General features: G+C 53.2%; 108 protein-coding genes and 3 pseudogenes (2 of these 111 cut by a window edge). 41 read left to right on the forward strand and 70 right to left on the reverse strand.

The genetic code is table 11. The features are described 5' to 3' along the window. From HY272_10335 to HY272_10375, 9 genes are all read left to right on the forward strand, one after another. A protein-coding gene (locus HY272_10335) for a primosomal protein N' (protein ID MBI3773081.1) crosses the window boundary here: on the forward strand, positions 1-394 show its final stretch. It extends 1,814 nt beyond the left edge of the window; 394 of the gene's 2,208 nt are visible here — the last part of the coding sequence; its start codon lies beyond the left edge, outside the window; its stop codon occupies positions 392-394. Positions 395-478: 84 nt separating this feature from the next. Beyond that, positions 479-2,089: an RHS repeat-associated core domain-containing protein gene (locus tag HY272_10340; protein ID MBI3773082.1), complete on the forward strand. Its 1,611-nt coding sequence runs from the start codon at positions 479-481 to the stop codon at positions 2,087-2,089. Continuing rightward, on the forward strand, positions 2,089-2,379 hold the full coding sequence (locus tag HY272_10345; protein MBI3773083.1) for a hypothetical protein: 291 nt from the start codon (positions 2,089-2,091) through the stop codon (positions 2,377-2,379). Before HY272_10340 ends, HY272_10345 begins: the two co-directional genes overlap by 1 nt. A 213-nt stretch (positions 2,380-2,592) precedes the next feature. Further along, complete coding sequence (locus HY272_10350; protein MBI3773084.1) at positions 2,593-3,339, forward strand: hypothetical protein; 747 nt, start codon at positions 2,593-2,595, stop codon at positions 3,337-3,339. A gap of 22 nt (positions 3,340-3,361) precedes the next feature. After that, complete coding sequence (locus HY272_10355; protein MBI3773085.1) at positions 3,362-3,898, forward strand: transposase; 537 nt, start codon at positions 3,362-3,364, stop codon at positions 3,896-3,898. 156 nt (positions 3,899-4,054) lie between these two features. Next, positions 4,055-5,815 (forward strand): arginine--tRNA ligase, encoded by a 1,761-nt coding sequence (locus HY272_10360; protein ID MBI3773086.1) that lies wholly within the window; start codon positions 4,055-4,057, stop codon positions 5,813-5,815. A 6-nt stretch (positions 5,816-5,821) separates the two neighbouring features. Further along, on the forward strand, positions 5,822-6,430 hold the full coding sequence (locus HY272_10365) for an SPOR domain-containing protein (GenBank protein MBI3773087.1): 609 nt from the start codon (positions 5,822-5,824) through the stop codon (positions 6,428-6,430). 113 nt (positions 6,431-6,543) lie between these two features. Continuing rightward, entirely contained in the window at positions 6,544-8,217 is a 1,674-nt protein-coding gene (locus HY272_10370) for a glycosyltransferase family protein (protein ID MBI3773088.1), read from the forward strand. Then, positions 8,214-9,908: a tetratricopeptide repeat protein gene (locus tag HY272_10375; protein ID MBI3773089.1), complete on the forward strand. Its 1,695-nt coding sequence runs from the start codon at positions 8,214-8,216 to the stop codon at positions 9,906-9,908. Before HY272_10370 ends, HY272_10375 begins: the two co-directional genes overlap by 4 nt. Before the next feature lie 3 nt (positions 9,909-9,911). Here HY272_10375 and HY272_10380 read toward each other — a convergent pair whose 3' ends face one another. The 3 genes from HY272_10380 to speA form a co-directional block, all read right to left on the reverse strand. Beyond that, complete coding sequence (locus HY272_10380) at positions 9,912-10,730, reverse strand: FkbM family methyltransferase (protein MBI3773090.1); 819 nt, start codon at positions 10,728-10,730, stop codon at positions 9,912-9,914. 26 nt (positions 10,731-10,756) lie between these two features. Further along, positions 10,757-11,041, reverse strand: a complete 285-nt coding sequence (locus tag HY272_10385; GenBank protein ID MBI3773091.1) for a cupin domain-containing protein — start codon at positions 11,039-11,041, stop codon at positions 10,757-10,759. A 181-nt stretch (positions 11,042-11,222) separates the two neighbouring features. Continuing rightward, positions 11,223-13,106 (reverse strand): biosynthetic arginine decarboxylase, encoded by a 1,884-nt coding sequence (gene speA, locus HY272_10390; protein MBI3773092.1) that lies wholly within the window; start codon positions 13,104-13,106, stop codon positions 11,223-11,225. Between the two features lie 107 nt (positions 13,107-13,213). Here speA and speE point away from each other — a divergent pair, with 107 nt between their 5' ends. Beyond that, positions 13,214-14,068 (forward strand): polyamine aminopropyltransferase, encoded by an 855-nt coding sequence (gene speE, locus HY272_10395; GenBank protein ID MBI3773093.1) that lies wholly within the window; start codon positions 13,214-13,216, stop codon positions 14,066-14,068. Positions 14,069-14,091: 23 nt separating this feature from the next. Here speE and HY272_10400 read toward each other — a convergent pair. Both HY272_10400 and HY272_10405 read right to left on the reverse strand, forming a co-directional pair. Next, positions 14,092-15,097: pseudogene (locus HY272_10400) on the reverse strand (TerC family protein). 103 nt (positions 15,098-15,200) lie between these two features. After that, the gene (locus HY272_10405; protein MBI3773094.1) at positions 15,201-15,785 is read right to left on the reverse strand and encodes a DUF2892 domain-containing protein; all 585 of its coding nucleotides are present in this window, start codon (positions 15,783-15,785) and stop codon (positions 15,201-15,203) included. A 120-nt stretch (positions 15,786-15,905) separates the two neighbouring features. Here HY272_10405 and HY272_10410 point away from each other — a divergent pair, with 120 nt between their 5' ends. Further along, complete coding sequence (locus HY272_10410) at positions 15,906-16,904, forward strand: LysR family transcriptional regulator (protein MBI3773095.1); 999 nt, start codon at positions 15,906-15,908, stop codon at positions 16,902-16,904. 249 nt (positions 16,905-17,153) lie between these two features. Here HY272_10410 and HY272_10415 read toward each other — a convergent pair whose 3' ends face one another. The 3 genes from HY272_10415 to glnK form a co-directional block, all read right to left on the reverse strand. Then, a complete protein-coding gene (locus tag HY272_10415; GenBank protein ID MBI3773096.1) occupies positions 17,154-17,342 on the reverse strand; it encodes a DUF2892 domain-containing protein in 189 nt (62 codons plus the stop codon). 284 nt (positions 17,343-17,626) lie between these two features. Then, positions 17,627-19,048: an ammonium transporter gene (locus HY272_10420; protein ID MBI3773097.1), complete on the reverse strand. Its 1,422-nt coding sequence runs from the start codon at positions 19,046-19,048 to the stop codon at positions 17,627-17,629. A 35-nt stretch (positions 19,049-19,083) separates the two neighbouring features. Continuing rightward, on the reverse strand, positions 19,084-19,422 hold the full coding sequence (gene glnK, locus HY272_10425) for a P-II family nitrogen regulator (GenBank protein MBI3773098.1): 339 nt from the start codon (positions 19,420-19,422) through the stop codon (positions 19,084-19,086). Positions 19,423-19,671: 249 nt separating this feature from the next. On the opposite strand from glnK, the gene HY272_10430 reads away from it, so the two are divergent. Continuing rightward, positions 19,672-19,953, forward strand: a complete 282-nt coding sequence (locus tag HY272_10430) for an accessory factor UbiK family protein (protein MBI3773099.1) — start codon at positions 19,672-19,674, stop codon at positions 19,951-19,953. A 5-nt stretch (positions 19,954-19,958) separates the two neighbouring features. Continuing rightward, complete coding sequence (locus HY272_10435) at positions 19,959-21,473, forward strand: YifB family Mg chelatase-like AAA ATPase (GenBank protein ID MBI3773100.1); 1,515 nt, start codon at positions 19,959-19,961, stop codon at positions 21,471-21,473. Here the strand turns inward: HY272_10435 and HY272_10440 are convergent. Further along, complete coding sequence (locus tag HY272_10440) at positions 21,436-21,846, reverse strand: hypothetical protein (GenBank protein MBI3773101.1); 411 nt, start codon at positions 21,844-21,846, stop codon at positions 21,436-21,438. The genes HY272_10435 and HY272_10440 overlap by 38 nt on opposite strands. Before the next feature lie 240 nt (positions 21,847-22,086). Here HY272_10440 and HY272_10445 point away from each other — a divergent pair, with 240 nt between their 5' ends. Together HY272_10445 and HY272_10450 are read left to right on the forward strand one after the other, a co-directional pair. Then, positions 22,087-22,437: a hypothetical protein gene (locus tag HY272_10445; protein ID MBI3773102.1), complete on the forward strand. Its 351-nt coding sequence runs from the start codon at positions 22,087-22,089 to the stop codon at positions 22,435-22,437. Positions 22,438-22,609: 172 nt separating this feature from the next. Continuing rightward, a complete protein-coding gene (locus HY272_10450) occupies positions 22,610-22,939 on the forward strand; it encodes a DUF2288 domain-containing protein (protein ID MBI3773103.1) in 330 nt (109 codons plus the stop codon). Between the two features lie 84 nt (positions 22,940-23,023). On the opposite strand, the gene HY272_10455 is transcribed toward HY272_10450, so the two are convergent. Together HY272_10455 and HY272_10460 are read right to left on the reverse strand one after the other, a co-directional pair. After that, entirely contained in the window at positions 23,024-25,051 is a 2,028-nt protein-coding gene (locus HY272_10455) for a hypothetical protein (protein MBI3773104.1), read from the reverse strand. 389 nt (positions 25,052-25,440) lie between these two features. Continuing rightward, positions 25,441-25,863, reverse strand: a complete 423-nt coding sequence (locus tag HY272_10460; GenBank protein ID MBI3773105.1) for an HIT domain-containing protein — start codon at positions 25,861-25,863, stop codon at positions 25,441-25,443. Positions 25,864-26,050: 187 nt separating this feature from the next. Here HY272_10460 and HY272_10465 point away from each other — a divergent pair, with 187 nt between their 5' ends. Next, positions 26,051-26,719, forward strand: coding sequence for a hypothetical protein (locus tag HY272_10465; protein ID MBI3773106.1), 669 nt, complete (start codon positions 26,051-26,053; stop codon positions 26,717-26,719). 42 nt (positions 26,720-26,761) lie between these two features. On the opposite strand, the gene HY272_10470 is transcribed toward HY272_10465, so the two are convergent. From HY272_10470 to HY272_10500, 7 genes are all read right to left on the reverse strand, one after another. Then, the gene (locus HY272_10470) at positions 26,762-27,574 is read right to left on the reverse strand and encodes a sel1 repeat family protein (GenBank protein MBI3773107.1); all 813 of its coding nucleotides are present in this window, start codon (positions 27,572-27,574) and stop codon (positions 26,762-26,764) included. Between the two features lie 78 nt (positions 27,575-27,652). Beyond that, the gene (locus HY272_10475; protein ID MBI3773108.1) at positions 27,653-28,345 is read right to left on the reverse strand and encodes an NnrU family protein; all 693 of its coding nucleotides are present in this window, start codon (positions 28,343-28,345) and stop codon (positions 27,653-27,655) included. 15 nt (positions 28,346-28,360) lie between these two features. Further along, entirely contained in the window at positions 28,361-29,098 is a 738-nt protein-coding gene (truC, locus tag HY272_10480) for a tRNA pseudouridine(65) synthase TruC (protein MBI3773109.1), read from the reverse strand. Between the two features lie 2 nt (positions 29,099-29,100). Then, a complete protein-coding gene (locus HY272_10485) occupies positions 29,101-30,237 on the reverse strand; it encodes a methyltransferase (GenBank protein ID MBI3773110.1) in 1,137 nt (378 codons plus the stop codon). 50 nt (positions 30,238-30,287) lie between these two features. Further along, complete coding sequence (locus HY272_10490; protein ID MBI3773111.1) at positions 30,288-31,112, reverse strand: undecaprenyl-diphosphate phosphatase; 825 nt, start codon at positions 31,110-31,112, stop codon at positions 30,288-30,290. A 4-nt stretch (positions 31,113-31,116) separates the two neighbouring features. Then, positions 31,117-32,121: a sodium:calcium antiporter gene (locus HY272_10495; GenBank protein ID MBI3773112.1), complete on the reverse strand. Its 1,005-nt coding sequence runs from the start codon at positions 32,119-32,121 to the stop codon at positions 31,117-31,119. Positions 32,122-32,176: 55 nt separating this feature from the next. Further along, positions 32,177-32,932: an IclR family transcriptional regulator gene (locus HY272_10500; protein ID MBI3773113.1), complete on the reverse strand. Its 756-nt coding sequence runs from the start codon at positions 32,930-32,932 to the stop codon at positions 32,177-32,179. Positions 32,933-33,051: 119 nt separating this feature from the next. On the opposite strand from HY272_10500, the gene HY272_10505 reads away from it, so the two are divergent. The 5 genes from HY272_10505 to glcF all read left to right on the forward strand — a co-directional run bounded on the left by HY272_10505 (position 33,052) and on the right by glcF (position 40,569). Beyond that, positions 33,052-35,256 carry a phosphoketolase gene (locus HY272_10505; protein MBI3773114.1) on the forward strand — a complete coding sequence of 735 codons (2,205 nt, stop codon included), beginning with the start codon at positions 33,052-33,054 and terminating at the stop codon, positions 35,254-35,256. 57 nt (positions 35,257-35,313) lie between these two features. Next, positions 35,314-36,690, forward strand: a complete 1,377-nt coding sequence (locus HY272_10510) for a four-carbon acid sugar kinase family protein (protein MBI3773115.1) — start codon at positions 35,314-35,316, stop codon at positions 36,688-36,690. A gap of 108 nt (positions 36,691-36,798) precedes the next feature. Beyond that, positions 36,799-38,283, forward strand: coding sequence for an FAD-binding protein (locus HY272_10515; GenBank protein MBI3773116.1), 1,485 nt, complete (start codon positions 36,799-36,801; stop codon positions 38,281-38,283). 6 nt (positions 38,284-38,289) lie between these two features. Then, the gene (gene glcE / locus HY272_10520) at positions 38,290-39,348 is read left to right on the forward strand and encodes a glycolate oxidase subunit GlcE (GenBank protein ID MBI3773117.1); all 1,059 of its coding nucleotides are present in this window, start codon (positions 38,290-38,292) and stop codon (positions 39,346-39,348) included. Between the two features lie 6 nt (positions 39,349-39,354). Then, complete coding sequence (gene glcF, locus HY272_10525; protein MBI3773118.1) at positions 39,355-40,569, forward strand: glycolate oxidase subunit GlcF; 1,215 nt, start codon at positions 39,355-39,357, stop codon at positions 40,567-40,569. On the opposite strand, the gene HY272_10530 is transcribed toward glcF, so the two are convergent. Continuing rightward, entirely contained in the window at positions 40,566-41,456 is an 891-nt protein-coding gene (locus HY272_10530; GenBank protein ID MBI3773119.1) for an ABC transporter substrate-binding protein, read from the reverse strand. The genes glcF and HY272_10530 overlap by 4 nt on opposite strands. Positions 41,457-41,733: 277 nt before the next feature. Between HY272_10530 and HY272_10535 the strand changes: the two genes are divergently transcribed. Then, complete coding sequence (locus HY272_10535) at positions 41,734-42,216, forward strand: cyclic nucleotide-binding domain-containing protein (GenBank protein ID MBI3773120.1); 483 nt, start codon at positions 41,734-41,736, stop codon at positions 42,214-42,216. Positions 42,217-42,264: 48 nt separating this feature from the next. Here HY272_10535 and HY272_10540 read toward each other — a convergent pair whose 3' ends face one another. Next, a complete protein-coding gene (locus HY272_10540; GenBank protein MBI3773121.1) occupies positions 42,265-43,173 on the reverse strand; it encodes a D-hexose-6-phosphate mutarotase in 909 nt (302 codons plus the stop codon). Positions 43,174-43,350: 177 nt separating this feature from the next. Here HY272_10540 and HY272_10545 point away from each other — a divergent pair, with 177 nt between their 5' ends. Next, positions 43,351-44,391 carry a tetratricopeptide repeat protein gene (locus tag HY272_10545; protein ID MBI3773122.1) on the forward strand — a complete coding sequence of 347 codons (1,041 nt, stop codon included), beginning with the start codon at positions 43,351-43,353 and terminating at the stop codon, positions 44,389-44,391. A 67-nt stretch (positions 44,392-44,458) separates the two neighbouring features. Beyond that, positions 44,459-45,304, forward strand: coding sequence for a hypothetical protein (locus HY272_10550; protein ID MBI3773123.1), 846 nt, complete (start codon positions 44,459-44,461; stop codon positions 45,302-45,304). Positions 45,305-45,325: 21 nt separating this feature from the next. Here HY272_10550 and HY272_10555 read toward each other — a convergent pair whose 3' ends face one another. The 13 genes from HY272_10555 to HY272_10615 form a co-directional block, all read right to left on the reverse strand. Then, positions 45,326-46,009 carry a methyltransferase domain-containing protein gene (locus HY272_10555; GenBank protein MBI3773124.1) on the reverse strand — a complete coding sequence of 228 codons (684 nt, stop codon included), beginning with the start codon at positions 46,007-46,009 and terminating at the stop codon, positions 45,326-45,328. Positions 46,010-46,100: 91 nt separating this feature from the next. Then, positions 46,101-46,562, reverse strand: a complete 462-nt coding sequence (locus HY272_10560; protein ID MBI3773125.1) for a hypothetical protein — start codon at positions 46,560-46,562, stop codon at positions 46,101-46,103. A gap of 87 nt (positions 46,563-46,649) precedes the next feature. Next, entirely contained in the window at positions 46,650-48,425 is a 1,776-nt protein-coding gene (locus HY272_10565; GenBank protein MBI3773126.1) for a sulfotransferase, read from the reverse strand. A 14-nt stretch (positions 48,426-48,439) separates the two neighbouring features. Further along, a complete protein-coding gene (locus HY272_10570) occupies positions 48,440-48,820 on the reverse strand; it encodes an acyl-CoA thioesterase (GenBank protein MBI3773127.1) in 381 nt (126 codons plus the stop codon). Further along, positions 48,820-50,583: a long-chain fatty acid--CoA ligase gene (locus HY272_10575; GenBank protein ID MBI3773128.1), complete on the reverse strand. Its 1,764-nt coding sequence runs from the start codon at positions 50,581-50,583 to the stop codon at positions 48,820-48,822. The genes HY272_10570 and HY272_10575 overlap by 1 nt, the downstream gene beginning before the upstream one ends. A gap of 91 nt (positions 50,584-50,674) precedes the next feature. Then, positions 50,675-52,699, reverse strand: a complete 2,025-nt coding sequence (locus tag HY272_10580; protein MBI3773129.1) for an enoyl-CoA hydratase/isomerase family protein — start codon at positions 52,697-52,699, stop codon at positions 50,675-50,677. A gap of 5 nt (positions 52,700-52,704) precedes the next feature. Beyond that, the gene (locus tag HY272_10585; GenBank protein ID MBI3773130.1) at positions 52,705-53,994 is read right to left on the reverse strand and encodes an acetyl-CoA C-acetyltransferase; all 1,290 of its coding nucleotides are present in this window, start codon (positions 53,992-53,994) and stop codon (positions 52,705-52,707) included. Positions 53,995-54,016: 22 nt separating this feature from the next. Then, on the reverse strand, positions 54,017-56,461 hold the full coding sequence (locus HY272_10590) for an acyl-CoA dehydrogenase (GenBank protein ID MBI3773131.1): 2,445 nt from the start codon (positions 56,459-56,461) through the stop codon (positions 54,017-54,019). 64 nt (positions 56,462-56,525) lie between these two features. Then, the gene (locus HY272_10595; protein ID MBI3773132.1) at positions 56,526-57,371 is read right to left on the reverse strand and encodes a hypothetical protein; all 846 of its coding nucleotides are present in this window, start codon (positions 57,369-57,371) and stop codon (positions 56,526-56,528) included. 647 nt (positions 57,372-58,018) lie between these two features. Then, entirely contained in the window at positions 58,019-59,191 is a 1,173-nt protein-coding gene (locus HY272_10600) for a patatin-like phospholipase family protein (protein MBI3773133.1), read from the reverse strand. Between the two features lie 104 nt (positions 59,192-59,295). Beyond that, the gene (locus HY272_10605) at positions 59,296-59,652 is read right to left on the reverse strand and encodes a DUF3135 domain-containing protein (GenBank protein MBI3773134.1); all 357 of its coding nucleotides are present in this window, start codon (positions 59,650-59,652) and stop codon (positions 59,296-59,298) included. A 120-nt stretch (positions 59,653-59,772) separates the two neighbouring features. Continuing rightward, positions 59,773-60,981, reverse strand: coding sequence for an ornithine--oxo-acid transaminase (gene rocD / locus HY272_10610; protein ID MBI3773135.1), 1,209 nt, complete (start codon positions 60,979-60,981; stop codon positions 59,773-59,775). Next, positions 60,965-61,873, reverse strand: a complete 909-nt coding sequence (locus tag HY272_10615) for an arginase (GenBank protein MBI3773136.1) — start codon at positions 61,871-61,873, stop codon at positions 60,965-60,967. The genes rocD and HY272_10615 overlap by 17 nt, the downstream gene beginning before the upstream one ends. A gap of 132 nt (positions 61,874-62,005) precedes the next feature. Between HY272_10615 and HY272_10620 the strand changes: the two genes are divergently transcribed. Together HY272_10620 and HY272_10625 are read left to right on the forward strand one after the other, a co-directional pair. Next, complete coding sequence (locus HY272_10620; GenBank protein MBI3773137.1) at positions 62,006-62,251, forward strand: DUF2934 domain-containing protein; 246 nt, start codon at positions 62,006-62,008, stop codon at positions 62,249-62,251. Between the two features lie 67 nt (positions 62,252-62,318). Continuing rightward, on the forward strand, positions 62,319-62,960 hold the full coding sequence (locus tag HY272_10625; protein MBI3773138.1) for an alpha/beta fold hydrolase: 642 nt from the start codon (positions 62,319-62,321) through the stop codon (positions 62,958-62,960). Positions 62,961-62,976: 16 nt separating this feature from the next. Here HY272_10625 and HY272_10630 read toward each other — a convergent pair whose 3' ends face one another. The 3 genes from HY272_10630 to HY272_10640 all read right to left on the reverse strand — a co-directional run bounded on the left by HY272_10630 (position 62,977) and on the right by HY272_10640 (position 67,010). Then, positions 62,977-64,371: an HDOD domain-containing protein gene (locus HY272_10630; GenBank protein MBI3773139.1), complete on the reverse strand. Its 1,395-nt coding sequence runs from the start codon at positions 64,369-64,371 to the stop codon at positions 62,977-62,979. Between the two features lie 326 nt (positions 64,372-64,697). Next, the gene (gene moeB / locus HY272_10635) at positions 64,698-65,870 is read right to left on the reverse strand and encodes a molybdopterin-synthase adenylyltransferase MoeB (GenBank protein MBI3773140.1); all 1,173 of its coding nucleotides are present in this window, start codon (positions 65,868-65,870) and stop codon (positions 64,698-64,700) included. Positions 65,871-66,053: 183 nt separating this feature from the next. Continuing rightward, positions 66,054-67,010, reverse strand: a complete 957-nt coding sequence (locus HY272_10640) for an SUMF1/EgtB/PvdO family nonheme iron enzyme (GenBank protein MBI3773141.1) — start codon at positions 67,008-67,010, stop codon at positions 66,054-66,056. A gap of 71 nt (positions 67,011-67,081) precedes the next feature. Between HY272_10640 and HY272_10645 the strand changes: the two genes are divergently transcribed. From HY272_10645 to HY272_10665, 5 genes and pseudogenes are all read left to right on the forward strand, one after another. Further along, positions 67,082-67,489 carry a YjbQ family protein gene (locus tag HY272_10645; protein ID MBI3773142.1) on the forward strand — a complete coding sequence of 136 codons (408 nt, stop codon included), beginning with the start codon at positions 67,082-67,084 and terminating at the stop codon, positions 67,487-67,489. 20 nt (positions 67,490-67,509) lie between these two features. Then, positions 67,510-67,860 carry an HNH nuclease family protein gene (locus tag HY272_10650; GenBank protein MBI3773143.1) on the forward strand — a complete coding sequence of 117 codons (351 nt, stop codon included), beginning with the start codon at positions 67,510-67,512 and terminating at the stop codon, positions 67,858-67,860. Between the two features lie 350 nt (positions 67,861-68,210). After that, positions 68,211-68,696: a retroviral-like aspartic protease family protein gene (locus HY272_10655; protein MBI3773144.1), complete on the forward strand. Its 486-nt coding sequence runs from the start codon at positions 68,211-68,213 to the stop codon at positions 68,694-68,696. Between the two features lie 453 nt (positions 68,697-69,149). Then, positions 69,150-69,593, forward strand: coding sequence for a PRC-barrel domain-containing protein (locus tag HY272_10660; GenBank protein MBI3773145.1), 444 nt, complete (start codon positions 69,150-69,152; stop codon positions 69,591-69,593). Between the two features lie 674 nt (positions 69,594-70,267). Beyond that, a pseudogene (locus HY272_10665) lies at positions 70,268-71,104 on the forward strand (transposase). 50 nt (positions 71,105-71,154) lie between these two features. Here HY272_10665 and HY272_10670 read toward each other — a convergent pair. From HY272_10670 to HY272_10715, 10 genes and pseudogenes are all read right to left on the reverse strand, one after another. Continuing rightward, positions 71,155-71,557: pseudogene (locus HY272_10670) on the reverse strand (VOC family protein). 50 nt (positions 71,558-71,607) lie between these two features. After that, a complete protein-coding gene (locus HY272_10675) occupies positions 71,608-72,093 on the reverse strand; it encodes a VOC family protein (protein MBI3773146.1) in 486 nt (161 codons plus the stop codon). A 19-nt stretch (positions 72,094-72,112) separates the two neighbouring features. Then, complete coding sequence (locus HY272_10680) at positions 72,113-72,652, reverse strand: SRPBCC domain-containing protein (protein MBI3773147.1); 540 nt, start codon at positions 72,650-72,652, stop codon at positions 72,113-72,115. Beyond that, positions 72,585-72,947 carry a helix-turn-helix transcriptional regulator gene (locus HY272_10685; GenBank protein MBI3773148.1) on the reverse strand — a complete coding sequence of 121 codons (363 nt, stop codon included), beginning with the start codon at positions 72,945-72,947 and terminating at the stop codon, positions 72,585-72,587. Before HY272_10685 ends, HY272_10680 begins: the two co-directional genes overlap by 68 nt. A 119-nt stretch (positions 72,948-73,066) precedes the next feature. Beyond that, the gene (locus HY272_10690; GenBank protein ID MBI3773149.1) at positions 73,067-74,020 is read right to left on the reverse strand and encodes a hypothetical protein; all 954 of its coding nucleotides are present in this window, start codon (positions 74,018-74,020) and stop codon (positions 73,067-73,069) included. A 3-nt stretch (positions 74,021-74,023) separates the two neighbouring features. Then, a complete protein-coding gene (locus HY272_10695; protein ID MBI3773150.1) occupies positions 74,024-74,773 on the reverse strand; it encodes a hypothetical protein in 750 nt (249 codons plus the stop codon). A 414-nt stretch (positions 74,774-75,187) separates the two neighbouring features. Further along, on the reverse strand, positions 75,188-75,646 hold the full coding sequence (locus HY272_10700) for a hemin receptor (GenBank protein MBI3773151.1): 459 nt from the start codon (positions 75,644-75,646) through the stop codon (positions 75,188-75,190). Between the two features lie 129 nt (positions 75,647-75,775). Continuing rightward, positions 75,776-77,758, reverse strand: a complete 1,983-nt coding sequence (locus HY272_10705) for a tetratricopeptide repeat protein (protein MBI3773152.1) — start codon at positions 77,756-77,758, stop codon at positions 75,776-75,778. Between the two features lie 67 nt (positions 77,759-77,825). Next, a complete protein-coding gene (locus HY272_10710; protein MBI3773153.1) occupies positions 77,826-78,245 on the reverse strand; it encodes a hypothetical protein in 420 nt (139 codons plus the stop codon). 1 nt (position 78,246) lies between these two features. Further along, positions 78,247-78,801: an ankyrin repeat domain-containing protein gene (locus HY272_10715; GenBank protein MBI3773154.1), complete on the reverse strand. Its 555-nt coding sequence runs from the start codon at positions 78,799-78,801 to the stop codon at positions 78,247-78,249. Between the two features lie 106 nt (positions 78,802-78,907). Here HY272_10715 and HY272_10720 point away from each other — a divergent pair, with 106 nt between their 5' ends. From HY272_10720 to HY272_10730, 3 genes are read left to right on the forward strand one after another with little or no spacing between them, the layout of a single operon-like run. After that, entirely contained in the window at positions 78,908-79,219 is a 312-nt protein-coding gene (locus HY272_10720; GenBank protein MBI3773155.1) for a hypothetical protein, read from the forward strand. 7 nt (positions 79,220-79,226) lie between these two features. Next, positions 79,227-80,090 (forward strand): ketohexokinase, encoded by an 864-nt coding sequence (locus HY272_10725; GenBank protein MBI3773156.1) that lies wholly within the window; start codon positions 79,227-79,229, stop codon positions 80,088-80,090. After that, positions 80,087-80,452: a pentapeptide repeat-containing protein gene (locus HY272_10730; GenBank protein ID MBI3773157.1), complete on the forward strand. Its 366-nt coding sequence runs from the start codon at positions 80,087-80,089 to the stop codon at positions 80,450-80,452. Before HY272_10725 ends, HY272_10730 begins: the two co-directional genes overlap by 4 nt. Positions 80,453-80,505: 53 nt before the next feature. Here the strand turns inward: HY272_10730 and HY272_10735 are convergent, their stop codons facing one another. Both HY272_10735 and HY272_10740 read right to left on the reverse strand, forming a co-directional pair. Beyond that, complete coding sequence (locus HY272_10735; protein MBI3773158.1) at positions 80,506-80,925, reverse strand: CBS domain-containing protein; 420 nt, start codon at positions 80,923-80,925, stop codon at positions 80,506-80,508. A gap of 18 nt (positions 80,926-80,943) precedes the next feature. After that, a complete protein-coding gene (locus HY272_10740; protein MBI3773159.1) occupies positions 80,944-82,104 on the reverse strand; it encodes a sensor domain-containing diguanylate cyclase in 1,161 nt (386 codons plus the stop codon). 193 nt (positions 82,105-82,297) lie between these two features. Here HY272_10740 and HY272_10745 point away from each other — a divergent pair, with 193 nt between their 5' ends. Further along, positions 82,298-84,331: a VTT domain-containing protein gene (locus tag HY272_10745; protein MBI3773160.1), complete on the forward strand. Its 2,034-nt coding sequence runs from the start codon at positions 82,298-82,300 to the stop codon at positions 84,329-84,331. Then, positions 84,328-84,687, forward strand: a complete 360-nt coding sequence (locus HY272_10750; GenBank protein ID MBI3773161.1) for a diacylglycerol kinase — start codon at positions 84,328-84,330, stop codon at positions 84,685-84,687. The genes HY272_10745 and HY272_10750 overlap by 4 nt, the downstream gene beginning before the upstream one ends. A gap of 1 nt (position 84,688) precedes the next feature. On the opposite strand, the gene HY272_10755 is transcribed toward HY272_10750, so the two are convergent. From HY272_10755 to HY272_10805, 11 genes are all read right to left on the reverse strand, one after another. Beyond that, the gene (locus tag HY272_10755; GenBank protein ID MBI3773162.1) at positions 84,689-85,798 is read right to left on the reverse strand and encodes a hypothetical protein; all 1,110 of its coding nucleotides are present in this window, start codon (positions 85,796-85,798) and stop codon (positions 84,689-84,691) included. Between the two features lie 336 nt (positions 85,799-86,134). Next, a complete protein-coding gene (locus HY272_10760; protein ID MBI3773163.1) occupies positions 86,135-86,416 on the reverse strand; it encodes a CopG family transcriptional regulator in 282 nt (93 codons plus the stop codon). After that, a complete protein-coding gene (locus tag HY272_10765; protein MBI3773164.1) occupies positions 86,391-86,678 on the reverse strand; it encodes a BrnT family toxin in 288 nt (95 codons plus the stop codon). Before HY272_10765 ends, HY272_10760 begins: the two co-directional genes overlap by 26 nt. A gap of 301 nt (positions 86,679-86,979) precedes the next feature. After that, positions 86,980-87,543, reverse strand: coding sequence for a peroxiredoxin (locus HY272_10770; protein MBI3773165.1), 564 nt, complete (start codon positions 87,541-87,543; stop codon positions 86,980-86,982). A gap of 75 nt (positions 87,544-87,618) precedes the next feature. Continuing rightward, positions 87,619-88,101, reverse strand: coding sequence for a protease complex subunit PrcB family protein (locus HY272_10775; protein ID MBI3773166.1), 483 nt, complete (start codon positions 88,099-88,101; stop codon positions 87,619-87,621). A gap of 98 nt (positions 88,102-88,199) precedes the next feature. Then, positions 88,200-88,466: a DUF2442 domain-containing protein gene (locus HY272_10780; protein ID MBI3773167.1), complete on the reverse strand. Its 267-nt coding sequence runs from the start codon at positions 88,464-88,466 to the stop codon at positions 88,200-88,202. Next, complete coding sequence (locus tag HY272_10785; GenBank protein MBI3773168.1) at positions 88,426-88,557, reverse strand: hypothetical protein; 132 nt, start codon at positions 88,555-88,557, stop codon at positions 88,426-88,428. Before HY272_10785 ends, HY272_10780 begins: the two co-directional genes overlap by 41 nt. A gap of 142 nt (positions 88,558-88,699) precedes the next feature. After that, positions 88,700-89,722 carry an MBL fold metallo-hydrolase gene (locus tag HY272_10790; GenBank protein MBI3773169.1) on the reverse strand — a complete coding sequence of 341 codons (1,023 nt, stop codon included), beginning with the start codon at positions 89,720-89,722 and terminating at the stop codon, positions 88,700-88,702. Positions 89,723-89,737: 15 nt separating this feature from the next. Next, positions 89,738-90,343: a UbiX family flavin prenyltransferase gene (locus tag HY272_10795; GenBank protein MBI3773170.1), complete on the reverse strand. Its 606-nt coding sequence runs from the start codon at positions 90,341-90,343 to the stop codon at positions 89,738-89,740. After that, on the reverse strand, positions 90,340-91,716 hold the full coding sequence (gene mpl / locus HY272_10800) for a UDP-N-acetylmuramate:L-alanyl-gamma-D-glutamyl-meso-diaminopimelate ligase (GenBank protein MBI3773171.1): 1,377 nt from the start codon (positions 91,714-91,716) through the stop codon (positions 90,340-90,342). Before mpl ends, HY272_10795 begins: the two co-directional genes overlap by 4 nt. 1 nt (position 91,717) lies before the next feature. Next, positions 91,718-92,233 carry a hypothetical protein gene (locus tag HY272_10805; GenBank protein ID MBI3773172.1) on the reverse strand — a complete coding sequence of 172 codons (516 nt, stop codon included), beginning with the start codon at positions 92,231-92,233 and terminating at the stop codon, positions 91,718-91,720. A 108-nt stretch (positions 92,234-92,341) separates the two neighbouring features. Here HY272_10805 and HY272_10810 point away from each other — a divergent pair, with 108 nt between their 5' ends. Further along, on the forward strand, positions 92,342-93,502 hold the full coding sequence (locus HY272_10810) for a phosphatidylserine/phosphatidylglycerophosphate/cardiolipin synthase family protein (GenBank protein MBI3773173.1): 1,161 nt from the start codon (positions 92,342-92,344) through the stop codon (positions 93,500-93,502). Between the two features lie 31 nt (positions 93,503-93,533). Here HY272_10810 and HY272_10815 read toward each other — a convergent pair whose 3' ends face one another. Together HY272_10815 and HY272_10820 are read right to left on the reverse strand one after the other, a co-directional pair. Continuing rightward, positions 93,534-93,917 (reverse strand): hypothetical protein, encoded by a 384-nt coding sequence (locus HY272_10815; protein MBI3773174.1) that lies wholly within the window; start codon positions 93,915-93,917, stop codon positions 93,534-93,536. A 138-nt stretch (positions 93,918-94,055) separates the two neighbouring features. Then, complete coding sequence (locus HY272_10820; GenBank protein ID MBI3773175.1) at positions 94,056-94,274, reverse strand: acetyltransferase; 219 nt, start codon at positions 94,272-94,274, stop codon at positions 94,056-94,058. Positions 94,275-94,476: 202 nt separating this feature from the next. Here HY272_10820 and tal point away from each other — a divergent pair, with 202 nt between their 5' ends. From tal to HY272_10835, 3 genes are all read left to right on the forward strand, one after another. Further along, positions 94,477-95,616, forward strand: coding sequence for a transaldolase (gene tal / locus HY272_10825; GenBank protein MBI3773176.1), 1,140 nt, complete (start codon positions 94,477-94,479; stop codon positions 95,614-95,616). A gap of 84 nt (positions 95,617-95,700) precedes the next feature. Continuing rightward, entirely contained in the window at positions 95,701-96,570 is an 870-nt protein-coding gene (locus tag HY272_10830; protein MBI3773177.1) for a fructosamine kinase family protein, read from the forward strand. 22 nt (positions 96,571-96,592) lie between these two features. After that, complete coding sequence (locus HY272_10835; protein MBI3773178.1) at positions 96,593-96,928, forward strand: DUF1820 family protein; 336 nt, start codon at positions 96,593-96,595, stop codon at positions 96,926-96,928. Positions 96,929-96,962: 34 nt separating this feature from the next. Here HY272_10835 and HY272_10840 read toward each other — a convergent pair whose 3' ends face one another. The 3 genes from HY272_10840 to HY272_10850 form a co-directional block, all read right to left on the reverse strand. Then, positions 96,963-97,757: a hypothetical protein gene (locus HY272_10840; protein MBI3773179.1), complete on the reverse strand. Its 795-nt coding sequence runs from the start codon at positions 97,755-97,757 to the stop codon at positions 96,963-96,965. Next, entirely contained in the window at positions 97,757-98,743 is a 987-nt protein-coding gene (locus HY272_10845) for a MotA/TolQ/ExbB proton channel family protein (protein ID MBI3773180.1), read from the reverse strand. Before HY272_10845 ends, HY272_10840 begins: the two co-directional genes overlap by 1 nt. A 185-nt stretch (positions 98,744-98,928) precedes the next feature. Beyond that, complete coding sequence (locus HY272_10850; protein ID MBI3773181.1) at positions 98,929-102,810, reverse strand: PAS domain S-box protein; 3,882 nt, start codon at positions 102,808-102,810, stop codon at positions 98,929-98,931. A 284-nt stretch (positions 102,811-103,094) separates the two neighbouring features. On the opposite strand from HY272_10850, the gene HY272_10855 reads away from it, so the two are divergent. Continuing rightward, entirely contained in the window at positions 103,095-103,895 is an 801-nt protein-coding gene (locus tag HY272_10855) for an rRNA methyltransferase (protein MBI3773182.1), read from the forward strand. On the opposite strand, the gene HY272_10860 is transcribed toward HY272_10855, so the two are convergent. From HY272_10860 to gltB, 6 genes are all read right to left on the reverse strand, one after another. After that, on the reverse strand, positions 103,896-106,016 hold the full coding sequence (locus tag HY272_10860) for a M1 family peptidase (protein MBI3773183.1): 2,121 nt from the start codon (positions 106,014-106,016) through the stop codon (positions 103,896-103,898). Positions 106,017-106,049: 33 nt separating this feature from the next. After that, positions 106,050-108,122: a TonB-dependent receptor gene (locus tag HY272_10865; GenBank protein ID MBI3773184.1), complete on the reverse strand. Its 2,073-nt coding sequence runs from the start codon at positions 108,120-108,122 to the stop codon at positions 106,050-106,052. Positions 108,123-108,331: 209 nt separating this feature from the next. After that, positions 108,332-109,195, reverse strand: a complete 864-nt coding sequence (locus HY272_10870) for a hypothetical protein (protein ID MBI3773185.1) — start codon at positions 109,193-109,195, stop codon at positions 108,332-108,334. Between the two features lie 5 nt (positions 109,196-109,200). Next, positions 109,201-110,265: a uroporphyrinogen decarboxylase gene (hemE, locus tag HY272_10875; protein ID MBI3773186.1), complete on the reverse strand. Its 1,065-nt coding sequence runs from the start codon at positions 110,263-110,265 to the stop codon at positions 109,201-109,203. A gap of 160 nt (positions 110,266-110,425) precedes the next feature. Continuing rightward, a complete protein-coding gene (locus HY272_10880) occupies positions 110,426-111,832 on the reverse strand; it encodes an FAD-dependent oxidoreductase (GenBank protein MBI3773187.1) in 1,407 nt (468 codons plus the stop codon). A gap of 37 nt (positions 111,833-111,869) precedes the next feature. Then, a protein-coding gene (gene gltB, locus HY272_10885; protein MBI3773188.1) for a glutamate synthase large subunit crosses the window boundary here: on the reverse strand, positions 111,870-115,343 show its 3' portion. It continues 975 nt past the right edge of the window; the window shows 3,474 of its 4,449 coding nt (coding positions 976-4,449); its start codon lies beyond the right edge, outside the window; the stop codon is at positions 111,870-111,872.

A 115,343-nucleotide genomic window follows, 5' to 3' on the forward strand; every position in this document is an offset into this window, starting at 1 on the left:
CGACCACCCGCTGCTGCAACGCTTGTGTCGCGAGGGTTACCACGCCTTCGCCGAAGATGCCTTGGCCGAACGCGAAACCGCCGCTCTGCCGCCCTACCAATACTTGGCGGTATTACGGGCGGAAGCAAGCCAGCGTGAAGCCCCGTTGGCATTTTTGGAACAGGCACAGGCCTTGGCTGCCGGGATCGGGCACGCCGGTGTCGAACTGTTCGGACCACTGCCCGCACCGATGGAACGCCGTGCCGGAAAATTCCGAGCCCAATTGCTGCTGCAAGCCCCTCGCCGAGCCACATTGCATAAGCTGTTGGATATCTGGACGCCACGATTATCGGAATTGCCAACGGCGCGCAAAGTCAGAATGTCGCTGGATGTGGATCCGATAGATTTGTTGTAAATGGGAACGCGGCCATCCGAAATGACGTAGATGGGTTATCCCGTTGTCCTTTCTTCTTTCCCCTTTTCCCTTTAATCTGTGCTCATGTTCAACGACCTCCCTGAATCGGAACACTCACTCGCGGCATGGTCTGTTCTGCGCCGCCTGCAATCGCGCACCTACCCCAACGGCGTCAAAACCAGCTGGCAATATGAAGCCGACACCGGCCGCCTCAAAAGCATCACCCATAACAAGTCAGACACCAGCCTGATCTACAGCGACACCTTCACCTACGTCCCCAACACCACGCTCTACAGCCGCATCACCCGCACCACGGCCAGCAGCGTCAGCAACACCGACTACACCTACGACGGCAACCAGCGCCTCGAAACCGTCACCGAAGCCGACGGCCGCAACACCGTCTTCGTCTACGACGCCTTCGGCAACCGCACCCAGGAGACCATCACCAATCTCAACAACCCCGCCGCCAGCGGCGGCACGCCCAAAGCCTACGGCGTCTATCGCTACGCCTACGACGGCAATCGCCTGCAAACAGTTTATTACACACCGCCCGCCGGCAGCGAAGCCGTGCAGAAACAACTCACCTACGACAGCGTCGGCCGCATCCAAACCCGCAGCCACGCCACCAACGGCCTCACCACCTACACCTGGGATGACCGCGGCTATTTGATCAAACTCCAAAAACCCGGCACCACCGTTGACTACGCCTACAACGCCCTCGGCGCCCGCGTCAGCAAAACCGTCAATGGCCAAACCACAAAATACCTCACCGCCCCCGTCTTCGGCATGAACCACGTGCTGATGGAGCTCGACAGCAACAACAGCGTCACCGCCCGCCATGTCTACGGCGACCATGAACCCCTGGCCGAAGAGATCGGCGGCGCCAGCCAATACCTGCTCCCCGGCGGCAGCACCGGCAACATCACTCATGCCTTAAGCAGCAGCGCCGCCGTCATCAACGAATACCGTTACGACGCCTTCGGCAGCCGCACCCTCGTCAGCGGCAACACCACCACCCGCCACGGCTACACCGGCGAGGAATACGATGCCAACACCGGACTCCTGTACCTGCGCGCCCGTTACTACGACCCGCAGCTCGGCCGATTCATCAGCGTCGATCCGTTCCTCGGCCGCATGGCGGAACCGGCGACGCAGAATCGGTATGTGTATGTGATGAATAATCCGCTTTCGTTTGTGGATCCGAGAGGGTTGGCGTCGATTGAGGCGTGCGGCGATGCATTTTCAATCGGTGGGGCTGGAGGGTGTGCGATTCTCGATTTGGCAACTCTAGACGTTTATTCCAAAGTGATGCCTGGTTTGGGCAATAGCAGCGGGTATTCTCTGATGTTGTCTACGGCCACCCCGAGTAATGGCGTCACATTGGAAGGTACGGTAGGTGGTCGGCTCTATGGTCCTATACATGGAGCATTAACAGCGTCTGCTAACCTGACTGAGTTTAACGAAAGAGGTTTGGCATTTGCAGCGCCATCTTTGGTTGACGATAAGAGAAATGCTGATTTATCACTTGGTCTCGCCTGGGGAGAGGGAACGATTGCGGGCGGAACTGCGTACACAGAGAAGAAGTTCAATTTAATAGAAGAAATTGATAAGCAACACTATAGCGCGAATGAGTGGGTGAGATCAAAACTCGATCCAACATATAGTCCACCACCCTCAGTGTGTAGGTACAAATAATGAGTCGGCAGGATATCCAGCAGCTTCTGGTATTGATCGTTGTTTTAGGTTCGATTGTTGCAATTGCTACTGATTTGGTCGAAGAGTTTGTATTGATCGGTGTATGGTTAGTCAATGTAGGGGCGTTTTTTGAATTTTTATGGGCAATTAAGAAAAATGTGCCGTTTCCATATTATATGGGTTACGGCGAAAAATATTTCGGGCGCAAATTTTCGACTATTTTTGGATACGTAATTTTCTTAACTATTTTCACTTTGTTGCTTATTGTGACGGTAGGGTATTTTCTTTGAACGCGCGTAAGGCGCACTAATTACGATGTAAGACGCCAATAACTGAAGCAAGCGTAGCCCGGATGAAGTGAAACGGAATCCGGGACTGACGATAGGATAAACGATAAATACCTCGATTCCGCTACGCTTCATCGAGGCTACATTGAATGTACGAACACGAACACCACAACAAACAACAACACAACCGGCGTGGCCGGTCCTGGGGAAAGAAGTATGAAACACGCTGAGATGACGACCACCCAATTCAAACTCAACACCCTCGCCCGCGCACTGCGCGTCGCGGCGATCAGCGCCGGGATGGTGTGGAGCGCGGGGGCGGGGGCGGCGGAGATGTGTTCCATCGGCGACGGAGGGATCGTCAATTCAACATCGAATACGCCGTCCAACTTCGCCGGCGTCACCCTTAACAAAACCCTGACCCTGCTCAACCAAGTCAACAACATCCGTGGCGCGACCTATGATCCGGTCAAGGGCGAAGTGGTGTTTGTGGGTGAAGGCGCGGTTCAGGGGGTGATCGACATGGACGATCTGGTGGTGGCGATCAATTCCGTCTTCGCCATGAATCAGGACCCCGGCATTACCTTCTATACGGCGGATACCGCCCGGGCTTATCAGACCGGATTGTGGGATGTCACCTACTTCGGCGCCACTCGCAACCGCAACTTCGGCCAGATTCTGTTCGAGGCCGATTATCTGCTTAAACAACTGTCACTGGGGATTGCCGAGAACGGCGCATTGCTTCAGACCGCATATCCGGGCTTGCCCAGTGATTACAAAGGTTTCGCCGAGCGCATGTTCAAGGACAACCTGACGCTGCAAGATAACAGTGGCAATGCGCTGTCGGTGGAGTTCTGGTTTGCCCCCAAGGCGGTGACGCTGGCCAAGACGGATGCGACAGAGGGGAGCCAATCGTTTGTGTTCCGTGAAGCAGACATCGTAGGTCGGGTTAGCGTAGCGTAACCCGACATGATATGTCATTGAAATGAGATACCGGCGTGTATTCATCCCCGGAGGATCGTTCTTTTTTACTCTCGTAACAGAGGAACGCCGTCCATTGCTTTTGAACGCGACGACGATTGACGTGTTGCGCGCGGCTTTTCGCGCGGTGCGCGCCAGGCATCCCTTCGAAATAGATGCGATCGCGGTGCTCCCTGACCATCTGCATTGTATCTGGACCCTGCCGCCTGGCGATGCGGATTTCTCCAGACGCTGGCGCCTGATCAAGACCTGGTTTACCAAACATTGCGACCCGGCGTTGCGCATCGCCCCGAATCGTTCCCGTGCCACAAAGCAGCAACAGGCCATCTGGCAACACCGGTATTGGGAGCATGCCTTGCGGGATGAAGCAGATTTTGTCCGCCATGTGGAATACATTCATTACAACCCGGTGAAACATGGGTATACGTCATCACCCTTGGCATGGCCCTATTCCAGTTTTCACCGCCACGTTGGGGAAGGGATATATCCCGCGGATTGGGGACAGGCCTCATTGGATTTCGAAGGTGTTGGGCATGAGTGAGCGGCTAGGTCGTCGGGTTACCCTAAAGGACTAGGACTTTCAGTCCGTCGCGCCCGCTAACCCGACCTACAATACTGTCGCTCTGTTGCGCCGCCTCCTCCGGCAAGGGATAATTGCCCGCTAATCGTGTATTTATCGCTGAGAACCCCAAGCTCCATGAAACAACATTTGCAACAGCTCGTTACCCAGGCCATCCGCACCCTGCAACAGAACGGCACCCTGCCCGGGGGGTTGGATGCCACCCCGTTGCTGGAGCGCTGCCGCGATCCGCGCCATGGCGATTTCGCCTGCAACAATGCGCTGATGCTGGGCAAGGCCGCAAAACAGAATCCACGCCAGCTGGCGGAAAAGCTGATCGCCGCATTGCCGACATCGGATCTGGTCGCCAAGATCGAGATTGCTGGCCCAGGCTTTATCAATTTCACGCTTAAACCAGAGGCCTATCAGGCGGCGGTCACGGATGCGCTGGATCAAGGCAACCGCTTTGGCCGTTCGAGCGTGGGTGCGGGTAAGTCTATTCAAGTTGAATTCGTTTCCGCCAACCCGACCGGCCCGCTGCATGTCGGCCACGGCCGTGGCGCAGCTTATGGCGCTACCGTCGCCAACCTGCTCGCCGCTGTGGGCTTTAACGTCCATCGCGAGTATTACGTCAACGACGCCGGACGGCAGATGGATATCCTCGGCACCAGCATCTGGCTGCGGTATCTGGAACAATGCGGCGAGAAGTTCACCTTCCCCAGCAACGGCTACAAGGGTGAATACGTGCGCGAGATTTCCGGCGCGCTCTACAAAATGCGTGGCATCACATTGCGCCACTTCGCCGACGAAGTGTTTGCCGATATCCCCGCCGATGAACCGCAGGGCGGCGATAAAGAAATCCATATCGATGCCCTGGTGGCGCGGGCGAAAAATCTGCTTGGTGCCAGCGCCTATCGCGAAGTGTTTGATCTCGGTCTCGACACCGTGCTGGCCGACATCCGCCAGGATCTGGAAGAATTTGGTGTCACCTATGATCAGTGGTATTCCGAACATTCGCTGACCGAATCCAATGCTGTCGAACGTACCCTGCAACGCTTGCGGGATAATGGTTTTGTTTATGAAAAAGACGGCGCGCAGTGGTTCCGCTCCACCGAATTCGGTGATGAGAAAGACCGCGTCGTGGTGCGCGAGAACGGCCAGATCACCTATTTCGCCTCTGATATTGCCTATCACATGGACAAGATGGAGCGCGGTTTTGAGCGTGTGATCGACATCTGGGGCGCCGATCATCACGGTTACGTACCGCGCGTCAAAGGCGCGCTCAAGGCACTGGGCGATAATCCGGACAAACTCGACGTGCTGCTGGTGCAATTCGCCATTTTGTATCGCGGCGGCGAACGGGTGCAGATGTCGACGCGCTCAGGCCAGTTCGTAACACTGCGCGAATTACGCGCTGAAGTCGGCAATGATGCCGCGCGTTTCTTCTATGTGATGCGCAAGTGTGAGCAGCATATGGACTTCGATCTTGATCTGGCTAAGTCGCAATCTTCCGACAATCCTGTTTATTACATTCAGTATGCTCATGCCCGTGTCTGTAGCGTGCTGCGGCAATTGACGGAAAAGGGCTTTAGTTACGATGCGGCCCAAGGCCGTGCCAGCCTGCATTTGCTGCATGAAGCCCACGAACAGACGCTGATGATGAATCTGTCGCGTTATTCTGAAATCCTTGAGATGGCGGCGCTCAATCACGAACCGCACCAGCTGGCGCATTATCTGCGTGATCTGGCCAATGATTTTCATGTCTATTACAACTCGCATCAGTTCCTGGTCGACGAGGCGGCGCTGCGCAATGCACGTCTTACCTTGATTCAAGCCGTGCGCCAGACTATTAAGAATGGCCTTGAGCTGCTCGGCGTCAGCGCGCCGGAAAGCATGTAAGCCGCTGTGAAAGATTACAAAGGCAGCTCCAGCAAAGGCAAGTCCAAGAGCAAACCGCGCGGCAAAGGCCGAGGCGGCAGTAGCACACCTGGCTGGGTGATGCTGGTCACTGGCTTGGTGATTGGCGGACTGGTCGGTGTTGGCGCTTACCTATTTATTAAAAAAGACGGCACTCCGCAATCAGACACTAAAACGGCTGCCGAAACCAAACCTGTCTCCAAAGCACAGCCTGCTGAAAGCTCCAAATCAAAAGCTGAAGCCAGAAAATCTATACCAGAGAAACCGCGCTTTGAATTTTATACTTTGCTACCGGAACAAGAAGTTGTAATTCCGGACAACGAAATACGCGAACAACAACAGCGCATCGCTGAAAAACAAAGCGGCAAGTACGTTATCCAGGTCGGCTCATTCCGCCACAAGGAAGACGCTGACAGCCTCAAGGCTAAACTTGCCTTCCTTGGCGTCGAGTCCAGTATCGATAGCGTTTCCAGCAATGAGGAAACCTGGCATCGTGTTCGTGTCGGCCCCTTTACTGATACCCGCGAAATGAACCGCATTCGTAATCGGATTCACGCTAACAAAATGAACACGCTGGTAGTAAAGATACAAGGTTGATCCCGACATCAAAACCGTCTATGTCTGCCGAGAAGCCTGAAGGGAGTACGCCGCGAAGATTCGGTGCATTAAGCGGCCGCAGCAGGAGCAATTGCCGAGATTTGTGGTGAGAAATGCGGGTTAATATCAAAAAACAGCTTAAACTGGCCGAGAAATTACTCAGCGAGGGTAAACTGCTGGCGGCCAGAGATGCTTATTTCACGGCATGCCAACAGGCTCCGAATGACGATAAGATTTGGGCAAAATTAGGATCGATCGCCAAACAGCTTAATCACCCAAGAGATGCCGTATTTGCCTTCGGTAAGGCAATCGCGGTCAACTCCAATATTGCAGCCTATTATCTCGAACTGGCCCAGGCACAGGCTAGCTTGCAAAATTACACTGATGCCGAACGCAATTTTCAAACCCACATCTTGATGCAACCGGATTCAACGGCAGGTTGCCATGCCATTGCCTTTTTTTATCGTCGGCTTGGCCGGCTCAATGACGCCGAAAAATATTATCGTCAGGCCATCTCCCTCAACAATGCCGACCCGCAACTACACATTGAACTCGGCGGGTTGTTACAACAACTTGGCCGTTTTCAAGAGGCGTTGACCGCCTATGAAACGGCACGCCAACTGGACCCCGACAACCCGTTGATTTATGACTGCATCGGATCCATCCACCGCGACCAGTGTCTGTACGAGCAGGCATTCATCGCATTCAAGCGTGCCCTGGCACTTAGTCCTGCGCATGAAGCGAGCTATCATTTCAACATGGGTATCACCTATCAGGAGAGGGGCCAGCCACAACAAGCACTGAACCACCTGGAAAAAGCACTCAGCATCGACCCAAACCATGCCCACGCTAAATTAAGCCGCGCGCATCTACTGCTGGCGCTGGGCCGTTACAAAGAAGGCTGGGTGGAATTCGAATCCCGCCTGCAACATCCGGAGTGGTTGCAACAATATGGCAACCTACAATTATCTGCGCCACGTTGGGATGGAAAACCGCTACCTGATGGCACGCTGCTCGTCATTGCGGAGCAGGGATTCGGCGACACCCTGCAATTTTGCCGGTATCTGCCGCTACTGGCACAGCGTTGCCACAAACTGATTGTTTACTGCAAACCTGAATTAGTCCGCCTGCTGCGAAATGTCGATGGCATTAGCGAGATCATCAGCACGCGCGATGTGCTCGATGATCGCCGTATCGATGCATGCGTTTACATGATGAGTCTGCCACATTACCTGGCCCCTGAGCCTGTTCACTGGAATGGCACCTACCTCACTTCTGATACAGTCCTGCGTGAACAGTGGCAGCAGCGTATCAGCGACGCCGGTTTCAAGATTGGTCTTGTCTGGGCAGGTAGTCCGTCTCATCAGAAAAATGCCGTTCGCTCCTTGTCGTTACCCGCTTTTAATCCATTGGCGACTGTTGCAGGCGTTAGTTTCTACAGCTTGCAGAAAGGGCCGAGGGCAGAACAACTTGCAACGCCGCCGAAGGGCTTGTCCATTACCGACTTAGGTGCTCAGATCACTGACTTCGCCGATGCGGCTGCCGCCATCTCATGCCTTGATCTGGTGATTTGTGCAGATACCGCAACCGCCCATCTCGCCGGTGGACTGGGTAAAGCGGTGTGGGTGCTGCTCTATTTTCCACCTGACTGGCGCTGGCAACTTGAGGGCGAATCTAGCGTATGGTATCCCTCGATGCGGCTGTTCAGACAAGACACCACACGCGACTGGTCTCCTGTAATCGAAAATGTCACTGCTGAATTGCGTAAACTGTCTGCCAAACAATGAAGAAGCAAACGCTCAATCTCAACACTGCCAAGCGCAAAGCTGAAGCTTTGCTCCAGCAAAATCACCTGCCTGAAGCCAAGCTTGCATTTGAGGAGATCTGCCAAGTCTTTCCCGGCAATGCGGAAATCTGGCTGAATTATGGCGCCGTAAATGGCATGCTCGGCGATCTGGTTGCCGCCGAAAATGCTTTTCGCCAAGCAATCACCATCAATCCCAGTCTAACCCAGGCACAATTCAATCTTGGCCAATTACTGATTCGCCAGGGACGACTTCATGAAGCCGAACCCTGCTGGCGCACTTATACGCGACTCAAACCTGAAGATGGCGAAGGCCCCTATCAACTGGCTAACATTCTCAAGCGCATAGGCAAACCGGATGAATCACTTTCTTTTTACCGCAGTGCATTGCAACTGCAGCCCAAGAACGCCGATTTGATAGTTAACTACGGAGAAGCTTTGCGTTTATGCGGCCAGCCCGATGCGGCGGCCACTCAATACCAAGCCGCGCTGGCATTGGCGCCAAATTCGGCACAAATCTACCTCTTCCTCAACGAACTACACATTGATCGCTACGAACTTGTTCAAGCCGAGACCGCCTTGAACAAGGCATTAACACTTGACCCCAGCCTCCATTCAACTGTGCTTCAGGGTAAAGCGTCATTACGTTCCGCCAAGGGAGACTTTCTTGGTGCCCTGCAATATCTCGATGAAGCCGTACAACGATTCCCTGACGATGTTACTGCACATTGGGGACGTAGCTTACAATTGCTCTTGCTTGGACGTTATGCCGAAGGCTGGCAAGAACACGAATGGCGCACCCGCTTTTGGCGCTGGCAATTGCAAATGGGGAAATGTGATTTCAACATGCCGCGCTGGAATGGCGAGCCACTGCAGGGTCGCACCATTCTCGTTTATGCTGAACAGGGTTTTGGCGACACTATCCAGTTTGTTCGTTACGTCCCGTTACTGGCCGAGAAAGGCGCCAAGGTGATTTTCTATTGCCAGGCAGAACTGATAAAACTGCTACAGAACATCCCCGGCATCACGAAAATAGCCGTCAAAAATTACGAGCAGGCGCGCAGTGAGTCATGTGATTTTCATATTCCACTGATGAGTCTGCCCCACTTTTTTGGCACCACCATCGACACCATTCCGTCACCCGGAGCTTACTTAAAGACCGACCCTGCACTCAGCGCTCAATGGCGCCAAAAAATCAATCCTGAATATTTCAATGTTGGGCTGGTATGGGCCGGCAGTGGATTTCACGTCTCCAATCAGCGGCGCACCGCCGGGCTCAAGGATTTTTCCTGCTTGAGCACAGCACCTAACACCCGGTTTTATAGCCTGCAAAAAGGCTCCGCTACGACCCAAATCAAGTCCTCAGAAGTTAAACTCGATCTTGTTGACCTTTCAACAGAATTGAATGACTTTGCCGACACCGCCGCCGTCATCGACAATCTTGATCTGATCATCACCGTGGATACTGCCGCCGCGCATTTAGCAGGCGCACTCGGGAAATGTACCTGGACCTTGCTTTATTTCCCACCTGAATGGCGCTGGCTGCTTGATCGCGAGGATAGCCCCTGGTATCGCTCGATGCGTCTGTTCCGCCGCGCAGCAGACGGGGACTGGAGCAACGTAACCCAACGCATTTGCGCTGAGCTTGCCAAACTCAGCGCGGACAAAAAATAATCATCAGCGCTTCATTGGATGAAAATCAGAATTCAGGACCTCCTGAAATCCATCCACCTTTATATCAAAGCTTTTGTGAAAACAGAGCATGTTCACGGACACTATCCCAGGGTAAAGATTCTCGTTATCGCGAGCGAAGTTATTCGGGTTAAATAATGGTGGCATATGCCAGTAGAGCCGGTAATCCAGCGACTGAATCAACTCAATTAGAGCCTTTGATTTATCCAGCCGGTCATTCTCGACATATAGCGCTGGTTTGTAGCGCGAGATTAATGCCTTGGCACCGCTGATCACGTCATGCTCCATGCCTTCAACATCAATCTTGAGCAGCTTTAGTTTTGGTGGCTCAAGGAAATCATCCAGCTTAACCACGCGCACTTTATCGCCATAATCGAATTTATTGACTTCGACACCACCAAAGTTGCCCTCCTGATCATAACGAATCCCTGGCAAAAGAATGGTCCCCTCCTCCAAACCAGCGGCCATTTGAAAACAATATGCGTTCTCGATGCTATTGAGCGCCATATTGGCACACAGTGTGTAATAGACGATGCGTTGTGGCTCAAACGCATAGACGCGCCCCTGATTGCCGACCATCGCTGCGAGCACCATGGTATGGGTACCAATATTGGCACCCACCTCGACGACCACATCCCCTGGCTGGCATAACTGCCGGAACAACTCGACCTCGGCCTCGGAAAATTCACCGTATTTTTCAACTGCTCTACCGATATAAATATCATTCTTATTGTAGACAATATGGCCGTACTTCCCTTTCACTACTGCGTTATAACCGGCAGTATCAATAATCTTTTGCACCATAACGCCCCGCCTTCCGCAAAAATCGTTTAATCGAAATTGTAGTGCTTTTTTACAGCCTGTTTGATATCCCAAGTACAAGCCATACCTGCCGGAAACACCACCAGATTACCCTTACCCACTCGCACTGGCGCGCCGTCTTTAGGCGTGACAATTACATCACCTTCAAGAAAATAGCAGGTTTCGGCAGAATCGTAGGTCCACGGGAATTTTGAAACCTCTTTGGTCCAGATTGGCCATTCGAGCACGCCCGCCTGTTTCAACTTTTCTGGTGATGGTTGTTTTTCGACTTTGATCTCGTTCATGGCATTCATCCTTTTAGCATACGGCTACCCACCACAGAGACACAGAGGGCACAGAGGGCACAGAGGGCACAGAGAAATTTGTTTTCCAGCAGGTCGAGCCCCAGAATCCCATTTTCAACAGCCCACCAGAGAATGACGGATTGCTTTCAAGATTAAATCTCCGTGTCCTCTGTGTCTCTGTGGTGAATAATTACTCTTTGAAATAAGTGTAGCCGCGCAGCCCGAGCGTCAGCTCTTCCAGATAGCTCTGGCGACGATCCGCGGTCAGCTTGCTTGTCTCCAGTTTGCTGCGGAAGGCATTCAACAAATCTTCCGGCTCGTAGTGCACATACCGCAGCAACTCATCCGCCGTATCGCCGCGCTCCGGATGCACCAAACGATATTTACCATCGGCGGTTAGCTCAACATCGACAGCATCAGTGTCACCAAACAGGTTATGCATATCGCCGAGAATTTCCTGATAGGCTCCGATCAACATCATACCCAGCAAATAGGATTGCCCCGGCGTGTAGTCATGCAATGGCAACGTGGTTTCCACGCCTTCGCTGTCGACATATTGATCGATGCGACCATCGGAGTCACAGGTCAAATCCTGAATCACCACCCGTCGCGAGGGCGGCTCGTCGAGCCGATGTAGCGGCATGATCGGAAAAATCTGCTTGATCGCCCACACATCCGGCAGCGATTGGAACAACGAAAAATTGCAGAAATATTTATCGGCCAGCTTCTCATTCAGTTCGTCATGCAGTTCGCGTTGCGAACGGCTGCTGATCTTGAGCAGTTCACGTACCCGCCAGCAAATCGCAAAATAAAGTTGCTCTGAACGCGCACGCTGTTCAAGCGTCAGAATGCCGTGGGTATACATGTCCTGCGCCTCGCCCAGCCAATGCACTGCGTCATGGTAAGCCTCCATCACCGAGCGCGAACTCAGGCCGTCATAGAGATACCACAGGTTCTGGATCACCATCGGCTCGTCTTCGTTCACCGGTGCAATCTTTTCCGCGCGCGGCGCACCGTCGCGGTCAATGACATTGGTGATCAGCATCGCATGATGCGCTGTCATCGCACGCCCCGATTCGGAAATGATTATCGGGTGGGGCAGATCAAGCTCGTTGCAAATTTCCCACAGTGCATGCACGACGTTGTTGGCATATTCCTGCACGCTGTAGTTCATCGAGCAATAACTGCGCGAGCGCGTGCCTTCGTAATCGATACCTAGGCCACCACCGACATCCACGCAGCGGATATTCGCGCCCAGGCGCCGCATCTCGGCATAATAACGCGCCGCTTCGCGCATGCCTTTTTGAATGTCGCGGATATTGGGAAGTTGCGAACCGAGATGGAAATGCAGCAATTGCAGCGCATCGAGCTTGCCCGCCGCGCGCAAGCGCTCGATCACGTCCAACACCTGATTCACCGCCAACCCGAATTTGGATTTCTCGCCACCGGTGTTCTGCCATTTACCAACACCAATCGACGCTAGCCGCATGCGCACGCCAATTAAAGGCTCAATTCCCAGCTTGGCCGATTCGTCCAGCACCAGATCCAGCTCGGAGAGTTTCTCAATGACGATATGCACACGATGGCCAAGCTGAATACCGATCAGCGCCAGCCGGATATATTCGCGGTCCTTATAACCATTGCACACCACCACGCCGCCGAGATTCGACAAGGCCAGCACCGCCATCAACTCTGGTTTACTACCGGCCTCGAGCCCGACGCGATCCCCGCCGTGATTGCGAATATGCTCGACCACCGTCCGCTGCTGATTGACCTTGATCGGATACACCGCCGTATAGCCGCCGCGATAGCCGTCGACTGCCATCGCCTGAGTAAAGGCGCCGCAAAGGGTATCCACCCGATCCTTGAGGATATCGGTGAAACGCACCAGCACCGGCCACGACAGCCCCATATCACGCGCCTCATGGGCCAGCTGATAAAGATCGATGCCGGGACGGCTACGGTCGCGGTTCGGGTACACCAGCAAGCGCCCGCCGGGACCGACATCAAAATAACCGCCACCCCAGTGTGAAACGTTATACGTCTCGCGTGCGGCCTCAATATCCCACTGCATAGCGCTCCTCAACCGGGCATAAACCCCGGGGTTGATATAAAATGTCGGATCGTTATTATACCCACCCGGCCGGGTTTCGGCCTGCTTTACCGCACGAGGACTCTTTCATGGCGCTGGATAACACCTGGTTCACCGAAATCCACCAAGCCGACGGCTCAGCCTTCTCGCTCAAGGTCAAGGCCAAGCTGCACGAGGAGCAAACCCCCTTCCAGCGTATCGAGATCTACGACACCGTGAACTGGGGCAAGCTGATGACCATCGACGGCTTTTATATGGTCTCCACCCGCGATAACTTTCTCTATCACGAGATGATGAGCCACCCGGCGCTGTTCACCCATCCCGATCCGAAAAAGATTCTGATCATCGGCGGCGGCGATTGCGGCACGCTGCGCGAAGTGCTCAAGCACAATGAAGTCGAGCGTGTGTGGCAAGTCGACATCGACGAGGCCGTCACCCGCCTCGCCGAGATTCATTTCCCCGAGCTGTGCGAATCCAATGGCGACCCGCGCGCCAAAGTATTGTTCGATGACGGTATCAAGTGGGTGAAAGATGCCGAAACCGCCAGCGTCGACATCATCATCGTCGACAGCACCGACCCCATCGGCCCGGCTGAAGGTTTATTCAACAAAGCCTTCTACGAGCAATGCCACCGCATCCTGCGCGGCGGCGGCCTGCTGGTACAGCAAAGCGAATCGCCGCTGTATCACTTGAAGCTGCTCAAGGAAATGCGTCACGCCATGCTCGGCGCCGGCTTCACCGCCACCAAGACGCATTACTTCCCACAACCGGTGTATCCATCCGGCTGGTGGAGCGGCACCATGGCTTGCAAAGATAATCAAATCCAGGGCTTTCGCGAACAGGATTCGCGCAACAAGCAATTCAAAACCCTTTATTACAACGTCGACATCCACCGCGCTGCGCTGGCGCAGCCGGAGTTTTGTAAAGAGGCGGGGTTGGGTTAAACATTATCGGCAAATATAATTTGTTAGTAGCTTGTCACTTTAGGGCCAGATTCGTTGTTGCACGAAGAGGGAAGAGACCTACTCCCTTCCAGCCGCCTTGAGTGGATTAGGCTCAGACTTACTGTTACTAGCAGGATTAATCCCACTACCCCAAGTGACACCAACACTGGTATCTTGACCACATCTAGCAACAACATCTTGCCACCGATGAAAACCAGCATCGCCGCCAGGCCATACTTAAGAAAGACAAAACGGTCAGCGAAATCCACCAAGAGAAAATACATCGCCCGCAGCCCAAGAATAGCAAATACATTCGAGGTCAAAACGATGAACGGATCAGTGGTCACCGCGAAGATCGCCGGGATGCTATCAACTGCAAATATCAAGTCGCTAATCTCCACCAATATCAACACCAGCATCAAGGGTGTGGCATAACGTACGCCATCATGTAAGATGAAAAATCGCTCCCCATGCAATTGGGTAGTGACAGGATAATGTTGTCTCAGCCAGTGCACTACAGGGGTCGTCTCAAGGTCCGGCCGTTCATTCGCAAACCACAACATCTTGATACCGGTAACGATCAGGAACACTCCGAAGAGGTAAAGCACCCAGTGAAACTGGACGATCAACCAGCCACCCAACAAAACCATCACAGTGCGCATAATAATGGCACCAATCACGCCATGACAGCACACGCCTTTGCAACTCGATAGGCACTGCAAAAAAACTGAATATCGTCAGCCAGACAAAAACATTGTCAATCGCTAGAGACTTTTCTATCAAATAGCCGGCAAGAAACTCTAATGCCTTTTCATTGGCAAGCTCACGCCCACTTGTGACCTCCAAGTACCACCAAAGGCCTGCGCAAAATAGCAAGGCCACTGTTACCCACACACCGGACCATACAGCCGCCTCCTTGAATGACACGCGATGCTGCCTTCCACCGCGCAGCAGCAAATCTAGCAACAACATAATAATGACAAGGGCAAAAAACCCAATCCACATCCACCACGTGCCAATGCTATCCATAATCGATCTCTCCGAGAGAGTGCTTTACCCGTGATTACTCATCTGAGGGAAAACAGCCCGGGCCGACACCCCAGGCTTCAGATTTACCTCCTCACTCAATGAATTAAGCAGCACGCTTACCAGCACTGTCTGACTGCACTTCATCGAAGAACGTAAAGATCTGCACCGGCTGGTTATAACCAGCAGCAGAGCCTGGCTTCGGTGACTGAGGCAAAAAGGCGCTACGAATCCCAACCATTTGATAAATCGGATCAAAACCTAACATTCCTGTCATGATGATCGGGATCGACACTAGGGCAGTGAAAACACCCCATTCAACTGGACCACTTCCTAACAACGTGACACTGAGCAGCGCAGCTCCAAAACCGAGTCTCCCAAACCGATCAGGCCAGCCCATATTGATACCCGCATTGGCATCGCGGTAATGATAAGTGCGTAGATCCATTGGCTGAGCCCTTAACGTTGCCGTCCGTTTACCTAACAGGGCATAAATCGGATCCCATGCGATCAGGGCTGTGATAATCAGAGGTATCGCCACCAAGGTCATAACCACATTGACTCCACGTGGCTCACCCGCCGATAATTCGATACCGATCAACAGCGCCCCTAAACCCAATCGCGCGATACGATCGAGAGATCCCACGTTAATACTGCTAGTGGTGTCATAAGTTGTGCCAGTTGCGTTCATAGCTTACCTCCTCAGTGATAAGTGGCGTTGAAATCACTTCCGTTCAATTACAGTATTGGCGAAGGCATTGATTTAGTGAAATTGATATTGTTACGATAATTCATAGATTTTTGTCTATGGATAAACCCGACCATGCTTAGATTGGCCCGTCATGTCACCCTGCGGCAACTCCAGGTGTTCGCCACTATTGCACGCCTCAACAACTTTACTCGTGCAGCAGAGGAGCTGCATCTGACCCAACCAACGGTGTCGGCCCAGATCAAATCGTTAACGGACAGCATCGGTCTACCTCTATTCGAGCAGATCGGCAAGAAAATCTACCTTACCGCCGCGGGGAAGGAACTTTACAAAACGGTTCAGGAAATCTTTCGTAACCTAGATCATGTCGAGATGAAATTGGCCGCGCTGCGTGGACTCAAGCAGGGCACCCTTAGCATTTCAGCCATTAGTACCGCCAAATATTTTGTGCCTGAAGTAATGGGCAAATTCGTCAAGCGATTCCCCGGCATCGATGTCTCTATCAGCCTCGGCAACCGGGACCATGTACTGCATCGTCTGCTAGCCAACGAAGACGACCTCTACATCCTTGGCCACAATCCACCAATCGACGATGGGATCGAAGCAATGTCCTTCACGCGAAATCCATTGTTCGTGATGGCCCACCGCAATCACCCGCTAGCCAAGCAACACAACATTCACTTGCGCGATATCGCTGCACAACCGTTTATCGCTCGTGAGCCTGGCTCCGGCATCCGTGATGCCACCGAAAAATTGTTCGCTCGACACGGATTACGTCTCAACGTACGCATGGAACTGAGCAGCAACGAGGCCATTAAGCACTCCTTGGCAGGAGAGCTTGGTCTAAGCGTTCTGTCCTTGCACAGTATTATTTGGGAAGGCAGCCGCGGGCCGCTTACAATCCTAGATGTGGAGGAGTTCCCCATCGAACGTCAATGGCATGTCGCCTTTCCACGGGGCAAGATGCTATCTGTAGTAGCCGAGGAGTTTCTGCGTTTTCTACAACAGGAGGGCAAGATACTTGAGACTATGATCGAGGCATTTCTCTCCAAGCATCAACACCACGATAAAGCCCGCTCACGTCGACCGAAAGTACGTTAGACCAATTTCGCATTTTATTGAGCGAGTCTACATCAATCACATTGCATTAAAGAAGTGACGGCTACGGTAAGACCACAAAACATAAGCAAGGCGTAACAAAACCAAAAAGTCTGCGTTGCAGACTTTTTGGTTAGCATGAAGCTACCACACCTGAGCCCCGAAGTTAATCACAAATCCCGAATTTCGCCGAAACCTCACAGGTTTGCACAACGAAAAGACAGCATGGTTTTTGTTACTAAATACCTGATTTTAGTTCTTCTGGGCTGGACAAGTGTTAATGCCCGCTAGTGCGTATGCAGGACACCAGCCGATAACTCCCGTCACCAGCGGCACAACCCCGATCCAAGCCCACACCCCCAAGGTACCGGTTGCCGCCAAACCGACCAGCACCAAACCGGCCACCACGCGCACCACTCGATCAATTGTTCCGACGTTCATTTGAGTCTCTCCTGTTCAGATACCACTATTATTATAGCCCGGGTTATTAACCACCCTTGATTTAATAATAGTGGGTACCTGCAGCAGATGTATGTAACCTAGTCGCATAAGGTTATACAAATGCAACAAGATTGATCATTGATATCAAACACGAACGGCTTCGGCAACAACGAAAATCGCCCCTACATTTAAGAGACGGCGCATATCATGAACAGATTTGGTTCAAAAAAATCGGGCGCCACCGGGGCGCCCGTAGGGAGGGAGGAGGGGGATTTTTATTATGGTTATAAGTTGTAACCACGCTCGTTGTGCGAGGACACGTCGAGACCTTCGCGTTCCGCTTCTTCTGGCACGCGCAGTCCCATGACCATGTCCACCAGTTTAAACAGCACGAAGCTGACGATGCCAGACCACAACACGGTAATGCCTACGCCCCACAACTGGCTGATGATCTGGCCAGAAGCGGAGAACTCGGCCACTTTCATAGTGCTGTAATCAAACACGCCAAGGCCGCCCAATGCTGGATTGACGAAGATGCCGGTGCCGATCGCGCCGAGAATACCGCCAACGCCGTGGACACCGAAGACATCCAGAGAGTCGTCATAGCCCAGCATTTTCTTCAAGCCGGTGACACCCCACAGACACACGACGCCAGCGGTTAAACCGAGCACGAGCGCGCCCATGGGTCCGACAAATCCGCACGCTGGCGTGATGACCACCAATCCCGCTACCGCGCCGGAAGCAGCGCCGAGCAGTGACGGCTTACCTTTTATCATCCACTCTGCCAACAGCCAGGACATGGTTGCGCAAGCGGTTGCCAGCAGCGTGTTCACCATGGCCAGTGCGGCCACGCCGTTGGCTTCAAGGTTGGAACCGACGTTGAAGCCGAACCAGCCCACCCACAGCAACGCCGCGCCGATCATGGTCATGGTCAGGTTGTGCGGCGCCATGGATTCACGACCGTAGCCGACGCGTTTGCCGATCACCAGCGCACCCACCAGCGCAGCGATACCAGCATTGATGTGCACCACGGTGCCACCGGCAAAGTCCAGCGCACCCTTGCCGAAGATAAAGCCCGCCGGGTCACCAAACGCTGAAGGACCACCCCAGAACCACACCATATGCGCAATCGGCAGATAGGAGAAGGTGAACCACAACGCGGAGAACACCAGCAGTGCAGAAAACTTGATACGTTCGGCGAAACCGCCCACGATCAATGCAACGGTAATCGCGGCAAAGGTAAGCTGGAACATGGCGAAGATGTATTCCGGAATCACCACGCCCTTGCTGAAGGTTTCCACCACCGACTCCGGCGTGACGCCACTCAGGAACATCTTGCTCAGACTGCCAACAAAATTATTCATATCACCGCCCGCTGTGAATGCCAGGCTGTAACCGTAGATCACCCATAACACTGCAATCATGGCGAAGATCACAAAGACTTGTGTCAGCACCGACAACACATTTTTCGTCCGCACCAAACCGCCGTAGAACAGCGCAAGACCGGGGATGGTCATCAGAATTACCAACACCGTGGCCACGATCATCCAGGCGGTATCGCCCTTGTCAGGAACGGGAGCAGCGGGCGCTGCTTCAGCCGGAACCGCAGAAGTCTCCACCACTGCTTGTGCAGGCTCTTGCTTCATTGTTGATGTTTCATCTGCCAGGCTCAGTGGTGAGACAAACAACATCACACTGAGCATCATCCACTTCAATATCAGTTTCATTGTTGTCCCCCTTCTTACAGCGCTTCAGGACCGGACTCGCCGGTGCGAATACGAATGGCTTGCTCAAGATTAAAAACGAAAATCTTGCCGTCGCCGATTTTGCCTGTGCCTGCCGCCTTGGTGATCGTCTCGATCACGCGCTCGAGCAGGCCATCATCGATAGCGATCTCGAGTTTGACCTTGGGCAAAAAATCGACGACATATTCCGCGCCACGATACAGCTCGGTATGCCCCTTCTGCCGCCCAAACCCCTTGACCTCGGTGACGGTGATGCCCTGCACCCCGATCTCCGACAGCGCCTCTCGTACATCGTCTAACTTGAATGGTTTAATAACTGCTGTGACTAGTTTCATAACTCGCTCCTTCCAATAACCGTGGGCCCTAATCCCGTACCAATCCAATCCAATGGTGAGGGAGATGGAGCATGAGCCGTGCCAATGTTAATTTTTATTAATTTACAATGAGTTATGATTTTCGCCCGACATGGAACGTGACCTAATGCACCAGGAAACACCCCCCTCAAGCACAAATGCACCACGCTGGTGCGCACACTTCGTCTAAAATTGACGTACACTAAACACCACATAAGGGAGGAAACAGCGATGATGGATCCGAAGATTCTCGATGAACTGGCGCGGAAACTCGCCGACAGCGTACCGGTCAACGTTAAAGACTTGCAGCAAGATCTGGAAAAGAATTTCCATGCTGTTTTGCAAGGCACCTTCAATCGCCTCAATCTGGTGACACGCGAGGAATTCGACGCCCAAATGGCACTGCTGGCCCGCACCCGTGCCAAAATTGACCAACTGCAAAAACAAGTCACAGAATTGGAAGATGCCAGCGGTCTGCGCACCAAGACCAACAACTCGAGTTATCTTCCGTAGTATTTATGTCACTCGCTGTCGTTTACAGCCGCGCCGGCTGCGGTATCGATGCGCCACTGGTCACGGTTGAAGTTCACCTTGCCAATGGCTTGCCAAGCCTGTCGATTGTTGGTTTACCCGAAACTGCCGTCAAAGAAAGCAAAGATCGCGTCCGCGGCGCACTGCTCAACACCCGCTTTGAATTTCCTATGCGCCGCATCACCATCAATCTGGCACCCGCAGATTTACCGAAAGACGGCGGCCGTTTCGATTTACCGATTGCGCTCGGCATCCTCGCGGCATCGGGCCAAATCCCCGCCGATAAATTGAGCAATTACGAATTCATTGGCGAACTTGCCCTCTCCGGCGAACTACGCCCCGTGCGCGGCGTGCTGCCTGTCGCCCGGCAAAGCCGCGATGCGAAACGCGCCCTGGTGTTGCCGCGCAGCAACGCCGCCGAAGCGACATTGGCAGGCGATTGCATCGCGCTCGGTGCCGATCATTTGTTGCAAGTCTGCGCCCACTTCACTGGCAATGGCGCATTAAACCCGGAGCCTGCGATGAGTTTGCCAGAACTACCGGAATTCATCGCCGATCTCAGCGATGTGCGCGGCCAGCCGCATGCCAAGCGCGCATTGGAGATTGCGGCGGCGGGCGGCCATAGTCTGCTGATGATCGGCCCGCCCGGTACCGGCAAGACCATGCTCGCCAGCCGTCTGCCCGGCGTATTGCCGACGATGACCGAAGAAGAAGCGTTGGAAACCGCAGCGCTGCAATCGATTAGTCTGCACGGATTTAGCACTGAAAATTGGCGATTACGCCCATTTCGTGCGCCGCACCATACCGCTTCGGCCGTTGCCCTGGTCGGCGGTGGCAGCAATCCACGCCCCGGTGAAATTTCTCTGGCGCACAATGGCGTGATGTTTCTCGATGAACTGCCGGAATTTGACCGCAGGGTGCTGGAAGTGCTGCGCGAACCGCTGGAATCCGGCAAGGTCACTATTTCGCGCGCTGCGCGCCAGGCTGAATTTCCCGCCCGCTTTCAGATGATCGCGGCGATGAATCCTTGTCCTTGCGGTTATCTTGGCGACAAGGGCGGCCGTTGCCGCTGCACTACCGAACAGGTACAACGCTATCGCGCCAAGATTTCAGGACCGATCCTCGATCGCATCGACATGCACATCGAAGTGCCGCAACTGCCGAAAGAACAACTCTACGCTGAACGCGACACCACGACCGAAACCAGCGCCCTCGTGCGCCAACGCGTCGAGGCCACCCGCCAACGCCAACTTACACGGAGTGGCAAAGCCAATCACCAACTCAGTAGCCGCGAAGTGGAAAAATACTGTCGCGTCGACGCCGCCGGGCAAAAACTACTGCAACAAGCCGTGGACCGGCTCGGCCTCTCCGCACGCGCCTATCACCGTATCCTGCGCGTCGCGCGCACCATTGCCGACATCGCCGCCAGCGACAACATCGGCATCGGCCATCTCAGCGAAGCCATCAGCTACCGGCGGCTGGACCGTAACAGCGCCCACTAGTACACACCAAAGAAGGCAGCGGATGCGTCCCCGCCAACGCCAGTATGCCTCGCACCAGCCGATAAACCCACCACACCGCCACCAACACCATGACCCCCAAACCGAAGATGTAATACGCGGTACCGATCCCCACCATCGCCAAAATCAGGGTCGCGGCGATGCTGCGCAATATCCACTCGTGATGGGTCGCCAACAGCTCCAGCTCGGAACGATCGACGGCGCTGGCCGCCGGCAGTAACCGCTTGTATCGTCTCAGCTTCCAGCCGCTGATCAGCGCCGCAACCGGCACCGTAATGATGGCCAGACAACACAAATAGCTGTACCAAATCCAGCGCCGCTCGTAACTAAGTTCTTGATCAGATAATAGGTTCACAGGATTACCTCCTTTGCGCGGCCCGATGAAAGTGCGCTGCGAGGTGCATGAACTCGGATGCGTCATCGGACGCTACAGATACACTCCAATCCATACTACTGTAATCAAGTATAGACCATGTCAGCCGCCTGTTAACCCGAACACTGTCATCACCTCCTAATTATGATAAGGTTCCGGCCAGACCCCTGAGCTATAGGAGAAATACTCACCATGAACCCAAACTCACACGAATTCCCCGGTATGGATCCCGCGGGTTTATTCCACGAAGAAACTTATACCGATCGCAAAATCGGCAGCATCCGGATGCTGACCCCAGTCACTGTCGAAGGCACTACCGATACTGCGCGTCAGCCCTTATTCCTCGGCCAAACCCAGGTCATGACCCCGGCCGGCGCCCTGCCGCTCAGTTTTGAAATCCCCGCCAAAACACTAAAAGAAGCGATGGATGAATTTGCCAAAGCGGCCGATCAGGCCCTGGAACGCACTGTAAGGGAGTTACAGGAAATGCAACGCGAAGCCGCTTCGCAAATCGTTGTGCCGGAAATGGGTGGCAGCGGATTGCTGGGGCCAGGCGGCGGCAAGTTTCGTTAGTTTACAAAACGAATATAACCGCAAAGGTCGCAAAGGCACGCGAAGTGACAAAAGTAGTTTAATCTGCTGACGATCGGTTTTTTGCCGACGTAAGGCTTCCCTCTCTCACGGATTTTTCTTTGCTAACTTTGCGACCTTCGCGGTTTATTCCTTGATTAGAGATCGTATTTTCATGCAACTCGACGATAAAAATTTCTCCGCCGAAGAAATTCGGCAAAAAACCAATCTCGAAACCGGCCGCCTGAGCTGGCCCGAATTGCAACGCCATTTCGCACGCGGCGTAGTCATTGTGGTTACGGGTAATCTGGATTTGGTGGAGGTTGCAAGATGCTTTATTCAAGACAATAAAGCATCCGTTGAGCAATGGTTGAATACCGGCGGTATCGCCCATGCTACGGATACCGACGCCCAACGCTGGCACGAAACACAAGCCGAGTTTTGGGCCGTAGTTATTGCACCGTGGGTGTTGGTGCAGGAACGGAATGCGTTGACGATACGCTAAGTAATGCTTTCTGCAGGATGCGCATGGCGCACTCTGCCTGGCGAGGACCCTCAATCTCCAATTAAAGCGATTTTGAGATAGGCGCTAGTTATGACCCTTAATTTTTTTCGCATCAAATTGCAGATCGGTCACATCTTTAGCGATCACGATCCAGTTCAACGCATCCTTAAGCACATCAGCCTTACCCAACACCACCTTGGGCTGGTTGTAACAGCGTTTGGGTAACATCCAGGTCTGGTCTTTCAGCGATGCAGGATGGTTGGCGCTAAAGCGATGTCGGCCAAGCGCGTCCTCTGTCACCTGCCATGACACCTGTGCCCGATTGTTCATAAAGTTGGCCAGGTCGGTCATGGTATACCACTTGAAGATGCCATTGTCTTGATAGGCGTCCGCGCGATCCAACAAGGCCTGAATGACCTCGGGATACCCAACTGCGCCCGGTGGATGCGCGTAGATCAGACGACTGGTATGGTTGTATACGGCGAAATCCATCAGCGCCGCATACCAACGCGTGATCTCCGCATTACCGACCCCATACTTGGAAAACTCTTCGAACGTTGCATACTGACCCAAAGGACTGACCGGAAACGCCCACATGCCCCGCTTCGTAGGTTTGCCTTCTCGATAAGCGCGGGTTGGTCCCATACCCGTATCGCCGGCAAAGTAATAACCACGGATGCCATAATCCTGTAACCAGTCCATGGCCCAGAGTGGATTATTGCCGAGCGGTGCAGAATACTCGGTGGTCTTGCGCCCGAGAACAGCATCCACCGCTTCATGATTCAACACCAGGTATTGTTTAAAGTCCGCACCGTTGTCTTCAGTGGCTTGTGATCCATAATAGTTATGAATCCAACCACCATGGCTGGCCACCTGATGACCCTTCTGATCAAGGTAGCGCACCCATGTCTGCGCCTTTAAATTATTGGGCAGATCCATGCCCAGGCCATCGCCCGCATAGTTAACATCAGGGCCCGCGGTAAAATGAATCGAGTATGGTCCACGATCCCACACGCCTTGTTTATCGAGCTGCCCAATATTCACCTCGACCGGCTTGCGGTAATCAACATGCCAGTTGAACACCAAGCCACCGATGCCTTTAGGATGATTGGCCAACCGTGGCAGGCCTAACATGGTGTTAGCAAAATAGTGCATAAAACCATGCATCAGCATGCCGTCGGTTTGCCCTTTGAGATAGCTCAGCGACAGATTGACGAACAGCACCTTGCCCGCGCCAACGCTATTCAAACCAGCCACCAAGCCATAACGAGGCGAGGACAACAGCACGTCGCCGGCATAGTGATCGCCCCGATTTCGGGTCACAAAACTCTTATAGTTGATAACTTCATTGGCATAACCACTGATTTGATGCACCTCTGTCGAGGCCGCAACCGGTATGGGTAAGGGTCGTTGTTTATCAACAACCTTGTTCGCGTCGTCATCATGGTCAAGGGTAACGATTTTCAGACCACCAGGATCGTATTCATTGGCAGGCACGTAGGTCGGCATATCTCGTACCGGCAGGCCGGCGAATGGCATGGACTTGCCCGGTGGCACTTGGAGCTGCCAGAGCATTTTTTCGACGCCCAGCACCGGCCCAAGCCCTACCAACTTGTTGATCGTGCCGGCCTCATGAAACTCTTCATAAAACAGATAATCAACCCCGGCCAGATCACCAAAGCGCGATGAATATGTGAGCGGCGATGTGATGACAGGATTACTTGGGTAGACACCCTTGGACGTCAGGGCACCGGCATCGTAAACAAGCATGAGCTTGCCTCCCTGGGAAACGTAGCTTTTCAGCGCCGCAATCAGTTCATCGCTGGCTTTCTGGTGAATCTGGTCGGGCATGACAAAGCCACTATACTTAAGCGCCCTCGTCCCCAAAGCCATAAAGTCAGAGTCATGCATGAACTCCAGCCTAACCCCTTCTTCGCTGGCGGCATCGACCCAGGTATCCGCCCGAGGATCATCCTGAGACTCAAACCCATCCGGAATCAAAACAATCAAGCTATCCACGCTGGCTGCCTCAGCATTCAGTGTGAATAGCAGCGTCGATATGAACAATACCCCGATGACAACACACAGAGCTTGCAATAACTTTTTAAACATCTCGCTTCCTTGCTTTATTAGCATTACTCGAACCAGTGCTGACGCTGTGTTCGTTAAAGGATTGGTCGTCAATGACTCAATTCCATTGCATGCACCGATAGCATCCATGCCTCGGCCATCCTCCTCTTTCAAATCATAGGATAACCCTTCAATGCAGCTTGGCGACAAAAATTTCTCCACCAACGAAATTCGGCAGGCTCAGGATACGAATTTTGTAGACCTTATCTGAAGGGGTGAGATTGATATGATTTCAACTGATAGACAACGTCTGACGTTTTGGAGCGAGCGGTTTTTCAAACGCAAAACGAGAGCTTGGCTCACCCGGTGCAATAGACAGCACATTACACCGCGCACTTCCCAGCAGCTTGTTGAAAAAACGCTGAGGGGCGCTAAACGTAAAAATCAAATTCAGAACCCAGTAGCATTTTCAGCTTGGCGATAATTTGTTCCTGCTCACCGGGCGCATATTCCTTTGGGGGCGCTTTGCCCCACACCGGCGCCGGCCAGGCGGTGTCGTTGCGATAACGGACGATGTGATGGACATGCAGTTGCGGGACGACATTGCCCAAAGCGGCGATGTTGATCTTGTCGGCCTCGAAGGCGTTGGAGATAACTTCGGCGAGATAAGAAGATTCGTGCAGCAACTGCATTTGGTCTGCCTGACTTAATTGGTAGATCTCACTGATACCTTCCCGATCCGGGACCAGGATAAACCAAGGGTAGTTGGCATCCAGCATCAGCAGCAATCGGCATAACTCAAAACGGCCGATACAAATACTATCCTTTTGAAGCTGGGGATGAAGCTCAGCCACGATTTAGTTCTTTCATTAATAATGTGGATTCTTAATCTACCGGAATTCAGGTTGGGCAGCAATTGATTTACATAAAACTAATTCACCATCGCCCCTTCCGTTTGTTGATCCTTAGATCTATCTTTAGTAAGCACTCGCTGGATTGTGCGGGCGATGCTACAAACCTTAATCAACCCGGAGGGTACCCATGAACGAACATAAGGACAGACTGTGTCGTGCTGCAGTTGGAACGTTAGCGCTGATATTCAGCTTGAGCGCGGGTGCGGTGGAGTTTGTTTACGATACCACCTTCAAACAAAGCAACGGGATCATCACCGCGGAATTTCCATTGGCGTTTTCCAATGTCAGTGTTAATAACATTACGAGTTATCAAATCTATAGGTTAAACGGCACTACCCAAACCGATGTCACTACGCTGGGCTGTGCGACCACCTCAACGTCAACCCCTACCTTCAGCTTTATTGCCTCGGCTCCCGGCACCAACACTACCTTCACTGCGACCTGCGGCAATAATATTCCGGTAGGTGCCCAAGCGCGGCTTTCGGTCTCAGTGAATCAAACCCAACCCCTGGTACTGGTGGCGGGACCACGCATCGTTGGCGTCAACGCGGTTACCAAACTGAGCTGGTCACACAGCGGTGATTTCTTCCAATGTCAGCCGTTCACGTTCAACGGCCAAAATTCGGCCTGGTCACCGGCGAACTTCGCGCTGACAAGCCAACTTTCGTCACCACAGGGCAGCACCAACTTGATTGCCTCGAGCTTTCCACGCACGGTGTCGTTTGCCTTGCAATGCATTCCGTCCACCTTTTTCGGCATGCCGCCATTGGCGTCGGTCAATGTAACTGTACAATAAATAGCTATGGGCGAGTTTGAAACTCGCCCCTCCGCTCCTTTTTTATTCTGTGGCGGCTTGGAAATGCTCTACCCACCAATCGGTGGCCTGCGATTCAGCCTCGATGATTTGTACTGGCGTCATCTTCTCCGCCAATGCCCGGCGCGGGTCACCTGCGGCCAAGTCACCATCACCGACCATTTCCCAAACACCGGCGATGCTGTACCACATGTAAGCCTTCACATAATCTTTATTCACGCCGAGGCCATTCTCATAGAGATAACCCAAGCGCCATTGTGAGGGGCCATGTTTCTGCGCCGCAGCCGCACTGTACCAGGTAGCGGCCAGCGAATAATTTTGCGCGATGCCTTGGCCGGTTTCATACATCTCTGCCACACTAGCCTGGGCATTGGCATCGCCCCAGGAGGCGGCCTTGGCTAGCCATTTGGCGGCCAAGGTATAGTCTTTTTTGCCACCCACGCCTAAACGGTAAATCCGTCCCAGTCGCGCTTGTGCCACGGGATGATCATGCTCGGCAGCCTGGGTATACCATTGAATCGCCTTAGCCATATCGCTCTTGCCGAGCAATTTGCCATCTTCATAAAGGAAACCGAGCGCCACTTGTGCGGCGGCATCATTTTGCTTGGCGGCTTCCTGCAACCACCGCTCGGCCTGCTCGCCAGCGGCCGGCCCATGCTTGCCAAAGAGGTAATCAAGCCCCAGATCACGCTTGGCTTCCAGATTACTGCCAGCGGCCCGGGCTTGAAGATCTTGGCGCGCCTTTGACACTGCGGGACCTTGTTGCGCAATGGCCACGCCCCCGCTAACGCCTAACCACAACGAAACTGCAACCACCATCGGCCTGCATAACATCATTGGTTTACTCTCATTGTAGGGATTAAAGTGACTAGATTCGCCGAGCCCGCCGCCGCCGTCAAGGTCCAGCCGCCACCGTTACCAATACGTGCCCGCCAATGGACTCACACCAAACAGATGCTCATGTCCATGCAGGACTCCGACGTACACCAGGAGGGCAGCCAGCAGCCGCCAGAAGCCTATTTCAGCCAGCGTCAGATGATTACGTCCGCGCAAGATCGCAAGCAGGGGCAAGACGGAGGTCTGTGCCGAGAAGCGACCCCAGGCTTCACCATGAATCTCGCGTTGGCGGCGTTCAATACCGCGCACTTCGCCGATCGCCAATGCTACAAACCCGCCGAAGAATATCAGGGACGCTAAATCGCCATTAAACAGCAGATGCACCGTGGCCCAAATCGCAACTCCCGTCAGCAATGGATAACGTGTGATGCGATAAATCCCGCGCGCACCATCCAACTCCGCGGATGACGGCCGCCGCCGCATGGCCACTGGCGATGTTGAAATCAATCCCAATACCGCAAAAAAGATCGCCAGCAGCACCCCGACTAAGGCAAGACCTCGAAAACGATATACCTGTCCCCAGAGCTCTTGATACGGCGCATGACGATACGCCCATACCATCCACACCAGGCCCAGCAATGCGCTGACACCAAACAATCCAAAATAAGCCTTTTCACCAATGCCTTTTATTATTTGCTGCCGCATCGGGCTTGCCGCGATAAAGACATGAATCCCCACAAAAAACAGCACTGCCAACATCAATTGCGTCATAGCGATTCCTATTATTTAGGGCGCTTCTATATCGCTCCACCCGAGTTTATCAATTATGTCACGAAAATCACGCGCCAGCGGGGCGGTGATTACCAGCGCTTCGCCATGCACTGGATGCTGAAATAGTATCTGCATCGCCGCCAGCAACAAGCGCTGGCAATTAAATTGCTGGCGAAAAAAATCGTTCTGACGGCCATCGCCGTGCGTAGTATCGCCGACGATGGGATGAAAGATATGCCTCATATGGCGACGGATTTGATGCTTGCGCCCGGTTTTTGGTTCAATACTAAGCAAAGAATAACGCGCCGTTGTGTAGCGGCCCACGGGCAAGGGTAACTCTACGGTTGCCAGCCGCCGATACGCGGTGATGGCAGGTTGCGGCGCTTTATCCTGGCGCGCCCTGCGATCAGCGATGGCATCCAGCTCTTCCAGCAACGGATAATCAATCACATCCTGTTCATCGGCGTAGCCGCGCACCACTGCCAAATAGTGCTTCTGCACACCGCCAGTGACGAGAATCTCGCCCATGCGTCGCGCCACATCGGCATTCAATGCAAACAACAACACGCCTGATGTCGGTTTGTCCAGGCGATGTACTGGATATACACGCTGGCCAATCAAGTCACGCACCAACTGCACGGCAAACTGGGTTTCATGACGATCTATCATCGAACGATGCACCAGCAATCCGGCTGGCTTATGAACCGCGATCAAATCCGGATCTTGATACAGAATGCTGTCGTGATCGATCATGGCTATGCTGCCAGCCGTGCCGAGAGCAGAATATTTCGGGGCGTGGTTGTGCGCTGACAAAACTGACCAATACGCACCCTGTAGCCGTGCGATTCCATAAAACTGGCCATATCCAGCACCAACCACAACTCCAGCACACGGCGAAAACTTTGGCGCACCAAACTTAAGCGCATGACGTCATGCTGCCGCTGCCAGCCTATCGCTTCATAATGTGCAGCATCTGCATCCGTATATACTTGTTCGCGCTGCGCCAGCAGGCGACAGAATTCATTAAACTCAAGCCTTAACCAGGATTTATCGATTGGCGCGATGGGATGATAATGATCATCACCCGTCACATCGCGCCGCCAGCGATCAAACCCCAGCTTCCAGGCCATTTCCTGGTCCCGCCATTGCACCTCGCGCACGCTGGAGGTTGCTGTCTCAGTGACGGCCAGGCGCAAATCGTCACGCCGCAACTGTAACTGCAAGCCCTCGGTAAAGGGCTGATAGTGGTTGGTGGCCGCAAAATAATAACAGCACGGCGCCAAATCCAGGGCTGGCACCTGCGCCGCAACCGCTTGCCGCACCAAGGTACGGTGCAGCTCACCACAGGCGTGCAATGCGACGACATGTTTTTTATTTAATACGTGAGATTGCGACTCTGCCAGCACATCCGCGACGACAAACTGCTGTGCAATATGCGCACGCTGCGCCAGACATTCACCTTCAGCACACAATTCTTTATTCTTCTCCAGTGTCATCACCGGCACTTGCCACTGTTGCGCCAGCAAACGCCCAAGATGGCCTTTGCCGCCGCACCACTCCAGCAACGGCTGCTTCACCATCCCTACCGTCGCGGCGAATGCCGTGATTTGCGCCCATTTTCGCCCCGGAATTTGCCAGATAAAATGCGGCCCACTGTCGGCAAGCGGATGCTGTTCCAGATCAGACAATGCGCGCCATTCCAACAGCGCACGCAACTCAGGCACATGCTGCCCCAGCAGTGCTAATAGCGGTGCATCATCGTGGGAATAATGTGCCAGATCGTTATCTGTGAGGCTGAGTAATGCAGTGCTGAGTGCGGGCAATTGCAAACCCCAAGCGGGTTGCTGCTCTTTAAAGGGTTGCGGGCGCCACAACCATTCGTGCGCCCGCAAAAAAATATCTAGCTGGAAAAGGGAAGTTTCGAACTGTGGTTCATTCCTGATCACACGGGACTAAATACTACCCAACCGCTGTAACCCAGCAATAGCACCAATATTCCAAACACGATGCGGTAATAGGCAAAGGGTGCGAAGCTATGCCGCCCCACATAGGAAAGGAAACGTTTGACCACGAACAAAGCACTGATAAAGGCTGCAATAAAGCCCAGTGCCAACAGACCGAAATCGTTGATGTCGAACAGATCACGGCTCTTATACAAATCATAACTGGTCGCTGTCAGCATGGTGGGAATGGCCAGAAAGAATGAAAACTCGGTCGCCGCCGAACGCGACAATCCACTCAACAAACCACCCATGATGGTAGCGCCCGCACGTGACACCCCGGGGAACAAGGCAAAACTCTGGAAGAGACCTACCTTGAGGGCATCCTGCCAACTCATTTGATCAACGGCTTCAATTTTGGTGACGTGCTTACGCCGCTCAACCCAGAGAATAATAAATCCACCCACCACCAGTGCCGCTGCGACGGTATAGGGATTAAACAAATAGGCCTTGATCGTTTTATGAAACAACAAGCCGAGTACTGCGGCTGGCATGAATGCGATACCCAGATTTATCACAAATCGGTTGGCGCCGGGATCACGACCAATCCCTGCAACAGTACTCATGACACGCTGGCGGTAATGCCAGATGATCGCCAGGATGGCGCCCAGCTGGATAAAAATCTCGAAGGTCTTGGATTTTTCACCGGTGAAGCCCAGCAAGTCACCCGCGATAATAAGGTGTCCAGTGCTTGAGACGGGCAAAAATTCAGTCGCGCCCTCCAGTAAACCCAGCAATAGGGCCTTAAAATAAAGAATCATATCCATCGTTTCAGCCTAACGCCAAATAGAGATAGGTCAAATACAGTGCGCCATTGACCAACAAATGCCAGACGCGCAGCGCCCCTCTATAAATCATGAGCCTGATCCACAAGGCAGCCACCAAGGTAATGATGATGCCAAATAAAACTTCGGGGCGCGGTTCCCACGGCGTGAGTGAAATCCCGATCGCGGGCAACAACGTACCCTGAAACACCATTGCCCCTGTGATATTGCCGAAGGCCAGCGTATCTTTGCCTTGGCGTATCCAGAGAATACTGTTCACTTTCTCCGGCAACTCGGTGGCGATGGGGACGATCAACAACGACAACACCAACGCCGAGATACCAATGATTTTTGAAAGATCGTCAACGCCGGAAATGAATCCCTTGGCACCCGCCACCAGCAGACCCAACCCCAGCCCCAGCTGAAACAGGATGACAAACATATTTTCTGGCAGCCCCACTCGCGACAGAAACATCGGCTTGTCCGCCTCGGTACCGTGACCATCTTCCACCAACTTGGCGGAGGCGCGCAGGGTCAGCATGACGTAAATGAAATACAGCAGCACCAGCGAGAAACCGATCATGGCCCGGATATTGGCCATGTCATGCGGCACAAAAAGCGCAATTGCCGCGATCGTAAATGCGATCAGGAAAAAATTCATGTCCCGTGTGAAGCCACTACGCTCCGCCTTAAACTCACCCTGTGGACCGCGCGACTTCCAGCATACAAAAGCGAGCAGGGACAAAGACAGCGTCGACAACATCAACGGCGCACCCAGAATCGCACCGACACCAATTTCTTCATTGACATGGGTATCTGCAGTCCCGGCAAAAATTGCCAGCAAGGGGACCAGGGTTTCCGGTAGTGCCGTGCCGACGGCGGCAAAGATGGAACCGGTCACCCCCTCGGAGATTTTGAGCCGTTCGCCGAGATGCTCGAGGGCATTGGTAAACACTTCGGCCGCTATCAGGATGACAAGGAGGGAAACAATAAGAATGATGACACTGGTCATTTAGGGATGTCTCAATAAATTCAATGCCGAATTGTATGTCAGTTGCCGCCTCGCGTCACCCGGCGTAGCCCAGCGCGGCCGAAACGCGTAGCCCGGCCTGTTTCACCCAGTCCACCCATTCCTGGCGCCAGCGCTCGATTGGCGCCGAGATCGAGAGTCCGGCCACCACTACACCGCTGCTATCGCGAATCACCACCCCGATGCAGCCGACGCCCAGCTCGGCCTCCTCGTTATCGAAGGCATAGCCGTCGCCGATGGCGCGCCGGGCCTCCTGCGCCAGGCTGTCGGCATCGGTGACGGTATTGGCGGTATAGCGCGGCAAACCGGTGCGTTGTGCATAATCGCGCACCGCCGCCTCACCCTGATCGCCCAGCATCAACTTGCCGACCGCGGTGACGTGCAGCGGGGCGCGGCTGCCGATGACCTGCTCGGCCCGCACCGCCCGCTTCGCCGTCATGCGCTCGACATAGACGACCTCGTCACCCTCGCGCACAGTCAGATTCACCGTCTCACCCACCTGGTCGCGCAGCCATTCCATCACCGGCCGCGCCTCGCCGCGCAGGTCAAGCCGCGAACGGACGCGATCCCCCCAACGCAACAGCCGGGCGCCGAGCCGGTAGTGGCCGGCCGGATCGCGATCGACCAGACCATGCCCGCCGAGCGAGGCCAGGATCCGGAAGGCGGTCGAGGGGTGGAGCCCGGTATCGGCCGCAATCAATTTCAGACTGAGGGGCTGATCGTGGCCCGCCAGTGTGTCGAGGATGGCAGCTGCCCGATCAATGACTTGGATTGGGGTAGTGATTTTGTCCATATTTCACATTATGAAAACGATTGTGTATTGTGAAATATTAGTCGATCGACTAATTTAATACAAGCCATCGATTATTCCGGGCGCTGGGTTTAGCGCCCCCTATTTGCCAGGAGACCCCCATGTCCGCGATCCCGAAAGCCAAGACCGACGCCATCCCCGCCTTTTGCGCAGGCATCCAGCACTTCGGCGACACCTGGCCCGGCTTTGATCGTTACGCCAGCCAGGCGGCGATCGGCGCGGGTCAGGCCGCGATCACCAAGACGGACGACCAAGCCGTCTACCAGACGCTACTGGCTGCCGACGCTCTGCGCTACCTCACGCTGCAAGTGACCGGCGCCAAAGGCTCCGGTCATCCCGGCGGTTTTGCCTCCAGCGCCGAGGCCCATGCGGCGTTGATCATGCTCGGCCACACCAACATTGTTACCGAGGTTGGCCACCATGCGCCCGGCTTTTATTCTTCGATGTTTCTCGACGGTTCGCTGGAGGAGATGGGCATCAAGACCATGACCGACATGATGGCCCGTTTCCGCGAGAAGCACGGGCTGCTCGGCCATCTTTCGGGGGCGATCCCGGGGCTGTTGGCGCCGGCGGGTCCACTGGGGCAGGGCCAGCATTTCGCCATGGCGGGCGCGTTGTTGCATCCGGACAAATTGTTCCCGGTGACCATCGGCGACGGCGGCATGGGCGAGCCCTATGTCCTCAACAGCATGATGCACTTCCACACCGCTTATCCCAAAGTCACCAACTTCCTGCCGGTGCTGATCTGGAACGGTTATTCGCAGGAACACCACTCGATGGTATCGCGCATGACCAATGACGACATGGTCGCTTACTGGAAGGGGCATGGCTTTGACAACGTGATGCTGGTCAACGCCAAAGATTATGACGACAGCAATCAAAGCAGCGCCTATGCCGACAGCACCTATTTCGCTTTTGAAAAACGTCTGGCCTTTACCAAAGCGGTGCTGCAAGGCGTCGAGCTGGCGGCCAAATCGGCGCTCGGCGGCAAATTGACGGTGTTCATCATCAAACAGATGAAGGGCGCGGGCGTGCATGCCGTTGGCGCCAAGTCGCACAACTTGTATCCAAAGGATACGCTCGACCAGCCGCATATTATCGATGGACTGAAGCGCCGCGCCTTGACGCCTGCGGCGTGGCAAATCGTGCGCGACAATTTCAGCCGCGCCGGTGGCGGCCCGGCCGTGAAAACCGTGGTCACCGAATTCGAATTGGACATTGCGCCGCTGCCGAAGCTGGAAATGCAGGAGTTCAACAAGGGTGAACAGGCTGTTCCTGCCACGGCCATGGGCGCGCTGGTGGCGCAGATTGGCAAGGCCGATTCGCGTTTCGTCGTCACCAATGCCGACGGCAACGAAGCCTCGGCCATGAAGAACATTAATGATGCGCTGAAGATTCGTCATCCGACGGCCGATCCGCTCTACAATCAGGAACCGAATGGCCAGGTCTATGAACCGTTAAACGAAGACGCCTGTGCCGGTCTGGCCGCTGGTTTGGCATTATTCGGTTCGCGTGCGCTGTGGTTGTCTTATGAATCGTTCGCCATCAATGGCTGGCCGGTCATTCAGACCGTCACTCAGGCGATGGCAGAACTGCGCCGTAAAACGCCGTCAATCGTCACTATGTTTACCGCGGGCGCACTGGAACAGGGCCGCAACGGTTGGACGCATCAACGGCCGGAGATCGAAAATTATTTCGCCGCCATGATGCGCAACGGCAACGTCTATCCTTTGTTCCCCTGCGACGCCAACGCCATGCAAGTGGCTTATGAATACGCCACCAACAGCGTCAACAAGGGCATGGTGCTGATCGCCTCCAAGAGCCCGCTGCCGGTGTACATGAGCTTGAGTGAAGCACGTCACGCCGTCGCGGAAGGCGCGGCCACGATCCATGAAAGCAAGTCCGGCACCAAGGGTACAGTGGTGTTCGCTGTCACCGGCGACATGGTTATGCTGCCGGTGTTTGCAGCCAAGGACCAACTGGAAGCAGACGGTTATCGTGTGCGCATCGTGGCGGTGATCAATCCGCGCCGCCTCTATCGGCCGACGGATGTTGCCTGGGACACGGTTTCGGAACCGGATAATAAATTCATGGCTGACGATCGCTTCAACGCGCTGTTCGATGGCGACACTCTGCTGGCGGTCAGCGGCGGCCCCAGTGCATCGCTGGAACCGGTACTGCTGCGCACTCGCGCGCCGAGGCGTGACGTGTTTTGCTGGAAACGTGGCGAAACCACGGCCTCGCCGGCGGAGATCATGGCATTCAACGGCATCACTGCCGAAGCGATGATTAAACGAGTACAGTAATTGAGCTGATCACTGGCGGGTTATCGTGCGATAACCCGCCGCTATTGGAGCGCGAAGATGGCTACTACCAAAATCGTTGTCTTGGACGACGACCCGACTGGCTCCCAGACGGTACACAGCTGCCTCCTGCTGACCCGCTGGGATACCGGCACGCTGACAGCGGCGCTGCAGGACGCGGCGCCACTGTTCTTCGTGTTGACCAACACCCGCGGCATGGCGGCGAATCGCGCTGCTGCGGTTACGCGCGAGATATGCATTAATCTGCGCCTTGCGTTGGCGGCGCTGAAACAAGCGGGCACAGAAATCAATCCGATTCTGGTGAGCCGTTCCGACTCCACCCTGCGCGGCCACTATCCGGTGGAAACCGATGTCATTGCCGAGGAACTGGGTCCGTTCGATGCGCATTTCCTGGTGCCCGCATTTTTTGAAGGTGGCCGCATTACCCGTGGCGGCGTTCACTATCTGCTTGTTGATGGAAAACCGATACCGGTCCATGAAACGGAATTTGCCAAGGACTCGGTGTTTGGCTACAGCACTAGTTACCTGCCGGATTACGTTGCCGAAAAAACCGGTGGCCGGATTCAGGCCGATCAAGTCGAGCGCTTTCTGCTGAACGACATCCAAGGCAACATTCCTTCGCGCCTCCGCCGACTTGAAGGCAATACCTGCTGCGTCGTGGACGGTGAAAAACAAAGCGACCTCGACCGATTCGCGACGCATATCCAGACTGCCGCCACCGACGGTCAGCGTTTTTTATTTCGCAGCGCCGCCAGCCTGCTGACCTCGCTCGCCAAGCTGCCGCCACCATCGATCACTGCCGAACAAATGGCATCCTGTGTCCGTGATGGACAGGCCGGGGCAATTATCGTCGGCTCGCATGTCAAAAAAACCACCGCACAATTAAATATGCTGTTGCAGCAGCCGGGAACCGTCGCTATCGAAGTGGATGTCGACCGGATTGCCCGAGACCGTGACAAATTGCTCCAAGAAACACTCGTCGCAGTTTCAACCGCGCACAATGAGGCACGAACGCCTGTGGTTTTCACTAGTCGCACCGAAAAGGCTTTTGCCGATCAGCAGGCGCGACTCGCCTTCGGCGAACAGGTGTCGGCATTGCTCATGGACATAGTACGTAACTTGCCCCCAACGATTGGTTTTTTGATCAGCAAGGGCGGCATAACTTCTAACGACGTGTTAACTAACGGCCTGGCGTTGTCCACTTCACGCGTACTGGGGCAGATTCTGGCGGGCTGCTCGGTCATCCGTTGCCCACAGGGTCATCCTCGCTTTCCGAATTTGCCGGTGGTCATCTTTCCCGGCAATGTTGGTGACGACAATGCATTGGCCACGGTCTATCAGCGCCTGACCATCCCCGCTGAAACAATCACGCCACGCGTCAGCCCCTGGCTCTATAAAAATGCAAAGCGCCATTGATGGTTAACAGGCTGTGAATTAGCATGCAGGGGCGATTCATGAATCGCCCCTGCTCTCTAACGGAGAGCGCGTTTTTCAGCGGCCAGTTAAAAAATTGAGTATTGAATTATGGACAAGGAAAGGCCCGTCACACTGCGCCTCAACAAGGCTGAACTCGTCGCCGCGCTGCGCGGCATTTTGCCCGCGGACAGCATCTTGTATCAGGAAGAAGACCTGCGGCCATATGAATGCGATGGCCTCTCCGCCTATCGCCGTTTGCCATTGATTGTCGTCTTGCCAGACACCGTAGAGCAAGTTCAAAAGATAGTGCAGTTGTGTTATGAAAATGATGTGCCGGTCGTCGCGCGCGGCGCCGGCACCGGGCTTTCCGGCGGCGCGTTACCCCACAGCGAGGGTGTTCTGCTCAGTCTGGCGAAACTGAAATCGATTCTTAATCTTGATCCGCTGGCACGCACGGCACGGGTACAGCCCGGCGTGCGCAACCTGACCATTTCGCAAGCGGCGGCAGCGCATGGTTTGTACTATGCGCCTGATCCTTCATCACAGATTGCCTGCACCATCGGCGGCAATGTCGCCGAAAATTCGGGCGGTGTTCATTGTCTGAAGTATGGATTAACCGTTCACAACATCTTGCAGGTTAACCTCGTCACCATTGAAGGCGAACTGCTAACCATCGGCAGCGAGGCGCTCGATGCCCCCGGCTACGACCTGCTGGCCTTGATTACTGGTTCCGAAGGCATGCTGGGCGTGATTGTCGAAGTAACCGTTCGATTGCTTCCGCAACCGGAACGGGCGCAAGTCGTGCTCGCCGCCTTTGACGACATCGAAAAGGCGGGCACCGCTGTCGGCGCCGTCATCGCCGCGGGCATTATCCCTGCCGGTCTGGAAATGATGGACAAGCTCGCAATCAATGCCGCCGAGGATTTCGTTCATGCCGGTTATCCGCGCGGCGCCGAAGCCATTTTGTTGTGCGAACTGGACGGTACCAACGAGGAAGTCTCCGAACAGGTCATGCGGGTGCGTGAGCTCATGAACGAATGCGGCGCCAGTGAAGTGCGCACCGCCAGGGACGAGGCCGAACGGACCATATTCTGGAAAGGCCGCAAGGCGGCTTTCCCCGCCGTCGGCCGCATTTCTCCGGATTATTACTGCATGGATGGCACCATCCCGCGCCAGCGGCTGCCTGAAGTGCTGCGCCGCATCCGCGAACTTTCTGATCACTACGGCCTTCCGGTGGCGAATGTCTTTCATGCAGGCGACGGCAATCTTCATCCACTGATTCTTTATGATGCCAATAATCCCGGCGAGTTTGAGCGCGCTGAGGTTTTCGGTGGCAAGATTCTGGAAGCCTGTGTCGAGGTTGGCGGCACGATCACCGGCGAGCACGGTGTCGGCATGGAAAAAATCGATCAGATGTGCGTGCAATTCAACAGCGCCGAACTGACGCAGTTTCACGCCATCAAGCACGCCTTTGACGGCAAGGCATTGCTCAACCCGGGCAAGGCGATACCGACATTGCACCGCTGCGCCGAATTTGGCGCCATGCATGTGCACCGTGGCCAACTGGCGTTTCCGGAACTGGACCGGTTTTAGCGCGGCATGACAGACATCGCTGACAGACTGCAACAACACGTCGCCGCCGCTATTGGCGACAGAACTCCGCTGCATATTATCGGAGGTGGCAGCAAACAATTCCTCGGCCGCCACGTTGACGGCCAGGCACTGCCGGTCAGCGGCCATCGCGGCATCGTCAGCCATGAACCCACCGAACTGGTGATCACCGCGCGTGCCGGCACACCCTTGCATGAAATTAATGACGCGCTGACCGAACAGCGGCAAATGCTGCCTTTCGAGCCACCGCGATTTGGCGATAGCGCGACGCTTGGCGGCACCATCGCCTGCGGCCTCTCCGGCCCGCGCCGCCCGTATGCCGGCGCCGCCCGCGACTTTGTACTCGGCTGCCGCATGATTAATGGCAAAGGCGAGATACTGCATTTCGGCGGCGAAGTGATGAAAAATGTCGCCGGCTACGATGCGGCTCGTCTGATGGCAGGCGCATTCGGCACACTTGGCGTGCTGCTCGACATCAGCTTGAAAGTACTGCCACGCCCCGAAGCCGAGATCACACTGATACAAGAATGCACCGCCACCGAAGCCATCGTATTGATGAACACCTATGCCGGAAGGCCGCTGCCGTTGTCTGCCACTTGTTTTAATGAGGGACGGCTTTATGTGCGTCTTTCAGGGACTCATAGCGCCGTCAATCCCAGCATCGACAAGCTCGGCGGAGAAACGCTGGCCGACAGCGCAACGTTTTGGCGCGATCTCCGTGAACAAACACTACCGTTCTTCGCTGGCAGTGCGCGACTGTGGCGCGTGTCTGTGCCATCTTCTTCACCACCATTGGCACTTCCGGGCCACTGGTTGCTGGAATGGGGCGGAGCGCAACGCTGGCTGATCAGTGACGCCGATCCGGAAAATGTGCGCCAATACGCCACCAACGTCGGCGGCCACGCGACACTATTTCGCAACGGCAATCGTCGTTCCGAGATATTTCAGCCGCTGGCGCCCGGCCTGCTTCGTTTGCACCACAAGTTGAAGCAGGCCTTCGATCCGCTCGGGCTGTTCAATCCCGGCCGCATGTACCCAGGGCTGTAACACATCATGCAAACGTCACTGACCGAACAATTCAAAGCCACCGCCGAAGGACAGGAAGCGGAATCAATCTTACGTGCATGCGTGCATTGCGGATTTTGTACTGCGACATGCCCGACTTACCAATTGCTCGGCGATGAACTCGATGGGCCAAGAGGCCGTATTTATTTGATCAAGCAAGTGCTGGAGGGCAAGGAAATTAGCGCCAAGACGCAAACTCATCTTGATCGCTGCCTGACCTGTCGCTCCTGTGAAACGACCTGCCCATCGGGGGTGCGTTACGGACGTCTGATCGACATTGGCCGTCACGTTGTCGAACAGCAAGTACCGCGGCCACTGGCGGAGCGAGTCCTGCGCCGCACCTTGCGCACATTGATACCTTTCCGCCAACGCTTTGGGACATTGGTAAAACTGGGTCAAACCTTTTCCCCACTGCTGCCGCAGCGCCTGCGCCAGAAAATTCCGGCAATGCCGACTGCCACCGCATGGCCGATGACGACGCATGCCCGCAAGATGCTGGTGCTCGACGGTTGTGTGCAACCCATCACCGCGCCCAACACCAATGCCGCGGCCGCGCGCGTGCTCGACCGGCTTGGCATTCAGTTGATTCGCGCCGCCGGGGCGGGCTGCTGCGGTGCGCTCAGCCAGCATTTGTCGGCACCCGAAGAGGCGAGCGGCTTCATGCGCCGCAACATCGATGCCTGGTGGCCACATGTCGAGACAGGCGTTGAAGCACTGGTGATGACCGCCAGCGGTTGCGGCACCCTGGTCAAGGATTACGGCGAAATACTCAAATACGATGTAAACTACGCCGCCAAGGCGGCGCGAATCTCCAGCCTGACCAAAGACATCAGCGAAGTACTCGCCGTGGAAGATTTATCACGGCTGCAAAAGAACCTGGACGCAACCAGGATCGCCTACCATGCGCCCTGCACCCTGCAACATGGACAAAAGATCAATGGCATCGTTGAAAAGATACTGAGCATAGCGGGTTATGAACTAACGCCGGCGGCCGATAGCCATCTCTGTTGTGGTTCCGCCGGAACCTATTCGATTTTGCAACCTCAGCTATCACAACGACTGCTCGACAACAAACTTCAGTCGCTGGACGCAGGCAAACCTGACTGTATCGCCACCGCCAATATCGGCTGCCAGATGCACCTGGCCAGCAAATCCACCGTGCCCGTCAAACACTGGATTGAGTTGCTTGATGCACCACGTTAGTCTGGTGGCGACACGATTGCGGCGTCATAGTCAAAACGGCGGCTGATCGCACCGCTGAACTGAAATACATCCAGCAATCGCTCATACGCTGCCCTATTGATTACCGGATCGGCCATCCAACAGCCCAATTGCTGATAAGCAGCAATGGTCGCTGTTAACACCGCGTGATCGATGTCCGGGAAAAATCCGGCTTCGGCCTCGCACGCGGCGATTTCTACCGCTGGCGCGCTAATCACATAGGCCTGTGCACGACGATAAGCACGCATGAAGGCATGGGCCTTGTCGGTCTGCAACCAATCGCGTCTGGCGCAGAGACTACTGAACGCCACCGGCCCCACGACATCACCGACCGCAGCGACTACATGGCCGATACCTTCATGTTGCAACTGCTGCGGCACCGGCCCCTGCATGTGGACATAGTCGGCCTTGCCGTCGCGGAAGGCGCGTTCAATCGCTGTTACATCACCGGCATCAATGGCCTCGATGCTGGAGAATTCAACACCCCGCTGCTGCAGCGCATACTTGAACATCGCCAATGGCTGGAAAAAATGATCCACCAATACCCGTTTGCCTCGCAACTTATCCCAGGTGAACTTCGTATTCGGCTGACGCCCCGCAATAAAAAAGCCGTCTCGTTCATTGATCTGGGCGAAGTGTACGATCTCAAGCAGCACGCCGCGCTCAAGATCGGCAAAGCTGGTCGCCACCGCCGATTGCGCTAAATCGCAACTCCCGTCCATCAAGCTCGCCGGCACCGTACGCGAGGGGGTCGCGACGGTGTATCTCGGTTCCAGTCCTTCGGCGGCGAGAAATCCGCCGGCAATGGTCAGCAGTAGCGGACTATAAAACGCCGAGTGACGTAAGGCCATGATATTTATCTGCGACATAAGGATATCCTAATCAGGGAATTTACACTGAATACCACCCCCCCCTTTACTAAAGCAATAAAGTGTAAGATAAATAGTATCGATAACTTATTAACCCGGTATCTAAATACATTCAAATTCAATCCCCTCCCCCTTGCAAGGGGGAGGGCAAGGGAGGGGGTAGAAGGTTGGACATTTTCAAGCACGTCACCCCCATCCCAACCTTCCCCCTGCAAGGGGGAAGGAGTGTCAATGCGCTACTATTTACGTGCCGGATCAATAGCTATGGAGGTCGCCCATGACGAAAACTGCTAATCCTCAGGAAGTCCGCTCTTCCACCCTGGGAGACGAACTCGATAAAAACGAGGCCGTCGAACTGGCCAAGATCATGGGCGTGCGCCAGATCAAGGACGGCGAACTGCTGATCGCCGAAGGCGGTGCCGCCAATACTTTATTCTTGCTTGCCGAAGGCAAATTAGGTGTCTTTAGCATCATCGATGGCGAGGAAGTTGCGGTCTATACCATGAGCAAAGGCGAATGCGCCGGCACTCGCGCCTTCGTCGACCGCACCCCGCGCAAAGCAACCCTGCGCGCGATTGGCAATGCGACGGTTTACACCCTGGACCCGGCCACATTTGAAACATTGCTGGATTCACAGCCACGCGTGGTCTACAAAGTCATGCGCGCACTGTTCCGCATCACCCACGCCAATTTGATGCGCATGAACCAGGAAAGCCAGCAGCTCGCCAATTACATCAACAAGACACACGGCCGTTATTGAAAGAAGCCTATCACGCGGATGGGCTACTGCTACTCTAACAAGCGACTACTAGGCTAACGGCTCCACGCTATATTTCACGTATAACCGATGCTCCGCTCCCGGCGCCAGGGTAATCACATCATCTGCGGCATTGGTACTTTCGACACAGAGCATATTCAGATATCCGCTTGCACCAAGATCACCCATTTGATTCGCTTTTTCGAGCCACGGATTCCAGACCACCGTCGAATGACTGCCACGTTTTGCAATCCGGATCACGCGCCGATATTCCTGATCTTCGATCAAGCAATCCGCCGTTGAATCCAGATAAATGCGATCCACTTCAGAACCGATGGTGACCGCCCCACTTTGTTGCTTGCGCTGAAAATTTTCGACCTTATCCAGATACGGGCAGTCATCGAGCCCCTGCACCTTTACTTTGCGTACATCACCCACTTCAAAATAGGTATGTAATGCCTCGCCAATCACTACTGGCATCTTGTCTTCATTACGCGTCAGCAGCACCATTTCCAATGCCGCGCCGATCGTAATATGACACTCAACCGGCGTTTCATGTGGCCACAAGGCACGCGTTGCATCACTGGTCATCAGCCGGAAAATCAAACGTGTGCTGCTCTCCGAAAGCGCCTTGGTTTCAATCACCTCCCACGGCACCGTGCGGGCATAACCATGCGCCGGATAACTGCTCTCACGCGGATGCGCCCCAAACCAGGGCCAGCAGATAGGCACCCCGCCACGCACCGACTTCCCCGGCGCAAACTTCGCGGCCTTTGACAGCCAAATCACCGGCGGCTGGCCGTGCAATACCCAGGTCAGTAAATGAGCACCCTGCAGCGCAATCGTCGCTGACGATTTGGCGTTGGTCACCTCCGCCACGACCAGACCACCCGCCCCCTCCTTAAAAATCACTTGTTCTGCAATCCCATAACGTGCATTCAGCTGCGCTACCGAGGGCATATTCATATACCTTCTCCTCAAATCAAACCCTGATTATTATGCCAATGAATCATCAACCGATGGCGCCAGCATAATATGAACGGTCATGGCACACCAGTCCACGCATAGATCAACCCCTTTCCAGAACACATATGCTGTTTTATCCTTGAGTCCCCCGACACGGATGCCGCTGCCCGTATGAAACAGGATCACACCATCGCCTTTTCACAAGCCATGAATCATCAGAGCGATGGCCGGCTGAATGAAGCTGTTGATATCTATCGCTCTATTCTCTCCCAAACTCCAGATCACATCCCGAGTCTGGAGCAACTCGGTTTGCTGCATATGCAGCGAAAACAATATTTCGAGGCGGAATCGCTGCTTGGCCGTGCGTCAAGCCTGGATCCCCGCAACCAAAACCTCTGTCTGAATTACGCCCTTTGCAAATTGAATCTCGGCAACCCGACGGAAGCCATCGCCATTATCGAGCGAGTAATTGTCATCAATCCCGACAATAACGCGGCCAACCTCCTATTATCCAGCATATTACTTCCCGGACCACACTATCTTGAATGCCTGGATATCTTCCATCGCTGGCTAAAACCAGCGGTATATCTTGAAATCGGGGTGGAAACTGGCCGCTCCATGTCATTGGCCAAACCTCCATCGCAATGCATTGGCATTGATCCCGCTCCGCAAATCATCCACCCCTTCGCCGCACTGACACGAATATTTACCCAAACCAGTGACGATTTTTTTGCCCGTGATGATGTCCTGCAGATTTTTGATCACAACAAGATCGCAATGGCCTTTATCGATGGCCTGCATGTCTTCGAGGCTGTACTCCGTGATTTCATAAACGTGGAGAACCTAGCCACAAGAAATTCGGTGATACTGATTCATGACTGCATACCATTGAACGAGATCACCTCCGAACGGGAACGGAAGACCCAGTTCTGGAGCGGGGACACCTGGAAAATCGTTCCTTGCCTGAAGAAATATCGGCCCGACCTTGCCATCTTCACCTTTCCTGCCCCGCCTACCGGCTTGTGCATCGTCACCAACCTCAACCCAGACTCACAGGTTCTAGCCGGCCATTATGCAGCGATAATAAATGAGTATGTTGGCATGAAATACGAACAAATTCGCTCTGACAAAACTACCCTACTGAATATTGTTGACGTCAACCTGCCGACCATCATACAAACGGTCCGGAATTGCTGGCAGGAAACCCATTGATTGCACCCATTCCGGGAATCGGGCTATTCTTCACTGTAATCACATTCGCTGACCGGACCTGTCACACATGGCCAGATTTCACATCGCACACATGATTCCTCACCCGCGAGCACACGGTCTTTACGGTTACAAGGAAATCATCGAGACCATTTCCTGGGGACTGGAGCAATTGGGACACGAGGTCACTTACGCCGTGAACAATTTCGCCAGCGATGTCACCAACATCGTATTTGGCGCTCAGGTAACTTCCATCGACGTACTCAAGACTCTGCCGGAACACACCATCATTTACAACTTCGAGCAAATGCGCGGCTTGAGCCCGAACGAAATTAAACCCGAGGTCAAATATTGCGCCTCGCATTTCAATATCTGGGACTACAGCGCCTCTAACACAGACACCTGGCGCGCCCTTGGCGGCCAGCGTGTCCGCGTCGTTCCCGTAGGTTATGCGCCAATTCTCAGCAGAATCCCAAAACATAAAACCCAGGACATCGATGTACTGATTTACGGTCTGACCGGCCAGAAACGACTTGGCGCCTTTCATGCCCTCGCGCAATCCGGGCTAATCGCGTTATTCGTCTGCGGTCTCTACGGCCCAGCCAGAGACGGCCTGATATCCCGTTCGAAAATCGTCTTGAACATCAACCTCTACCAACATTCAAAGATTTTTGAAATCGTGCGCGTTTCCTACCTGCTCGCCAATCGAAAGGCCGTTCTGTCGGACCTTGACCCTGATACCTACATTGAGAATGACATCAAGAATGGCATCAAATTTTTCACGCCGCAGACCCTGGTGGATGACTGCTACTCACTGCTCGAAAACGAAAGCGATCGCGCCCGTCTTGAAGAAGCCGGCTTTCAGGCGATATCAAAACGTGATATCAGAGATATATTGCACCAGGCGCTGGAATAACAAGAATGGTCCCATAAATACCTATTTGACGGTAATGGACCCATTCAGTATCCCCGATATGGCGAACAACTTCATGGTCTCCTGCGTCGCCCCTTGAGGGTTGATCAACTCCTCACGACCAAACAAACGGCCGTTATAAAAGCCGCCCACCTTGCTCAACATCCTGTCCTGAAATTCATGAACATGCCCGGCGTCTTTGATAAACACCGCCACATAATCGTTCCAGACGTCCTGATTTTGCATTGACGTGTACGCTTCCAGAAGCGCGGGATTGAACCCGGAACGTTTCCCCCACGTCACCAACGCATTGCCACTGTCGGGATAAAACCGCCAGCAATCGACCGGGTATCGATGGTAATGGCCATTTGACGGGACATTCAGATAAAAGAGGCCATTGGGCTTGAGGATGCGCAAGATCTCGTTAAACAACAGCCAGAACATTTCCGAATGTTCGAAGCACGATGAACTGACGACAACATCAACCGAGTCAGCATAAAAAGGAAGGCTATAAGGGTCAGTGAGAACCACATCGACTCCATTGCCCACAACAAAATCAACCCCGATATATTTTACATTTTTAGGGCAGACATCGCGCAATGAACCATTCACATTCTGCGAGCCAATCTCGACAACGTCATAACTGTCGGCACAATTGCCATATGTGTCAAAGAACAATTTTCCATTCACCATTGCCGATGGATGCATTTGTCATTCCCCAAGATATTGTTATCCGCAGATAAGCATAGAAAGCACAACGAGAGGACGCAAAAGGAATCGTGACAAACGCTTTGCCATCCTAAAAATTCAATGCCACTCTTTCACTGCTGATATTATGCCCGACGATCGAAGTTTCCTCTGATCCCACCTCATTGAAGATCGTGAGCGTTTCTTGCACCACACCGGCCTGATCATATTCGGCCTGAATATCAAAAATATAGTAACGCCCGCGCAAAACAGTATTAACTTCATTTCGCTTGATGTGATAGCTCTTGAGCTGGCCAAGCGTTTTATGCTGCTGCTCGACATAGGATTTTCGCTCGTCCAACGCGCGCTTGGAAGAATATAACCCCAATACCTTGTTATCATCTTTGCTGAGTTGCGCCTGATAAAACTCCTCAACGACTTTCTGCGCAACATTGGCATCGGGATTACCTGACCCACAGGCCGCTAGCAACGCTGCAAGAGTGCCCGCCAAGCTGATACGCCAGAACGCATTCCATTTTGGGGTAATCTCGATATTTATTAAGTTAAAACGCATATCCATTCCCTATTAAAAAGACCTTGCGCTGCTACGCAACGATTAGTTTACAGACCACATGCACAAGAAATCATACAACAATATGCCCTATTTCTCTGCCAATAATTGACGTAAAGGGCCAATATAGGCTTCATAATGCCGCCACCGCTCTTTAGAACGATCGTAGACAGGCCGGGAGGCTTGGCCATAGCTGGCGGTAGCAATGGCGCGCTTGGATTCATAAAAGTTCAAGCAGGCATCATCCCAGGGTAAACCGATAAATTCGACCATCTTTCGGCTTACGCCTTCGGGATCATCCACCAGCGACTCATATTCAACGTCTAATATTTTTATATTGACTACTTCGCGCCAATGCCGCATCAGCCGTTGATATTGCCGATAATAATCGGCAAGTGCGGTCAAGTCATAGCTATAGGCATGACCATAATTAAAACGTTGAAAGAAATTGGACAGGCAGGTATCGACCGGATTCCTCTGACAATGAATAACTCTAGCCTTAGGAAATATTAACGATATCGCGCCCAGATACAAAAAATTTTCGGGCATCTTATCAATCACTCGAATAGCATCTTGGCTAATACTCTGGAGGCGACTCAAATATTCGCTCGCTGCAAAATCCAAAACATCAACACCCAAGTCCAGCGGGCTGGAAACAATCGAGGCGCCGCCATAAAGCCGGCATCGGATATTGGATTTTATATTATCGATGTCATACAGTTCCCCGCCACCCACGACATCAGGGTGCCCCGCGAGAATTTGCTCAACCAGCGTCGTGCCCGATCTCGGCATACCTACAACAAAAACGGGCCGCTCGCTATTACTATGCGATCGCTTCGCTTGCCGCATGGCGACATGATTGTAACGTTGAATGATATTGTTCGTGATTTTTTCTACAGGCTCTACCTTAACATGTGGCGCCATGAGTTCATTCGCCAACCGGAAGCAGTCAAATGCTCGATCATAGTTATCACGCGAGTCATAAAGGTGTCCCAATTCAAAGAGTATTGTTGCTCGCTCATAGAACACACGCCCCGCATCTGCGGCAAGCGCCTCTAGCCGTTCTATTGCCTCAGCAATACGGTCATCGCCCTTCCCGGTTCTTGCATATGCAACCGCAACCCCAATATGCCATTTTGTATTTTTAAATATTGGCTCTATGGACTCAAAGGCATCTTTTTCACGCCGCAAATGCAGTAATGCCTCTGACTTGCCAACCGCGGCATCGACATTGTCTGGCTCATGCTCCATGACATACGAAAAATGTTCGAGCGCCTTGTCTGGCATGGCACTGTCGATACACGCAAACCCAAGCTTAAGCCGAACATCGTGATCACCCGGATTATGCTGCAGGTAAAAAGCATAAGCCTTGGCCGCCTCTGCCGGGACGCCTAGCGAGCGCATAAAATCGCCCAGATACCTTGCCAACTCGATATTACGGCTACCCGCCAGCAATGCATCATTATAAAACGTGGCGGCCTCGCGAATTAGCTTGAGGGCGTGCGCTACACGGCCAGCAGACTCCAGAGCCTCGACTTTTTTTGGCTGCAAGACACATGCTTGACGATAGGCATCTAAAGCAGCTTCGTTTTTTTGCTGATGCTCTAGCACTTGGCCTAGCGCCAACCAGGCATCAAACATATTGCCGTCAATTTCAACTGCGTGATGCAGAGATTTCTCGGCCTCCACTACCGCACCCAAACGCCCTTCAACAACGCCCAGCATGAACCAGCCTTCGGCGTCGCGCGGTGAATAAGCGGTAATTTGTCGATAGAGAGCTACCGCTTCCTCTAAACGATTTTCAGATAGTGCCGCCAGCGCTTTCTTCTTTTTCGCTTTGGCGAATGCGTCTGGCTTGCCTTTCATCTTAACGAGCTTTTTTAGCTTGGACGGACCGGACGGGGCTGGCGATTTTCATCGACCGCCACGAAGGTCAATGTGGCCTGTGTCACTTTGATGGGAGCTTCAATACGATTACGTTCGGCAAATACTTCTACTTCTATTGTCAACGAAGTATTGCCGATGCGCACTACCTCGGCATAACAGGAAACAAGATCGCCCACAAACACCGGATGATGAAACTCAAAGGAATTCACGGCTACCGTCACCACGCGCCCCCCCGCGCACCGATAGGCCACCACACTGGCTGCAATATCGACCTGGGACATAATCCAGCCGCCAAAAATATCGCCCGTGGCATTGGCGTCCTTGGGCATGGCAACCACGCGTATCGACGGTGACTTTTGGCCGGGGTCCGTCATTAACGATGACCTTCGTACAGTTTATCAATCTCGGCCTGATAGCGGCCAATGATTTGGCTGCGACGCGCCTTGAGCGTTGGCGTCAATAACTCATTCTCCACAGTCCACGGCTCGGAGAGCACCGCAATACGACGAATTTGCGCATAGCCGGGGAATGCGGCCAGACGTTGCATTATTCGTGGCATGATCTTGGCATCGATATCGGCAGTGGAAAGCGGGTAGCTTAGTTCGGCCCTCACCATCTCATCCGCATTCAGCACCAGCAATGCGCTCAGATACGGTCGATCATCCCCCAACACCAACACCTGCTCAAAAAGCGAATCTTCGACAACAGCTGCCTCCATATCCGCTGGCGAGACTTTTTCACCATTGGCCAACACGATAATGTCTTTTAGACGACCGGTAATAACGATGTGATTCCGATCATCAATACGGGCCTTATCACCGGTATGTAGCCAGCCATCCTTTTCAATGACCTCTGCGGTCGCTTCAGGCGCATTCCAATAGCCCTTCATCACACCTGGACTTCTTACCAGAAGCTCATCATCGGCGCCAATCTTGACTTCAACATCCGGCAGCGGCGGGCCAATACTGACAGGATCATTATCATTGACCCGGTTTGCCGCCACCACAGGACTCAGCTCAGTCATGCCATAACCCTGTAGCAGATCCAACCCAAGCCCAATAAATGTCTTGCCTACATTGAAAGGCATGGGCGCGCCGCCACAAACTGCAACCCGCAAATGACCACCCAACTTCGCCATCACCTTGCGGCCAACGATAGCCTTGAGCAATGGCCAAAGCAGCAACTGCAAATTCCAACTACCAACGCCTTGTTTGTAACAGAACCGTTTCCAACCTGTATCGACTGCCAATTCAAATAAATTACGCTTGACCGGGCTTGTTAATTGTTCGCGAATGCGGTTATAGCTACGCTCGTAAATGCGCGGCACGGAGATCAGAATTGTTGGCTTAATAGTGAGCAAATCTTCAGCCAATTGTGGAATCGAGCGCGCATAGGCCACTACCGATCCCGCCATCATTGGCAAATAGTAGCCAATGGTACGCTCAAAGGTATGCGATAACGGCAGGAATGAGAGAAACACATCCTCAGGGAAGGCCGTAACCACTGCTAACGATGCTTTCGCATTCCATAGAATATTATGATGCGACAACATCACGCCCTTTGGCTTTCCTGTCGTGCCAGAGGTATAAATAATAGTCGCCAGGGCATGAGGATCTTCAACCGTGATTTTGAAACGCTCAGACGCCGCCCTCACTATCTCGCTCATATTAATCACTGCCGGATCGGCGACACGCTCCAGGCTCCAGACATACATGCCCTCACGCGCCTTGCAATGTGCGCGCATGGTTTGCCACTGCGCATTATTTTCGATGAGGAGTAACTTAACGTCGGCATCATTCAGTATGTAGGCCACGCTCTCAGGCCGATCGTTGACATAGAGCGGCACCACCACCAATCCCAACGCTAATGCCGCCTGCTCAAACACGACCCACTCGCGGCAATTACGCAGCATCACTGCCACACGCGAGCCCGGCGGCAGTCGCAAGCGACGCATTGCCGTTTGCCAGCGGCCGGCCAGATCAATCATCTGCGCCCAGGTACTATCCTGCCAACGCTTGTCGATAGTGGAATAATAACGATAAGCGACCATGTGCCGGGAACGCTGCACCCGCGCCAGAAATAATCCTGGCAATGTGCATGCCTCTTCCGGCTCAATGATGTCGGCTTTGCCTTGCATCGCTATACCTTATCACACAGTAAAATGAGTATATAACAAAAAAGAAGGCTCACTAGAGCCCACTTTTCTTCGATCTTAACAATTGACATACCTAACCCCAGCCAGGATCGGGACGAAACCGCCGCCCATGACGTTGCTCGAGTCCGCGCAAGCATCCCTTCAATTCGCCTACGCCCTTGTGCTCGACATAATTCATAGGTCCACCCCGGAATGGCGCGAAGCCGGTGCCAAAAATAACCCCGGCATCGAGCAGATCCTTATCTTCGACGATGCCTTCGCGCAGACAAGCCATTGCCTCATTGATAAAGCGCATCATCATCCGATCAGTCACATCGGCCGGTAGATGCGCGCCTTTATCCACGGCTTGCGCCTGTTTTTTGCCATTGATATAGCGGTAAAAACCTTCACCGCTCTTACGGCCAAGACGACCGACATCGACCATCTGCTGCAAACGGCCCGGCACTGGCAATTGCAACTGTTCACCGAGAATTTTTGCCACAGAGAGGCAAATATCCAGCCCCACGGTATCGGCGAGTTCGATCGGCCCCATCGGCATACCAAAATCCAGGGCGGCCTGATCGATCAGCGGCGCCGAAATCCCTTCCTCCACCAGCGTCACGGCCTCAAGCAAATACGGCATCAGCACCCGATTCACCAAAAAGCCGGGCGCACTCTTCACCGGCAATGGCAGACGATCGATATGGCGGCAGAACGCTGTTGCCTGCCGCACTACCTGTGGATCGGTGTGCTCACTCTTCACGATCTCCACCAGCTGCATCTTGGCCACCGGGTTAAAGAAATGCAGGCCGACCAGACGCTCCGGCCTGGCCAGCACCAGACTCAAAACTTCCAGCGGGATACTCGAGGTATTGGTCGCCAGCAGTGCGCCGGACTTGAGTTGCGGCTCGACCATGCGATATAACGACTGCTTCGCCTCGACGTTTTCAAAAATCGCCTCAATCACCACATCGGCCTTAGGAATACCAACACCCTTAATGTCAGGGATAAGACGATCCAGTGCTGCCTGTATCGCACGCGGTTGCTTCAATCGCTTTTTATACAGATCATATGCACGCTTGACGACACGGCCTATCGTTTCCGGATTGCGATCCTGAATCGTGACTTTGAAGCCACGCATTGCACACCACGCCGCGATATCACCGCCCATCACGCCGCCGCCAATGACATGCACATGCTTCGGTGCGATATCGCTCTTTCTACCGAGCGATTTCAGTCGCTCTTGCAAGAAAAAGACACGGATCAGATTCTGCGCCGTATCGCCCATTACCAGCCGCGCCACCGATGCCGCTTCTTCCTTCATCATGCGCCGTGGATTGCCCATGTACTGCGCCCAGAGATCGATCACGGCATAGGGCGCGGGATAATGATCCTTGCGTGCGCGTTGCGCCACCTGCTTGCGCAAATAGCGCGCCAGCAATGGCCGCACCAAATCATGATTGGTCAGCGCCTTCCAACCGGTGGCTTTTTTCTGTTGCGGCGATTTCAGCACCAAATGTTTCGCCGCATCCCGCAACCGGCGTTGCGGCACGGCATAATCCACCAACCCCATCCGCTGCGCCGCCTTGGCATTTACGCTGCGGCCGCTGAGCATCATATCCATCGCCGCCGGCGCACCGACTAATGGCGGCAGACGCACCGTGCCGCCAAATCCTGGATGAATCCCGAGATTGACTTCCGGCAATCCAAGCTTGGTGCCCGGATCATCATCGGCAACACGATAACGGCACGCCAATGCCAACTCCATACCACCGCCCAGACAAAATCCATGAATCAGTGCCACGGTAGGCATATCCAATGCTTCCAGGCGATCCAGCACCGCCTGACCGCGCCCAATCAAGGCTTCGGCATCCTGCTGCCCATTCAGGGTCGTGAATTCATTAATGTCTGCACCCGCGATAAAGCCACTGGCTTTTGCCGACAAAATCACCAGTCCTTGTGGACGCTCTTGTTCGATGGCGCTAATAATTGCATCCAATTCCATCAATACGTCAGCTGAGAGCACGTTGGTCGTGGCATTCGCTTTATCGGCATACAGCCATATCGTGTCGTGATCGTCACGTTCCAGACGCCAGTTTTTGTACGTTTGCTCAGTCATGGCTATCACCCCGCATCCCTTTCAACCACCATCGCGCCACCCTGGCCGCCGCCAATACAAAGACTCGCCATCCCGCGTTTTGTATTCGTTCGTTTCAACACATGCAACAAGTGCAGCACAATACGTGCACCGCTGGCACCGACCGGATGACCGATACTGACGCCACCGCCATCGACATTCAGCCGCTCATTACTGACTTCACCCAGCGGCCCACTGAGCCCTAATTCATTGCGGCAATAATCAGCATCTTTCCAGGCCTCGACACACGCCAACACCTGCGCCGCAAAGGCTTCATTGATTTCCCAATAATCGATATCGCTGATTTGCCAGCCATGACGTTGCATGATCGGCGTCATCGCATGCACTGGCCCCAATCCCATTTGACTGGGTTCTAATCCGGCCCACTCGCTATCGACAATCCTCCCCATCACCGGCAATTGATGTTGGCGCACTGCATCTTCGCTGGCCAGAATCAACATCGCCGCACCATCGGTGACCTGCGCCGAATTTCCCGCCGTGACGCGACCAAAGTGCCGATCGAACACGGGCTTTAATGCCCCCAGTTTGGCCACATCCGAATCGCGGCGCAAACCATCATCATGCTGATAACACTTCCCTTTGCTATCGTAAATGGCTTCAATCTCATCAATGAGCAGATTTTCATCTTGTGCCCGCGCCAGACGCTTCTGACTTTGACAGGCGAACTCATCCATGCGCTTGCGGCTGATATTAAAGCGATGAGCGAGAATCTCTGCGGTCTGCCCCATCGACAAGCCAACGATCGGATCCGTCAGCCCACGCAACAAACCGATCACTGGCTTGAGATATTTTGGCTTCAATTTTTTCAAGGTTTGCAGTTTTTGCCCAAAACTCTTGGCGCCATTCCAGGCCGACAGCCAATGCACCATCTCCAGACTCAACAGGATCGGCGCATGACTCATGGATTCAACGCCACCCGCCAGCACCAGATCGGAACGACCACAGGCAATATTGGTGTAGGCACAATCCAGCGCCTGCATGCCGGAGGCGCAATTACGTTGCACCGTCCACGCGGGTATGCGCTTGTCGCACCCCAAGCGCAAGGCCATGACGCGCGCGATATTCGCCTCATCCGGCCCGGGCATCACGCAGCCCAGAATCACTTCGTCCAACGCTTCCACTGAAAATGATTGGCGCACCAACAAGGCACGGCCCGCGGCCACCGCCAGATCGCCCGCCGCAAACGATCCCGGCTTACCCGCCGCCCTGAGAAAAGGCGTGCGCGCGCCATCGACCACATACACTGTCCGATTCATTCCGCTGCGTGAATGCGCCATATCAAGACTCCCTGCTCTGCTTCGAACTCCAATAATCCGGACGGAAATCATCGACCGTAATCACATCGCGACGCGCTGCAATTGCCGCCCTGAGAGTATCGGCTTCCTGCCGATTGATGATCCCCGCCTCCAGACCGCGCGCCAGCGTTTCACCATCGCCGATTTTGGGCAGACGCTTGCTTTGCACCGCCTCGCGCAATTTGCGTTCCACGACCTCGGCCGCCACCACCTTGTCCAGCGCCGACTCGATGCGACCCAATGCATCCTGTTCGCTACCGGGGACAAAAATACCTGCGGTCAGCCGGTCACGAACGGGCGACGGCGACAAAATCAGACCTGCAACTGTATGGCCCAGCCCATCACTCGGCAGCCGACAACTGCGCCCAAACGGCATCATAATTTTCTTCAATAACCAGCCCACCGACCGCAGTGGCAAATTGCTCGCCAAGCCGATCAGATGTTCTTCCGCCTGATACAACGCGTCATCACAGGCCCAACGCAACAATGACAAATCTTCTGCGGGCCGCTGGTTATCGTGATAAAACTTCAATGTCGCCGAGACCAGATACAACTGACTTAACACGTCCGCCAGACGGCCTGATAATTTCTCACGTCTCTTGAGCGAACCACCCAACGTCAGCATCGCCACATCCGCAGCCAATGCAAAACAGGCGCTCATGCGTGTCACTTGCCGGTAATAACGGCGCTCAGGGCCGTCGACTGGCACCGATACAAATCGCGCACCGGTCAAACCCATCCATAATGCCCGGGCGGCATTACTCATCACAAAACCAACGTGAGCCCATATCGCACGATCGAATTCCCGCAGAGCACTCCCATGATCGGGATTCATCACCGCCTGCATTTCACGCAACACATAGGGATGGCAACGAATCGCACCCTGACCAAAGATGATCATGGTCCGAGTCAATATATTCGCCCCCTCGACCGTAATACTGATCGGAATCGATTGATAAATACGACCGATAAAATTGCGTGGCCCCATGCAGATTGCACTGCCCCCCTGCACATCCATGCCATCGTTCACCACCTTGCGCATTCGTTCGGTCATCGTGTATTTGACGATGGCAGAGATCACCGATGGCTTTTGACCTTGATCCACCGCACCCGCCGTCATGGTCCGCGCCGCATCCATCATGTAGGTATACGCCGCAATCCGCGCCAGCGGCTCCTCGACGCCTTCGAAGCGGCCAATCGGTGTTTTAAATTGCTTGCGGATGCGCGCGTAACCACCCGTTGCCCGACTCACCAATTTGCCCGCGCCCGCAGACAACGCTGGCAGAGAAATCGAACGCCCAGCCGCCAAACACTCCATCAACATGCGCCAGCCCTGACCGACGCGCGCCGCACCACCGATCACCCATTCCATCGGGATAAAGACATCCTTGCCCCAATTCGGCCCATTCATGAATGCCTGATTCAACGGCGCATGGCGATTTCCAATATTAACGCCCGGCGTGTTGGTAGGAATCAGCGCGCAGGTAATGCCAATATCTTCCACCTTACCCAACAAACGATCAGGATCGTAAAGCCGGAATGCCAAACCCAATACCGTCGCCACCGGGCCTAGCGTGATGTAACGCTTTTCCCAGGTCACGCGAATACCCAGCACCTCACGCCCCTCAAATATTCCTTTGCAAACGATGCCGCGATCTGGAATCGAAGCCGCATCGCTGCCTGCTTCCGGTCCCGTTAGCGCAAAACATGGCACTTCTTCACCGCGTGCCAGCCGTGGCAGATAGTGGTTTTTTTGTTCCTCGGTACCATAATGCAACAACAATTCCGCCGGCCCGAGCGAATTCGGCACCATCACTGTCACCGCCGCCGATACCGAACGGCTGGCGACTTTCATCACCACGCCTGAATGCGCGAGCGCTGAGAATTCCTTACCGCCGTAGCGCTTGGGAATGATCATCCCAAAGAAACCTTGCTCGCGGATGAATTTCCAAACATGCGGCGGCAAGTCACGCCGCTCTTCAGTGATGTGCCAGTCATCGAGCATCTTGCATAGCTCTTCCACCGGCCCGTTGATAAAGTCGAGCTCTTCCTGACTCAGACGTGGCTCAGGCGTTGCGTGCAATTTTTTCCAATTGGGATTGCCGCTGAATAAATCACCATCCCACCATACTGTCCCCGCCTCCAGCGCCTCGCGCTCGGTTTGCGACGTCGGCGGCAATGCCTTGCGCATCATCGGCAACAACCAGGAAGAAAACAGCGGCCGCCGCAAAGCAGGCCATCCGAAAGGCAATGCCGCAATAAATACCAACCACAGCAATACCTTGATACCACCTGCAACCTGATCAATGCTCGTAATGCCAACCAGCACCAGTGCGACGGCGATTATCCACTGCCATGCCGCACACCGGAGATAGGCCACACACCAAACGACCATTATCAGGATAAGACATGCAAAGATCGTGATCATATTTTGCTTCCCTAGCTTGTTAGCCCAATCGATTCCTTACACATTATTCACATCAATCGTAACTCTATTTTCCAGTCACATTGATCTGATTCTCTATGCCCGTCAATTTTGACTCCGGCAAATAACACTCACCCTCACCGTTACACACTACACCATCCTGATCCCAGGGCAAGCGCCGGTAAAAAGATAAATCGTCTGCACCGAGCAACGGATATTTGATGATTTCGAAATAGGGAGAATAATCAAAATCGCGCGCCACATAGAGCCGAGTATTGCGCTTAAATAATCTCAGTTGTCCATCAGGCATGCGGTGTATCACCGGCAGAATAGGAAATTGCACCGCATTAAACGCTTCGGCAATCATGGTTGAGCACACAATCTTGGTATGTTTCCCTGCTGCGTACTCAAAAAGTGTTGAGCGCCAGCGCCGTGGCACAACGGCAAATGGAATCATCAAGCGTGCCAGATCGATCAATTGCCGAATGTCATACTCAACACCAAGATGCCCGATCGCCTCCGCAATCACTCGCTTTGCATCCGGGGCATTCAGCCCGCGCGGGCGGCAGATGCGCAAGTGATCCGTCGTATATTTGCTCAACGGCTTGATCACCGTTCCTTCACCCAGCAGCGCCTCAATCACCAACTGTTCATTGGGATCACCCCGATAATGACGCTGCACCAATCCCTGTAATTCTGCATCCTCGATATCACGCATCCGGCCTATATATAAAGCCACATGCGTCCACGGGCTGCTGGTAATGGTCTTGATAATGCCGCCAACCCGGGTTCGTCCCTCTACCAGCAACACATCGCACGACCGAATCTCAAAACTCAAGCGCTCAAAATCGCAGGGCGGTATCGTGCTGGGCTCGGCCTCGTGGTTCAACCAGGCAACAAATCGTTTGGCCATCCAGCCACCAATACTCATCTAACCACTCCTTGAAATACTGTCATACGGCACTTTATGCCACCCCGCCCTGATACTTTTATCGGAAGTTATTGGTTTTTCTAGAGTTCCCATGAAGAAACCAGGCTCTTCGAACAATATTAGATCAACGCTGAATTGCTAAACATCAAACATTCCGGTGCATCCGCCACCGCCTATCAGCACAAGCATAACCTTCTGATTAATTTAAATAAACGACCCCGCGGCAAGCTACGGGGAATGGCAGCCACAGAGATTCACCAAAACCCATAAATCCAGCCCCGCAGCAGCCGATACCCGTTCACCTTGGAGTGCTTTGCCAGGCAATCACAGCCTTCAGCATTTAATGTGACTGGAGCTGAGGGGACCGCCGTTTCGACGTAGGAAATTAAGCAGTTTAATCTTGTTTTAGAGCGGCGAGCACAATGAATTTTAATCATCGGCAACAGCAACGTTCCTCATTAAAAAAACACAGCCCCCGCGCCAGATTTCATGTCAAGATCTACAATTGGCAATATATTCTTCTGGGCGAGGTTCACGATGTCTCTGTCACTGGCGCCGGCATTAAAATTCCTTCGGCCATCTGGAATAAATCGCAGTTCACTACCTATGGGGCGATTCGTGAATCGCGCCTACGCATCATCATTACCGTCAAGAAACGCCATGATTTCATCGCGGCGCTTGATCGTATCGTTAAATCCCAACGCGATCAAATCGCGGCAATAGGCCTTATCGAATAACAAATAGCTCAGCAAGCTATTACCGTCACGATCCATCGCCCCCACGCCGCCCAGGAAAAAACGCAATGTCCGCGGCAAGCGATAGGCATGGTCGCGGGCAATTTTTGAAATGTCGCGGCTGGGCGACACCACCAACGCCTTAACCGGCCGCAACTCTACGGTTCCGTTATCAAAATAATGCTTGGGTATCAGTGACAATGTACGATTAATGCGCTGCAACCGTTCAAGATCCATTTCCATTGAATCCAGAAAAATACTATTCAGCACATGTCCCGCAATCCGCGCCACGGAAGGATAAGTAGTCGTCTTTCGGCGCATAAATTCGTTATCGTTCTCGCTGCGCACCCCGACCACCAGCACCCGCTCGGCCCCCAAATGCAATGCCGGACTGATCGGCGCCAGTTGCCGCATTGAACCATCGCCAAAGTATTCCCGATTCAGCCTGACGGCCTCGAATATGAAAGGGATGGCCGAAGAGGCCATTAGATGATCAATCGTGATTTCCGTCGGACACCCCACGCGGACAACACGGCTCCAGGGTTTGATTTCATGCTTGCTTTGATAAAACGTGACCGACTGTCCCGAGGTATAACCGGAGGCGGTTATCGACAACGCATCGATGGTGCCTGCTTCAATTGCGTTTTTGATCAAATCACATGGCATATAGCGTTGCAGCAAATGCCGTAACGGCTGGCGATTGAATAAAGCCGCTGGATTGTTCTGCCCCAAACCACCCAACATCAACGCTAATAACCAATGGGCACCACTTTTGGCCAAACCCAGCGCATCGCTGCGTATCACCTGTTCAATGGTAAAGTTGCTCCAGACCCATACCAGTCGCGTCACCGCATCCTGAAAGTCCTGGGAATAAATCGATAATGCCGTGGCATTAATCGCCCCCGCCGAACTTCCACACAAAATAGGAAAAGGATTTCTGGTTTCCGGGGCGCGCATCCGAGCAATTGCCTTGAGCACACCCACTTGATATGCGGCACGTGCTCCACCACCGGCCAGAATCAGGCCAGTCTTTGGCAGTTGTTGTTGATTACCCTTGAACTCCGTCATTGCCCTGCTCATCCATCTGCGGCAAACCGGCCATGACCGGCCCCTAAAGGGTTAACGGCACTCGGAACACTTTAATAAGTATTTGTTATCAGAGAAATAACCACTTAATCGCAGGAAATGTGTGTGCGCTGTGAACGTCGTTCTTCGAGATCAATAACCTTGGCCGCAGCACGATCATCTCGTTCAACGCGGCCATTGAGGGCATCCACCAGGCCATCCTTGCCATACACGGCATTCATCATCATTCCGGAAATCCGCATGCAGGCCGACAAGGGATTGGAGGAGCGCTGACGTTCGGCATCGATGCGCCACTGCAAACGCTGTAACCGGCGACGATAATGATCCGGCGCAGCAGCGATAATCATGCCGAGCAGATGTTGGCGCTTGGCCTCAAACGCCTCCGGGTCACTTTCCGCCAAACTCTTCCAGTCTTCGAACTCAAATTCCTCGGGCTTAGCCATGGGGCTGCCTCCTGGTATTACCGATAGCCATCGCTATGTTCTACTTATGGCTTAATTATACCAGAAAAACCCCTTATAAACACCCTACAATTATTTTATTTATCTATATAACTTATTGATTTAACTATAATTAATGGCCTTAAGGGTGGTCTTGGCCAAGGCCGCCACCACAAAATCAATCTGTTCCCGGGTGATCACCAACGGCGGGGCAAAGCGAACCACAGTTTCATGCGTCTCCTTGCTCAGGACCCCCTGCCCCATCAAACGTTCACAAATGGTTCGCGCTGCGATCTTCGCGGGATCGAATTCAACCCCGATCAACAACCCACGCCCACGCACTGCGCGTATCAACGGTGTCTTTAATGCTCGCAAGGCTTGTTGAAAATAATCACCCAGTTCCGCTGCCCGCGCAATCAATCCTTCTTCAACCAACACATTCAGCGCTTCCAGCCCCACACTGGCCGCGAGCGGATTACCGCCAAAGGTACTGCCGTGATCGCCCGGATGAAATACCGCCATCACGTCTTCGCGCGCGAGGAACATCGACACCGGCAACAGGCCGCCGCCTAACGCCTTGCCCAGAATCAAGCCATCGGGTTTCACACCATCGTGTTCACACGCCAACAGTTTTCCGGTACGGCCCAGGCCAGTTTGAATCTCGTCACAAATCAGCAATACATTATTGCGTTTGCAGATCTCGGCACACCGCGCGAGATAGCCTTGTGGTGGCACAATAATCCCGCCTTCACCTTGAATCGGCTCCACCAAAAAGGCGGCGGTATTCGGCGTGATCGCTTGTTCCAATGTCGCCGCATCGCCAAACGGAATTTCTTTGAATCCCGGCGCGAACGGGCCAAAACCATCGCGATATTGTGCCTCGGAAGAAAATCCCACAATCGCAATTGTGCGGCCATGAAAATTGCCATGACAAACGATGATCTCTGCGCGATCGGCCGCCACGCCCTTAACCTGATACGCCCACTTGCGCGCCGCCTTGAGTGCGGTCTCGACTGCTTCCGCGCCACTATTCATCGGCAAGGCGCGATCCTGAGCTGTGAGCTCGCACGCCCGCTGTAAAAAAGGCGCCAGTCGATCGCTATAAAATGCACGCGATGCCACTGCCAGGGTTTGCGCTTGCTTGATCAGCGTCTGCACCAGTCGCGGGTGGCAATGACCATGACTCACTGCGGAATAGGCGCTCATCATGTCTAAATAGCGCTTTCCGGCATCATCCCAGACATAAGCACCTTCACCCCGCGTCAGCACCACCGGTAATGGATGATAATTATGAGCGCAATATCGCTGCTCTTGATCAATGATCTTGTTCATGTTCCGTCTCTTCAGACAATCCTGTCACTACTCCCAACAAGTCCAGCGCCAACATCGCCGTGCGCTGTTCCAGATCCATGACTGGATTCAATTCCGCGATTTCCATCGCCACCAATTTTTGATCGTTGCGTAATGGCCGCAAGGCATCAATCAGTTCCTCGGCATGCAAGCCGCCGACGACGGGCGAACCCACGCCTGGCGCATCCAGCGGATCAAGACTATCCAGGTCAATAGAAACTCCATACGCCGCCGTCCCCTGCGACACATGTTCACGCGCCTGAAACATCACATTCGCCATCCCCATGCGATGCACATCGTCCATGGTATACACCTTCACCCCCATTTGTTGCAGCAATTGTGCTTCTTCACCTTCATAGCTGCGCACACCGATCAGGCACAAATGTTGCGGCAATAACCTGGGAACTACTTTTCCGATCCGACACAACTCAGTTGCACCTTTGCCCAACAAGCATGCGACGGGCATGCCGTGCAATTCGCCGCTGGGACTCGTCTGCGGTGTATGACTATCCATGTGCGCATCGATCCAGATCAACCCAATACGGCCGCGCGCCGCAATGGCTTCGGCAACACCGCCCCAGGTTCCGATTGCACAAGAATGGTCTCCGCCATAGACACCCACAAAACGTTGGCGATGAATTGCCGCGCTGACTTCAGCGGCTACCTTGCTAAAAAAATCGGCCGCCTCTTTGACATCGCCGTGTCCTGGCGGGACCACAAGCGTGGCGCGCCACTGCCAGTGGGAATTTACCGATAACCAATTACGCGCATGCGCCAGGCGCTGAATAGTTTCCGGCCCACTGGCACAACGAATATCAGGCGCGCCCAATCCTGAAGCCACGCCAATAATTTCGGTAATACGGCTAATTTTCATGTTTTCTCGTCCGCGATACCGTCTATACTTTTATCGGCAGCATTTTAATTTGATGTAATGGATATATTGCTATCTGGAATAATTCTAGATGCGCACAGGATGTGCCTACTTTGTATATCAGGAGATCATAATATGACAAACGCCTCCATCACCAAACCCAGAACCAAGAAATCATCTGCCACCACCAAGACTGAATCTCCGCGAATTCTGGCCACAACCAGTACGAAAATTGGCATTAACCCAACGGATCGCTATCAGTTAATTGCGACAGCCGCCTATCTTCGGGCCGAAGCGCGTGGTTTTCAGGGTGAGGACAGCCTGAACGATTGGTTGGCCGCCGAGGCGGAAATCGATAGCCGATATTCCGTTAAACCTTGAGCGAGGCGAACTATTGATTTCGCGCGTGACAACGCCCGGCTACCATACCAGCATAAATATTGATGTTATCCCGGAGACGTTAACCGGTCCTTCAGGTACTCTCGAAATCCTTGCCGAAGGTTTTGATCAGCCTGACCGTAAAGGCGTTGCCATCGTCTGCCATCCTCATCCGCTGCATGGCGGCACGATGCATAACAAAGTGGTGCATTATCTGGCGCGCACGCTGGGCGAACTGGGCTTTGCCACGATACGTTTTAATTTTCGCGGCGTGGGCAAAAGCGAAGGCGGTTTCGATCATGGCAACGGCGAAACGGAAGATGCTTTGGCCATTGTGCAATGGGTAAGACAACAGTTCCCTGATGCCCCATTGTGGCTGGCGGGCTTTTCCTTTGGCGCTTATGTTGCCTTGCGCGTCAGCCAGACCGAGAACTTGAGCCAACTGATCACTGTAGCGCCCGCCGTCAATCGCTTCGATCCCTCCACACTTCAGCCACCCCACTGCCCGTGGCTGTTAGTGCAAGGCGAAAATGACGACATCGTGCCGTTATCGGCGATCACTCAATGGCTGGATACGCTTGCAGTACGCCCACAAGCGATCTTTCTAAAAGAGGTGGGGCACTTCTTTCACGGACAACTGCCACTCTTGCGCCAGACGTTGCTTGATACGCTGGGGTCTGCGGCGGGGAAATTATCCGTATATCAACAGTGATCTTGTAGAAGATCTCTTACGCCGCCAGACGCGCAGCGATATCTTTGAACATATCTCCCTGATCCATCACCTGATTGACGATCTTTTCCAGCTTTTCCTCGCTCAACCCCAGCGTTGCCAAAAATTCGGGGGTGACCTCAACTGAAGGCTTATGACCAAGATGGCGCTGATAAAGCAGATGATCTACTACTTGCCCGAGGCGGGCATAATCAGCATGCATCCCCATGTATTCAGGATTATGATGCTCTCTTACCATCGTCACCAACTCTTCCGGCAGATTCCAGGCCTTGAGCAACCAGGCGCCTAATTCGGTATGATCGATTCCAAGATACTGCTGTTCCAATTCTCGAATCGGCTGATCCGGATTTGCCAACACTTTTTCGTTGAGGCCGAGAAACTCTTCACGAAAGAGATGACCCAGCGCCAGATAACCAAAATCATGCAACATACCACCGAGGTAACTCAGCCCCGGGCGCATACGCCGTTCTGGCGGCATTACCTTGGCAATCGCTTGCATCAAGGTGGCGCCATAGATTGAATGGCACCAGATGGACTCCAATCCCAGGGGGCCATGTTTTGGAATCTTGAATGGCCGCGCCAGCGAAACCCCCAACACCAGATTCATCACCATATCAAAGCCCAGCACCCGCGCAATGGCGACATTTAACGAATCCACTTGACCACGGTAACCAAACAGCGGCGAATTGGCATAGCGCATCACCTGCGCCACCAAGCTGGGATCAAGCTCTAACACACGCACCAGATCATCCATACCGGCTGCAGGATCGGCGCGCAGCTTCAGCACCCGCGCCGCCATTTCCGGCATGGGTGGCAATTCGGTGATTTGTTCAATCCGCTCGCGAATGTAATAACTGGCATCGCCATATTTTGTTGCAGCTTGTTGCCCGTCCGGATCAAAATTGATCGTCGATGGCATTTCCATGGGGTGGGTGAAATCAGCGCCCAACCAGGCGTTGGCTTGCAACATCAGGAAATCCTTACGCGCCATTTTGATAAGCCGGCTGCGGTCGCCCGTCACGATGTAAATCGTTTCCGGCGTCGCCAGATTGGCATCGATAATGGTACGAATACCGTAGGGTTCGCCAATCGGCGGAATCAATCCCGGTTGGCAATCGGCAAACACGGTAGAAAGTTGTGTCTCAAATGCGGGTTGTACACGACGATGCAACATGGCGGCCAAGCGATCATAATCAAGCCGGTGCGATGCGGGCAGCACCGCCATCATCAAGCCAAAGGAATCGCGCAGGATGACAGGATAATATAAGGCACGCGGCGTGATCCCGGCCTGAGCTGCCGCTTGCAGCGGTGATTCGAAATGCTGCAATTCCAGCACCGAATAGATGATGTGTTTGTTATCAAGATACTGCTTGACCGTTTTTGCGATCGACATGAGCCCCCCGGTAAGTTCCGTTTAACCGTCACTACAACCACATGACGCCAACCTAGCACCGCGCCTAACGTCCCTGGACGCTTGTTCCCAGGTGATCCTCACCGGTCCTGCTTTATTAGATTACCTTATTCCTATACAAGGATAGTCTAAAAATAGCACTTCGGACGGCAAGTTGGCACAACTGTTTATTAGTGTCGTCCCGATTACCGGATTCTAAAGTGTATTCATGATAATTTTGTTGCCAAGTACTTGGCCGGGATGGAAAAACCGAGAGGAGAGCTAAGACATGCGACCGACAAACACTGCCGGCCGCACACAAACAGACATTACTTTTCAGGCGCCGCACAAACCTCAGCGTAATCTTCATAAGCAGGGTATGGTCCCTTGCCGCTGCACCACGGACAATCCGGGTTCTTACGCACTTTGAACTCGTGAAAACTAACCTTGAGCGCATCGTAATACAGCATCTTGCCGAGCAGTGGGTCGCCGATCTTGAGCAGGAGCTTGAGCACTTCCACCGCCTGCAACAAGCCCATCACCCCGGGCAATACGCCCAGCACGCCGATCTCGGAACAGGAAGGTGCCGCACCCGCGCCCGGCTGCTTGGGGAACATACAACGGTAACAGCCGCTCGGATGGGTAGGATGCTGTGGCCAGAATACAGTTAACTGGCCTTCGAAGCGATAGACGGCACCATGGACATTGGGAATCCCCAGCTTCACACAGGCGTCATTGATCAAATAGCGCGTCGCCAGATTATCGGTGCCATCGACCACCACATCATAACCGGCAAAAATTTCTTCCACGTTGCTGGCATCAAGATGGGTGCGGTAAGCAACCACTTTGACATCCGGATTCAACGCTTCCAGCGTTTCACGCGCCGAGTCGGCCTTGAAGGCGCCGACGCGGTCATTGCGGTGCAGAATCTGACGTTGCAGATTGCTCATATCGACCACATCGTGATCGACAATACCCAGCGTGCCGACACCCGCTGCCGCCAGATAATACGCTGCAGGCGAACCGAGACCCCCGGCGCCGATCAACAACACCTTGCTATCGAGCAGCTTGAGCTGACCGGTTTCCCGCACTTCCGGCAACAGAATGTGGCGCGAATAACGCTTCTTGGCGACATCGTTCAAGGTGCGCGGGATTTCGAAGGCATGGCCTTCGTTCTTCCAGCGATTGAAACCGCCGCGCAACGAACGCACATCCTGATAACCCAGTTGCTTGAGCGATTCAGCGGCAAACAAAGAGCGCACACCACCGGCGCACATCATGATCACGGTCTTAAGCTTATCCGGTACCGCGTCTTCAACGCGCAATTCCAGATAACCGCGCCCCAGACGCACCGCACCTTTCGGGCTGCCGTTGGCAATCTCATCCACTTCACGGACATCGATCATCACCGCACCAGAAGCCAATAATGTCTCGGCCTCTTTCGGTGTGACCTCACTGATTTCTGCTTTCAATTCCGCCAGACGGCGGTCCATACCCTTCATCGTTAACCCCCCGGTTACGTCACGGACCTGGCTTCAGCGATTAGCGCCGCGCGGTCCTTTTTATAGAACCGCCTATTCTGCCAAGTTTGGCCCTGGGACACCACCTAATATGCTGTTGAAAACTCCCTCTCCCTCTGGGAAGGGGGTGGGGTGAGGGGCACAAACATCCCGGTCTGCTTAAGATTATCGGCCCTTGCCCGACTTAGGCTTAGCCCCGGAACTGGCGCAGCGGAACCCTAAATCAACGAAGGTTGACCCCGGCGCCAGCGGGAATCGATACGCGCCGCGATAGAAATGGCTGATCGTGTAATGCCCGACCCCGCCCCAGCCGCCGCCACGGGCGACGCGGTATTTCTTGCCATATAACTCGCTAACCTCCTGATTTCCTTGATAAGGTTGATATTCGTCGGCCACCCATTCCATCACATTACCCGCCAGATCGTACACCCCCTCCGGGCTGCGGCCCTTGGGATACGAACCCACCGGCGCCACCCCCTGCTCACCATCGCGCAACGCAGACCCCGCATTAAGCCGCGCTGGGTCCCAGTCATTGCCCCAGGGATATTCACGCCCCTCGGTTCCACGCGCCGCCTTTTCCCACTCCGCCTCGGTCGGCAGGCGCTTGCCCTTCCAGGCGCAATAATCGCGCGCTGCCGTCCACGTCACACCCGACACCGGCAACTTATCCAACCGCTTTTGTTGTGCTGTGATCGCATCGATCAGCTTCGCGCGCGACATTTTTCGGGTATCCATATCCAGATGATAGGTGTCAGTCGCCAGGCGGCTTAACGTCGGCTGATCACCCATCTCCAGTAAATCACGATTCAACAAATAACCGTTTTTATCCCAGCCCTGCGGCAACCAGTAATTATTCTTCATCACAAAGTCGCGGTAATCACGATGCGTCACTTCATAACGATCTATGTAGAATGCAGGCAAAGTTTCCTGCCGCTGCGGCCGCTCATCGAGATACCAGGGCTTGATCGAACCGAATTCCTGCGCCTTATTATCAGCATCCACCTGATTCGAGCCCATGATGAACGGCCCGGCCGGGATCAACACCATCTCCGACTCCGCTGCCGCTGCACTACTCAACCACGCAGCGACAAACACGCCGCCAACACTGCGCCCTATTTTCATTACACCCTTCCCATCCCCACCGCTAAGGGCCTATGGTATAAAAAAATCGACACCGCCATCGAGAAATCACCATGATCAAACAACTGCAGATCACCACCTCCCAGCAGGGCCTGCAAAATATCACCCGCAGCATTGAACAAGTGGTCCACGACAGCGGCATCAAGGACGGACTGTGCACCCTCTTCATCCAGCACACCTCCGCCAGCCTCGTCATCCAGGAAAATGCCGACCCTTCCGCCAAACACGATCTCGAACAACGGCTTAATCGGTTAGTGCCGGAACGTGACCCGCACTACACCCACACCCTCGAAGGTGGCGACGACATGCCCGCCCATATCAAATCCATACTCACCGCCACCAGCCTCGGCATACCTATCATTGGCAACCGCCTCGCCCTCGGCACCTGGCAGGGAATCTATTTATGGGAACATCGCCATCATGGCGGCACGCGCAGTTTGGTGGTACATATTGGGAATTGAAAGAATTCAGGAGTCCGCGCATGAGCAAAAAACTGGATGAAGTCGTCGCCGAAGCGCGCCGCGCCCGCGAGCAGCGCGAACAGGGCTATCGCGAAAAAGCGCTCAAGATGTACCCCTGGATCTGCGGCCGCTGCTCACGCGAATTCACCCGCACCAACGTGCACGAACTCACCGTCCACCACCGCGACCACAACCACGACTACAACCCCGAAGACGGCAGCAACTGGGAATTGCTCTGCGTCTACTGCCATGACAACGAACACTCACGCCTGCTCGACGGCGAAGGCACCCGCTACAACACCGCCAAACCCGCTGGCGCCAGCCATAATCCTTTTGCAAATTTGGCGGAGATGCTTAAGAACAAAAAGTGATTTTCGGCTGGGGATAACGGGCTCGCGGCGTTTTCCGTATAGTATCCAAAGCGGTTGAGGGGTCCACGATAGTCCTTACCCAACCTTCCTGAGTGCTTGACGCGATTGTGTAGCCACTTGCATCGCTCATTCACCAGTGCCCCTGTTTCTCCAAAACTCATGTGAATCCACCCAGAGGTCGATAAAAATAGGGTATAGGTCGCTTAAGATTCTAGGTCAGAAAACGCGTCAATTTGGGTAATTGGTTGTTTAAATAGAGATTTGTATTTGTGAGCGCATTTTTTCTTTTTTTCTTTGATAACTTTTGTTGGTCCGAAGAAATTTCGGCGAGGAAATCCATGAAAAACTTAATGCAATGGGGAATCCTTGGTGTTTGTTTGATTGCGGGGTTGGACTCCGCGCTTGCACAGCAATTTGATACTTCGGTACCGATGAAAGATAAAGGTGTAGCCACTTATTACGTCGCCGGTGAAATTGCAGGGCATGGCACAGCGGAATTCATGGTCGATACCGGCTCCGGATATATGACGATCAATGAACAGACATTGATTTCATTATTGGAGCGTGGTGAAGCGGAGTACGTCAAGCTTTTAGAGGCTGTATTGGCCGATGGGCAGCGTACTCAGGTGCCTGTTTATTCGTTGTCGGCCGTTAACATTGGTGGCCAGTGTTGGGTGAATAATGTTGAGGCGGCCGTTTTCCCGGGTGAAACTCGGCAAATTTTGGGTTTGAGCGCGCTTAAAACGGTTTCACCCTTTATTTTCTCTTTTGATCCTCCCGAGCTGATCCTTAGTCATTGTGGAACAGCACACCAAACAAGCCATCAACTTAATTAATAAAGCTGATCAATTGCACTCGCGCTGTTCAGGCGTCTTTAGTTTTTGTAAAAAATTAGTTGGTAATCATTGCAATGAATACGGCAATGATATCGCAGATACGGCTTATCTTCACGCGATTGATATCAAGGTTTGCCTCCCTCGCTTTTCGACAGCTATGCTTTTCTCTTCATTTATTGCCTTATTAACCTGCATTTTCCACGATAAATCTGGACGACCCGTTTATTCAATCTTCCATCGGATATCGAGGTACGCTCTAAATATACAGAGTTTTTCTGTCGCTTAATTCTTAACGCCATATGCAATGTGGTTACAGCTCATTTTATTGACACGTGATCACTCGACATCTATATACATACAGTAGGAAGTAGTTAAGTGATGCCTATTCTTCTGCGAATGTTAAAGATAGAGAGAGGAAGCGGCATTGGAAATGACGAATTTAAGGAGGCGATCATGAGTACAAAAAATGGAGTATTAATGACGACATTAGGTGCTGTGTGCATCTTTTTGGCCAACCCTGTTTTGGGCGAAGAAATGAACGAGTCGCAGCGAATGCAACAACAGGGCATGATGCAACAGATGTCAAAACCGGTGGCATATGAGACTTCCCGTCTTATCGGTCGCGATGTTGTAAACCACCAAGGAGAAACGCTTGGCAAAATTAGAAATTTGGCGATTGGCAGCAATGGCCAAGTAACTTACGCGGTGCTGGGTGTTGGTGGTATCGTCGGCCTGGGCGAAAAAGACATAGCTGTGCCCTTTAATCAACTTCAGATATCGCCTGATCAAACACGTGTCACATTGAATGTAAGCAAAGACAGAGTGACCAGTGAGTTTTCCGCATTTGAAGATGTGCGCAAAGGCGAAACCAAGATGCAACAACCAATGGAACGATAAATGGAAACACAGGCATGGAGTAGTGAATGGCGTCGAAGCGGATCATCCACGTCTTTTTCAGATACGCGGTTAAGCAACCACTCATCGTTTTATGATCAAAGGGACTCGGGAAATCCAGTGGCTAATGCAGAAGTCGCCGGTTTAAAACACATCTCATGCAATCGAAGATCGCTGAACGCGCTTCAGCATGGCTGTTGAATAACGCAAGACGTATGAGCTAGAAATATTTAGCGCTCTTTTTATTTTTTACTACCGCCTGCGTTGTTAGGGGGTGCGATCGGATTACCCGGTCGCACCCTGTTTTAAAGGATTTGATAAAAGGTTACCCGTGGAGATAAAGGGGCTAACAATGTTTCACCGGCAATCGCTTTTCACTGGCCTGGGTTGAGCCAATCTTTCGCGCAGTTTAGCTGTGGTCTTCGTGATTCATCCGGCATCGCAGGACGATGAGACCTATCACTCAAACATTATTAGACCGATTAACAAGGGAGGTAATGATGCAACGTAAAACCATCAACACATTGCTGCTGGTTTTGGCTGTCCTGTTACTTACCATCGGTGTCATCAGCTGGCTGGCAATGGGGACGACGCGATCCGTAAATTGATCCCAGCTTAGCTAAATGGTCATGGGGTCAGGTCTTGCAATAACGCATTTCCGGGCTAGACTGTGAGTCATGGCAAGACCCTTGAGAATTGAATTGTCTGGTGGCTTATACCATGTCACCTCCCGGGGTGATCGCAGGGAAGATATTTATGATGGAAAACAAGACTGCGAGGCATGGCTGACGATCTTTGGAAACGTATGCGAGCGCTTCAATTGGATTTGCCACGCCTATTGCCAGATGACCAACCACTATCACATTGTGGCGGAGACGCCGGAAGGGAATTCATCAAAGGGGATGCGCCAGCTCAATGGGGTGTACACTCAGTGGGTGAATCGTACACACGGCAACGTTGGGCACCTGTTCCAGGGACGCTTCAAGGGCGTCTTGGTGGAAAGAGACAGCTACCTGATCGAATTGGCGCGCTACGTGGTACTCAATCCAGTCCGTGAACGGCGTGCGGGACTGGCCGTGGAGTAGTCACCGCGCGATGCTCGGGCTGGAATCTCCGCCCGCCTGGCTGCAAACGGATTGGTTATTGGGACAGTTTAGTGCGCAACGGCGGCGCGCGGCCCAGAAATACGAAGACTTTGTTCGAGCCGGGGTCGGGCTGCCGAGTGTGTGGGACGGACTCAAGCATCAGGTTTTCCTCGGCAGCGATGCCTTCGTCGAAGGCATCCAGCACCGCATCCCCGATGCCGAAAAGCTCAGAGAGATTCCGCGCGCGCAACGACGGCCGCGCGCGCCAAGGCGTTGGAGCAATATGCGCGCCATGGCCGTCAGGGGATGGCGGGGGCCTATCTTTCGGGCGATTACACTCTGCAGCAAATCGCGGATTATTTCGGCGTTCATTATTCGACTGTCAGCCGAATTGTAGCTGCCTGTGAACAACAGTACCGAAATGTGTGATTGCAAGACCCCGATGATGCGCGTTGTTTTTCATCTTCTCGCGCAGTTCATCATGGCGCCACGATGACCATCCACGACACGCCGAAGCGATCGGCGACCATGCCAAAGCGCGGGGAGAAGAACGTTTTACCGATCGGCATCTGCACCTTGCCACCGTCGGCCAGTGCATTGAACAGCCGATCGGCCTCAGTCGCACTGGCAGCACTGATCGATAGCGAGAATCCCTGGAAATTCGGCTGTCCCCGGCAGTTACCATCGGAGGGTTTCGCCGATGCGAAAACTCGAATGCATGATTTTATTCTCCGAGCCGGGCGGGATCATGCCAGGCGGAGGCGGATCGGGGCTCTCCTTGTAGCGCATGATCGTCTCGACTTTGGCACCGAGTGCTTTTTGATAGAACTCGAGCGCTTCATCGCAGCGGCCATCGAAGAACAGATACGGTTGAACGTTCATAGTCTCTCCTTTGGGATGCGTTCAGAAATCCTTTCTATTAGGTAACGGTTTTATTGTTGCTTATAGGCGAGTTTCAATTTTTCGATGTCGATTTTCTTCATCTGCAACATCGCCTGCATGACCCGCTCCGACCTTGCCGGATCGGGATCACTCATCAGTTGGCCCAAGACTACCGGAACGATCTGCCATGACACGCCGTATTTGTCTTTAAGCCAGCCGCACTGTTCGATCTCTCCACCGTCGGTGAGCCGGTTCCACAACGCATCTACCTCTGCCTGCGTCTCGCAGTTCGCAACAAAGGAAATCGCAGGTGAGAATTTGAATACTGGACCGCCGTTCAAGGCGATGAAGTCTTGTCCGTCGAGCTGAAATGCGATGGTCATGACTGTGCCTTCCGGCTGTCCAGAAACTTCCGCGCCGGCCTTTCCATAACGGGCAACATTAACGATCTTTGAATTCTTGAAGATCGAAACATAAAAATTCACAGCCTCTTCGGCCTGGCTATCGAACCAGAGGAATGGGGTAATTTTTTGCATAGGGTTTTACTCCTATTGTTCAGGCAACTTGTTCAGACAACTTCCTCACATACTTGCCATAACGATCCATGGTCTGGTTGCCACCTTCGATGGCGTTGTATTCCTTGACCACCGTTTTGCGATCTGCCGCCGTATCGAAGACCATGCGCATGGTTACGCGGGTCTTGTTATCCAGCGCTTCGAAGGTCCACGTCGCTATAAAATGGACGCCAGGTCCACCTTCCCTGCTGCCGCCATGAGAGAAGACGATGCACTCGGGTTTGACGACCTCTTTAAACACACTGCTGCTGGGATAATCAGTATCGTCGGGGCCATGCATCACATGCTTCCACACACCGCCAGGCCGCACGTCCATCTTTTCAATCGTCGTCGTGAAACTGTTCGGCCCCCACCAGTTCGCCACGTGCTTGGGGTTGGTCCACGCCTCCCACACAAGCTCACGCGGAGCATTGAAGACACGGGTGACTACAATTTTGCGCTCGGCGATATTCTCAGCGGGATTGTTTCTTTTTGCGTCCACGTTTTTTCTCCTTTGCTTGTAAGTCCTGCAGATATTCATCCAACCGGTCAAAGCTCTGCTCCCAGAACTGGCGGTACTGCACCACCCAATCGGAAATCTCTTGCAGCGGCTTTGCTTCTAACCGGCAGGGCCGCCACTGCGCTTGACGGCTCTGCGTAATCAGACCGGCGCGCTGCAAGACTTTGAGGTGTTTGGTGACGGCGGGAAGCGTCATTTCGAAGGGCTCGGCGAGTTCCTTGACCGATGCCTCGCCCGAGGCGAGGCGTGACAGAATCGCGCGGCGTGTGGGGTCGGCGAGTGCTGAGAAAGTGGTGCTGAGGTGATCGGGCGACATCTATATTACCTATAGGTTAATTAACTAATAGGTTAAATATAGCCGGCTCTGGCGGCTTGTCAAGCATCCTCTCCCGCGTGCGGGAGAGGATGACAAGTGACCGCTTCACTACTTTTTCATTAGCAGGCCGCTATGCGCTCCCGCTCTTCGGCAGTGGTCATGCCATAACGCGCCTTGGGACTGGTGATGGCCTCGTTGCCGACGAGTGCCAGCGGCATGTAGGGGCTATCACTGCCGGCCACGGTGAAGACGTATCCCTGCGCCTCTTCTTGACCTTCAATGTTGATGGAAACTACGTAGGCGGGCTCAAGCAACCGCTGGGCTTTGCGCTTGGAGAGACTCAGATAACCGAACTGTACCGACTGCGGCATTGCCACTTCGGTAAGCGGTATTTTGCTGTGACCCATCAGGCGCTCCAGTTGTTGATAGACCTTTTGCAGCGCTTGCTCAGGCGGAACGGTTTTGACGCGATCAATGGTTTTGCCGCTGGTTTGACGCGCCATAATGGAGAGCGAATCGAGCTGGCCTTCGGTGGCAACTTTGACCGCTACCGATGCGGCACCGAGTACGGGTAGTCCATTGATGTAGTGACGATAGGCGCCGACGGCGCGACAGAGTACGGGGGAAATGGCTTTGCCCTCGCGGTCTGCGGCAGCGGCCTTGATCTGCCACAATCGTTCGAACCTGAGCTCTTCGTTTTCACTCACCCATTGTTTGATGTTGAGATTACGAGCGGACTGTTCCACCAGCTTGGTAAGATGCGCCTTGCTCTCCAGTTTACCGAACAGCTGTTCCATCGGCGCCAGGCCGGTGGTGAGCTGCATTGCGCCGGAAGGGTGATACAGCACTGCGCGAGCCCCTTGCGGCAGGCGGACCAGGGTACTGTCCTGCTGCTCCGTCCAATCGCCGCGTTCGAAACTGCAACCGCAGCTCTTCCCGATGAACGAGAGCAGTTGATGACCACGCCGATGCAAATCGTCAATGTTCGGCTGCTTGAGCTCAATCACGTCTGCCTGAGCAGGCACTGACTCCAGATTGCTGATGAGTTTGTCGATGAATGCCTTCTTTTTCATGGGTTAGCCCTCCGCCCAGCGCCAGAGAAGACACGCCTGTTGCGACGGCGGCAGGTCGGGATCGACGTTGCCGTGGCCCCACAGGTGGTCACGATTGAGATAACTGCGATCCCAGCGAATGTTGCCGCCGTTCCAGGTGGCCGCATCGCCGACACAGACGGTGATGGGGTGGTTGTCCACCCACCAGTCCGAAACGCCGTCGATCCAGGAGTCGGAAACAGTGTGGCCGTGAATCAGATTGTCGCCCACATCCTCGCCACATTCGTCGGTAGTGATGCCATCGTACATGTTGTCCCAGGCGCCACAGTAAATGTGCATGCCGGAAAAAATGTTCCACAGGCCGCCGACATTGTTGAGATCGACTGTTTTACAGGAATACGCCATCACCCATTCGGCATTCCAGTTTTCACCGAGCTGCCACTGACCGGAGAAAGTGCGCCAGTTATCGCGCGGCGTGTCGTACAACATCCGCGCTTGGCCGTTGGCGGTATGGTTACCGTGAGTCTCCATCCAGAAGATGTCGACATCGTCGACCCAGTGCCGGTCGTCGCCGCCCTGATCGCTGTCGCGAATGTCGGTCTCCCAGCAATCGGTGTTGCCCCAGTAGAAGGAACGGGTGTGGCCCGCCGAACGAAGCTTGCTGTCGAAACCGTTACTGCGATTGAATGTGTAGGTCAAATCACCCGCAGTGCTGACATCTGCGGCTCGTGCGTTACTGAAATAACGTATAGCCTCAACACCGAATCTAGCCATAATCCCTCCTTGGAAATAGCTTCCGTGCAATTTTGCTAAACAACATGTGGCATGGTCTGTTTGACTTTCAACCTCATGACGCATGGAAATTAGTGACTGCTTTCACTGCCAGTTACATGCGTCTGCTGAATTACCCAGAAAATACATTTCATCGATTATGCTGTGTATAAACAGCAGGACTGAGCTATATTAAAGACCATTGAATTACTGTCGGAACAAGTGCATTGGCTCTTGATGCCAACAACACTCGTTGTGTTAACTGTAGCAGTGATTTAGCGGGAAGCAAGGCACTACTCACTCATAAATCCGACCTGGCTCCCTCCCGTTAGATCCCGCAGTCTTTGTGATCATTTCATCAAGGTAGTTTAATCCCTAATAAGGTGTCCGGCATCATTGTTTGCACCACCCAGCGATTTAACGATTGTATCGTTTCATATTCTTAAACGTACGCGCGTCAAAACTCGGGTAGCTATGCTCTCGCATTGTGTTGGCGACGAGCCGGAAAACGCTTATCCACGCCTCGCGCAATTCCGGCGTAAACTCATCGCCCAATCCTTTTTTCAAGGTATAGAGCAGGGCATTTCCCACTGGCGTGTAGTCTTCCGGCTTTACTCCGTAACCCGCATGTCGTTCGGCTAATTTGTGCAACGTCGGCACCAGCTGGTCAAGATTGGTCAACGATCCCACGGCGACTGTAAGCACCGCCATCAATTTTCGCCCCTGATCTTTCATGTCGTTTTTAAACATTCTTCGCAACGAGGGATCATATTCAAATAACTTTTTATAAAAAATCTCCGCCGCCGCATCGGCAATAGGCTCCACCTTGGCAAAACTGCGTTGGATGAGGGTGATTTGGCGTGACGTTATCGACATGGTGGCACCTCGAAGCTAAGTATTAATCCTGTAGTCAACGATAGCGGCTGGGTGAAAAATAAGTTAAGACATAAAAAGGGCGGAAATAAAAGTAAAAATCGTGGATTGCTACAACAGATTCACGCGTCTCTAATTAGCGGCTTTTAATTCCGCAAGCACTTTATCTATCACGTTCGCCCAATCCCCAAGACGATCTTGCCTGAATAGGCGTGCCGTGGGATACCAAGGACTATCACTTCTCTCCAATAACCACCTAAAATCTGGCACGTAAGGTAGCAAAATCCAGACAGGCTTCCCCAACGCACCCGCAAGATGTGCGACTGAAGTATCCACGGAAATCACCAGGTCCAACTCCGAGATTAGGGCGGCGGTGTCGGCGAAGTCGAGCAACTCTTCCTGATGGGCGTGAATCGGTGAATTCATCAAGATCGCCTCGTCATCGGCTCTGATTTCTTTTTGCAGCGAATGAAATTCAATATCCAAATCCAGCAGGGGACTTAGATGCCGGAGAGAAATACTGCGATTGTAATCATTTTTATGATCTGACGTTCCTGACCATGCAAGGCCCACTCGTGTCCTTACTTTAGATCCAAGCCGCCTTTGCCATTCGATCTGCTTTTGTGGAATGGTTGAAAGGTAGGGCACTTCATTTGGAATCGTCTCAAGGGTGGTTCTAAATGCTAATGGCAAGCTCATGATGGGGCAGTAGCAGTCAGAATCGGGCAGCGCCTCCCCTTTTGTAATTATTTTAAATGAACCATTCAGCGTGCGAATCAGTGGCACGAGTGCCGCATGAACTTCCAAAATAACATTCGCGCCCATAGCTTCAATCATGGGAATGTAACGCACAAATTGAATAAAATCGCCAAGGCCTTGCTCAAGGCACACGAGCATGGTTTTGTTGGCCACTGGTTGGCCTCCCAACCATAATGGCTTTTTGCCATGTCCGATACAAAGGCTTTGCTGGCCTATAACCCAGCGACCTTCATAAAGCGGCCATCCTTCTTCAAAGTTCCCCAAAAGCAATTCAAGAATACCCTTGTTGAAATTGGCCTTGGGATAATCCTTTTCGAGGGAAAGCGCCTTGTTATAATCATTCATGGCAAGATCGAGCCGCTTGATATCATTAAACAAAACGCCGCGACTGTAATAGGCTTCTTTAAAATCTTGTTTTAAAGAGATTGCTTTATTGAAGCTTGACAACGATTCTTCGTAGCGTCGCAGCCCACGCAGGGCATTGCCACGATTGTTATATGCGATTGGATTATCGAGATCGAGAGAAACCGCCATATCATAATTAAAAACGGCATCCTCAAGTTTTCCTATTTCGCTAAACAGAACACCACGATTATAGTAAGCCTCTGTAAACTTTTGGTGTACGGATATTGCTTTATTAAAACTGACCAGAGCTTCGTCATAACGCTTGAACTTTTGCTGAAGGATCAACCCTCGGTTGTTATAGGCCGCCGCATACTCCGGATTGATGGCGATTACCTTGTCATAACTACTCAAAGCTTCATTATGCCTGCCAAGCATATTGAGCAAATTGCCCATATTGTAATAAGCCATTGCAAAGTCTGGTCTCAGTGCAATTGCCTTTTTGAAGCTGGCTAACGCTTCGTCATGCCGTTGAAGGTCGATCAAAACATTTCCACGGTTGTTATGGACGTCTGCCAAATCCTGGTTTAACGCAAGTGCCTGATCATAATTCGCCAAGGCTTCCTCGAAACGGCGGAGAATCTTCTGAATGTTACCCAGGTTGTTATAAATATTTGGATAATCCGGCTTTAATGCAGCTGCATTGCTGTAACTTGCCAAGGACTCTTCGAACCGCCCAAGTTGTTCCAGCGCCATCCCGAGATTAAAGTGCGCGGAAAAATCCTTAGGTTCAACGACGACCGCTTTTGCAAAATAAGTCGCGGCCTCATCCAGACGCCGCATCTGACCAAGCAGCGCGCCCAAACTGAATAATGCAGGAAAATTATCAGGGGCAAGATGAAGTACGCGTTGATACAGCTCCAGGGCATTCTGCAGCTGCCCCTGTTGATGCCAGGTCATCGCTTGCCTGAGCAGGTCAATGATTTGATTATTGGATGTCGGCGAGGTCGTCATGTAATGATCATAAATATGTAGGGTAGCTGTTACTTCCCTACCAGAGCATCCGCCAGCCCACCCAGAGTCACTGATTCAACGCCCGCTCTATCACTGCCACATCGAGCAATTCCGCAGGTTTATAGATATCGGCGGCTTCCATTGGGATCTTGGGATTACGATGCGGCATCAATACCAGTTCTGCCATATCGACATAAGCTTTATTGCTTTTATCAAATTTCTGCGTCGCCAAGGTATGCAAGGTGGCGCTGTAGCTGTAGCCATTGTCGGTGAAAATCATTTCGATAAAGCGCTTGCGCTGATCCCCCGGTAGACTCATGGGAGTGGTGCTGAGATTCTCGTTCGATACTTTCTCCCAAGATTTGGCCAATTTTTCCAATGCTGCCTGATCGCCGAGCGGCGCGGGTATTAAGGTTTTCGGTTCACCTCCACACGCGACCAGCAATACACCCAATAATATAGAGATTATAGTTTTTTGCGTCCGCATATTAATGTTCCTTGCCACGCTGCTCCAATTCACGATTGATCCAGTTACCCAACTCCGCATGCCCTTCTTTCTGAGCGATCATTTGCGGCGTCCAGCCATCTTGGGTCGCCACCTTAAGGTCGGCGCCTGCTGCGACCAACATTCGCACCACATCTTCGTGTCCTTGTTGCGCCGCCCAATGCAAGGCCGCCCAGCCCTCTTTGGTCTGGCGCTTTACGTCGGCGCCATGCTCAAGCAACAGCTTGACGGCCGGGGCATGTCCCTTCATCGCTGCCCGCATCAATGGCGTCCATCCGCCGTCATCGGCGGCATCCACTTCCGCACCACGCGCCAGTAACAGCGACATGGTTTCGGCATCGCCCTGACGCGCGGCGTGCATCAAGGCCGTCCAGCCAAAATTGTTGCGCGCGTTAACATCCGCACCCTCGGCCAATGATTTTTTGACCGCATCGGTATTGCGGTCCATCACCTGCTCCATCAGGGGCGTATTTTTATCGCACGCGGTTAACAGCGTTGCACACAGCAACAGCACCAAGCCATTAGTTATCCGTCTCATCCTTCACCTCGCGCCCATCCGGGGCGCCTATTGTAACGCGATTCAACCCCCGCCTGCGCGATGCAGTATAATACCCGTCATTGCTGGGGACTCACTGGATCGCATCATGGCCAAGTTCAAATGCCCGCGCTGTAAAGCGCTCGTTTTTTCGTGGCAAGACAAATACCGCATGGGATTTTGGGGCGTCAAGCACTGCTCCGGCTGCAATGCCCGCGTCGCGGCTTTCCCCTGGACCTTGGTGTTGCTGTCCTTTCTCTATGTCTGGAACGTGGTCTGGTGGGCAGCCCTGATCCACTTTAACCACAGTTATCATTACTTGATTTTTATGGCGCTGTGCTGGGTGTTGCTCGACCTGCTGAACGTGTATTTCATGCCATTGGCTTCATTCAAACAGTGCGATAAGCCCAATCCTTCCTGAGACGACGATGGCGCGCATCCTGGCGGTGGGCATCGCCACACTCGACATTATCAATAGCGTGGATGGCTATCCGCAGGAAGATGACGAGGTGCGGGCCACGGCACAGCGCCGTTGCCGGGGCGGTAATGCCACCAACACCTTGGTGATACTGAGCCGGCTTGGCCATCACTGCGCCTGGGCCGGGGTTCTGGCCGATGAGGCCGACGCCCGCGAAATCGAGACCGATCTGTCACGCCACAGCATTGATTTGTCGGCAGTGATGACGGTGCCGCAGGGCAAGGTACCAACGTCGTATGTGACGCACAACACGCGCAACGGCAGCCGGACCATCGTTCATTACCGTGATCTGCCGGAATATCCGGCCAGCGCCTTTGAAAAGATTAACCTTGGCGACTATGACTGGTTACATTTCGAGGGTCGCAATGTGGATGGCGCTCGCGAGATGATGACGCATGCACGGCGGCTGTGCCCGCAACTCCCAATATCGCTGGAAGTTGAAAAAGATCGTCCGGGGAAGATTGATTCATTATTTGTGTTTGCAGATGTGTTGTTGTTCTCGCGTCCTTTCGCGCGTGGCCGTGGTTTTGAAGATGGCGCAACTTTTTTGCAGGCCATGCGTAAACTGGCGCCGCAGGCACGGCTCACCTGCACCTGGGGTGAATATGGCGCTTATGGATTAGATCGAAATGGAAAAACCCATCACAGCCCGGCCTTTCCACCGCCGCGGCTGGTGGACACCCTCGGCGCGGGCGATACCTTTAACGCAGGCATGATTGACGCGCTGATCGATGACCAGAATCTTGAGGCCGCACTGACTCACGCTTGCACACTTGCCGGACACAAATGTGGCATTGAGGGATTGAATTTATGATCGAAATTTACGACCGCAAGGGCTTTGACTGCCTGGCAACCGTTGCTGCTGATAACTTATGTAACGTAGATTTATGCGGCAAAGATTTAACTAACGCCAATCTGGTACAAATGGATTTGCGCGGCGCACAGCTGCGTAACGCACGTTTGTTTGGCGCCGATTTGCGGCTGGCCGATCTTAGCGGTGCCGATTTGCGCGGCGCGGATCTGACCGATGTCGATTTTACCCACGCCAAACTCGACGGGGCCTTGCTCGAAGGCGCGATCATTGAAAATGCGAAGTTCATGCCGGAACATCGTGAGGTTCTCAAGGCTGCCGGAATCAAACCGGGGTTGAGCGGGATTGCGATCAGTAAAATTTAAGCGGCGATGTGGAATGGCATTATTCCCCGGGTTTCGCTACGGCTCAACCCAGGCTACGGTGTTTTTTTCCGGCTCGCTTCGATCACCCTGAGAATATCGCGCCAGCTAATGATGCCAACGGGTCTATTTTCATCATCGACAATGGGGATGCATGAGACCGTATGCTGATTGAAAATACTGACTGCATCATAGATATCCGCGCTGGCCTTCAAGGTAATGGGTTTTCTGGTCATGATTTGATGCACTTTTTTATTCAGCGTTGCCGCATCCTTGGCCGTTTCAGCGGCAGTCCCCACACTTGCCCCCAGGGCCTTGAGCAGATCCCGGTCTGACGCCACGCCAAATAGCTTGCCTGACTCCACCACCAACAGATGATGAAACTTGGTATTGGAAAATATTTCCCTGACCTTGCTCAAGGTGTCATCCAACCCGATGGTGATGATGTTCTTGCTCATTATTTTTTCAAGAATCATGTGTCCCCCGCCCTAAACTTACAGTATCACTGGACTATCAGACTCCGGCGGCTGCAACCCAAACTCGCCTGCACTCACCACCCGATTACGGCCACTGGCCTTAGCCTCATAGAGTACGCGGTCGGCCTGACCGATCAGCACCTCACCCTGACTGCGCGACATAGGAGTATTGGGGGCGGTGCGAAAAGTGGCGACGCCGATGGAGATGGTGACGGTGAAGGATTCAAACTCTTCGCTGTCGAAAACATGGGCTTCAATCGCCTGCCGGACACGTTCGGCAACATCAAGCGTGCCTTCATTCGAGGTGTTGGCCAATAATGCGGCAAATTCTTCGCCGCCATAACGCGAGAGCACGTCCGAACCACGCAACTGGGCGCGAATCAGTGCTGCCACCTCACGCAACACTTGATCGCCGACCTGATGACCGTAGGTGTCATTGACGCGTTTGAAGTGATCCACATCCAGCAACATGCACGACAATGGCCGCCCGGTACGGCCGACCATCTCGACCTCTTCCTTGAGGCGTTGATCAAAAAAGCGGCGGTTGTTGATGGCGGTGAGCGTGTCCGTCAGTCCCTGACGTTTGATCCGCTCCATGTTGATGGCATTTTCGATACAAATAGCCACCACGGCGACAAAATGTTCCAGAAAATCGGTGCGTACGCCGCGCACAAAGCGTGCCGATTCGAAACTGCCGATGTTAAAACTGCCGATCAAACGGCCATAACGCACCAACGGCAGTAATGCGATACTGGAAGGGCGGCGGCCGTGCTGAAAAATTCTGGAATGTTTATCTGCGCGATAGGGGCCCAGCAATGGAAAGAGTGAGGCCACGTGCATGTCCGTCATTTCGTCCACACTGGAGACAAAGATCAGTTGCGGCATGGCTTCGAGCTTGACGCCTTCATCCATCAGTGCGCGGCGGATTTCGTATTCGGGGTCGAATAACAGCAAACTGACCGCATCCCAGCCGCCATGGTCTTCCTGGTTAACGATGGCGCGCAACAGGTCAACCAACGAACTCAAACCGACGAGACGTAACTCCAGCGCCTGGAAACGGCGCATCTTGCGTTCGTTATGACGCCCCTCGGTCATCAGCTCCTGCAGACGTTGCGTCAGCAGGCGATTTTGCGCGGCGAGGTCTTCGCTTTTGTCCCGGCTTTTTTCCGGTGCTATCAACGTCCGTTTCCCCCAAATCCAGCTCTGTCACCTAACCACATCTCTGGTGGGTAACAGTTTCCCCATACGCCTTCCTTGGTTATAACGGGCGTTCGCCGCCTACCTTTAGCGAACACCCCACCCAAAATAGACCATTACGGCTTTTTTTGCGACCGTGTGGCTGTTAGCCGGAACACGATATGTATAATCTCAAGTGATGGATGCCGCCACACTGCAACCCTTCTTCGACTGGATTGCCCAACACCCATGGTGGGCGGGTATTGTTGTATTGCTGATCTCAATTAGCGAATCGCTGGCCATTGTCGGCCTGTTCGTGCCAGGCGTGGCCTTGATGTTCGGCCTGGGCACCCTGATTGCGCTCGGCACCTTGCCCTTCTGGTCCACGGTAGGCTGGGCGGTTGCGGGTGCTGTTGTCGGCGATGGGGTGAGCTACTGGTTCGGCCGGCATCTTAAAAACCGCGTGCCTGACATGTGGCCGTTTTCGCGCCGCCCCCGTTTGCTGGAACGCGGCAAGCGTTTTTTTGAGCGTCATGGCGGCAAAAGCATCATTTTCGGGCGCTTCGTCGGGCCGGTACGCGCCGTCATTCCCATGATTGCGGGCATGTTGCACATGTCTCCCTGGCGTTTTACCGGTTTCAATGTCTTTTCCGCGATTGTCTGGGCACCACTTTATCTGTTGCCCGGCATTATCTTCGGCGCATCACTCAACCTGGCCTCTGAAGTCGCCTCGCGTCTCACGACGCTGATCGTCGTGACCCTGCTCATCCTGTGGCTCGGTGGCTGGTCCGGGCATCGTGTTTATCGATTCATCGCGCCACGCACCGCGGCCATCATTGAGCGGCTACTGACCTGGAGCCGCAACCACCGCTATTGGGGTCATTTCACTCGGGTATTGCTCGATCCACAGCAACCGGAAGCCAAGACCCTGACCATACTCGCGGTGGTCCTGATGCTGGTGGCGTGGCTGATCCTCAGTCTGTTTCAGCAATTCAGCGCCGGGCCACCGCTGGCGCGGCTGGATCAGAGCGTTTACAACCTGTTACAGGAACTGCGCACGCCGTGGGGAGATCAAATCATGATCACCATCTCCCAATTAGGCGAAGGCGTGGTTGCGACTTCCTTGGTGATTACATTAGCGGCGTGGCTGATCCTGAAACGACACTGGCTGGCGCTTGCGCATTGGCTTGCAGCGGGCGCCTTTGCCGCGATTGCCAGCTGGACGCTAAAACAAACACTGCATATGACACGCCCCGGCAGCGCAATGTATGACGGCAGCATGAGTTTCAGCTTCCCCAGTGCCCATGCTGTGCTGGCCACCTGCCTGTATGGTTTCCTCGCCACCATGATCGCACGCGAAGTTTCCTTCAAATGGCGCTGGCCGATTTATTCCTGCGCCTGGCTGATCATTCTCAGCATCGGCTTTTCGCGCCTGTATCTCGGCGCGCACTGGCTTTCGGATGTGATCGGCGGAATTGTGTTGGGCCTGCTGTGGACCATCGCCCTGGGCACTGCTTATCGGCGCCATCTCATCCCCAAGATCTCGCTGATTGCGCTGTGCGTGATTCCTGTTCTCACTCTCGCCACGTTAGGTGCCTGGTATGTCGCCGACACACGCGCTGAAAATCTAGCCCGCTATGAACGCCACTACACGGTCACCACCCTGCCAGCCCAACGCTGGCGGGATCGGAATTGGCATGACATACCTGTTTACCGTATTGACGCCGGTGGCAAGTTAACTCAGCCGCTTAATTTGCAATGGGCAGGCCCTCTGGATGAACTCAAACAGCACCTGATTGAACTCGGCTGGCAAACTCCAAAACCATTGACCTGGACCTCGGCCCTGCTCTGGCTGACGCCATCTCCCAAACTGGATCAATTGCCGCTATTACCCAACGTCCATAACGGCCGTCATGCGGCACTTGTGTTAACGCTTCCCGAAAATCAATTGCTACTCAAACTCTGGCCCGCAGATATCACTCTGGACAATAACGCGCGTACACTATGGGTGGGATACGTCGCTCGCCAAGCCCTGACGCAATACGCCTGGCTGAGCGCGCCAATCACAGCGCTTGATTTCGATACGCCGTTGCAACAGTTCAAACCCTTCATCGCAACCTTGCCCTCGCAGATTGTGCATCGCACGGCGCAGGAACGCACGGGCAAACTCTTCTGGCGCGGCGAAGTATTACTGCTCTGGTCACCTAATGCGGGACCTCCCGCACCTTGAAAAACCAGTCTTTCAACGCTCGCCTTGGATTTGCCATCGCCGGACTCCGTGCCGCTTGGCACAGTGAACGCAGTCTGCGCACCCAGGCCTATCTCGCCGCGATATTGCTGATGGTGATGCTGTGGCTGCAACCTGATGCACTCTGGTGGGCAGTGATCGGCATCATGGCAACGCTGGTATTTGCTGCTGAATTGATCAACACCGCGCTGGAACAACTGGCGGATCACCTGCACCCGGAGCAACACCCAAAAATCAAAATGGTAAAAGATTGCGCAGCAGGTGCCGTTCTGATTCTAAGCATTGGGTCATTGTGGGTGGCGGCGTGGATGTTGATTGATACTGTTATTGGAAAATAACCTAATTTTCCTCTATTAAAAACGAAGCGAACAACCGGTCTTCAATCAAGTAAACACCGTTCGCCGGCTGACTCAGAACCCTGGCCCGTTTCAATCTGGAAAGTGCCGCGCGCACTTGTGCAATAGTCGCCTCGGATTTCTTTATCTTGCCAAGCAGTGCCAACGTTTCCTTACCGAATGGCGACCCACCTCTTGCCAGCAACACCAACAATGCGCGATCAAACGGTGAGAGTCCATTGAGTAGTGCATGCCAGCCAGCCTGTTGATGCGAACTCTTGATCATTCGCTTGACCGCTGCATCAACATCGGTACTTCCCTCGGCGGACATTGATTTTACAATGTCTTTCATCAGGTCCGGCTTATAACCAATGTACGCGAACACTCGCCTGAGCTCGGAAATGACCAGAGATTTTCCCGTGTGGATCTTGGCGAAATGCTGTGCGAGCAATTCGAGATACTCATCACCGAGCACCGGGAAGTCGATAAGCTGCGCGAACTGATACATTGGCCCGCCCGACGCAACCATCATCGCCGCCAACGTTTCCTGTGACGATCCCGTGAACACGGCATACACCTCTCTATGCCGTTTTTGCAGCACGGCCCGCAAAGCGGCTATCGCCGACTGTCCATTGGCCAGCGCCCCGAGTTGCTGAACTTCATCAAGCATGAGCAGTACAGGTCTGCCAGCCGCAGCATACAACCTCGCCACCAGGGTATCGAACCGCAACTCGGTTTTGGCGGGCAAAGGCCCGGCGCCCGGAACTTCCCCAAGTTCAATGGCAGCCCCAAAGGCACCGATTTTCTTCACCGGCGTTTTCGCGGCCTTGCCCAGCGCCGTCTTCGGCACCATGACCGCTTCCAATGCCTCTTCCAAGGCATGAGTGATTGCCGCAAGAGGATCATCCTGCTGCAACCATAAATCAGCATAAACGGGCACCAGCTTTGCCTTCCGCGCCACCGGGTACAGGTCGTGTAACAGAAAGTAGGTTTTCCCAACCCTTCGCGGGGCGAAGAGCGCCAGAGGACGACCCGGCTGGGCCTCCAGCAACGTCAGATAACTTTGCGCCAGCTTGGTTCGCCGTACCTTCAAATCGTCGAAAGTTTCCACGATGCGCCCCTTTGCTGTTCATTGTCGTTTATAACAACAATTGCTGTCAATGACGACATTACGCCACAACAGCCAGCGATATATTGATAAAAAAGTTCGTAATTAAGATATAAAGTTTGTAATTAAACACCCAATCCAATGTTCACGTTTTGGTCGCGCTGACCTGCCTCCTCCGTATGTGCATGAAAACATAGGATGGGAAATGTGAAAGCATAGGTTGGCCAGCGTTTATTGATCCGGCCAAAAGAAGTTTTAACTTCGATCGGCACGGATACCCCCTCTCCCGCGAGCGGGAGAGGGGCGATTTCAAACATATTCATGCCGTATCAATAGTGAACCTTAGCGTTCAGCCGCGCGCCTTTTGCGTCGGCTGGAACGCTTTGTTAGAGGTTGCTTGTGGGCCAACGTATATGCATCTAATAGCCGACGGATCATCTTCTGGTATTGGGTATGATGCTTTTCTGCCTCGTCCTTGAAAAAATTAACGCTTTCCTTGCTCAGGGCAATCGTAACTTTTACAGTATCTTCCTTAAATACAAGCTCCTCCGGTGCGGGTAGGAAATCCGGCACAACCCTTAAGGGGCCAATTGGCTCATCAGTGTATTTGGTTTTCGCGCTCATAGATTTGTTTGCCTTTGCGCCAATAGCCAGCCCCGAAAATTCGGATAAGACCACGGCGATATGTAAAACAGACAGTCAAAATACCGTCCCCAACTTTCCCGAAACAGTAATACCGTTTTTCGCTATGGCTGTGGGATAAGTCTTCAGCAATAACACGGTCTGGATCTGCGAAAGCATACTGAGCTTCGGCGAATGAAACACCGTGTTTAGCTTGATTGACAAGATTCTTCTCGGAATCCCATTCGAAGCCTTCCTTGCTCATGAGACAAACCTAGCAGAATCCAAGCTATTTGTCCATATTATTATATGGCTTTTTATATGGCTTGCTCCATGCCAGCTTGGCAACCTCTAACGGCACCCATCAGCCGCGCCGCTTTTTGGCGTCGGCTGGATAGGTTTAGCCCAAGGCGACGGGTACTCAAGCCTGAACACCAGTTGACGACGATGCCGAAAACGTGCACCAGAGTCAGGCAAAATGTATGCCAATGGCGCCGCTTCAGTTTGGGGCTAACGCCAAGCTAAGCCGACGCCCGGAGCAGCGCGGAGGGCGGTTGAGCGCAGGGTTAGACCTGATGTGTCGTAATCCATGCGATGACCTCACGCGCATTATCATTAGGCGGGAATACCGGATAGAAAACCTTCCGAATAAGGCCATTCATTGCAATGATTGTTAACCGCTTTATCAGGCGTGTGCCCGCATATTCAAATGTTGGCAGTTTCAGCGCTTGAGCTAAAGTAAGTTGCTCGTCATTGAGCAATGCAAAGGGGAGTTGTAGCCTTGCATGGGATTCTTGTTGGTCTTCCAAACGTTGCGCGCTCACACCAAACACCTCGACGCCAAGCTGCTTCAACTCAGCGTGAGAATCGCGAAAGGCACATGTTTGCGGGGTGCATCCCCTGGCGCCGGGTATGTCATTCCAGCCGATGAGAGGAGGGCTATCGGGACGACCCAGCATGGGGTAGAAATAAATAACCAGTGTGCCCGTATAAGTGCTGAGATCAACGGCTTTTCCTGTGGTGCTAGTCAGTGAGACCGAAGGTAAGGTGCTCCCCAGTAAATGGTCGCATGCGCCGTCATCTACTGGAACCGGTAAATTAACGGGTAAAGTGTTTAGGTCTTTTATCATTTTCCTATCCGGGGACAATTGTTTCAGGTCTAACGCTTGCAATCACGCGCTTGTCGCGTGCATTGCATTGCCATTTCATATGCAGCCTTGAACCTCGATTCTCTCTTCAAAGAGTAATTCCTTCACCCTTTTTATTTCAATAAATTCGTATGGCGATGTTTGCGATTGGGTGACGATGCAATTGCTCCCCGGCTTTTTGATTACAATCTTGGCTTTAATGTATTCACCAAAGTCCTCAATTTTCTCTACCGATATTGAGTGGCCGCCAGTAGAGCGCCCGCCAAGGCTTAGCAATACCACTCTTCTCGACGAGAAATCCACTGTGTGCTCTGTAACTGGGTGAATATATAAGTACAAGCTCGAATTAAATGATGTCTGACTTGTAAACACCTCTATTTTTCTGTTTTCTGGCAAGCCACTTATTGTTTTGTCACCGGATGCTATCACCGTAAACGTTACGATTGGCAGTGGTGTATCCGCATTTGACTCGGGGACACAGCTTACTAACAACGGCGCAAGCATTGTTACCAGAACAACCAGCAGTTTATTGATTTTCATAAATTTACCTTGATAAGGCATAACATTGTGTTGAGCGGCGCGGCGCGCAGAGACAACAGGAAACAGTGTGCCGCTTCACCGCTCCCGACTCGAACGCATTATGTGCTTTTTGCTTTTTTTGGAAACCGCTCTGGATGCTCAATGATTTCTTGTGTGAGATCGACATCGATTTCCGGCCAATAAAAGCGTCCAGGTGATGGCTCTTTAACATTCATAATTACCTTTACCGGCTGATCCTTGAACCACGGGAATTCATCGTATGGCATGAATAATTCTTGGTCATGAGCCAACAACCAGATTCCGTGAGTAGAGATATTGGTTACTTCAACTGCCGAAGTAGTGTTGCCATGCGCTGATATGCTCATGATAGTGTTCCTCGATAAGTGACTCGACTTCTTTCAACTGTTGCCGATTGTAACGGTAGGTTTTCGCAAGCTGTAGTTCCGGCTCAAGGATGAGGTCGAAATTACAAACTTTATACCTTAATTACAAATTTTTTTATCACTAAACACCAGCATGAGAGCGCCAAAAACGGGATTCAAAGGATAACAAGGCGAAAGAAGCTCAACCGTAGGGGTGATTTATGAATCGCCCCTAACTACTGCTCGACCGGATATCCCGCCAACACCCAATGCGGCATCCCCGAATGGCCGACACACACCAGATTGTTCAAGCCCACAATCGTCAGATTGGTAAACGCGGTCTGCGCCCGGCGCCCTGAGCGGCAATAGAGATATACCTTTTCAAATTTTCTCAATTCATCGATATGCTGCACTTCGGTGCCAAAGGGAATATTGCGACTACCGGGCACATGGCCGATTTCATATTCTTCAGGCGTACGGCTATCCACTATCAATGTATTCGCGGGCCGCGCCTGCCATACCTTGTGTAAATCGGCCATTGAAAATTCTTCATGTACATAACGCCGGGGGTCAAAATGAATCCCCACACCAAGATTGGCAGGTACGGCCTCATTGATTCTTTTCGGCAATTCCAGATTAAGGTTGTTCATGAGTGCGACAAATGCCTCGTGGCTCTTGCCCTGACCAATACGCGGATTCCATTTTTTTTCTTCGCCGATCGTTGAACTCATGCGGCCGTTGTAATCATGCGCCGGGTAAACAATGGTATCTTCAGGCAAGGAAAACAATTTCGAGGTAATGCTAGTGTATAAGCTCGATGGATTTCCCTGCTGAAAATCGGTGCGCCCACAACCACGAATCAATAACGCATCGCCCGTGAACACTGCGCCATCGATGAGGTAACTAACACAACCATCGGTGTGACCAGGTGTCGCCAGCGCTTTAATCACATGATCACTGATCATCAAAGTATCGCCATCATGAATCGGAACATCGATCGCTTTCACATCGGCCGCCGCACTATAGACAATCTTGGCGCCCGTCTTCTGGCGAATAATCCCGGCGGAGGTCACATGGTCGGCATGCACATGTGTTTCCAAGACATAAAGCAGTTCAACTCCCAGCTCCACAATCAATTCCAGATCTCGATCCACCCATTCCTTCACCGGATCGATCAGGGCGCCCTGCCGTGTTTCCGGATCAATCAATAAATAGGTATAGGTGCAGGTATCCCGATCCATCAATTGACGAACTATCAGTGTCGCACCCATTACTCACACTCCCCAACGTGGAAGCAAATGATGCTCAACGTTCAAATGATCAAGCACCCGCGCTACGACAAAATCGACCAAATCTTCAATCTTTTGCGGTTGATGATAAAAGCCCGGATTCGCGGGAAGAATGGTGACACCTAGTTGCGACAGTGTAAGCATGTTTTGTAGATGAATCGCCGACAACGGTGTTTCGCGATGTACCAGAATCAATTGCCGCCGTTCCTTGATCATGACATCGGCGGCGCGCTCCATGAGATCACTGCTGGCGCCGCAGGCAATCGCGGACAACGTGGCGCTGGTACACGGGCACACCACCATCGCCCGTGGCGCGCCAGAACCCGAAGCGACCGGTGCCGACCATTGATCCTTGCCGTAGACAAACAACTGATTTGGTTTTGCCTTGAAATAGGCACTCAGCTGTTGTTGTGCTTCTTTGGGGGTGCTCGACAGCTTGAGCTCTGTCTCCATGGCGATAACGACCTGTGCTGCCTGACTAATCATCAGATGCACACTCTCCCCCGCCTGCAACAAACACTCCAGCAATCGCAAACCATAGGCGGCACCCGAAGCACCGGTCATGGCCAATGCGATATCGCGACGGCTCATCGTTGTTCCAACGCCTTGAGCAGTTTGTCGTGGATGCCGCCGAAGCCGCCATTGCTCATCACCAGGATGTGATCGCCGCTATGCACACGCGCCACTACATGTTTAACAATATCGGCGACGTTATTAAACACGCGCGCCCCTGGACCAATCGCCTGCGCCACTTCTTGCAACGACCAACCCAGATCACCCGATTCCATGATCACTACCTCATCCGCCGCCGCCAGTGATGGCGCCAGCGTGTGCCGATGCACGCCCAGCTTCATGGTATTGGAACGCGGCTCCAGCACGGCGATAATCCGCTGTTTGCCAACACGCTGGCGCAACCCGTCCAGTGTCAGCGTAATCGCCGTCGGATGATGGGCGAAATCATCGTATACGGTAACGCCTTTTACTGTGCCGAGCACCTCAAGCCTGCGCTTGACGCTGGCAAATTCATTCAACGCCGCGACTGCTTCACTCGCAATCACCCCCGCGTGCCGCGCGGCAGCAATCGCCGCCAGCGCATTGTGCACGTTGTGTTGTCCGAGCAGATTCCAGTTCACATCACCCACATGCTCGTCACCCCAATACACACTAAAGCGACTACCATCGGCGGAGACATCACGCGCATTCCACAACCTTGTTTCGGGCTGCTCGACACCCGCTGTGTCAAAATATTCCACCGGTGTCCAGCAACCTTGGTTAATGACATCCGCAATATTGGGATCATCCACCGGCGCGATCACCAAACCATTGCCGGGGATCGTGCGCACCAGATGATGAAACTGGCGCTTGATAGCATCGAGATCAGGAAAAATGTCGGCGTGGTCGTATTCGAGATTGTTGAGAATCACCGTCCGGGGCCGGTAATGCACAAACTTGGAACGCTTGTCGAAAAACGCGGTGTCATATTCATCGGCTTCGACGACAAAAAAGGGGGCATCGCCTAGCCGTGCAGAAACCGAAAAATTACCTGGGATGCCGCCGATCAAAAAACCCGGCTTGAGCTTGGCGTATTCGAGTATCCACGCCAGCATACTGCTGGTCGTCGTCTTGCCGTGCGTGCCGGCAACGCCCAGCACCCAGCGACCGCGCAACACATAATCGGACAAAAACTGCGGCCCGGACATATACGGCAGATTGCGTTCGAGCACATATTCCACCGCCGGATTGCCGCGCGACATGGCGTTGCCAATTACCACCAGATCCGGCTCGGGGTTTAGATTTTTAGGGTCGTAGCCTTCAAATAATCGAATACCCTGCGCCTCAAGCTGCGTGCTCATCGGCGGATAGACATTGGCATCCGAGCCACTGATTTCATGGCCCATCTGCCGGGCCAACACCGCAATGCCGCCCATGAATGTACCGCAAATGCCCAGTATATGAACTTTCATATCAACCTGCCCCTGCCGCCTTGAATAAAGAGCTAATGATACTGATTGAAACGTATAAATAGACCAAGGCGATTAAAATTCCGATAAAAAACTTGGTCGACAACGCATGCCGCAACACATGTCCGACCACCGCCAGATTCCAGGTCAGCAAACCCATCATCAACATGGTCGACACCATCGGCATCACCTCCGGCTGTTGCACTTGCCACCACAACACGGGCGCCGCAAACACAGCAAGGATGGCGCCGCTCCCGGCCAATGCCGTCAGCGTCTGCGTAAAACGGGCACCGAGGTCGCGCACCCACAGCAACAAAAACGTCAGCCCCGACACAATCAACACATCGACTATCCCTGACGCTAGCGCCAGCGCCGGCGTCAGACTCATCAAACCCACAACGATGCTGCATAAACCATAAATAATCAGGCTCAATGCCAGCAACACGTTCGAGGACGGCAAATCCTGCGGCGCGAGCCGAAACAGGCAAATCTTCCAGAAGGCATTGAGAATAGCGTACATGGCAACGCGAGATGACCCGACGATAGACTAGGCTATCATTAGAACATCCCGCCTGACAAAGCTCAATGGAACTAGCCGTGACAGCCCGCATCGTGTTTAATACCTTTGATGCCCAAGCATTTAGCCTCCAAATATCGTTTCCCCTGGCGGGAAGGCAATCAGTTTCGACTCCTGGTCGACGGTGATCGCTTTTATCCGGCAATGCTGGAGGCTATCACGATCGCAAAACATTCCATTATCCTGGAGATGTATCTGGTACGCCCCGGCAGCGTCTTTGACCGTTTCACGACGGCTTTGCAGCTGGCCGCCAAACGCGGCGTGCAGGTATTTATTTTGTTTGACGATTACGGCTCACGCGAACTGCGCCAGATCGACCGCCAACAACTGGCGCATCCCAATATTCGTCTTACCTGGTATAACCCGTTTCACTATGGCCAACTGCGCCGCGCTTTGCTGCGTGATCACCGCAAGCTACTAGTCGTCGACAATCGCATTGCTTATGTCGGCGGCGCCGGGTTGACCGATGATTTTATCCAACCCCATCACCGCTGGCATGACATGATGATTGAAATCCAGGGGCCCTGCGTCTCGGACTGGCAATCACTGTTCCGCGACGCGTGGCCAGCGGCATCGCCACCGGAATCGGCAGCGCCAATTCCGGTGGCGATGCCGATTGATGCTGCTATTGGTGCGCAACTGGGCCGTGTCACTTTATCGCAACTTTCCAATCGTCAGGAAATACAGCGCTCATTAGTGCACCGGATACGGAGCGCCGAACATTGGGTCTGGCTTAGCACCGCCTATTTCGTTCCTTCCTGGAAATTGCGGCGGGCACTGAGTTCGGCCGCCAAACGTGGTATCGATGTGCGCCTGGTGCTGCCCGGCCCGCACACAGATCATCCTGCCATTCGTCATGCCGGAAGGCGTTTTTATTATGGACTGCTACGGCGCGGCGTCCGGATTTATGAATATCTTCCGCGGTTTAATCACACCAAACTTTATCTCTGCGATCACTGGATCTCGATCGGTTCCAGCAACGTCGATCGCTGGAATTTATTCTGGAATCTTGAAGCCAATCAGGAAGTAGATGATCAAACACTCAGCGAAGAGGCGCGGAATCACTTCAACGAAGACTTTACGCATTGCCTGGAAATCACGCTTGAACACTGGCAGCGCCGCGCCTGGCATCGCCGGTTACTGGAACAATTCTGGGGCTGGGTAGATGCGCGCTTGAATCAATTAAGCCAGCGCTGGCGGCGTAAATCTTGAACGTAGGGGCGGGTTTAAAACCCGCCCGCAATTACCAACGCGTTGACCAATCGATTGAAAGGTCGGATTGAAGGCCAATCTTTAAGGATGAACCTGAATCAACAGGATATTCCAGGGTCAGGTGTTTGCCATCCCGCGCCATGCCCGCGCGCGGCAGGTCGGAGGCTGAAGCCCTCAATTCAAGGCGTGGCTTCTCTGCAAACGAGGCCTTTTCTGATTCGATGACCACATCAGGGATGATTTCCTGCAATCGCTCACGCGGCAACTGTAATGCAATCGATTTGGATTTTTGAACGAATGTCTTGGCCGGTACTGCCGCAGCGACCTGTTTTTTTTCCACTGCCACCGCACCCCCGGCCAACCCCAGCAGGGCGACCCCGACGACTGTTGTAACTTGCCGTTGCAGTGTTTTCATAACCTACCCTCTCTACCCGTGTAACCCGCCGAGTGGTCTTGGGCTTTGCCCAGACCGGTATTTTTGGTTCTTGGCTTGACTGCCCCCACGACAGTGCCACACTCCCCGACAAGGATGACTATGCTACTCATAAGGGTTTTAAATGTCTACTCGTTTGTGGTAATCGCGGTTCATCCAGCACTGGGGCAGGACCTCTCCCGAGGGGAACGTCAATCCGGCCTTGGTAAATCTTTGAGTTTCCTGCATTTCTTCACCGGCATGGAAGCGCCCCTTAATTTGATCGACGCAGGGATCGATCAGCGACGCCACGTCCATGACCTCAACCATGTCTCCGGTCTTCTTAGCTTTTAGATACATAGCTCACCTCGGTACCTTTATACTGAACTATAATTTTAATATAGCCTCTTATCTAGTAATTAACAGGGCGAATAAAGAGTGACGCGCAGTGGCTGAAAGATTGACAGTTTTTTAACTGGCCTGCATCAAGTTCCACCCTGGTTCATCCGATAGCTTCAGAGTACCTAACCATGAGTATCACCCATTGTATTTGGAGGGAAAAATGAGTTCTTTACGCCGGTTACAGGAGTTCGGCCAAAGCGTTTGGTACGACAATATCCAGCGCAGCATGTTGGGCCCTGGCAAGGAATTGGCACTACTGATTGAGGAGGATGGGCTGCGGGGAGTCACCTCCAACCCTTCGATTTTCGAGAAGGCCATCAACGGCAGCAAGGATTACGACGACGCCCTGCTGCGCCACGTCAAAGGTGGTCTCAGCGATAGCCGCGATCTGTTCTTTGCCCTGGCCATCGAGGATATCCAGGGGGCCGCCGACCAGCTGCTCCCGGTCTATCGCAAGACCAACGGCCTGGACGGTTATGTCAGCCTGGAGGTCTCGCCGGACCTGGCCTACAACGCCAGCGCCACCATCGCCGAGGCCAAGCGCCTGGCGGAGCGCGTCAATCGCCCCAACTTAATGATCAAGGTACCTTCGACCCAGGAAGGCATTGAGGCCGTCGAGGTGTTGACCGCCGCCGGGATCAACATCAATGCCACTCTTCTCTTCGGAGTGGATCGCTATGAAGAGATCGCCCGCGCCTATCTGCGTGGTCTGCGTCAACGTCTGAGCCTGGGCCAGCCGGTGACCAAGATCGCCTCGGTCGCCAGCTTCTTCGTCAGCCGGGTGGATACCCTGGTCGACAGCTTGTTGGAACAAAAAGCCGCTAAAGGCAACGACCGAAGCCGCTGCGACCAATTAATGAACAAGGTGGCCATCGCCAATGCCAAAGTCGCCTACGCCCTGTTCCAGCACCTCTACCGTCACGAATTTAGCGACCTGGAAGCAGCAGGCGCCCGGCCACAACGCCTGCTCTGGGCCAGCACCGGCACCAAAAACCCGAACCTCAGCGACGTGGCCTATATCGACAACTTGATCGGGGCGGATACGGTCAATACTATCCCGCCCGCCACCTACAAGGCCTTTAAGGACCACGGCACGGTGGCCGCCACCCTCGAACAGGGGCTGGATGCTGCCCCCAAATTAATGGCTGAACTGAAACAAGTTGGCATTGACTTCAACGCCGTTACCCGGCAATTGGAAGACGAGGGTGTCAAGACTTTCGACAAGGCCTTCCAAACCCTGTTGCTGGCGATCAACAGCAAGGTGCAGGCACTCACCCCCGGCAGCCGGGTACGGGCATAATTCAACGCTTCGCAAATCAATAAACCGTGTGCGCCGCAAGGCGCGCACGTGTTTTGGCGTTAGAATATCGTTTTTATCTGCGCCATGGATATCTGGAACACTATTGATCGTGCTATCAGCACCGCCTGCGGAACACCGTTTCAGGCACAACAACGCCTAGCATTAGGCGGCGGCTGTATCAATCACAGCTATAAACTCAGTACTGGCCACCAGCATTTCTTTGTTAAGCTCAACGCTGCCGCCAAGCTAGAGATGTTTATCGCAGAGGCCGAGGGTTTGCAGGCCCTTGCCGATAGCGCCACCATCCGTGTCCCCACCGTTATTTGTTACGGCATTGCCAATGACCAGGCATATCTGGCGCTTGAATACCTGCCGCTTACCGCGCGCGGCGATCAGGCGCAGTTAGGACAGGCGCTCGCCCGACTCCACCGCTGCACGGGTCCACGCTACGGCTGGCACCGCAGCAATACCATTGGCGCCACGCCACAATACAATACTTATGCGGACAGCTGGCTTGATTTTTGGCGTGAGCAACGTTTGGGATTTCAATTAGCCCTCGCTGCTGAAAATGGCTTTCGCGGCAGTTTACAAGCGAAAGGCCGGGAATTATTAAATGGACTGGATTTACTGCTGGGCACGCACCAACCGGCGCCATCGCTCGTCCATGGCGACTTGTGGTCCGGCAATTACGCATTTACTACGGAGGGCTCACCCGTCATTTTTGACCCGGCTGTGCATTATGGCGACCGCGAAACCGACTTGGCGATGACCGAGCTATTTGGCGGTTTCAGCAATGAGTTTTATCGCGCCTATCAAGCAGAGTACCCGCTGCCTGCAGGCTATGAAACGCGTAAAATACTCTACAACCTGTATCATGTGCTCAATCATCTACATCTATTCGGCGGCGGTTATCTGCGCCAGGCCGAAACCATGATTGACGAATTGTTACGTTAATTCAGAACCAAGGAATTTTAAAGTGGCTGCCAAGAAGAAAGTCTACAAAGTGATTTTTCACAACCAGGGCAAGATTTACGAAATCTATGCCCGCAACGTCGAGCAAGGCGATTTATTGGGCTTTGTCGAGATCAGCGGCCTGATCTTTGGTGAAAAATCCAAAATGTTGGTTGACCCGGGCGAAGAAAAACTGGAAGCGGAATTCTCGGGCGTGGAATCCTGTCTGATCCCGATGCATGCTGTGGTGCGTATTGACCAGGTCACCAAGGAAGGGCACAACAAAATATTGGCTGAAGACCAAGGCGGCAACATCACCGCTTTTCCGTCACCGATCATTGCGCCGCGCCGAAACGATTAACTGCAGGGGCGATTCATGAATCGCCCCTGCATAATCACAAACTCCCTTTGAACGTTAACTGCAACAACTTGCCATGTGTCTTATCCGCCAGCGATTGATACTCAACCTTGGTTCCGGGGTCTGATTGCCCAATAGGAATCGTAAAAACCGGTGCCGGAATATTCAGATAATAGATACGATCGTCCGACGGCTCATCGCCAAGCAGGACATAAGCACCGGGTTTGGGGGCATTTTTCGCCGCGCGCACGAAAGCATCACCGATAGTTTCATTATTACCCATAAATGGCGCGCCCTTCATGAAACTGTCCAGAATCTCACCCATGGTGCCCTGATAAGTATCGGCATTGCCATCGGCGAACCAGGTCAGCGCCGAAAGCTCCTTGCCTGAACGAATCACAATCACTCTTAACAACGGCACTAGAAACGTCGCCGCACCGTGCATTGAACCCGTGGCATCGATCACCAAATGGATATCCTTGCCCGGAATATCTTTCAATCCTCTGATAAAAACATCAAAGTCACGCCGCCCCGTAGCTGAATCCAGGCCCACGGATTGCAGCACTTTCTCGATCTGGGCATCCGTACCCATGCCCGCCATTTCGTCCAGCTCGCCATAAAGGCGGCTGTTATCGTTTTCCTTTTGCTTCAGCTCTTCCTTGAGCTCGGCCAGCTCCTTCTTCATGCGCGGAAAATTCACCTTTTCATTGACGCGCGATGTAATCATGACCACCACTAACACGAAAATAAAAGTACCGAGCATCATCAACACCATGTCGATGAAGATACGCTCATATCCTCCGCTTTCCGTGGTTCGACGTCGGCGTTTCATTAACGTATCCGGAACACTTCCAGCAAACGCACCCACCAGGGACGCTTCAAATGCAACAAGAGACGCATTTCTTCGCGCAACAATTCGCAGTAGGCTCGATGTTCCTTGATCAAGGCTTCGAGTGGCTTACCACCCTCGGGCGAGTTATCGCTAAGACTGCGAATTTCGCTACGAAAATCGTGCAAGGTTTGCCGCGAGCGATCAAAAGATTCGTGCAGACGCTGAATGTTGACATCCAGTGCGCGCACCTCTTCATTCAGCAGCCGCACATCCCGCTCCACCGTGCGCACATAATCCGCCGAGCAATACACCAGGCAGATGCGCATCAAATTATCGTGCAGGCCTTCGACACCATGCTGAGTGATCTGGGCGAAAATGCGCAACAATACGCCACCCAATACCGCCCCCAGCAAGGTCGCATAAAAGGCCGTACCCATGCCGCTCATGGCATGCTGCAGGCCGGACAACATCATGTCCTGATCCTGACCCAGGGCTTCGAGCGAACTGCTCAATCCGGTCAGCGTCATGGTCAACCCCATTACGGTACCGATCAATCCCAGCGTAATCAGCACCGTACCCACTACCTCAATCGAATGACTGATACGCTCGAATGCCGCCAGCTCGACATGGAGCAATGTTTCCACATCCACGTCACCCTTGGCCTCTACCGTAAATTTTATCGATTTGAAAAAGCGGTCAGCCGCGCGTTTGCCAGAGTGAATGATAATCGCATTCAAACCACCTTCGCGCGCCGAATACTCCAACTGAGAAGACCGGACAGCCTCTTTGGTAATCAGCATCGTCAAGGCAAAACTACCGATGATCCCAAGCAGAAAGAGCCCGGAAATCAGCCAGGTAATATGGCTGGCGTCACGCTCCATGAACGACCAGACCTCGGTGTCCCGGTACAGGGTGAGATACACGACCAGCGCCGTGCTGGCCCAAATGGTCCACAAAATTAAGGTACGGTAAGGTGTCTGATTCATCCCGATCCGGCGCCCCTCAACGCCTCATCCCTGAATCGTCGCTGGCCGACGATTATCGCGATTCTATCGGGTTACTATACCGTTGGAGTGTTTGATCTGGCTAGCATCGTGATCTGGGATATCGCGGGGGCGATTCATGAATCGTCCTTACCTAAACCGTGGGCGACGTTTGCGCAATGTGCCAATCAACTGACGGCAGAATGTTCCAGCACCCGGGTTAACGCCTCATTAAGATCATTGGTCACCACCGGTTTGAGCATGTATTCTCGAATACCAATTTGCCTGGCCTCTTCCGGACCCACCCGCTGGCTATAACCGGTACACATAATCACTGGCAGCTCGGGCCGCATATGCAGCAACTCCCGCGCCAGCATATCGCCCGTCATTTCCGGCATATTTTGATCGGTAATGACCAGATCAAAATCCTTGGGATTTTTTTTGAAAAGGGACAATGCCTCACGCGGCTTATTGCAGACCGTGACATGATAGCCCAGGCGCTCAAGCATCCGCTGCATCACCGACGTCTGCAGCTCTTCATCATCGACAATGAGCAGTCTTTCTTTTCCGGCACGCATCGATTTCGCTTTCTCACTCGCCTTATCCATGGTCTTGGCCGTCACCCTCGGCAGATACACCTCAAAGCGGGAACCTTTCCCTGGTTCACTAGACACGGCAATCGTACCTTTGGCCGCCGTCACAATCCCATGCACTGCCGCCAACCCCATGCCAGAACCTTGCCCCACCGGCTTGGTGGTAAAGAAGGGATCAAAAATCCTGGACAACACGTTGGGAGAAATACCACTGCCATTATCCGCAATCAGCAAACGCACGTAATCGCCCGCAGCCAGGTCATTGACCTCTTTTTCCTGCAACACAATTTCATCCAGCTGAATATTGATCACACCGGGTCGCTCGCCAATGGCATGACTGGCGTTCACGATCAAATTCATTGCCACTTGCTGAAACTGACCTGACTCCAACATGACTTCTGCTGCAGGCGCATTCAAACTCGCTTTAATTTCGATACTACTGGGGATCGCGGACCGCAGCAAAGCAATCACTTCTTGAGTAACCGTTTGCGGGATCACGTTAGTCATCTCTGCTTCGGCTTGGCGGCTAAATGCCAAAATACGTGCCACCAGATTTTTAGCCCTGTTCGCCGCTGTAATTATTTGCGTCAAATTCTGTTTGGCGACCCCATCGGCGGGCACTTCATCTCGCGTCAACTCCGCAAAGCCCAAAATAGCCGACAGAATATTGTTAAAATCATGCGCAATTCCACCCGCCAGGGTGCCTATGGCCTCCAACTTCTGCGTTTGGCGCTCACGCTGCTCTTCAACCGCCTCACCGGTAACATCGCGCACACCGACGATGTAATTTACTATATTGCCCGCATGATCCTTCACTGGTGAGATAGACAATTCCTCACTGTACTCCGACCCACCGCGGCGTTTTACCTGACGCCGATATTTAAATCGCTCATCTTCACCATAGCTTCTCGCTGCCCCCTGCGCCATCCCCGTTAAGTCAACACCAAACATCGACTCAACGTCATTGCCAATCACAGCCGCAGGAGTTCGGCCCGAAATTGCATAATAGGCAGGATTGGCATATTCCACACCGCCGATGGTATCCAAGATCAAAACCCCATCCAATGACTGATCGATCGCCATCACCAGCATGCGTGCTCGCAGCTCAGAATTCTTGCGCGCTGTGACATCCGAAAACACCCCACGATAGCTGACCAGTCCGTCATCATCATCGAAAACGGGTACCATATTGCACATCAGGCAAATATCTTTATTGCGCCTGCCAACCACCCAGAATTCTTCGTTAAGCAACTTCGATCGATTCAACCCTGCGCCCTGGAACAATTTTCTGACTCGCGTCTCGTCATCCGGAACAATCATTTCCAACATCGATTTTCCAATCAGCTCGTTTGCATCATAACCCAGAATATCCGCCACCTTATCCGAGCAATATATAAATTTGAGGCTGGAATCAAACTCCCAAACCGCGTTCGACACACTATCCACAATCGACCGCAGGCGCTCCTCTGATTCCATACGCTCCAGCTCTGCCGCTGCGCGCATCGCGCAAATCTGCAACATGGACTCGGCGACCTCTACGCTTGGGGTCGCACTATGACTCCACATCGAAATCATGCCAACAACCACGCCATCGACACGAACTATCGGCGTAGTCACATGAGATCTCACCTTAATGACAACCACCGGCTCACCCATCGGCCTTGGCAGCACCACGTCAAGACCCTGCTCACTCACCGCCACATTTCGTGCCAGACTATGCGCGCCCCCGGTAACGCCGTGGGTAAAATTATCGCCAATGCTTCCTTCGTTCCACACGGCAAGACTGCGCAATTTATCTCCTTTTGTGGATAACCGCGAAATAGCCACATAATCCATCTCCAGCCCCATCGCCAGCTGCCGTGCAAGCTCCGCAAAGAAATTTGAACCTTTACCCGCGGGAACGATTTTCGCAATTGCCCGCAACCCCGCCTCAACTCGCCCTCGCTTGTCCTGCTCCAATTTCAGAGAAATAGAATCCGCCATCGAAGTCGCAAAATTTTGTTCGTCCAGGGCCCAGCCGTATGATGCACCCGATTGCTCACATACAACCATACCTGCAACATGCCCCGCCATCCTGATCGCGGAAATCAATACACTACTTGTCTCTTCGTGCAACAATCCATTTTTCTTTATCGCAGCACCCCGTTCATCCTTATCAAGATCCACAATCGCCAACACACCACCACGATCCAAGCAATCAATCGCGCCCTTGACGTCATCTAGAAATACATCCTCACGGCTATTATGCTGATGGCCAACATGATCGTACGAATCCATGCATGTATAGCCAATCCCCTTGCCATTTGCGATCCACACGCCTACTCGCGATACTTGCAGCGCGGCCGCAGCACCCTCGCTGTAATATTTAATCACGCTTGCAAGTGATGTTGAATCAGAAATCTCGATTTTTGCCAAATCACGCAATACCCGATTTTGCCGGCCCAGCCGTTGCTCGGCTGTTTGTAATGCCTTCTCGTATTCTTTACGTGCCGTAATATCCGTTCTTATCGCAATATATTGCGTATTTTCACCACGTTCATTCTTATATGGCACAATGGTCGAATAGACCCAATAAAGCTGCCCGCCTTTTGCGCGATTCAATACCTGACCATTCCATACTTCACCCTTCGATAGGGTGCGCCACATATGGGCAAAGAACTCTTTGGGATGATAACCAGAGTTAATTATTCGATGCGTATTTCCCAGTAGCTCTTCACGGCTATACCCACTAATTTCACAAAATTTGTCGTTGACATGGGTAATTACCCCGTTCACATCGGTAACGGCCACGATTGAATGCTGATCCAAGGCATATTTCTGCGCTTCCGCCGCACGCAGAACTTCTTCCAGCTGCCTTGCATTCTGATTATCGTATTGCTGGTATTTTCGCATCGTCCACAGCAACATACCCAGTATCATCACGAACCCTGTCACTGTGACTATTAATGCACTTTCCAGCCGATCATGCGTGGCCTCCGCTACTGCATCGACATCATCGGAAACGTGCGCGGCACGCGCTACCAGAATTTCCGAGATATCGCGCAAATCCTTGGCGATCTTACTCTGCAGATTCGCGTCACCAGCCGCCTTCTTATATTCCGAGACCAGCGAAGGCAGCTGCATCAGCTCATTTGAATACAACACCAACTCCAGCCGTATATGCTCCTCCTTGACCGGATCAATCTCGCGGCCATGATATTGCCCCCCCGACACCAGCAAGGTAATGACACGGATGGCCTCATCGGTTTCTGCACGTGCCGATTCTAATTTATCTGAAGCCCGTTCCTTGGCAAGAACAGCATCCCCCAGGATCTCCCGGACATTGATTACTTTCAGATAAAACTCTCTGCCGATCCTGATGACATCTTCATTGTCTTTGTCCTGCTCCAGAAAATTTAAGGCCGCCACGATGAAGCCCAGCATCAAGGCCACGGCCACCCCCAGCAGGTAATTTGTTTTAACGATCCCTTGATTCATAATGCGATGTTTTATGTCCGGATTTTTGATGTCTCCTTATTTTTACGGTCTAAATTCATTAAACTTAAGCTGAACCGGCTTTTTTTGGGCATCCCTTTGAATTCAAAAAATTTTTAACCTATTGATATAAATATATTTTTATCTAAAAATTTATATGTTGCCCCTTTTTGCTCAATTATTATGTTTAAGCTCGATTTATAATCTCTACGTCCGGCGGCCCGAGGTGCAGCCCCTGCCCCCGCTCTCGCGTATAATCACCCTCTTTACTTTAGCGGATAAGCCTCGTGCGCAGAAACAAGCCCCAAACCCCGTCTCGCCATCCACGTAGCCCCACACCTATCCGCCGTGAAGTTAAATACTATGGCCAGGCGGCGTGTTGGGCGCTCTGGCAAAACCGTGCCCGCGATATCATTCGCATTTATGTCACTGACGAGACCATGGGCTTATTTGGACCCGCGTTGAAGTGGGTCGCCGCCCAGCGCAAGGCCTATCACATCGTGACCAATGACGATATCGAACGCTTGACCGAATCGATTCATCATCAAGGCGTATGCATTCTTGCCTACGAAGCCAGCGCCTTGGATTTCTCCGATTTAGTCAAGTTCATCAAGGCCGACGGACGGGCGCAGATGATCGTTTATCTGGATGGGGTTGAGAATCCTCATAATCTGGGCGCCATTATTCGCACCTGTGCCCACTTTGGCATTCGTTTCATTGTCGGTCCGGAAAAGGCGCTGCCACGTTTATCGTCCTCTGCCTGCCGCGTCGCCGAAGGTGGTGCGGAAAAGGTTGCACTCTGTTATTTGCAGAACCCAGCCAAGCAACTTAAAGAATTTCAGCAACTCGAATTTAAACTCTGCGCGACAGCCGTTGGCAAGGGAAAATCGCTTTATCGCCATCATTTCCCTGGCCGGACATTGCTTATATTGGGTGCCGAGGGGGAAGGTGTTTCGCGCGCTACGCTTGCCAGCGCTGAAACCACGTTATGCATTCCAGGCAGCGGTGACGTTGAAAGTTTAAACGTTTCGGTCGCCTTTGGTGTGATTGCAGGCGAGTTTTATCGTCAGCAACATCTTGGCGAATAATCAGCGCGCCAGCGAGGGACGTGCCCGTAATGTCGCCGCCTGCGCCTTTTTACTGAACACTATAGCCATCGGCGATTCCACCACCGGCCATTGCCCCTTGGCGATATTCGTTGGCTCGGCACCATTAAATACCAGAAAACTATATTTACCATAGTGCGGCAACTTGCGCGCCAATCCCGGCACTGCCGCCGCCTGACGTGTCGCCAACCAGGCGATCGCGTGCGTTGAGTTCGCCTTTGCCCTGGTCGTCAACACGATGCTGTGATCATTCAGATCATATGTGCCTTCAGTCATGGTCAGCGAATTGCCTTGAGTGATCACCCCCTGCCCTGACAATAACTCGTGCATTTGTGTGGCGAAACGATTCTCCGTCCCCAACAGCCATACCGCCCGATCGCGGGGCAAGGTGTTAATTTCGTTATCGCGACGTACCTGGATTTCAGAATTTTCCTGGCGCCAGACATCAATCAACGATTGAAACGCCGTCATCATTTCCGGGCTGGCCTTTGCTGGCAGCAGCACCAATATTTTCTCGGCACCGAATATCTGAGACAGGGCTGCCGGGATTTCAGCGCGACTCACGCGCCGAAAGACATCAAACTCCGGATCAACATCCAGCCGCAGCGGCTCGGCTGGCAGATCAAGTGCGAACGATATGATTTTAGTTTTCATCTCGATCACGGATTGCCATGCCTGCGCCTGCCCGGCCAAGGTAACCGCCACCGGCACCTGTAATGCAAATGCTTCGTCTTTTTGAGTTTGCTGCAGCTCACCCTGAATGCGCCACCTTGTGCCATGTCGCTGTCGTATCACCTTGCTCAACGCCAGCGCCGGCGCCCCACTACGCATTGTCCATTGCCTGAAGAATTCTGCCTGCTGTTTACCGCTTACCTCGGAAAAAATCTGTGCGAGATCGCTAAAGCTTGCCGCCTTGAATTGATAACGCCGGTAAAGTTGGCGCAACCCTTCAATAAAGACATCATCCCCAAGCTGTTGGCGCAGCATATGAAATAGCATTTGCGATTTGCCATACCCCACGGCTTCACTGCTGGAGCCATGGCGCGCGGTAAAAGCTGTCAGCGGAAAATCTTTATTAGTTGAGACATAGTCAGAATAACCCTGGAGAATATCGCGCCGGTAATTAGTCGCATTACCATTCTGTTCTCTAATGAGATGATCGGCGAGATAGGAGGTCAACCCTTCCGACCAGTTGCCTTGCCGGTAATCAACGTAAACGCCGTTACCCCACCAGTTATGCAAAATCTCATGCGGATATGAGGTATGCAAAATAAACGGCATTCGAATCACCTTCGGCCCCAACAAAGTGAATGACGGCATGCCGTAACCTGTCTCCCAGAAATTCTCCACCACGGCAAACTTGGCATAGGGATACGGGCCGATCAATTTACTGTACATCTCTATGTACTGCGCTGTGATGTCCAGATATTTTTTGGCCAGTGATTCATCGTTCTGGCGTAGAAATACCATTGCCTCAACATCGCTCGCTGATTTGTTGAATTCAAAGAATGGAGCGGCAATGAGATATATATCATCCTGGGGATTGGATTCACGCCAAGTAACCTGCTGTTGCCCGTCGGCAGTTGTCACTTGCTCACGACGCCCCTGACTGACCACTGTCCATGCTGATGGCACAGAAGCTTGTAGCTTAAAAGATACCAGCGCACCTTCGACAAGGGGATACCAACCCGCATTGGCAGCAAGAAATACTCCATCAGCAGATATCAATCCGGCAGGCTCTTCTTGATCCGAACCGGCAAGGCTTTCGATTTGGCCGCTATATTTAAGCGTTACTTCTTTGTTTGCGGCGGGAATTGATATTTTGTATTTGCGTAATGCGAGCGCGCCATGTACATGCTTAATGTCCAACGGCTGAATATTAAACTCAGACTCAAGTTTCAGCGCGGCATTCAAATAGAACTCGATCTCAACCTTGTCCTTAGACTCTTGCGGCAGGTGAATCGTGTCCACAACGCTAATCGCATGCGATTCTGGAGCAAAGATTACTTTAAGATCGTGAGCAAAAGGTCGTGGCCAATTATCGGTAGCATAAGATACTTCAGTGGCAAGGGCGACGATTAATGCCGTAATCAATATTCGCATTTCGCCCCCCCCTGTCAAAACGCTTGTTGTCGTTTAGTCGAGCTGTACTTTCAATGACAAAAAGGCTGAGCGCGGATTTAGATTGCGGTAGGCGAACCGATTAGGGTCAAAATAACGATTGGGATCGGCTCCACTGCGGAGCAGTTCCATTTCCTCGTATGGCCCGAATATATTTCGCATTGCCAGCGTCAGCTCAGTTTCATGTCCGAACATCCTGGTTGCTTGGCCAAGGGTTAGATCAAGTCGTTGCACCGGATCCCTGACGTCCGTAGACTCCCATCCCTGCAGCTTATCGGTGAAGTAGAAGCCAGCGCTTGCTTTCCACTCGTGATTCAAATGATGCATCAACAATAGACTTAGATTATGTTGCGGTGCAGCAGCATTATAATCCGCCTTCGGGCCCGAAAAATATATCACCGTATGGTCAACATCTGCGTAGGCGTAGCCAAGATGTAATGAATTGTTTTCAGATAATTTGGTTCTAAATTCAATTTCAAGGCCATTTATGTAAAATGCATCAAGATTCTCATAACGTTCAACTTCATGATCGACGTTATCCGCCGGATAGGGACGAGATATAAGTCGAATTAAATCGCGCACCCTTTCTTGATACAGCTTAATGTCAAAATTTGCGTCCCCAGATGCGCCGTTATAGCCAAGCTCGTAAGCGGTAATGTGTTCCGGTCTTGTTTGCTGCGTCCCCACCCAGCTCACACTGTTCAGAACCGGACCAGCTCCATGATTAGTCGTAGCATGAATGCCATACTCAGCGGCGTACTCAAACATCGAAGGTGTTCTGATGGCCTGTGAAGCCGTGAAACGCAGGCTATGCCCTGGCGCCACGGTATAAATCATACCGGCGCGAGGAGAAAAATGTGTGCCGGTGGTGCTGTAATCTTCAGCAAACAACCCTGCATTGACGCTTAGCGGCCCTTTAACATCCCATTCCGCACTCACAAACGCATCTTTGAGGAAATTATCCAGCTCCTTTCCTTTCAGCAAATTTTCCGCGCCCCAGACACGATCCTCTCGTATCCCGCCACCCCATACCAACTGAAAATCAGGTGTCAGGCGCACATTTTGTTGCAGTTCGAGATCAAAACGCTGGGTTTTGCGACCAAAGTCTACCAGTGTCTGGTCAACCGTAAATGGCCCTACCGAGAATCCACCAATAGTATAAGTTTCGTTGTTTCGTTGATAAATGTGATACAGCTGAATCGACAAACTGTTGTCGGCTGCCAATTTCCTTTCCCAACGCAGTTGCTGGTGGTGAGTCAATAATTGTTTTTCACGGGGCACATTCAATACGCTGGAATAACTATTGATAACACCCCGTACGCCATCACTTACTCCTAGATCGACCATAATCGCGTCATTGGCATCAATCGCATAATCACCACGAAAGCCAGCGATTTGTGTTCTTTTGTAATCCCTTCTGACAGGCAAGCCATCGTCGTGGATATAGGCTGCGTTGACGCGATAGTCCAGCTTGCCAAGACTGCTGCCGTGCCGGACAAACCCCTCGCGCACACCCTCATCACCTGCGTTCAGCTTGACCGAAGTTCCCCGATCCAGCTGTGCATGGCGGGTAGTAATACTGATGACGCCGAAGAAAGAATTGGCACCGTAGCTTGCCGAATTGGGGCCACGGACTACTTCAATTTTAACAATATCGTCGATCGTGATCGGCAGTTCTGCCCACGGCACTCCGCCGACCGCTGTGACATAGACAGATCTGCCATCGATCAGCACCTGCATGCGGCGCGCATACCGATCCAACGCCATGTGGTAACTGACAGAAGGCGTGTGGCCGTCGAAATAACCCACCTGAAACCCCGGTACCAGACGGAATAATTCCGGGATTTCACGCGCGCCACTGGCCTCGATCATGTCGTGATCAATAATGGTAACCGCAACCGGTGAATTGGTGACAGGCTGCACCAGACGTGTCACTGAGCTAACAACAGGTACATCACCGAGATACATTTCCTCAGTTGCGGGAGGTATCTCGGTCGCTTCGGCGCCCATCGCCGCCATCGAAAACAAGCTTATCCCCGACACTAATATACAGCGACCCCATTCGCGTTCAAGCAACGCCACCGGCATTGGTGATCCCCTTATACTTTTCTTATCTTGATAATCGATCGTGGCCTGCCAACTCAGCTCACATAATAATAGATTTATTAATGAATTAGAACGTTCAATAATGCCGATATCGATGCCTGGAGCGATTGCACTATTTTAATCATAGTAATCTTGCGCGCCTGATGTGCGCAAGATTGGATGGATAGTACTTGAGAGAAATAAGAAGTTTATTAAACCGCGATGCCGCGATCGCGCAATTCCTGTTTGGCCTCGAGGGCGAGCAAGGCCATTTCGAGTTCCCGCTCCCAATCATAGGGCTCGGCAAACTGCTCCGGAGCATAACGCTCTATGGCGTGGAAAGGTTCGTCCGCATAGATACGAACAATACGAGTTTCTTCGAGACTGGGGCTTAAATCCGGCCAGGCTTCGTGCAACATATTTTCTGGCCGCTGGATCGACCATTCATCAACGATCTTATAATTGGATGGCAACTGATCGAAGGCCTCCGGCGTACCCGTCTGGCGTTGCTTGCTATATTCATTGACGTGTTCGGTATACACAAACACGATCAATTTTGGTTTGTGCTTGAGAATTTCAGGAGTGGAATTTATTCCCGAAGGCATCCACGCCGAGAACGCGACATCAAATTCAAAATCAACATCCTCCAGCGTACCAATGCATAGCTCATAAACATCGGCATCATAAAATTCGGCGATCTGATTCGGCTTAGCATCCGGATCACGTAGGCCTATCACCTTCAATCCTTCACGCGCCAGCAAACTGCCAATGAACCCGTTACGCGCATGCACGTCCAGCACGATCGGCGCATTGGCAACGTGCTTGGCATAATAGGCAAACGCGCGGTTTTCTTCGCGCATCGGGTAATAATGCGCAATTGTGGGGCCAAACTTCGCCGGATCGCGATCTGGATTGCTGAATATCAGATTATGCAGCGACAGATCTTTAATACGTTCAGCAAACGGCTTATTCACGTCCCAGGCCGCATGCTCCTTCTCCTGAAACGCGATCATACGGTTGAACATGGCCTCAGTGAAAGGCCCCATCTGTTTCAGTTTTTCAAAGCGTCTGTCCATCATAATCAGCGATGATATTGCGCACTCAGTTCATGCACGGCATCAACAAAGGCGCGCGCGCGCTCCGGCTCCACATGTTGATGAATTCCATGTCCAAGATTAAACACATGGCCATTACCCGGCCCAAAGCTGGCGAGGATCGCACCGACTTCGCGGTGAATGCGCTCAGGCGACGCATAAAGTACGCTCGGGTCCATGTTGCCTTGCAGCGCCACTTTATTGCCGACGCGTTTGCGCGCTTCGCCGATATCGATGGTCCAGTCGACCCCCAATGCGTCACAACCCGTCGCCGCCATATCTTCCAGCCAGGCGCCACCACCCTTGGTAAACAGAATCACCGGCACCTTACGGCCTTCGGCCTCACGTGTCAGACCATCGACAATCTGCGCCATGTAACGCAGCGAAAATTCTTTGTAGTCACGCGGCGTCAGCACGCCGCCCCAAGTGTCGAAAATCATCAATGCTTGTGCACCAGCGGCGACTTGAGCATTCAGATAACTGATCACACTGCGGGCCGTAACATCGAGCAACTGATGACACAAGGCGGGCTGGTCATACATCATGCCCTTGATCTTGGCGAATTCCTTGGTGCCACTGCCTTCGACCATATAGGTCGCCAAGGTCCACGGGCTGCCGGAAAAACCGATCAGCGGCACGCGGCCATTCAATTCCCGGCGAATAGTACGCACGGCATCCATCACATACTTCAATTCCCCTTCTGGATCAGGCACGCCAATGCGCTGCACATCGGCAGCGGTGCGTACCGGCTTGTCAAAACGCGGGCCTTCGCCGGTTTCAAAATGCAGCCCCAAGCCCATCGCATCGGGAATGGTGAGAATGTCGGAGAACAGAATCGCGGCATCCAGCGCGAAGCGATCCAGCGGCTGAATTGTCACTTCACAGGCCAGCTCCGGCGACTTGCACAGATCCATGAAGCTGCCCGCCTTTTCGCGCGTGGCACGATATTCAGGCAGATAACGGCCGGCCTGACGCATCATCCACACTGGCGTGACATCGACGGGCTGGCGCATCAGTGCGCGGAGGAAACGATCGTTTTTCAATTCTGTCATGCAATAAATCTCTCAACGCAGAGACGCGGAGGCGCGGAGACGCAAAGGGAGCTAAAATTGTTAATGGGATATTCATGCTTATCAACCACTAACAAACTGACAAGGACAAACGCCCCAGTTCCAGCTCCTCTCTGCGTCTCCGCGCCTCCGCGTTGGGTTTTCAAACTTCTAAATACTCCAAAATACCTTCCGCTGCCTGACGGCCTTCAAACACCGCCGTCACGACGAGATCGGAGCCGCGCACCATATCCCCACCGGCAAAGATCTTGGGATTGGTGGTTTGATGCTTGTAGCGATTGTCTGCTGGCGCTTTAACGCGTCCTTGGGCATCGGTTTCAATACTAAAGTCCTTAAACCACGGTGCAGGACTTGGACGGAAGCCAAAGGCAATAATCACGCGATCAGCCGGCACAATTTCTTCGGAACCTGGCACCACTTCGGGCTGACGGCGGCCACGGGCATCGGGCGCGCCAAGACGCGTGGTCACAAGCTTTACGCCCTCAACTTTATCCTTACCCACGATTTCTACCGGCTGCCGATTCCAGAGAAACTCAACACCTTCTTCCTTGGCATTGGCAACTTCGCGCTTCGAACCCGGCATGTTTTCCTCGTCACGGCGATAGGCGCAAACTACGGACTCGGCACCCTGGCGAATGGATGTGCGATTACAGTCCATCGCCGTATCACCACCGCCGAGCACCACTACTCGCTGCCGGGCCACGCTCACAAAACCCGCCGCACCCTGCTCGTAACCGAGGCACTGATTCGCGTTGGAAACCAGGAATGGCAGCGCCTCGTAAACACCGGGCAAATCCTCACCCGGAAAGCCGCCTTTCATATAGGTGTAAGTACCCATCCCCAGAAATACGGCATCGTACTCATTCAATAATTTCTGGAACGGGATGTCTTTGCCGATTTCGGTATTGAGCACAAATTCAACACCCATGCCTTCCATGATTTCACGGCGCAACTTGATGACTTCTTTTTCCAATTTGAATTCCGGAATACCAAAGGTCAGCAAACCGCCGATCTCGGGATTACGATCATAAACCACGGCTTTCACGCCATTACGCACCAGAATGTCGGCGCAGCCCAAGCCCGCAGGACCAGCACCGATAATGGCGACGCGCTTGCCCGTGGCTTTTACCTTGGACAAATCCGGCCGCCAGCCTTGCGCAAAGGCGGTGTCAGAGATGTATTTCTCGACGGCGCCGATGGTGACCGCACCGAAACCATCGTTCAGCGTACAGGCACCTTCACAAAGGCGGTCTTGCGGACAAACACGGCCGCAGATTTCCGGCAAGGAATTGGTACGATGTGACAATTCCGCCGCTTCAAAAAGATTGCCTTCCGCCACCAGTTTCAGCCAATTGGGGATGTAATTGTGGACCGGGCATTTCCATTCACAATAAGGATTACCGCAGGCCAGGCAACGTTCGGACTGCTGCGCCGCTTCAGCGCGATCAAAACTGCCGTAAATCTCGCGATATTCCTTGATGCGAATCTCGACCGGCTTTTTCTTCGGGTCAAGGCGCTTCACTTGTATGAACTGGAAATTGTTAGCCATAGTCTCGCAATCCGTAACTTACATCATCACGCATCAATTACGCCGCGCGCCGCAAATCTTCGAGCAGTGACTTGATCTCCGCCGCCTTGGGCTTGACCAGCCAGAACTTGGCGATCATATCGGCGAAGTTATCCAAAATCTCCTGCCCGCGACGGCTACCGGTCTCGGCGACATATTCTTCAATCATGCCGCGCAAGTGATTGGCATAAGCCTCCATCTGCTCGGTGCTGATGCGATGAATGTCGATCAGTTCGTGGTTATAGCGATCGACGAAACGGTTTTCTTCATCGAGCACATAGGCGAAACCACCGGTCATGCCTGCACCGAAATTGACGCCCGTCTGTCCCAGCACCACAACCAGACCGCCAGTCATGTATTCACAACCATGGTCACCAATCCCTTCGACAATGGCGACCGCACCGGAGTTTCGTACCCCGAAACGCTCGCCTGCCAGACCTGCGGCATACAACTTGCCGCCGGTAGCGCCATAAAGACAGGTGTTACCGATGATCGTCGTCTCGTGGCTCACAAAGTGGCTGCCTTTAGGCGGATAAATCACCAACTTGCCGCCAGCCATGCCTTTACCGACATAATCATTGGCATCGCCTTCGAGATACATGTGCAGGCCACCGGCATTCCAAACACCAAAGCTTTGGCCCGCGGTCCCCGTCATGCGCAAGGTGATCGGCGATCCTTCCATGCCGAGATCGCCATGACGCGCGGCAATCTCTCCGGACAAACGCGCACCAATCGAGCGATGCACATTGCGCAAGCTGTAGCGAAATTCCCCGCCACGTTTTTGCTCGATTGCAGACAAGATATCACGCACCATCTGCTCGGCCAATTCAGCCTTGTCAAAGGGCTCATTGCGCAGCGAACGGCAATATTGCGGCTTGTCAGCCGCCACGCCAGCGTCGGAAATAATCGGCAACAAATCCAGACCACGCTGCTTACCCGTGCGCGCCTCGGCCAGTTGCAACAAATCGACACGGCCGATCAATTCGTCGATGCTGCGCACGCCCAGCTTGGCCAGCCACTCACGTGTCTCCTGGGCGACAAATTTGATGTAATTCATCACCATCTCGACCGTACCCTTGTAGTGCTCAAGACGCAATACTTTGTTTTGCGTCGCGACACCGGTAGCGCAGTTATTGAGATGGCAAATACGCAGATACTTACAACCCATTGCCACCATTGGCGCAGTGCCAAAACCAAAGCTCTCAGCCCCCAGAATTGCGGCCTTGATGACATCCAGACCGGTCTTCAAACCGCCGTCCGTTTGCAAGCGTACTTTTTCACGCAGATTATTCGCGCGCAGGGTTTGATGGGTTTCGGTTAATCCCAACTCCCACGGACTGCCGGCGTATTTCACCGAGGTCAACGGGCTGGCGCCGGTACCGCCATCGTAACCGGAAATGGTAATCAAATCGGCATAGGCCTTGGCCACGCCCGCCGCAATCGTACCGACGCCAGCTTCAGCCACCAGCTTCACCGACACCAGCGCTTCCGGATTGACTTGCTTCAAGTCAAAAATCAACTGCGCCAGATCTTCGATGGAATAAATATCATGATGCGGCGGCGGTGAAATCAAACCGACACCGGGTTTGCAATACCGCAGGCGCGCAATCAAATCATTGACCTTATCGCCAGGCAACTGACCACCCTCACCGGGCTTGGCACCCTGCGCGATTTTGATTTGCAGCACTTCAGCACTGCGCAAATAGGCGGGCGTCACACCAAAACGGCCAGAGGCAACCTGTTTGATCTTGGAACGCTTGATGCCGCCGTAACGCGCTGGGTCTTCGCCGCCTTCACCGGAGTTGGAACGGCCACCCAGGCGATTCATCGCCTCGGCCAACGTTTCATGTGCCTCGGGCGACAGCGCGCCCAGCGACATTGCCGCCGAATCAAAGCGCTTGATGATAACTTCGATTGGCTCGACTTCATCAATCGAGATCGGCTTCACGTCGCTACGCAAGGTGAGCATATCGCGCAGCGTCAGATAGGGACGCTCATTCACCAGATTTGCATAGCTCAGGTAATCTTCGTATTTACCGCTGCTCACCGCGCGTTGCAGCGTCTGCACGACGTCAGGATTGTAGGCGTGATCCTCACCGCCATGAATGTATTTCAGCAATCCGCCTTGTTGAATATCCTTGCGCGAATTCCAGGCGCGCGCCATCAAGGCACACTGCTCCGCTTCAATCTCGGCAAAGCCCGTGCCTTGAATACGCGTCGTTGTCCCCTTGAAGCAAAGATCAACAACATCCTGTCGCAGCCCGACCGCCTCGAACAATTGCGAGCCGCGATAACTGCTGATCGTGGAGATCCCCATCTTGGAGATGATTTTGTACAAGCCCTTGTTGATACCCTTACGGTAGTTCTGTTCCAGTTCGGCGGGTTTCTGGCCCGCCAACTCGCCACTACGAATCAAGCCCGAAAGAGTTTCATACGCCAGATACGGATAAACGGCTGTCGCACCATAGCCGATCAACACTGCAAAGTGATGCGGATCACGCGCCGAGCCGGTTTCGACGACGATATTGGCATCGCAACGCAAACCTTCTTCGATCAAGCGATGATGCACTGCGCCCGTAGCCAATAACGCATGTACCGGCAACTTATCCTTGGCAATATCGCGATCGGAAAGCACCAGCACAACCTTGCCCGCACGAATCGCAGCCACGGCTTCATCGCAAACCGCCAGCAAGGCATCCTTAAGGTTTTTACCAGTACGATTCAGACTGATGCGCTGATGCGCATAGGCGGGATCGTCGATATTGAGCAACTGCGCAAACTTGCTGTACGACAACACCGGCGAATCGATACGCAACCGCGCTGCGTGATCGGCCGTTTCCTCGAACATGTTGCGTTCGCGACCGAGACATGTCTCCAGCGACATGACGATCTGTTCGCGGATCGGATCGATCGGCGGATTGGTGACTTGTGCGAATTGCTGACGGAAATAATCAAACGGCGACCGAATCTGGCGCGACAACACGGCCATCGGCGTGTCATCACCCATCGAACCCACTGCTTCCTGGCCCGCTTCGGCCAGCACGCGCAATACTTGATCACGCTCTTCAAAGCTGACGTCAAAAAATTTTTCGTAAACGTTCAATGTCTCGGCATCAAAACCATCGCCGAAATCGTTACGCTCTTCTTCCAGGCGCGACTCAAGCCGCTTAACCTTACTCTTAAGCCATTGCTTGTAGGGCTGACGATTCTTGAGCAGCGTATCGATGTCTTCCGGCAATAACAATTTACCGGTCGCCGTGTCGGCCGCCATCATCTGCCCTGGCTTGAGCCGGCCCTTGGCGACGACATCTTCAGGCTTATAGCCGTAAACGCCGATTTCCGACGCCAGGGTAATGTGGCGATCCTTGGTGATGACATAACGTGCCGGACGCAGACCGTTGCGATCCAGCACACAGGCCGCATAACGACCGTCGGTCAATACGATGCCGGCGGGGCCGTCCCACGGCTCCATGTGCATCGAACTATATTCATA

This window comes from Gammaproteobacteria bacterium (genome assembly GCA_016200485.1).
In the GTDB taxonomy this organism is placed as follows: Bacteria; Pseudomonadota; Gammaproteobacteria; order Tenderiales; family Tenderiaceae; genus JACQEP01.

What these genes read in the sequence shown, in the direction of transcription:
- HY272_10340 (MBI3773082.1), top strand. Translation starts at nt 479, where the DNA reads ATGTTCAACGACCTCCCTGAATCGGAACACTCACTCGCGGCATGGTCT.
- HY272_10345 (MBI3773083.1), top strand. Translation starts at nt 2,089, where the DNA reads ATGAGTCGGCAGGATATCCAGCAGCTTCTGGTATTGATCGTTGTTTTA.
- HY272_10350 (MBI3773084.1), top strand. Translation starts at nt 2,593, where the DNA reads ATGAAACACGCTGAGATGACGACCACCCAATTCAAACTCAACACCCTC.
- HY272_10355 (MBI3773085.1), top strand. Translation starts at nt 3,362, where the DNA reads ATGAGATACCGGCGTGTATTCATCCCCGGAGGATCGTTCTTTTTTACT.
- HY272_10360 (MBI3773086.1), top strand. Translation starts at nt 4,055, where the DNA reads ATGAAACAACATTTGCAACAGCTCGTTACCCAGGCCATCCGCACCCTG.
- HY272_10370 (MBI3773088.1), top strand. Translation starts at nt 6,544, where the DNA reads ATGCGGGTTAATATCAAAAAACAGCTTAAACTGGCCGAGAAATTACTC.
- HY272_10375 (MBI3773089.1), top strand. Translation starts at nt 8,214, where the DNA reads ATGAAGAAGCAAACGCTCAATCTCAACACTGCCAAGCGCAAAGCTGAA.
- HY272_10380 (MBI3773090.1), bottom strand. Translation starts at nt 10,730, where the DNA reads ATGGTGCAAAAGATTATTGATACTGCCGGTTATAACGCAGTAGTGAAA.
- HY272_10385 (MBI3773091.1), bottom strand. Translation starts at nt 11,041, where the DNA reads ATGAATGCCATGAACGAGATCAAAGTCGAAAAACAACCATCACCAGAA.
- speA (MBI3773092.1), bottom strand. Translation starts at nt 13,106, where the DNA reads ATGCAGTGGGATATTGAGGCCGCACGCGAGACGTATAACGTTTCACAC.
- speE (MBI3773093.1), top strand. Translation starts at nt 13,214, where the DNA reads ATGGCGCTGGATAACACCTGGTTCACCGAAATCCACCAAGCCGACGGC.
- HY272_10405 (MBI3773094.1), bottom strand. Translation starts at nt 15,785, where the DNA reads ATGAACGCAACTGGCACAACTTATGACACCACTAGCAGTATTAACGTG.
- HY272_10415 (MBI3773096.1), bottom strand. Translation starts at nt 17,342, where the DNA reads ATGAACGTCGGAACAATTGATCGAGTGGTGCGCGTGGTGGCCGGTTTG.
- HY272_10420 (MBI3773097.1), bottom strand. Translation starts at nt 19,048, where the DNA reads ATGATGCTCAGTGTGATGTTGTTTGTCTCACCACTGAGCCTGGCAGAT.
- glnK (MBI3773098.1), bottom strand. Translation starts at nt 19,422, where the DNA reads ATGAAACTAGTCACAGCAGTTATTAAACCATTCAAGTTAGACGATGTA.
- HY272_10430 (MBI3773099.1), top strand. Translation starts at nt 19,672, where the DNA reads ATGATGGATCCGAAGATTCTCGATGAACTGGCGCGGAAACTCGCCGAC.
- HY272_10435 (MBI3773100.1), top strand. Translation starts at nt 19,959, where the DNA reads ATGTCACTCGCTGTCGTTTACAGCCGCGCCGGCTGCGGTATCGATGCG.
- HY272_10445 (MBI3773102.1), top strand. Translation starts at nt 22,087, where the DNA reads ATGGATCCCGCGGGTTTATTCCACGAAGAAACTTATACCGATCGCAAA.
- HY272_10450 (MBI3773103.1), top strand. Translation starts at nt 22,610, where the DNA reads ATGCAACTCGACGATAAAAATTTCTCCGCCGAAGAAATTCGGCAAAAA.
- HY272_10455 (MBI3773104.1), bottom strand. Translation starts at nt 25,051, where the DNA reads ATGTTTAAAAAGTTATTGCAAGCTCTGTGTGTTGTCATCGGGGTATTG.
- HY272_10465 (MBI3773106.1), top strand. Translation starts at nt 26,051, where the DNA reads ATGAACGAACATAAGGACAGACTGTGTCGTGCTGCAGTTGGAACGTTA.
- HY272_10470 (MBI3773107.1), bottom strand. Translation starts at nt 27,574, where the DNA reads ATGATGTTATGCAGGCCGATGGTGGTTGCAGTTTCGTTGTGGTTAGGC.
- HY272_10475 (MBI3773108.1), bottom strand. Translation starts at nt 28,345, where the DNA reads ATGACGCAATTGATGTTGGCAGTGCTGTTTTTTGTGGGGATTCATGTC.
- truC (MBI3773109.1), bottom strand. Translation starts at nt 29,098, where the DNA reads ATGATCGATCACGACAGCATTCTGTATCAAGATCCGGATTTGATCGCG.
- HY272_10490 (MBI3773111.1), bottom strand. Translation starts at nt 31,112, where the DNA reads ATGGATATGATTCTTTATTTTAAGGCCCTATTGCTGGGTTTACTGGAG.
- HY272_10495 (MBI3773112.1), bottom strand. Translation starts at nt 32,121, where the DNA reads ATGACCAGTGTCATCATTCTTATTGTTTCCCTCCTTGTCATCCTGATA.
- HY272_10500 (MBI3773113.1), bottom strand. Translation starts at nt 32,932, where the DNA reads ATGGACAAAATCACTACCCCAATCCAAGTCATTGATCGGGCAGCTGCC.
- HY272_10505 (MBI3773114.1), top strand. Translation starts at nt 33,052, where the DNA reads ATGTCCGCGATCCCGAAAGCCAAGACCGACGCCATCCCCGCCTTTTGC.
- HY272_10510 (MBI3773115.1), top strand. Translation starts at nt 35,314, where the DNA reads ATGGCTACTACCAAAATCGTTGTCTTGGACGACGACCCGACTGGCTCC.
- HY272_10515 (MBI3773116.1), top strand. Translation starts at nt 36,799, where the DNA reads ATGGACAAGGAAAGGCCCGTCACACTGCGCCTCAACAAGGCTGAACTC.
- glcE (MBI3773117.1), top strand. Translation starts at nt 38,290, where the DNA reads ATGACAGACATCGCTGACAGACTGCAACAACACGTCGCCGCCGCTATT.
- glcF (MBI3773118.1), top strand. Translation starts at nt 39,355, where the DNA reads ATGCAAACGTCACTGACCGAACAATTCAAAGCCACCGCCGAAGGACAG.
- HY272_10530 (MBI3773119.1), bottom strand. Translation starts at nt 41,456, where the DNA reads ATGTCGCAGATAAATATCATGGCCTTACGTCACTCGGCGTTTTATAGT.
- HY272_10535 (MBI3773120.1), top strand. Translation starts at nt 41,734, where the DNA reads ATGACGAAAACTGCTAATCCTCAGGAAGTCCGCTCTTCCACCCTGGGA.
- HY272_10540 (MBI3773121.1), bottom strand. Translation starts at nt 43,173, where the DNA reads ATGCCCTCGGTAGCGCAGCTGAATGCACGTTATGGGATTGCAGAACAA.
- HY272_10545 (MBI3773122.1), top strand. Translation starts at nt 43,351, where the DNA reads ATGAAACAGGATCACACCATCGCCTTTTCACAAGCCATGAATCATCAG.
- HY272_10550 (MBI3773123.1), top strand. Translation starts at nt 44,459, where the DNA reads ATGGCCAGATTTCACATCGCACACATGATTCCTCACCCGCGAGCACAC.
- HY272_10555 (MBI3773124.1), bottom strand. Translation starts at nt 46,009, where the DNA reads ATGCATCCATCGGCAATGGTGAATGGAAAATTGTTCTTTGACACATAT.
- HY272_10560 (MBI3773125.1), bottom strand. Translation starts at nt 46,562, where the DNA reads ATGCGTTTTAACTTAATAAATATCGAGATTACCCCAAAATGGAATGCG.
- HY272_10565 (MBI3773126.1), bottom strand. Translation starts at nt 48,425, where the DNA reads ATGAAAGGCAAGCCAGACGCATTCGCCAAAGCGAAAAAGAAGAAAGCG.
- HY272_10570 (MBI3773127.1), bottom strand. Translation starts at nt 48,820, where the DNA reads ATGACGGACCCCGGCCAAAAGTCACCGTCGATACGCGTGGTTGCCATG.
- HY272_10575 (MBI3773128.1), bottom strand. Translation starts at nt 50,583, where the DNA reads ATGCAAGGCAAAGCCGACATCATTGAGCCGGAAGAGGCATGCACATTG.
- HY272_10580 (MBI3773129.1), bottom strand. Translation starts at nt 52,699, where the DNA reads ATGACTGAGCAAACGTACAAAAACTGGCGTCTGGAACGTGACGATCAC.
- HY272_10585 (MBI3773130.1), bottom strand. Translation starts at nt 53,994, where the DNA reads ATGAATCGGACAGTGTATGTGGTCGATGGCGCGCGCACGCCTTTTCTC.
- HY272_10590 (MBI3773131.1), bottom strand. Translation starts at nt 56,461, where the DNA reads ATGATCACGATCTTTGCATGTCTTATCCTGATAATGGTCGTTTGGTGT.
- HY272_10595 (MBI3773132.1), bottom strand. Translation starts at nt 57,371, where the DNA reads ATGGCCAAACGATTTGTTGCCTGGTTGAACCACGAGGCCGAGCCCAGC.
- HY272_10600 (MBI3773133.1), bottom strand. Translation starts at nt 59,191, where the DNA reads ATGACGGAGTTCAAGGGTAATCAACAACAACTGCCAAAGACTGGCCTG.
- HY272_10605 (MBI3773134.1), bottom strand. Translation starts at nt 59,652, where the DNA reads ATGGCTAAGCCCGAGGAATTTGAGTTCGAAGACTGGAAGAGTTTGGCG.
- rocD (MBI3773135.1), bottom strand. Translation starts at nt 60,981, where the DNA reads ATGAACAAGATCATTGATCAAGAGCAGCGATATTGCGCTCATAATTAT.
- HY272_10615 (MBI3773136.1), bottom strand. Translation starts at nt 61,873, where the DNA reads ATGAAAATTAGCCGTATTACCGAAATTATTGGCGTGGCTTCAGGATTG.
- HY272_10620 (MBI3773137.1), top strand. Translation starts at nt 62,006, where the DNA reads ATGACAAACGCCTCCATCACCAAACCCAGAACCAAGAAATCATCTGCC.
- HY272_10630 (MBI3773139.1), bottom strand. Translation starts at nt 64,371, where the DNA reads ATGTCGATCGCAAAAACGGTCAAGCAGTATCTTGATAACAAACACATC.
- moeB (MBI3773140.1), bottom strand. Translation starts at nt 65,870, where the DNA reads ATGAAGGGTATGGACCGCCGTCTGGCGGAATTGAAAGCAGAAATCAGT.
- HY272_10640 (MBI3773141.1), bottom strand. Translation starts at nt 67,010, where the DNA reads ATGAAAATAGGGCGCAGTGTTGGCGGCGTGTTTGTCGCTGCGTGGTTG.
- HY272_10645 (MBI3773142.1), top strand. Translation starts at nt 67,082, where the DNA reads ATGATCAAACAACTGCAGATCACCACCTCCCAGCAGGGCCTGCAAAAT.
- HY272_10650 (MBI3773143.1), top strand. Translation starts at nt 67,510, where the DNA reads ATGAGCAAAAAACTGGATGAAGTCGTCGCCGAAGCGCGCCGCGCCCGC.
- HY272_10655 (MBI3773144.1), top strand. Translation starts at nt 68,211, where the DNA reads ATGCAATGGGGAATCCTTGGTGTTTGTTTGATTGCGGGGTTGGACTCC.
- HY272_10660 (MBI3773145.1), top strand. Translation starts at nt 69,150, where the DNA reads ATGAGTACAAAAAATGGAGTATTAATGACGACATTAGGTGCTGTGTGC.
- HY272_10675 (MBI3773146.1), bottom strand. Translation starts at nt 72,093, where the DNA reads ATGCAAAAAATTACCCCATTCCTCTGGTTCGATAGCCAGGCCGAAGAG.
- HY272_10680 (MBI3773147.1), bottom strand. Translation starts at nt 72,652, where the DNA reads ATGAATATCTGCAGGACTTACAAGCAAAGGAGAAAAAACGTGGACGCA.
- HY272_10685 (MBI3773148.1), bottom strand. Translation starts at nt 72,947, where the DNA reads ATGTCGCCCGATCACCTCAGCACCACTTTCTCAGCACTCGCCGACCCC.
- HY272_10690 (MBI3773149.1), bottom strand. Translation starts at nt 74,020, where the DNA reads ATGAAAAAGAAGGCATTCATCGACAAACTCATCAGCAATCTGGAGTCA.
- HY272_10695 (MBI3773150.1), bottom strand. Translation starts at nt 74,773, where the DNA reads ATGGCTAGATTCGGTGTTGAGGCTATACGTTATTTCAGTAACGCACGA.
- HY272_10700 (MBI3773151.1), bottom strand. Translation starts at nt 75,646, where the DNA reads ATGTCGATAACGTCACGCCAAATCACCCTCATCCAACGCAGTTTTGCC.
- HY272_10705 (MBI3773152.1), bottom strand. Translation starts at nt 77,758, where the DNA reads ATGACGACCTCGCCGACATCCAATAATCAAATCATTGACCTGCTCAGG.
- HY272_10710 (MBI3773153.1), bottom strand. Translation starts at nt 78,245, where the DNA reads ATGCGGACGCAAAAAACTATAATCTCTATATTATTGGGTGTATTGCTG.
- HY272_10715 (MBI3773154.1), bottom strand. Translation starts at nt 78,801, where the DNA reads ATGAGACGGATAACTAATGGCTTGGTGCTGTTGCTGTGTGCAACGCTG.
- HY272_10720 (MBI3773155.1), top strand. Translation starts at nt 78,908, where the DNA reads ATGGCCAAGTTCAAATGCCCGCGCTGTAAAGCGCTCGTTTTTTCGTGG.
- HY272_10725 (MBI3773156.1), top strand. Translation starts at nt 79,227, where the DNA reads ATGGCGCGCATCCTGGCGGTGGGCATCGCCACACTCGACATTATCAAT.
- HY272_10730 (MBI3773157.1), top strand. Translation starts at nt 80,087, where the DNA reads ATGATCGAAATTTACGACCGCAAGGGCTTTGACTGCCTGGCAACCGTT.
- HY272_10735 (MBI3773158.1), bottom strand. Translation starts at nt 80,925, where the DNA reads ATGATTCTTGAAAAAATAATGAGCAAGAACATCATCACCATCGGGTTG.
- HY272_10760 (MBI3773163.1), bottom strand. Translation starts at nt 86,416, where the DNA reads ATGAGCGCGAAAACCAAATACACTGATGAGCCAATTGGCCCCTTAAGG.
- HY272_10765 (MBI3773164.1), bottom strand. Translation starts at nt 86,678, where the DNA reads ATGAGCAAGGAAGGCTTCGAATGGGATTCCGAGAAGAATCTTGTCAAT.
- HY272_10770 (MBI3773165.1), bottom strand. Translation starts at nt 87,543, where the DNA reads ATGATAAAAGACCTAAACACTTTACCCGTTAATTTACCGGTTCCAGTA.
- HY272_10775 (MBI3773166.1), bottom strand. Translation starts at nt 88,101, where the DNA reads ATGAAAATCAATAAACTGCTGGTTGTTCTGGTAACAATGCTTGCGCCG.
- HY272_10780 (MBI3773167.1), bottom strand. Translation starts at nt 88,466, where the DNA reads ATGAGCATATCAGCGCATGGCAACACTACTTCGGCAGTTGAAGTAACC.
- HY272_10795 (MBI3773170.1), bottom strand. Translation starts at nt 90,343, where the DNA reads ATGAGCCGTCGCGATATCGCATTGGCCATGACCGGTGCTTCGGGTGCC.
- mpl (MBI3773171.1), bottom strand. Translation starts at nt 91,716, where the DNA reads ATGAAAGTTCATATACTGGGCATTTGCGGTACATTCATGGGCGGCATT.
- HY272_10805 (MBI3773172.1), bottom strand. Translation starts at nt 92,233, where the DNA reads ATGTACGCTATTCTCAATGCCTTCTGGAAGATTTGCCTGTTTCGGCTC.
- HY272_10810 (MBI3773173.1), top strand. Translation starts at nt 92,342, where the DNA reads ATGCCCAAGCATTTAGCCTCCAAATATCGTTTCCCCTGGCGGGAAGGC.
- HY272_10815 (MBI3773174.1), bottom strand. Translation starts at nt 93,917, where the DNA reads ATGAAAACACTGCAACGGCAAGTTACAACAGTCGTCGGGGTCGCCCTG.
- HY272_10820 (MBI3773175.1), bottom strand. Translation starts at nt 94,274, where the DNA reads ATGTATCTAAAAGCTAAGAAGACCGGAGACATGGTTGAGGTCATGGAC.
- tal (MBI3773176.1), top strand. Translation starts at nt 94,477, where the DNA reads ATGAGTTCTTTACGCCGGTTACAGGAGTTCGGCCAAAGCGTTTGGTAC.
- HY272_10830 (MBI3773177.1), top strand. Translation starts at nt 95,701, where the DNA reads ATGGATATCTGGAACACTATTGATCGTGCTATCAGCACCGCCTGCGGA.
- HY272_10840 (MBI3773179.1), bottom strand. Translation starts at nt 97,757, where the DNA reads ATGAAACGCCGACGTCGAACCACGGAAAGCGGAGGATATGAGCGTATC.
- HY272_10845 (MBI3773180.1), bottom strand. Translation starts at nt 98,743, where the DNA reads ATGAATCAGACACCTTACCGTACCTTAATTTTGTGGACCATTTGGGCC.
- HY272_10850 (MBI3773181.1), bottom strand. Translation starts at nt 102,810, where the DNA reads ATGAATCAAGGGATCGTTAAAACAAATTACCTGCTGGGGGTGGCCGTG.
- HY272_10860 (MBI3773183.1), bottom strand. Translation starts at nt 106,016, where the DNA reads ATGCGAATATTGATTACGGCATTAATCGTCGCCCTTGCCACTGAAGTA.
- HY272_10865 (MBI3773184.1), bottom strand. Translation starts at nt 108,122, where the DNA reads ATGCCGGTGGCGTTGCTTGAACGCGAATGGGGTCGCTGTATATTAGTG.
- HY272_10870 (MBI3773185.1), bottom strand. Translation starts at nt 109,195, where the DNA reads ATGGACAGACGCTTTGAAAAACTGAAACAGATGGGGCCTTTCACTGAG.
- hemE (MBI3773186.1), bottom strand. Translation starts at nt 110,265, where the DNA reads ATGACAGAATTGAAAAACGATCGTTTCCTCCGCGCACTGATGCGCCAG.
- HY272_10880 (MBI3773187.1), bottom strand. Translation starts at nt 111,832, where the DNA reads ATGGCTAACAATTTCCAGTTCATACAAGTGAAGCGCCTTGACCCGAAG.